This window comes from Halomonas elongata (assembly GCF_029081005.1).
In the GTDB taxonomy this organism is placed as follows: domain Bacteria; phylum Pseudomonadota; class Gammaproteobacteria; order Pseudomonadales; family Halomonadaceae; genus Halomonas; species Halomonas elongata_B.
On the sequence record NZ_JAJQTQ010000001.1, the window covers coordinates 171214 to 283158 of the forward strand.

The window sequence follows — 111945 nt, forward strand, 5'->3', positions numbered from 1 at the left end:
GAAACGCTCATGGCGTTGATCCAGCACCGCCTCCACCAGCGCCTCCTTGCCGGGAAAGTGGTGGTAGAGCGTCATCTTGGAGACCTCGGCCTCGTCCCGGATCCGATCCACGCCGACCGCATGATAGCCATGCTCCCCGAATAGCCGGGTTGCCGTCGCCAGGATGTCGTCGCGCTTGGCCATGAACACACCTCCTCTTCAATCGGGAGTCTTGCATCGATGCACTCATCGTACTACTGTACAGACCTGTCTGTACACAACCTGACGAGGCAATCTCCATGCTCCACAAGATGAAGGGCGGCGACACCCTGCCGGCGCGCCCCGACCCCCTCCAGATTCTCACCGGCCTGGTGGGCGGCATCAGCGGCATCGGCCTGGTAGCCTGGCTGACCCGCCTCACCGAGGTACCGCTGCTGATGGCCCCCTTCGGCGCCACCTGCGTGCTGCTGTTCGCCGCCCCGGGGGCACCTCTGGCCCAGCCTCGCAACGTGATCGGCGGCCACCTGGTCTCGGCACTGGTCGGCCTGATCGCCATGCAACTGCTGGGCACAGGACCGCTAGCCATGGCAATCGGCGTCGGCGTTGCCATCGCCGCCATGCAGGCGCTGCGCGTGGTTCACCCGCCAGCAGGCGCCAACCCGCTGGTGGTGATGATGTCCGGCGCCGTCGGCTATGACTTCCTGTTGATGCCGGTGCTGGCGGGGTCGGTGAGTCTGGTGCTGGTCGCCCTGCTGATCAACAACCTGGGTAGCGAGCGTCGCTGGCCGAACTACTGGCTGTAGGAAACGCAGCTTGATCGATATCCGGATATATGGGTGAACTCGCAGGCTTGTGTTGCCTGAGGTGCAGGGTATCAGGCCCGCTTCGCCCGACGACCGGACCATGGCAGACACGTGGATAATGCAAGCAGGCCGAGTGCCAGCACGGCCCCTCCGAGCACGTTGAATCCGGTGCCGAACGTTGCACTCAGCCCCATCGCGACTAGCGCGGCACTGCCAATCTGACAGAATCCGACCAGACCCGATGCCGTGGCGGCATGCCCGTGTTCACTGGCGATGGCCCCGGATACGGCCAGCGACAATGACGAACCATTGGCCAGGCTGACCAGGCACATCGGAAGCACCACGGTCGCCGCACTTTGCCTCTCCAGAGCAACCACGCCCAGGAAGGCCATGCCGCCGAGCACGAAGCAGGCGATACCTGCGGCGACGATGCGGTCATAAGGCCAACGATCAAGCAGCCGCTTGGCCAGCAAGTTGGCACCGATGATGCCGGCCGTCAGCGGCAGGTACAGCCAGCCACTTTGCTCTTCGCTCACCCCCTGGCGTGCGAACAGAAAGGGCGATTGGGTCAGATAGACGAACCAGGCGCAGTAGATGGCGCAGACCACCAGTGTGTAGCGACGGAAATGCCGATCACGAACGACATGGCCGAATCCGGCGAACGGCGACGTCCGGGTACGGGCCACGGTGGGAAGCGTTTCCGGTAGTAGCGTCAGCACTATCAACAGAGCCACGGCACCAAAAGCGGCCACAAACAGGAAGTCAGCCCGCCATCCAAATACGGCGGCCAGGTGTCCGCCGATGGCCGGCGCCAGGGCCGGCGACAGCGACACCAGTGGATAGACCACCGCATAGATCTTGGCCGAGGTGCGCTTGTCGCAAGTATCGGCGATCAAGGCACGCCCAATGACCAAGCCTGCAGCGGCGCCCACGGCCTCGAGGATGCGCCACGCTAGAAATCCAGCGTAGCTCCCCGAGACGGCACACCCCAGCGAACCGATCATGTAAAGCGCGATGCCAGCCAGCAGCAGAGACTTGCGCCCATAGCGGTCCGACAAGGGCCCATAGAACAGTTGTGCCATCGCCAGTGCCAGCAGATAGAAGGAGACGGTCTGCGGCATCTGCCAGTTGGCGACACCAAATTCAGCCGTCATGGTGGGCATGGCGGGTAGATAAACGTCCGACGCGATCAGGCCGAAAGCGCTGAGCATGGCGACGGTCAGGATGAAGGATACGCGTGGCATAGCATCTCCCGGCGGCCGGAATATCGGCCACTCATCGAATGTGCATGGGGAACGGACGCCATTGTACGAAGAGAGGCATGGTGCAAAAATGCATTAAAACGCAGCCTATACCTGCATAAATGCATCAAGGGAAGCGAATGAACTGGGACGACGTGCAACTTTTCCTGGCGGTGCATCGCGCCGGCACACTGCGCGGGGCGGCGCAGCGTCTGGGCATCGACCAGACCACGGTGGGACGGCGCTTGACCGGCTTGGAACGGTCGCTGGGCAGCCGGCTGTTTCTGCGTACCACGGGAGGATGGACGCTCACCGATAGCGGCCGGCAAGCATTGCCCACGGCCGAGGGCATGGAGCGACTGGCCGTTTCCTTCGAACGTCGCAGCGAAGGTGCCGACAACCGTATGGCCGGCGAGGTTCGCGTGACCACCACCGATGCATTGGCGATGGACTTTGTGGTACCCGCGATCGAACGCCTACGCACGACGCATCCCGACATCAGCGTCATCCTGAGTACCACGACGCGACTGCTCGACCTGGCAAGACGCGAAGCGGATGTTGCCGTACGCACGCTTCGACCAGAGCAGCCCGACCTGATCGTTCGACGGCTGGGCTGCTGGGAGGTAAGGCTGTACGCGACCAAGGGATATCTGGAACGGCATGGCGAGCCACAGCGCGGCGACGGCTTCGCCGGCCACGACATCGCGCTGTATCAGGAAGGGGTTACGGGGCGGCAGGACGACACCCTGACGGGTGAGTCCAGGAAACAGGGCCGTGTGGTCGCCGAGCTCGACTCGAGCTTGATGCTGGCAACCTTCGTACGCGCCGGCCTGGCGTTGGGAGAACTGCCCGATTACATCGCCCAGCGTGATCACAATCTGGTGAGGGTCTGGCCCGACCACCATCGGGCCAGACCGTACGAGGCTTGGCTCGTCCTGCACCAGGATCTGGCGCGCACCGCGCGGGTCCGGGTTGTCACGGAGGCGATCTCGGACGCCTTTGCCGGTTGAATCCTGGGCATGCCGATAACGCTGGTGTTCCCGCGATGACTGGTACCCTTTCATTCGCCGCGGGGATCAGCGTCTCCTGTACGACTCTCCTACTCCCATAGGCATAAACCGGCTTCATGCCCTCGGCGATTTGCGGCACCATGAAGGCCCGTTCCATCGCCGCGAAGGATTCGCCATGCTCGCCACCGCAGAGACCGCCCTGACGCCCGGCTTCATGGTGATCCACGGCAACCGCCTGGAGGAACTGCGCGACCTGGCGGTGACCTGGATGCGCCATCATCCACTGGGGCCGCTCGAGGACGAGGTGATCCTGGTACAGAGCAACGGCATCAGCCAGTGGCTGAAGCTGGCGCTGGCCGCCGATCCGCCCGCGGGCGCCGGCATCGCCGCGGCGATGGACGTCACCCTTCCGGCGCGCTACCTGTGGCAGGCCTACCGTGCGGTGCTGGGAAGCGATGCCGTGCCGCCGGCCTCGCCGCTGGACAAGCCGCGGCTGATCTGGCGGCTGATGCGCCTGCTGCCGGAACTCTTGGATGACGAGATCTTCGCGCCCCTGGCGCGCTTTCTGGCCGACGATGATGACCTGCGCAAGCGCCACCAGCTCGCCGAGCGGCTGGCCGACCTCTTCGACCAGTACCAGGTCTATCGTGCCGACTGGCTGTCCGCCTGGGCCGAGGGCCGCGACGAGCTGATCGATGCCCGCGGCCAGGCCAAGCCGCTGGCCGAGGACCAACGCTGGCAGCCGGCGTTGTGGCGGCGGCTGCGCGACGACATCGGAGAAGACGGCCTGGCTACCAGCCGCGCCTGGGTGCACACCCGCTTCCTCGAGGCCTGCCGCGAGCTGACGCCTGAGAGCCTTCAGCGGGGTTCTGGAAAGAGCCGTCCTTCAGGGCTTCCGCGCCGGGTGGTGGTGTTCGGCATCTCCTCGCTGCCCCGCCAGACCCTGGAGGCGCTCGCCGCCGTGTCCAAGGTCAGCCAGGTGCTGCTCTGCGTGCACAACCCCTGCCGCCACTACTGGGCGGACATCATCGAGCACAAGGACCTGCTGCGCGCCGCCCGCCGACGCCAGCGCCAACGCCCGGGCATGCCGCTGGAGCTCGACGACACCCAGCTGCACCTTCACGCCCAGCCGCTGCTCGCCGCCTGGGGCAAGCAGGGTCGCGACTACCTGCGCCTGCTCGACGAGTTCGACGACCAGGACGCCTACCGGGCGCTGTTCGACGCCGAGTCGATGCGCATCGACCTCTTCGATTCGCCGCTGGAGCAGGCCGAGGCCCCGGGGCTGCTGCAGCAATTGCAGGACGACATCCTCGAGCTGCGCCCGCCCCAGGAGACCCGCGAGGCCTGGCCGGCGGTGGACCCGGCTCGCGACCCCAGCCTGCGCTTCCACGTCGCCCACAGCGCCCTGCGCGAGGTGGAGATCCTCCACGACCAGTTGCTGGCCGCCTTCGACGCCGACCCCACCCTGCGCCCGCGCGACGTGCTGGTGATGGTGCCGGACATCGACACCTACGCCGCCGCCGTGCAGGCGGTGTTCGGCCGACTGCCGCCGGACGATCCGCGCCACATCCCCTTCACCCTCTCCGACCAGACCAGCCGCCACCGCCAGCCGCTGCTGGTGGCGCTCGAGGCGCTGCTGCACCTGCCGGAGTCGCGGCTCACGGTGAGCGACCTGCTCGACCTGCTGGAGGTGCCCGCCCTGCGTGGTCGCTTCGGCCTGGACGCCGAGGCGCTACCGGTGCTGCGCCGCTGGATCGAGGGCGCCGGCATCCGCTGGGGGCTCGACGCCGAGCAGCGTGCCCGGCTCGACCTGCCCGGCGGGCTCACCGCCAACACCTGGGCCTTCGGCCTGCGACGGCTGCTGCTGGGCTACGCCGTCGGTGACACCGCCGAGGGCCCCTGGCACGACATCGAGCCCTATGGCGACATCGGCGGCCTGGAGGCGGCCCTGGCTGGCCCGCTGATGGACCTGCTCGACGTGCTCGAGGCCCAGTGGCGCGCGCTCAGCGAGCCCGCCGACGTGCCGACCTGGTGCCGCCGCCTGCGCGGGCTGCTGGCCGAGTGCTTCGCCGCCGAGGACGAGGCCGACCTCGCCACCCTCAACCGCCTGGGGGAGCTGCTCGAGGACTGGCAGGAGACCACCGAGGACGCCGGCCTGACCGAGGCCCTACCGCTCTCGGTGGTGCGCGAGCACTGGCTCGGCCAGCTCGACGAGGCCAACCTCTCCCAGCGCTTCCTGGCCGGCGCGGTGAACGTCGCCACCCTGATGCCGATGCGCGCCATCCCGTTTCGCCACGTCTGCCTGCTGGGCATGAACGACGGCGACTACCCGCGCACCCAGCGCCCGTTGGACATCGACCTGATGGGCCACGATTACCGCCCCGGCGACCGCTCGCGTCGCGAAGACGACCGCTACCTGTTCCTCGAGGCGCTGCTCTCGGCCCGCGACTGCCTGATGATCAGCTGGGTCGGCCGCAGCATCCACGACAATGCCACCCAGCCGCCCTCGGTGCTGCTCGGCCAGCTCCGCGACCACCTGGCCGCCGGCTGGCGGCTCGCCGGCTATGAGGACGACGCCGGCCAGGCCCTAGTCGACGCCCTGACCACCGCGCACCCACTGCAGCCCTTTAGCCGCGAATACTTTGAGACAGATAGCCCACTCTTCACCTACGCCCATGAATGGCGGGCGGTGCACGCCAACCTGCCAACAGCGCAAGGCGTCGCGGATGGCGAGCTGCCGCCGATGGCGCTGGATAACGCCCTCCCCCTGGCGCGTCTCAGTGGTTTCCTCAAGGACCCGGTCAAGGCCTTCTTCACCACCCGGCTCGGCGTCTATCTCGAGCGCGAGGCGCTGGAGAGCCCCGACCACGAGCCCTTCGCCCTGGACGGCCTGGACCTCTGGCAGCTCCAGCAGGCGCTGATCGAGGCCGGGCGCCGCGCCGTGGACGAGGGCGAATCGCCGACGCCTGCCGTCCACGACACCCTGGAACGGCTGGAGCGCGAGGGCCGACTGGCCATGGGCGGCTTCGCCGAGCTGATGCGAGAGCATCTGGTCGAGCCGCTGGACAAGGTGCTCGGCGACTACGCCGAGCTGCTCGAGGCCTGGCCCCACGCCTGGGAGACGTCGGCCGCCGTGTCGCTGGAGCTCGCCACGAACGACGAACCGCTTTACATCGAGGACTGGCTGGACGGCCTGCGCGAGAACGAAGCGGGCGAACGCTGCCGGCTGGTGCTGATGACCAGCAGCCTGATCAACAAGGGCAAGTACCACTGGAAGCACTGGCTGGCCCCCTGGGTCGCCCACCTGGCCGGCCAGCTCGCCCTCGGCCCCATGACCACCGAGCTGATCTCCCGCGCCGGCGGCGGCACCCTGGCGCCGCTGGACGCGGACACCGCCCGCGCCCATCTGGAAGCCATCGCCAAGGCCTGGCGCGCCGGCATGACCGCACCGCTGCCGCTGGCCCGAGACACCGCCTTCGCCTGGCACAAAGAGGGGGGCGGCGAACACGCCCTGGCCCGCGTCTTCGGAGGCGATGAGAAGAAAGCCGAGGAAGCCGATCTCAAGGCCTGGAAGGCCGCCGTCCAGGTGTTCGAGGGCAACGACTACACCCCCGGCGAGCGCGACCGCGATCCCTACCTGGCCCGCCAGTGGCGCGACCTGGAGAGCCTGGTGCGCCACCAGGCCGCCGGCCGACGCTTCACCGAATTGACCGCGGCGCTCTATGCCCCACTGCACGATGTGGTGAAGACCAAGGGCGGCGGCGATAAAAAGAAAGGCAGCAAGGGCCAGGGAGGCAAGGCATGACGATGACGGAAGCCATGCAAGCGGCCGAGACGCCTCGGCTTGATCCCGTAGCGCTACCGCTCACCGGCAGCCGGCTGATCGAGGCCAGCGCCGGCACCGGCAAGACCTTCACCATCGCCCTGCTCTACCTGCGCCTGGTGCTCGGCCCCCGCGATGAAGCGGACGCGGCCAGCTTCCCCCGGCCGCTGACCCCGCCGGAAATTCTGGTGGTCACCTTCACCAACGCCGCCACCCAGGAGCTGCGCGACCGCATCCGCGCCCGGCTGGTGGAAGCCGCCGAGGCCTTTCAACCAGGCACCAGCACGATGGAGACAGGCGGCGGAAACCCCGAAGGGGCGCCGGGGCACGCCCCGTCCCTGACAGGCGATCTCTTCGCCGAACCGGTTGTGGATAAGCCAGCACCGGACGATGAGACGCCCAGCAGCGACCCGCTGATCGCCCTGCGCGACAGCTACCCCCGCGAAAGCTGGCCGACCTGCGCCCGCCGCCTGCGGCTGGCCGCCGAGTGGATGGACGAGGCCGCGGTCTCCACCATCCACGCCTGGTGCCACCGCATGCTGCGCGAGCACGCCTTCGACAGCGGCAGCCTGTTCGCCCTGGAGATGTCGCTGGACCAGTCGGAGATGGACCTGGAGATCGCCCGGGACTACTGGCGCAGCTTCTACTACGACCTCGCCCCCGAGGCGCTGGAAATCGTCGCCCGCTACTGGACCACGCCGGACACCCTCAACGACACCGCCGCCCGGCTGCGCACCCATGCGAGCGCCCTGCCCGCGGCCCCGCCGCCGGCCGAGGCGCTTTCCAACTACCGCGAACAGCGCGCCGCGGCACTGGCCGAGCTCAAGGCGCCCTGGCCGGCCTGGCTCGACGAGCTGGAGGCGCTGCTCGAGGACGCCGCCAAGCGCAAGGCATTCAACGGCCAGAAGCTCAACGCCAAGAGCCGCGCCAACTGGCTCGCCTCGCTGCGCGACTGGGCCCATGACCCAGAGCTTGCCGAGCCGAAGCTGACCGACGCCGCCTGGAAGCGCCTGACGCCCGAGGGCATCGCCGAGATCTGGAAGGAAGATCCCGTCCCGAATCTACCAGCGCTGGAGGCCCTGGAAGCGCTGCCGGAGCGTCTCGCCGAGCTGCCCGATCCCTTCGCCGACCTGCTCGCCCACGCCGTGCACTGGATGGCCGCGCGTCGCGAGACCGTGCAGCGCCGCCGCGCCGAGCTCGGTCCCGACGACCTGCTGCATCGACTGGACGCCGCCTTCGCGGGCGAGGCCGGCGAGACGCTGGCCGCGCGCATCCGCGAGCAGTTCCCGGTGGCGCTGGTCGATGAGTTCCAGGACACCGACCCGGTGCAGTACCGGCTCTTCGACCGGGTCTATGAGCTGGCCAAGAATCGTGGTGACAGCGCGGCTTCGGGCGCTGAAAAGAACGCGGCTTCGGGCGCTGAAAAGAGCGCGGTGCTTTTGATCGGCGACCCCAAGCAGGCGATCTACGCCTTCCGCGGCGCCGATATCCACACCTACCTCCAGGCCCGGCGCGACACCGCCGGGCGCCACGTCACGCTCGGCACCAACTTCCGCTCCGCCGCGCCCATGGTCGAGGCAGTCAATCGGGTGTTCGCCCACGCCGAGCGGAGCGAATCCGGCGCCTTCCTGTTCCGCCGCGGGAACGACAACCCGGTGCCTTTTTCTCCAGTCGACGCGAATGGCAGGAAAGACGCTCTGGTCCGCCATGGCGCACCCCAGCCGGCGCTGACGCTCTGGCACCTGGCCAGCGACGATACCCTGCCCAAGGGCGCCTACCTCAACGAGCTGGCCGGGCGCTGCGCCACCGAGATGGCCGCCCTGCTGCGCGAGGGCCAGGCCGGGCAGACGGGCTTCGAGCAGGTCAGTGGTGAAGAGCAGGGAGAATTACGCCCCCTGGCGCCATCGGACCTCGCCGTGCTGGTCAACAACGCCGGCGAGGCCCGCGCCATCCGCGCCGCCCTGCTGGCCCGCGGCATCCGCAGCGTCTACCTCTCCGACAAGGAAGGCGTGTTCGAGACCGAGGCCGCCGCCGAGCTGGAGGTGTGGCTGGCCGCCTGCGCCGCGCCGGACAACGAGCGCTGCCTGCGCGCCGCCCTGGCCACGCCGAGCCTGGGCCTGAGCCTCGCCGAGCTCGACGCCCTGAATGGCGGCCCCCAGCAGGACGAGCTGGCCTGGGAGGCGCGGGTGATGCAGTTCCGCGACTACCACCGCCAATGGCAGCGCCGCGGCGTGCTGCCCATGCTGCACCGGCTGCTGGCCGACTTCGCCGTGCCCGGCCGGCTGCTGGCGGTGCCCGAGGGCGAGCGACGGCTCACCGACCTGCTGCACCTCGGCGAGCTGCTTCAGGAGGCTAGCGCCGAGATCGACGGCGAGCACGCCCTGCTGCGCTTTCTCGCCGAGTCCCGCGCCCATCCCCAGGCGCAGTCCGACACCCACCGCCTGCGCCTGGAGAGCGACGCCGACCTGGTGCAGGTGGTGACCATCCACAAGTCCAAGGGCCTGGAATACCCGCTGGTGTTCCTGCCCTTCATCGTCGCCTTCCGCCCTAAGAAGCAGGGCGACCTACCGCTGCAATGGCACGACGACGACGGCCACCTGCACCTGACACTCTCCGCCGACGAGGTGACACTCGCCCGCGCCGACCACGAGCGCCTGGGCGAGGACCTGCGCAAGCTCTACGTCGCCCTGACCCGCGCCCGCCACGCCACCTGGCTCGGCCTGGCGCCGCTGGAGGCCATGGAACGCAGCGCCGTCGGCCACCTGATCTCCGGGGGCGAGGCACTGACGCCCGACAACCTGCGCCCGGCGCTCGAGGCGCTGGCCGACGACAACCCCGGCGATCGCAACGAACAGGTGACGGTGCAGGACGCCCCCGAGGCCGATGCCACGCCGGTCGAGCTCGCCGCCGACGACGCGCCTCTCGGTGAAGCCCGCGCGCCGACCCGGGCGATCCGCGAGCACTGGTGGATCGCCAGCTACTCGGCGCTGCGCACCGGCGCCACGCCGGAGGAGGACAGCGCAGCAGCCACCGCCGTCGAGGCCGAACCGGCCCCCGAGCCCACCACCGCCGACGAGGCGACGGCCATGGAGGTGATCGACGAGCCCTTCGATGCCGCCGCGGCTACGGTGAGCGAGGGTTCGCTTCACCGCTTCCCCCGCGGGCCCTCGGCGGGCACCTTCCTGCACGGCCTGCTGGAATGGGCCGGCGAGGAAGGCTTCGCCCGAGTGGCGGAAGACGCCGAACTGCGCGCCGACACCCTGGCCCGGCGCGCCAACCGTCGCGGCTGGGAGGGTCAGATCGCCGCCCTCGAACAGTGGCTACCGGAGCTCTTGACCACGCCGCTGCCGGTGCCGGATTCGAGCGATGGCGAGACCGCGCCGCTGCGCCTCGATGCCCTGAGCGACTATCGCATCGAGCTGGAATTCTGGTTCGCCGCGCATAAGGTCAACACACGCAAACTGGACGCCCTCGTAAGCGCTCACACACTCGGCGGGCGCCCCCGGCCGGCGCTCGAGCCTGACACCCTCAACGGCATGCTCAAGGGCTTCATCGACCTGGTAGTGGAGCACGAAGGCCGCTTCTACGTGCTCGACTGGAAGTCCAACCACCTGGGCGCGGACGATGCCGCCTACACCGAGGCGGCGATGGCCGAGGCCGTGCTCGAGAAGCGCTACGACGTGCAGTACTGCCTCTACCTGCTGGCCCTGCACCGGCTGCTCGAGGCCCGGCTGCCGGACTACGACATCGAGCGCCACCTGGGCGGGGCGCTCTACGTCTTCCTGCGCGGCACCCGCGCACCCTCCCGCGGCGTGCACGCCGAACGCCCGCCGAGCGAGCTGATCCTCGCGCTCGATGCCCTGTTCCGCGCCGAGGAGGCCAACCCATGACCCCGACATCATCCAACGCCGCCCCCCTCGGTGCTCATCCCATCGATACCGACGCCGCCCCGGAAGCCGCGCTAATTCAAGCGCCCGAAACCGCGCTGAGCGATACCGGTGCGCTGTTCGCCCTGCTCGACCGCTGGGTCGACCGCGGCTGGCTGCGCTCGCTGGACCGCGCCTTCGCCGCCTTCCTGCATCGCGAGGCGCGTAAGGACAATGAGGTGAGTGAGGCCTCACCCCTGCTGTTGCTGGCGGCGGCACTGGCCAGCCACCAGCTCGGCCGCGGCCACGTCTGCCTGGACCTCGCCCAGACGCTGGCCACCCCGGACCTCGCACTCTCGCTGCCGCCGGAGGGCGACAGCCTGGAGGACCCGCCGCCGCTGCCCAGCCGGGTGATGGCCGCGCTCGACCTCGACGCCTGGCGTGCCGCCCTGGCCCAGCCCGAACTGGTGGCCACCGGCCCCGGCAGCACCCCGCTGGTGCTCGCCGGCACCGCCGAACGCCCCCGGCTCTACCTGCGCCGCTACTGGCAGCATGAGCAGGATATCCACAGCCGGATCGTCGCGCGGCTGGGTGAAACGGATAGCGACGACGCCCCGGACGCGGCCCGCCTGCGCCCGATCCTCAACGCGCTCTTCCCCGACCGGGGCGATGCACCGCAAGCGATCGACTGGCAGAAGGCCGCCTGCGCCCTGGCCGGTCGCTCGCGCTTCGCGGTGATCACCGGCGGCCCCGGCACCGGCAAGACCACCACCGTGGTGCGCCTGCTCGCCCTGCTCCAGGCTCAGGCACTCGGTGAAGGCCAGGGAGAAGGAGAGCGAGCCCTGCGCATCCGCCTGGCCGCCCCCACCGGCAAGGCCGCCGCCCGGCTCAACGAGTCCATCGCCGGCCAGGTAGCCAAGCTCGCCCTCGACAGCCTGGCCGACGATCCCGAGCGGCTGCGAGGCGTGATCCCCAAGGACGTCTCGACGCTACATAGATTGCTGGGCTCGCGACCGGACACCCGCCGCTTCCGCCACGACCGCCACAATCCTCTGCCGCTGGACGTGCTGGTGGTGGACGAGGCCTCGATGGTCGACGTGGGCATGATGGCCGCGATGCTCGAGGCACTGCCGCCCCGGGCGCGGCTGGTGCTGCTGGGCGACAAGGACCAGCTCGCCTCGGTGGAAGCCGGCTCCGTGCTGGGCGACCTGTGTGCCCGGGCCGAGCGCGGCCACTACACCCCGGCCACCACCGAGTGGCTGGCCCAGGCCACCGGCCAGCCGCTGCCCACGAACACCCTCGACGCCGACGGCCAGCCGCTCGACCAGAGCATCGCCATGCTGCGCGTCAGCCACCGCTTCACCGCCGACAGCGGCATCGGCCAGCTCGCCGCAGCGATCAACCTGGAGGCCGAGCCCGCCGCCAAGCGCAAGGCGATTGGCGACGCACTGGGCGCCGGCTTCGCAGACCTCTCGCACCACAAGCTTTCCGCCGACGACGAACGCGGCCTGGCTCGCCTGGCCGTGACCGGCTGCCCCGAGCGCTTTCCCGGAGGCCACAACGCCGACACACCGCCGGTGGGCTATCGCCACTTCCTGAGCGTGATGGCCGAGCGGCGCCCGGCGGACGACGCGGATCAACAAGCCTTCGATGACTGGGCCCGAGCGGTGCTGGCGGCCCACGGCGACTTCCAGCTGCTGTGCGCGCTGCGCCGCGGCCCCTGGGGCGTGGAAGGCCTGAACGAGCGGGTGCGCCAGGCGCTGGAGCGGGAGAAGCTGATCGGCAGCCAGGACGGCCGCCAACGCTGGTACCCCGGCCGCCCGGTGCTGGTCACCAAGAACGACTACGGCCTGGGGCTGATGAACGGCGATATCGGCATCACCCTGGATATGCCGCGCCCCGATACCTCACCCAACGACAAGGGCCGACGCCTCCTACGGGTGGCCTTCCCCGCCGGCGACGGCACCGACCGCATCAAGTGGGTGCTGCCCTCGCGCCTGCAGGCGGTGGAGACGGTGTTCGCGATGACGGTCCACAAGTCACAGGGCTCGGAGTTCACCCACGCCGCCCTGGTGCTGCCCGACGCGCCGAACCCCATTCTCACCCGAGAGCTGGTCTACACCGGCATCACCCGCGCCCGCCACTGGCTGACGCTGGTGGAAACCGGCCGCGGCCAACTGATGGACGCGGCGCAGCGGCGAGTGATGCGGGTGAGTGGGTTGGGAAGTTGATGGGCTCCCTTATCCATGCGGTTGATGAGTGCCACTTTCGGCCAGGAACGGACTTTGTCGTGTCACGTCTGGCTCAGGGCATGGCTGTGTGTCCTGTTTGGCCACCTCTGGAAACGGGAACACCAGCCCCTTGTAGACCGGCTCGAACGTCCGAACGTACCCGCACACCGAACCCTGTAGCCGCTCCAAAGAGCGGTCTGTGGCATCAGCCGCTGCATAGGGCCGCCACTGACTGTTCTCTCGCATCACCATGACACCCGTATCTAAACAAAACCTTGGTTTTCTTTGCGTCATGGCGTCATATCGTCGTTAGCTTCAGGCATGCCTGATGCGATGCACCTGCATCCGCACGGGACCCGCGCCAAGCACTGGCTCATCCTGGTCGAGGCCGGGCGGGGTCCATTGCTTGATGCAATGGAACGGCGGGTGATACCGGGGATCATTGGCACTCACCTGACTTGCCGCTACCTTGAAACGTTTATATTTCACCAAGCCGGCATGAGAGGAGCTCACCTCCAAGGCCAGAGTGGTGAGGTTTTCACTCACTACAGGACGCGGAGAGTCAGCCTGTGCCGTCACCCAACACAAGATACCTCCTGCACCGGCTGACCGGTCAGTTCCGCGAAACGGCCAGGGAAGCGATGTATCGCCGGGAGATCGCGCCCAGGGTGCGGCTCGAATCCAGTCTGTCGCTCTGCGTGGCGGCGCTGGTCTTCGGCATGTTCGCCATCTCCGACTACCACTACACCGGCGTGAGCACGGAGCTCTATCTGCTGCTCGTCATGCGCCTGGTGGTGGTGGTCTCTTGCCTCGTTCTCGCTTTCCTGATCGGTCGCGTCGGCGACTATAACCGCCGGATCTGGCTACACGCCCTCCCCCTCTGGATCCTGGCGACGGGCATCATCCTGATCGTGCCCCTACGGCCCGAGAGTCTCCCCACCCAGGTCACCTCATTGCTAGTGGCCATCACGGCGTTCTACCTGCTGATCCCCAACCTCTTGCCCGTGGTGGCCATCGCCAGCCTCTATCTGAGCGTAGGCTTCCTGACCACGGCAGTGTCGGTGGCCGACATCTCTGTCGTGGTCACCCTGCGCATCCTGCTGCTGGTGATCATGGCCAACGCCGTGGGGTTCTTCGCGCTGCTGCGCCTGGAAACACTTCAGCGCAAGCAGTTCGCGCTCCTTCAGGACGAGCGTGTCCAGAACCGCCAGCTGGTCGAGGAGATCGCGCACCGCAAGTCGCTGGAGGCCCAGCTGCGCCAGGTCGCCGAGCAGGATGCGCTGACGGGCCTGGACTCGCGCCGCCACTTCATGGCGCGTGCCGAGGCGCTGCTGCGGCGCGCACGGCTCGAGAAGGCGCCCTTCAGCCTGTTCATGATCGACGTGGACCACTTCAAGGCCATCAACGACACCTGGGGGCACCGCCAGGGCGACACGGTGCTGACCGCCATCGCGGAAACCTGCAAGCGCTCCCTTAGGCCCCAGGACGTGATCGGGCGCTTCGGCGGCGAGGAGTTCATGGTCGCCCTGCCAAACACCTACCCTAAGGACGCGCGGGCGGTTGCGGAGCGCCTGCAGCAGAAGGTCAGCGAGCTGCCGGTGATAGACGCCATGCCCGACCACCGCCTGACCGTTACCGTCGGCATCGCCGGAGTTCTCGACGAGAAAACCGACCTGGGCGTCCTGATCAACCAGGCCGACCGCGCCCTCTACGCCGGCAAGCACGGTGGCAGGAACCGGGTCGTATTGGGCCACGAAGTGAAAGACGAGGTTTAAAGCAGCCCCCCGATACCGCTACCTACCTCACATCCCAACAGGAGCGGTCAGCGGCCCTGGCAGCTCCATGATGGCCTCCCGCGGAATCGGCCTGGTGAAAAAGCTGATCGACAGCCAGGAGGGCCGCCAACGCTGGTACCCCAACAGCCCGGTGCTGGTCACCAAGAACGACTACGGCCTGGGGCTGATGAACGGCGATATCGGCATCACCCTGGACATGCCGCGCCCGAACACTTCCCCCAACGGTAACAGCCGCCGTCTGCTGCGGGTGGCCTTCCCCGCCGGCGACGGCACTGATCGCATCAAGTAGGTACTGCCCTCGCGCCTGCAAGCCGTAGAAACCGTCTTCGCCATGACCGTGCACAAGTCCCAAGGCTCGGAGTTCACCCACGCCGCCCTGATACTGCCCGACGCGCCCAACCCCATCCTCACCCGGGAACTGGTCTACACCAGCATCACCAGCGACCGCCACTGGCTGACGCTGGTGGAAACCGGCCGCGGCCAGCTGATGGACGCGTCACAGAGACGGGTGATGAGGGTGAGTGGGTTGGGGAGTTGATAGGCACCGGCTCCCTTATTAATGTCACGGACGCGACTCGCATTCTGGTCATCGGTGGAAACTCGAAGGTGAGACCGCTTGTTCCATTGGCATATCCACAAACGCTCATGTGTTCATTTGGATATGTTCATACTGTAAGTGCTCACTTGGATTGTAACTGGCTGCTTATGAACACGAACACCGCGGGATGCAGGCTGTGCTCGCTCAGGTATACTCAAATGGTTACGGTCTCAGAAGCCCATCGACAGGCAGACCGACGCGGCTCTACAGGATGAACGCCGAGGACGCACAGCTTGCAGATTATTTGCTCGTCTGTGTGCCCTGGTTTGTTTTTGCGAACCACCCGAGACGGCCAGGGGATAGACCAGAAGGCGGACTCGGCGTGGCTGTGCGTGTCTCTCAGGGAAGCAGGGGCATAAACCGGATCCCTACGGGAAGAGCTTGTCGACGCTTGGAAAGGCGCTCGCCGATGGATGGATATTGCTTCTGGTCCTCCCTAATGATATGACTTCAGGATATTATCGTTGACACTGAGGCAAAGTGATGGGGCAACCCATAAACTAATTCTGAGAATGTCTGGCATGATCTTTTTTTTCATGCAAATTTTAAATGGACATGAATCATCAAGATAAGCAGGAATAAACGATGTGGGATGAGATACCTCAGATTGAGCATCACAATGCCTCAGAACTTCTGAAACATTTTATTGCCAACCAAAGTGCGGGCATTATTTATAGAGGGCTAGGCCATCAGACTTGGACTCTCAGCCCATCAATTTCAAGGGCCACAGGGTCTCGCAAGCTGAATGCCATCTACGCTGATGACTCAAGGGCATTTAAGGAAATCGCGTACTTAGCAAGATTTGTAAATGCTTGCGATGATGCCGGGCTAAAAGTGGCTGGAGATAGCGACCAGCTAAGAGAATTTCTATTAGAACCAAGAGGGCCGAACAGTCATGGACGTGTCGTAGATTTATTTAAGTACCCAAGCCTTTGGCCGTCAGATGACAATGCTGTATTTCACTTCCTTGCACAAGCACAGCACCACGGGGTTCCTACACGACTCTTAGACTGGACAACTTCACCATTAGTTTCTTGCTACTTTACTGTTTCCCAGGCCATACATGAACGGAGAAGGCTGCTTTCACAGAGAGAAGATGCAAACCTTTCAGAGTGGATGCTCGCCGTTGTAGAACTTGACACAATTCAAGCAGCAGGATTCAAGGAAACCTTTAAGATTAGACATGCTCCAGGCTCCACCAGCCAGAACTTAGCCGCTCAGAAGGGGCGCTTTACGTTTATCAAAGGCTTTGAGCTTGGTGATCTTGATCTTTTGAATCATAGACATTCCCGGAACTACCTAAAAAGGCATCTTCTCCCTCTTTCGGAAGCATACAATCTGATGCGACAGATAGAAATGTTAGGAGTAACTACAGCGACACTCTTTCCTGGCCACGACGGTGCTGCGAAAGACTCAATTGAAACCATGCTTCTGGAAGATTTGGATCAGGAAATTAGGGATTTTTCCTCACCTCGAGTGTAGCAATCAAAAAGGCAGCCATCGTGCCAGCGAGGTTGACTGCAAATTCAGCATGTCGAGGACTCGGCTTAACTGGCCGAGGCCCTTGGCCATGAGCATCTCCAACTTTATTACGAAGCTCACCAAGACCAGTGACTATGTTAGAGCACCCTCCCAGAATACGCTTGAAGGTTTCCTCCATGTGTTGTTCTGGTGCAAGGTTCAGTGCTAGTGATGCCTTACGATACAAAGCTGGCAGGTCATCGCTTCTGCCTGAGTACTCCTGTCCCTCCACCTCCTCTATGATGTGCTTGCAGACACTTTCAATTAGAGACTTGGACATTGTGATAGCACCTTCAGGGTCCGATGTTCTTCGAGACAACGTCTTCTGCCAGGCCATATGGAAATGAGTCGAGTCAAAATTTTCAAGTGTATCGGTAATGGCCATGTCAGATGGAGCACCTACTTGCTCCAGCTTGTCGAGAAGAGGCCTAAACTCGCTCCAGATGAACTGTCTTCTAGGTTCATACTGCTCGATTTTCTTGATGAAGCTCCAGAACTGGCTTGGTGAACGGCATGTCTTGACCATCTGAGGAACGAGCTGCGCTATGCTTGGGTCATCTAGCAAAGCGGCTCGAATCTGAAAGTATTCGAAATCGCTAGCATCCCCACCTGTGGCGCGGGCCACCATCATGTTCTGCATTGATTCAGCTTGCTCTAGTAGGAACTGTCTATCCATGGATTGTCCTCAGCGATTGAGCCCATTTGCCAGCACCTCAGGCACAACTGTACAATTCCTCGTAATCGCTGGCTACGCGAGTGACTACAGTAGCGGCTACAGATGGCTACCTAATTCGCGCAACCAACTGATTTTACTAGTAATTTTTTGAGAAGGGGCGATTCCCTTCACCCGCCCCAACGCCCACTCCTGAGTTGTCCAGACACGTCCCCCAGACCGTCTAATCGGCTGGCATCAAAGCATTCTGCCATCCATTCATGTACACGTATGAAGCGGCATAAAGGCGAACAGCATGTATGGTATGGCGTGAGGTATGCTTAATGAAATAAAGTTTAGTTAGCGATTAGCGTGATCAGTTAACGGCTTGATTAATATAAAAGGTAGAGGCTTCGAAAGATCGTTAGGTAAGCTGATATGAGACCAATAGAAAACCATCCTGTAGCAGGCATTTTCTGTTCACAGCCATGCCCGTGGTTGACAAAGGTAAGGTAGGGCGAGAGACTGACTTTATCTATAACTTCAGTGGTGGGAAACGGTGGCACTCGACTCTTTTGGAATTAACTTTTTGCTTAGCTATGTTATTCCCGGTTTAGTGGGCGTGCGCATCTGGGGGCTTTTGCATCCTTATGGAAAGCAATCTCCAAATGAGTTGATTCTAAATGCGATCGTGTTTGGTGCCATATGCTTTAGCATTATTAGTATCTTTCCGGATGAGGTGTCGATAAATTTAGAAGGCTTTTCTTGGGAGTTTAATTTAGCGGCGCCTCCATCTATATTTGCAATAGTTGTTGTCCCATTTATGGTCGCGAAGGCTTGGTCTGTTCTTAGCCGCCGCTTTCTTTTGTTCAACCGACACCCCAGCAAAATCGCTTGGGACTATACTTTTGGACAATACTTAAATGATAAAAGTGAAGGGCTGATTTTGTCGGTCCATTTGAAAAACGGAGAAGTGATAGCAGGTCAGTTAGACAAGGATGCATTTTTTTCTGATTTGCCAGACAACTATCAAATTCTTCTTGATATTGAGTACCATGTGGACGAGGATGGATTTCCTACAGGTCCTAAAAATGGATCTGCAGGTATCTTGATAATGGATTCCGAGATATCACATATACAGTTCATAAGTGGTGATGAGAGGTTTGATTATGACAAAGCCGAAGGGTAGTAACCATAATGGCAGCCGTGGAAGCCTGAGGAGTAATTCCGGTAAAGTTACAGGCGGTCATCAGCCGGGACGCGTTACTCCGACGGGAACAGGTGAAAGGAAAACTCCAGCAAAGCCACCGAAAAAGAGTTGAGAAAATGACAAAAAAATCAACAGGTAAGCCAATCAATACAAATGATGGATATCAACCTCAACAAAGAGGGTATATGCCTATGGGGAAACAACAAGGCAAGTCTTCTGAGAATAGCGTGGCTAAGCAGCCCGCTAAGGTGCCCAAAAAGTCTTAGCGTAAAAACCTATAAAATAATAGCTTTGCTTGAGTAACCGCTAAGACTCTTTATGAAAAGGTTCGATCTTATAAGCCCGGGGCCCCTTGGGCATTTTTTTTACTTCAAAACTCACTGTGTCCCCAATAACCACATCGGCATCACCATCAACAAAGTCTTCATAGAAGAAAAAAACATCCTTGCCTTTTTTTCTTCGTATAAAGCCAAATCCTTTTAAGTTGCTGTAATGGTTTATTGTTCCAGTTTCGCGTTCCGTAACTTCATGTTTCATCAAAAACTATTCCTGAAAAGCAGCTTCGAATTTGCTTTCTAAGCGGTTTGGAGATATCCGGGCGAGTTCTAGATAAAATTCCAAGGTCATGAATCATCTTGTTGACAGACTTCTTGGTGCCTTCGTTATAGCTGATCTTGTTAGCATCCTTTCTTCTTATTAGTTTGATCGCCTGTACTCTTAATGTTTCTGCTTTAGCATCATCGTAAAGAGGGAGGACGGATTTTAGTCGCTCCCTGAGCTTCTTCGACTCATTGTTATGCCCGAACCTTGCTAGCTTAGCTACGAGCCCAGATGCTCTGTTCCAGATTTCATGATATTCTTCATTATATGGGTTTTCAGAATGCTTTTTCTCGACGATATGAACTAAATGTCTTATCTCGTTGCGCTCTTTTTTTCTTAGCTTTGGCTTCCCATGCCTTACCCAAGCTCCTGTTACTTCATATGTTGATCCAATATTTGTTTTGTATTCCACTTTTGTCTTTTTGTTATTAAGGTTGAAGTCATACTTCGTCAGCATTGCAATTACAAGAGCTATCGCTCCTTCTCGCTCTTCCCGGCTAAGAGATTTTTTGGATGAAAGAGTGATGTCGTCTAATAGACGTGTGTAGTTTATTCCACGCTGGCGAAGTTTTGAAACTACTTCATATTCGGAGTTGTGGAAAATCAAGTTGGCAACGTAGGAGGAGGTGCAAGCGCCTTGAGGAAGACGACTTTCAAGTGACACTAAGCTTGTGAGGGTAGAGCTAACCTCTTCACTGAATTCAAAAAGATTTTTGAATATATCTTTTATGTAAACTTCACGTGTGTTGGGAAAGAAGTCTTTAATATCTAGGCTGATCAGTGTTTCTGCTTTGGCATGCACTGAGGCATTGCTTATATAGTCTCTGGGTTTTTGTGTATCTTTGATTCCACCCATCAGGTAGGAGGGATAGTGCACGCGGGTAAAGATTCTAGAGTTTATCTTTTTCTGTATGTGTTTTAAGCTAGGCTTGGGTTCATATACCCAGCGAGTTTTGTTTTTGGTCTCTACTTCAAAAGAGACATATGAGCTTTTTGATTTTTTTGCTATCGATGTAAGAAAAGAAGCGCGGACACCCAGCACCTTAGCTAGAGTGTCAACGCTCGCAATTGATCCGTTTGGGTAATATGGCTTATCTGCCATTAAGCATCGTCCATGAAGATTTAAGGTGAAGCTAAGTATTAGATCAATCGACTAAGTATGTTCGCAACCTGCTCCGTGAGATTCTCATGGTAGGCTACGATCAAGTGAATCAAACCGAAGATGTAGTATCCACTGCGAATTGTGCGGCGGATAATCTCACTCACTCCAACTCCTTCTTGATGCTGCCTATCTCTAGGTGAAGCATCAAGCTCTTCGTGACTATTACTGATGCGAACAATAATGGTTTTTTCGATTTTCATCGACAACTCTCCTCAGTTTCAGCCAACCGGTATTGGTTGACTGGCCAGACCGAGGTGTGTCGCACTTGCAAAGAATGTAATGTTGGAAGTGAGTTAATACTTAGCTTCTTGCCAGACAATTGTCGCAATATAAGGCTGCAAAATTGCACACGCTTGCCTGCGCGACCGAGGGCCCCCGGGAGGGCGGTCATGACTTCTATGCTTATTGATAGAAGTCGCTAGAGCTAGACTCTAGCGTCGATTTCTTTGCTGCAGTAATAGCCATTTCTTAAAGAGCGGAGAGGCTGTGTGCAGCCCCAAGTGCACTTTAGCAGTCGGCCGATAGCTCATCAAGGCTGTTGCATCTAATACGTAGGTCTGTAGCCACCGTCAGTTGGAAATGATATCCAGCTTTCTCCTCCAACTTTTTTTTAACGAAGAGGTGTTTCCACATCGCTGATGCTTGTTCGCAGCCTGACGAGATGACGGCTGTGCGAAAGACATGTGCCTCAGAAGCTGTGAAAGGACAGTATTCCCTTCTCCTGCTGCGTCGATGCCTCAAGCGAGGCCCAGTGTGCCAAGCCTCCAGCGCCCATGGGGGCACTATGGCCACTTTGCTTTTCAGCGGCCGACTGTCAGGTAAATACCGTCACACCTCATGCCGGGATGTGGCTGTCGGGGCCACCTCCGCGAACATGGTCGACATTGAGAGCTACGCCTGCCCACGCGCCTCAAAGTGCCGCTGGTGGTGCTGCGCGGCATCTCGGATGGCAAGGCGGCGCTCAACCACGTCGACGACTGGACGGAATACCTCCATGTCATCGACGAAAAGCTGGCCGCCGCGGTGGACCGGCTGGGGGAGGCGCTCGGCGAGGGCTTATTGACGGGCTGAGGCGCCACCGTCGAGGCCATAGCCACGGCGCATCACGGCGTACCCACCAGCTCCATATGCAGCAGCGGGTAGGGCTTGCCCAGCCCGTCGAGCGGTGAGCGGTCCCTGACGGCAAACCCCTTGTGCTGGTAGAAGCCCAGCGCTTGTGGGTTCTGTTCGTTGACGTCCACTCTGGTGGCGCCTTGGGCGGTCACCGCATCATCCAGCAGCAAGGAACCAATGCCTTCGCCGCGCGCATGCGGCGCGATGAACAGCATCTCGATGTTGCCGTCATGCACGCCGCAGAAGCCGAGGATTTCACCGCTTTCACCCCTGAAACAGGTCAGGTCTACCGCGCCGAAATACTGCTCGTAGATGAGTGGCTTCAGCTCCAGGAGATCCTGTTCGCGCAGGAAGTCATGCGTCTCCCTGACCGATGCCTCCCAGACGTCCAGCAGTTGCCGATAGTCTTGTTTCCCTACGCTCTCGACGTTCATCGAACACTCCCTTGTAGCGTCATATGCCGCCAGTTATTGCCTGACCGACCCAGCAGGCGACCATGCGAAGTCGCATCGGCCACCGCCGCTGGATAAAAGACGCTATGCCGCCTGCCGGTGTCAAATGAGGAACGCGCCGGTGAGCGGCGTGTGCCGCCGTCATCCCGCGGGGCCGAAGGTCTCGAAGTCGATTCGCTCGGCGTCGACGCCTTCCGCCTCCAAGCCGGCGCTCAGTTCGGCGAGAAACCCCGCCGGGCCGCAGAGCAGGTAGCGCGCCTCGGGCCCGGCCCCGAGGACGACGAGATCGCCCGCCGTGATCCGCCCCTGGGCCTGATAGTCAACGCCGGCCTGGTCCTCCGCGCGCGGCGCGCTGTAGTAAATGCGAGAGTGGATGCGACTCGTATTGGCGTCGGACGCGGCCACCAGTTCCTCGACTTCGGTCCGGAAGGCATGTGTTCCACCATGCTGCGTGCCATGCACGAACCACACGGGGCGGTCGGCGTCCTCGGCTACGAGCTGGTGCAGCATCGCCAGCATCGGCGTGATGCCCACCCCGGCGCTGACCAGCACCAGCGACTCCCGCGACGGCGGCACGACGAACGCCCCCGCGGGCGGGCGCGCCGAGATACGGTCGCCGACCTCGAGCCGGTCGTGCAGGAAGCGTGAGGCGAGGCCGTCGTCCTCACGCTTGACGCTGAGCCGGTAGCTCTCGGCGTACGGCGAGCCCGAGAGCGAGTAGCTGCGCCCGACCCGCTCCGACCGATCCGGTATCGCCAGCTCGACCGCCAGGTGCTGGCCGGCCTCGAAGGGCGGCAGCCTGCCGCCGTCGGCATCGGCCAGGTGGAAGGAGGTAATGCGGTCGCTTTCGGCCACCTTGTCGATGACCTCGAGCCGCAGCGGTGCCTCGTCTTGCCGATGCCACCTCAGTGCCAGCGCCGCTGGGCGGTCCACGACGCGCTCGACCGTCACCTCGATCAGGCGCTGTGCATTGGGGTCGTGACTGGCCTGCGGCGCCCAGTCGATCCTGGCGCGACCGGTGAGCTGCAACATGCCGCCCGTCTCGAAGTCGACGAACAGCAGCCCCACGCGCGGGTCGCGAAGCAGGTTGCCGAGGGTGTTGAAGAAGTTGTTGCCGGCGTAGTCCGGGATCTGCAGGGTGCGCTCATCGAGCACGCGAACGAAGCCGAGCTCCCCGCCGCGATGCGATGCATCGTACCCGCGGGCCGGGGGCTCGCCGCCGAAAGCCGCATCCGCGTCGGCGCTGACACCGGTTCCGATGAAGAAGGTGTCGGCCGAGGCGATGCGTGCGCGCTGCGACGCCTCGAGGCGGTGCGATACCCGCGCGTCGACGGGCGATGGCTCGACCCGCCGCCATTCGCGTTCGCGGATGTATTGCGGGCAGTTGCCGAAGCTCTGGCTCACCTCGACGACGAAGGCATCACCCGCGGGGCGCATGCTGCCGTTGGCCCGGTTGCGCCGCCGTGTGGCGAGTTCGATCCCGAGCATACCGATCTCGGTGCCGGCGCCAATGGCCTCGGCCAGCGGATCGTGATCGGCGAGCGTGGCGGCGATGGTCAGCGTGCGCGGATCGGGCGAGGCGATGAAGCCGTCCTTCCCTTCCAGCATCGTCACCCACGGGCGCCCCTGTGCGTCGCCGGCGGCGACGACCATGAAGGGCAACGCCGCGAAGAATTCCCGGTGCTGCTCGGGCATGCGGTCGCGAATGAAGCTACCGGCCGAGCGGGCGATGTGTTCCACGCCGGCGCGCCGCTGGGCGTCGAGCTCTCCCGCATGGAAAGGCGTGTCGTGGCGAGACGTCGTATCGGATGTCATGCCTGCTCCCTCTCGAGTGTCGTGGGCTCGGCGCGCCTCGTCTCAGGCGAGTGACAGCGAGCGCGCCATGCCGATGAAGCGAGGCAGCGCCTCGATGCGTGAGAGCCAGGCGCGAATGTTCGGGTAGGGCGCGAGACTCACGCCGCCCTCGGGGGCGTGGGCGATGTAGCTGTAACCCGCAATGTCGGCCAGCGTCGGCCTGTCGGCCGCCAGCCAGTCGCGGCCGTCGAGGTGGGTGTCGATCATCGCCAGCAGCTCGTGCGCCTTGGCCTTGGCGGCCTCGTGATCGAGCGGCGCACCGAATACGGTAACCAGGCGTGCGGCGCAGGGGCCGGCGGCGATCTCGCCGGCGGCAATGGAGAGCCAGCGCTGCACCCGCGCCTTCTCGAGCGGATCGGTGCCGATCCAGGTGGCGGGCTCGCCGTAGCGCTCGACCAGGTAGGTGATGATGGCGTTGGAGTCCGCCAGGGTGATGCCGTTGTCATCGATCGCCGGCACCTGCCCCAGCGGGCTGATCGCCAGATAGCCGGGCTCGCGGTGGGCGCCGTTGGCCATGTCGAGGTCGACGGTCTCGTAAGGCACCCCCAGCAGCGCGAGCATCAGCTCGACGCGATGGCAATGGCCGGACTTGGGGTTGCGATAGAGCTGCACGGAGGCGTCGTTGAGGGCATTGGCTTGCATCATGGCAGGGCTCCTTCCAGTGACGAGACGGGTCCCGATGGACCTCGGCGCCGAACCGCGAGCGCCCTGCCTCCGCCATGAAGGGCGGGCGCCCGCGATGCGGCGAGTTCGTGGCGCCCACTTTACGCATCGGCAATCTATGGAAGAATATACCTACAATGAAAGGTACTATTTTGAATTCTGAAACTATCTAAACCCTGAAACGCTGCGTTTACCCCGACACCATCGAGCGCCCATGGATCGTCTACAGGCCCTGAAAGTGTTCGTCGCCGTGGCCGAGGCGGAGAGCTTTGCCCGGGGCGCCCGCGCCACCGGGCTCAGCGCGCCCTCGGCCACCCGCGCCATCAACACGCTGGAGGCCGCGCTCGGCGCGCGGCTGTTCACCCGTTCGACCCGGCGCGTGCGGCTGACCGACGTCGGCCGGTCGTACCTCGCGGAAGTGCGGGACATCCTCGTCCAGCTACAGGCGGCCGACGACGCCGCCTCGGGAGCGGCCAACACGCCGGTCGGACAGCTGCGCATCACCTGCCCCCAGGAGTTCGGGCGCATCTATGTCACGCCGCTGATCACCGACTTCCTGGACCGTCATCCCCAGGTGCGCGCCGAGGTGCTGATGCTCGATCGCATCGTCAACCTGGTCGAGGAAGGCTTCGATCTCGCCGTGCGCATCGGCCACCTGCCCTCCTCCGAGCTCACCGCGGTGCGCATCGGGCAGGTCCGGCGTGTGATCTGCGGCTCACCGGACTATTTCGCCGCCTGGGGGCGCCCGCAGCGGCCGAGCGATCTCGCCTCGCATCGCGTCGTCTCGCTGGCCTCGGCCGCGCCGTCGCGAGAGTGGCGATTCGGCGCGGATGGCGCCGAGACGGCCAGGGTGAATCCCCAGCTCTCGGTGAGCAGCGTGGCGGCGGCCATCGGCACCGCCAAGCGGGGCTGGGGGCTGTGCCGGGTGCTGTCCTATCAGGTCGGCCCCGACCTCGCGTCCGGCGAGCTCGAGACGGTGCTGGAGGCTCACGAGCCCGCCCCGCTTCCGATCCACCTCGTGCACGTGGAGGGGCGCCGGGCCGCGGCCAAGGTGAGGGCCTTCATCGACTTCGCCGCGCCGCAGCTGCGTCGAATCGAGATACTCCGGTAATGCCGTGAGTGACGTTTTCTGCACCTGTTGGCGGCCGCCGACATCGGCAACGCCGAGGGCACGACGGCCGATCTCGCTGCCGATGATCTCGGACTCGGCGGACGCCCCATCAGCGCCATCGCGATCTTCTTCACGGACACGACCACCGCCGCGCTGCGTTTCACCCAGCGACACGGGGGCCTAACATCAGTATCTCACCCCCATGCACGAAACCGGCCCCACCTCCTTCGACGATCTGAAGCGAACGATAGCGTCCTTGCCCACACATCCTTGACACCTTGGCGCCAACGCCCCTGCCCGCCATGATGGTGGCATTGATCGGCTGCGGGAGACTCTCGGGATGAGTCATGCACCACTTGCACCGGCGCCGCTGACGAAGCTCGGCGGCCGCTCCGTGCTCTTCGTGATGGCGGCGGACGCCGAATACGGCCCGCACCTCAGGAAGCGATTTACTCCCTTCATGACCGGCGTGGGGCCGGTGGAAGCAGCGGTGGAACTCACCGCGGCGCTGGCCGAACTGGAAACGCTTGGGCGGCTGCCGGACCTAGTGGTGTCATTAGGTTCGGCGGGCAGCCGGGCGCTGGAGCAGACCGAGGTCTATCAGGCGACGTCAGTGGCTTATCGCGACATGGACGCCTCGCCGCTGGGCTTCGAGAAGGGCGTCACGCCCTTCCTCGACCTGCCGGCCATCCTGCCCCTACCGCTGCGCATTCCCGGGATTCGTGAGGCGACACTCTCGACCGGCGCCGATATCGTCTCGGGCGCGGCGTATGACGCCATCGCCGCCGACATGGTGGACATGGAGAGTTACGCTTGCCTGCGTGCCTGCACGCGCTTTGCCGTCCCACTGGTGGTGCTGCGCGGCATCTCGGACGGCAAGGCGGAGCTGCACCACGTCGACGACTGGACGGAATATCTGCACATCATCGACGAGACGCTGGCCGCCGCGGTGGAGAGGTTGGGAGAAGCACTCAAGGAGGGCTGCTGACGCGCCACCTTCCCACGCGCGGGCGCGGTATCTCGATGCATCAGCGCCGCGGCAACACCTCAGACAAAGCCTCCAAGCAGGCGTCGACTTCCTCCACGCTGTTGTAGTGCGCCAGGGAGATGCGGGTAACCGCCTTCAGCCCCAGCGGGCGCAGAATGTTGCCCGAGAAGACGTCGTCACTTCGCGCGTGGACGCGTATGCCGCGCGCCCCAAGCTCGGCGACGACATGCTTGGCATCGAGGTCGTCGACGGCAAACGATACCACCCCTTCGCGGTAGGGAGAGTCACCCGGACCGATGAGATGCACGCCAGGATAGTCGCCCAGTCCCGGCAGGCCGGTTCCGCCTTCCAACAATCGATGCACCAGGGCGCGTTCATGAGCGCGCATCGCCTGGCCAGCGGCAACCAGGCGGTCTCTGCGCGTAGGCGCCTCGGTGAAGCTGCTGCCAAGCCAGACGAGGTAGTCGACCATCTCGCTGACGCCGGCCAAGGCCGAAGGGTCGCGGCTACCCAGCTCCCAGGCATCCGCGGGCTTGCCGGATAACCGCTCGTGATCGATCACGCTCAGGCGATCGGACAGCCAGGCATAGCCGTTGTTGAAACGGCAATACGCCTTGTAGGGCGAGATGACGTAAGCATCGACATCGTAGTCATCGACGCTCAGGAAGCCATGCGGCGCATGCTGGATGCCGTCGACAACGATCATGCACTCGGGCGCAACGGCACGGATGGTCCGCGCGATGTCGGCAACGTCCATGCTCATGCCCGTGACCGGGCTGGTATGCAGTATGGTCGCGATGCGGGTATCCGGACGCACGCAGTCCGCATAGTGCGATGCTGTCACCCGCCCGGTGTCCGGGTCGAAGGGAACCTCGATCCAGTCGCGGCCGGTACGGCGCGCCCAGTGGGCAGTCGCATCATAGGTGGCGGGATGCTCCAACGAGCTGGCCACGATGCTGCCACCCGTCTCGACGGCAAGTGCCGCCGCACGGATGACGCGGAACAAGCATTCGGTGCCCGTTTCACCGCCCAGAATGACACCACTGCTGGCGCCCATGAAGCTGGCCAGGTCGCTGCGCCCATCCGCCACGATCTTCGACACCGCCTTGGAGGCGAGATTGTCGCGATGTTCGTTATCGGGAATGCCGGCCACCTCGGCGCTGCGCTCGACGACCGACTTGAGCGTCAACGATCCGCCGGCGTTCTCGAAGAAAACCCGCTTGCCCGTAAAGGGGCAAGCTTCGACGTGCATGAAAGCATTTCGCACCTGATTCAGCAGCGCGTCAGGGAGAAGAATCCCTTCCGCAGGGATGTTCTTGGGAATGGACATGATGGGGGCCGAAGTCGTTGTCATGGATAATATCTCCGTCGACCGGGCAGACGAATGCCCGGGTCGTATTGCAAGCACGATGGGGAAAACGGTCAGTGAGCGGCGCTGCGCCGGCGGCGCCACTGGTTCCAGAGCGGATATGCCAATGCCAGCACCACCAGCAAGCACAGCGTCATCGACAGGGGGCGGGTAAAGAACGTGCTCAGGTCCCAGTGGGAGATCTGCATCGAGCGACGGAAGTTGACCTCGAGGATGGGGCCCAGGATCAAGGCAATCACCAAGGGCGCGCCAGGGTAACGCCAGCGCTCCATGAAAAAGCCCACCACGCCGAAGGCCACCGCCAGCCAGACGTCGAAGACCTCGTTACGCAACGCATAGGTGCCGATCACGCTGAATACCAGGATCATCGGCCCCAGCACTGCCCCCGGTACCTTGGTCACCACCACCAGGTAGCGACACAACCACAGCCCCAGCACCGCGAACAGCACATTGGCGAACAGCAGCGAGAGGATCAGGGTGTAGGTGGTCTCGGCGTGGTCGGTAAATAGGCTCGGCCCAGGGATCATGCCGTGGATGGTCAAGCCGCCGACGAACACCGCCGTGACCGCATTGCCGGGAATACCCAGCGTCAGGGTAGGGATCAGGGTACCGCCGGTTACGGCGTTGTTGGCCGACTCCGAGGCCGCTACCCCTTCCAGCTCTCCCTTGCCGAAGCGCTCGGGTGTCGGGGAATGACGACGTGCCTCGTTGTAAGAAATGAAGGAGGCGATGCTGGTCCCCGCACCGGGCAGGATGCCTACCACTGACCCGATCACGGAAGAGCGCAGCAGGGTGCGCAGGCTGCGCCGAATGTCGAGCCACAGCGGCAGGCGGCGCCCCTTGAGTTGCTGCCCCTTGCCGGCCAGCACGCCACCACCTTCGGGAACGCAGAGGTTGAAGGCCTGGGAAACCGAAAACAGCCCGATCAGCACCGGCAGCAGCGGCACGCCCTCGAACAACTCGCTGTAACCGAAGGTGAAGCGTTGCACGCCGGTGAAGGCGTCCAATCCCACACAGGCCAGCACCAGCCCCACCGCCGCCGAAAGCACGCCCTTGAGGGGACGGTCCGATGCCACCCCGACGATGGTCACCAGCCCGAAGATCGCCAGTACAGTGTACTCTTGGGGGCCGAAGGCCAGCGCCACCGTCGACAACGGCGGCGCGATGGCGATCAGCACGACCACGCTGAACAGTCCGCCGAATAGCGAGGCGAGGGTCGCCATGCCCAGCGCCTCCCCGCCCCGCCCAGCCGTAGCCAGAGGATAGCCGTCGAGCGCGGTGGCGATGGAGGCGTCCGTGCCCGGGGTGCGCAGCAGGATCGCCGTCACCGACCCGCCATAGACCGAGCTGACGTAGACGGCGCCGAGCAGGATAAGGGCCAGCTCCGGCGGCATATTGAAGGTGATGGGGATACACAACGCCACGCCCATCGTCGAAGAGAGTCCCGGCAGTGAGCCGATCGTCATGCCGGCTAGGGTACCGAGAAGCAGCGTAAGCAGGGCCATCGGCGTCAGCACGTTGCCGAGGGCAGGAAGCAATACATCCATAGGGAGCCTCTTGAGTGAGGTCGCAGACCGCCGTTAGCCCGCCAGCCAGCCGGCGGGCAGTGGCACGGACAGTAGATACACGAAGACCACGTAGATCACGGCCGAGAACGCCAGGGCAATCACCAGGGCCGCCGGCCATCGCAAGTGGCCCAGCCAGCGCAGGCTGGCCAGCAGGAACAGCGGCAGTGCGACGAAGGTACCGGCGGTCACCATCAATCCCAGCAGCCCCAGCACGCACAGGCACCAGACGAGGAATCGCGGCCAGGGCAACGCGGGTGGCGACTCATCGGGGATGCGACCACGCATGGTGCAGAGGAGGATCCCTGCGCAGGCGAGTAACCCCAGTGTGCCGGCGATCACGGGGAAGACCCCCGCGTCGCCTCGCATGGCCAGACCAGTGATCACCGCAGCCGCACAGAGCGCTCCCACCAGCACGGCCACGCAACGGTCGATAGTGTCGAGGGTCATGGAATTACCTCTCCGCGCTTCCGATCACTGTTCGATCCAGGGATCTTTTTCCCAGAGCGCCTTCAGCCGATCGTGGCTGTCATGGATGAACTCGACGTATTCCTCCCCGTAGATGGGATTGACCGGCATGTTGAGCTGCGCCATCTCGGCCCGGAATTCGGGGTTGTCGACCACATCGCGGGTAACGTCTAGAAGGGTGTCGTAGACCTCCTGGGGCACGCCAGCTGGCACAGCGAAACCGCGCGACGCCGCGGCTTGGACGTCATAGCCCTGCTCCATTCCGGTGGGGACGTCGGCGATGGCCTCGACCCGCTCGTCGGCCCACACTGCCAGCCCGCGCACCTTGCCTTCCTGGATCTGGGCCGCCGCTTCCGACATGTTGCCCTCGAAGGCGGTAATGTGGCCGCCGAGCAGCGAGGCGGTCGCCTCGGCGTTGCCGTTGTAGGACACGAAACTCAGGTCGGTGCCCGCTTCCTCGGCGAAGTTGAGTGCGGCGAGATGATCGTCCCCCCCGACGCCCTCGTGGGAAATAATCACCGATTCCGGATCGTCCTTCACCGCTGCGACCAAGTCATCCAGGGATTGGTAGGGACTGTCGGCAGCGACCGCCAGCACGCCCGGATCGGTTATCACATTGGCCAGCGGCCGAATCTCGTCCAGGGAGTAGCCGACGGTATCCTCGCGAGTGAAGGGGTATACCTCCACCACCGGTGAGTTGATCAGGCCGATGGTGTAACCGTCCGGGTCGGCGTTGGCGAGGTGTACCCAGCCCAGTTCACCGCCAGCACCAGGCCGGTTGACCACCACTATCCGCTCGCCAAGCTCTTCTTCCGCATACTTGGCGAAGATGCGCGCCATGGTGTCGGTGCTGCCTCCAGCGCCAAATGCGACGATCATCTGGATCGGCTTGCTCGGGTAGTCCTCTGCCAAAGTTGCCGTGCTCAGGCCGCTCGTCAGCAGCGTCGCCATCGCGCCCAGCATCACCTTCCGTACAGAAATGGATTGAGCCTTCATGACCTTAACTCCTTGTTGCTGTTGTATTGAGTCACTAGGGCAGGCCGCTTGGAGGAATCCCCTAGCCTGGCTCTGCAAGCACTCATCGACTACATAAACCTATTTCACTCTTTCAAAAAAGCGAATATATTTCATATTAAATCATTCGTTAAACTCACCTATTGGCGATGCCATGTTAACCCTCAAACAACTTGATACTTTCGTCCAAGTGGTCGAGCTCGGCACATTCGAACGCGCTTCCCAGCGCCTCAACGCGACGCAGTCCACCGTCTCCAAGCGCATCTCCGAGTTGGAGCAAGCCACGGGCCTGCAAATCTTCGATCGTTCGCGCCGCAGCGCGCGACTGACCGAAGAGGGCGAACGGCTGCTGGAGCTGGCCTATGCAACGCTCGATGGCGCGAAGCAGATCCTTGAGCTCAATGAGCAACCTGATCGTACGTTGCATCGCGTGCGTATTGGTTTCACCGACCTGGCCGCCCTTACCTGGCTTCCGGGCTTTCTGCGGGATTACACGACCGAGCGGCCCGACATCCGATTGGACATCACCATCGACATGAGCCGTAACCTGTACCAACAGTTTCAGGATGGTGAACTGGACCTAGTGGTGATACCGCAAGTCCCAGAGGCCTTCGCCCAGCCGGGAGTAGAAACCCAGCTGCTGGAGGAGGTGGAGATGGCCTTCATGGCCAGAGAGGGCCTGGTGGACGGCCCTAGACCTATCCCCATCGGGGGGCTCGAACACTATCCCCTGATCAGCCAAGGCAAGCGCTCAGGGTTCGCGCAGGACATCAATCGCTGGCTCTCCCATCAGGGCATGGCCGTCGCCACCCTGACTGCCGATAATTTGTTAGCACTGGTTGGTCTGGTGGCAGCGGGGCGTGGCATCAGCGTATTGCCGAAACTCTGTGTCCAGTGCTTCGCCCGAGATCAAGGGTTGGAGGTCATCGATACTACTCCTTCCCTGCCGACGATTAGCTATTATGCGCTGTACCATGGCGGGGTACGCATCTCGTTGTTCGAGGAACTCGCCCTTCGGCTCTCCAGTGCAGCCGACTTTACCAGTCCCTTTTTCTTCTCTGAGCACAAACTGTCGCGTAGCGAATCGCATTCTTTCAAGAACATGTAGCTATCAAGGTTCTACTATCGACCAGAGGGCCGGAGCCGCTGCTCCATCGGCGAAACGCCTGACACCTGGCGCTCACAGGCGATCGGACAGAAATGGCAATATCGCACTGACCATCCTGGCATGATGGCGCTCTCTCGCTTCAGGCGAAGAACTACACAATGCCACATCACCTCTCTCTTCCCGCAAGATCCGAGGTCCTCTCTCAGTGCAGACGCCAAAGGCATCGAAGCGATCGGCCTCTTGGATCACGACTCTCTCGGCACGAGGCAGCTCAGTCGTCTTCCGTTCCTGGTCACCGAGTGAGATCAACAATGTCGGAACGGCAGGCGCCCTGCCGTCACCCGAAAACACTGCCAGGTACTCGGGATCAATGGCGACCGCGGCCTTGACGCGGCGATCGCGCCTGGACTGCCCAAGCTCACCAGGGTCAGCCTGATCCAAGGCGACGTTGTGTGCCGTGTACCACTCGCAGTCTGGAGCCTCTACGCCATCGGCAGCGCATGATTGAAGGTAGCACTCAGCGTCAAGCTCGGCCCCGGACACGGCAAGGGCAGTGGTTCCACCAAGGGCAAAACCCACCACGAAAATCCCGCCATGATCAACGTGCTCCGCCCTGCGCTGGTCGCCCAGCATCAGGTCAATGGTGCGGCTTATGTCTCGAGGGCGCTGCCAAATCTCATTCACCGCCATTGCCGCACGTGCGGGGCCTGGCGCATTGACCTCCACGGCGACAAAACCTGGCCTTGCCAAGCCCTCGCCAAGCCATGCCCCCGAATTGCTCGAGGACCGCAAACCGCCGTGAGACACCACGACGAGAGGAAACTCTCCCTCCAGGATCGGCGCATCATTCGCAGCGGAAACCCCTTCGAACACGGCATTACCTCCCACCATGGAAGGTGAACCGCCATCGGATGGATACCAGATGGATAGTTCGATAGGGCGTTGATCGGAGGCATCCGCCAGAGACGAGAAGCCTACCGGTGAATCCGCAAAGGCCGGAATGACGATGACCCAAAGCGACAAGAATAGACGCAGCCTCATAGTGTTTCCCCGTGTATCGCCGACAAGAAACTGCCTACACTTCCTCGACGCTCTTCTCGCGCCCCGGCCACATCGATGGTATTCGGCAATGAGAATATCACGGTGGAAGACACCAAGAGCTCTGACAGGCCCACAGCCGCCCCGCACTCCCGCCTTCGCGAGGCGACGCGCTCGACCAACAGGGCCTGTGGCGCCATCTCCGCCGAGGAGTTGAACAGGCCTACCCGCGCGAGGGTCATGCCACCAACGCCTTGACGCTCTAGGCTAGGTGGGAAAGGACTTCCCGGAATCGCTTGAGGAGAGATCATGCCCGCCACCCGCACGACCTCGCCCGCCCTGGAACGGGCCCACCTGGTGTGGGACCTGTTCATCATCGTGCTGGTGATCGCCAACCTGGCGCTGCTGCTGTTCGACAGCTTGTTCCTGCTGCCGCCGCTGAACGCCGCCTTCGAGGCCGTGGCGCCCGGGCTGCACGGCGCCTACGAGCGGCACATCCACGCAAACTTCCTCAGCATCGACCTGGCGTTCGTGGCCGTCTTCCTGTTCGACGTGCTGCTGGGCTGGGCGGTGGCCATCGCCGAGCGCCACTACCACCGCTGGTTCTTCTACCCCTTCGTGCACTGGTACGACGTGCTCGGCTGCATCCCGCTGGGTGGCTTCCGGCTGCTGCGCATCCTGCGCGTCATCTCGCTGCTGCACCGCCTGCAGCGCATGGGCCTGATCGACGTGCGCCGCTGGTATGTCTACACCGTGGTCGCCAAGTACTACGACATCCTGCTGGAGGAACTCACCGACCGCATCGCCATCCGCATGCTGGACAACGTGCAGCAGGAGATCCGCGCCGGCGACGGTCTCTCCGCGCCGGTGATCGAGCGGATCGTGCAACCCCGCAAACAGGCGCTGATCCGCGAGATCAGCCAGCGCCTGGAGGCCATGGCGGGCGACGCCTATGCCCACCACCGCGACGACACCCTGCGCTACGTGCGCGGGCTGGTCGGCCGCACCCTGGCGGAGAGCCCGGAGCTCAAGCGCCTCTCGCACCTGCCGCTGGGCGGACAGGTGGCCCGGGGGCTCGAGGCCTCGCTCTCCGACCTGGCCTGCCGCCTGGTCGACGAGGCGCTGGCGGGGCTGAAGTCGGCGGAGTTCTCGGCCCTGGTGGAGCACCTGGCCGAGAGCGGCTTCGATGCCTGGCTGCACACCGATCCGCAGACCGAACAGATCACCGAGCAGGTGCTGATGGACATGCTGGAGCTGCTCAAGGAGCAGATCGCGGTGAAGGGCTGGCAGCACAAGTACGACTGAGCAAGCCGCCAGCCATCAGGCGCCGCGGCTGGCCGGGATCAGGCCGGTTGACCCAGCGGCGCCGGGGCGCTGTCGAGGCGCTTGCCCAGGATGCACAGGCTGAAGTCGCTGCCGTCCATGCGGGCGACGTCCGGCAGCCGGCCCCACTCCTGGTAGCCGCTGGCACGCAGCAGGCGCAGGCTCGGCGTGTTGTGGGCGAAGACGTAGCCGACGAGGGTGTGGATATCCAGGCTCGGCGCCAGCGCTTCCGCTCGCTGCAGCAGCCGCTTCCCGAGCAGCCTGCCCTGGTAGTCCGGCGCGATGTAGATGCTCAGCTCGGCCGTGTGGGCGTACGCCGGCCGACCGTAGAAGTCCTCGAAGCTCATCCAGGCGACGATGCCGCCCTCGTCCTCGCCGACCAGCAGCGGGCGACGCGCCGGCTCGTGCTGCCGGAACCACTCGCGGCGGTCGTCTGGGGTCACCGTCTCGGTGTCTGCCGTCGAGCGGCGGCTCGGCACCGCGGCATTGTAGATCTCGACGATCCTCGGGAGGTCCTGCTCGTCCGCCAGCCTGATGTCCATCGTTGATGCTTTGCTCATCGTGATCCTCACGTGTCCCTGAATGATGAAAAGCGCCACGCGGCGATTCCCGCCCGGCGATCGTCCGGATGACGGTCGCCACGAGGGGCGGATGAATCGGTGGCCACGGTGGCGTCCCGAGAGCTGGCGGCGTCGTTGTGATTGTCGTTGTCAGAGCCTCAGCCTAGCACCAACGACTGAGGCAGCCGGCAGCTCTATGGAGAATCGAGGTCTGCACCCGATGAACCATGCTGGATCTTGATGCCATTCAACTGCTCAAGCAGTTGGGGGATGTTGTCTTGAATGATGCTCCACACCGTATCGTCGTCGATCCCCAGATAGGCATGGATCAGGCGATTCCGGGTCGCAATGATCATCCGCCAGGGAATTTCCGAATACTGGTGACGGACAGCATCTGGAATCCGGGTCGCCGCTTCGCCGATCAGCTCGAGGTTACGCAGCGTGGCATCGTAGGTGAGGTCAAGGGCAAGGAAGCTATCCTGATCGAGGCCTTCCGTGTAGGACAGAACCTTCTCGGCAAAGCCGATCATGTCATCGATATAGAAGCGCCATTCGCGCTGGGGGCGAGACTCAGACACGCAGCGCCTCACGCTCGATATAGGGCCTGAGCTCGGGGCGAAGCGCCTTGTCGGTCACCAGATCCACGGGATGACCCAGCAGATCCTCGAGGTAGAACTGCACTCCGAAATAGCGGGCCGAGGTCGCCGGGCCATCGAAGCTCACCAGGATATCAATATCACTGTCGTCTCGAGCCTCGTCGCGGGACATGGAGCCGAAGAGCGCCAATGATCTGACCCCATATTCGCTGGCCAAGGCCGACATGTGCTCTCGAAGCAGTTGCAGGACCCTGATTCTGTTCATCTTCCGCTACCTCTCACCAGCATCAAGCCTCTGGAGAAATGATCCCCTTGGCTTTGTATCGATCAGCCTAGCATGGGGGAGAGGCAACCCCCAGCTATGCCAGGCCTTGCCTCTCTACCGCTTCCTCTCGAAGCTGCGCTCAATCAGGGGTGGGGAAATGAAGTGGACTCCATTCACTGGACCACCTGACAGGCGAGCTAAGCGTTCGGAGGGGCTTGAAAGCCCTTTCAACCAATTAATCCGAACACCCATTTTTCTCATGCTCCGGCGCCTCGCGCCGTTGCGCCATACTGTCACCAGGCATGGCCAACCGAGGCAGGGACATGGGACGGGATGGGCACGACAGCCGCTTCCGACATCGCTACCTGAGCCACCACGCCCTGACGCACCAGCTCAAGGCGTGGGTGCAGGCCTACCCCGAGCTGGCCCACCTGCAGAGCATCGGCGTGAGCCCCGAGGGGCGGGAGATCTGGGTGCTCACCATCGGCCCCGAGCCGGAGCGCAAGCGCCCCGCCGTGTGGGTGGACGGCAACATGCACGGCACCGAGCTGGCCGGCTCCAGCGTCGCCCTGGCGGTGGCCGAGGCGGCCCTGGCGCTGCACACCCACGCGCTGCCCCTGCCCGATGAACTGCCCGAGCATGTCCGCCGGTTCCTGCAGGACGTGCTGTTCTACGTCTGCCCGCGCATCTCGCCGGATGGCGCCGAACAGGTGCTGCGGCAGGGAGGCTTCGTGCGCTCCGCGCCGCGACGCTCGCCGGAGGCCGCCGAGCGGCCCTACTGGCGCGCCCACGATCTCGACGGCGACGGGCGTTGCCGCTACCTGCGCGTGAGGGACGAGGCCGGCGACTTCATCGCCTCGCCCGACGCGCCCGGCCTGATGCTGCCGCGCCGGGTCGAGGACCCGCCGCCCTACTGGCGGCTCTATCCCGAAGGGGTCATCGAGCACTGGGACGGCGAGACGATCCCCGAGCCCGAATGGCTGGAAGGCGTGCCGGACTTCAACCGCAACTTCCCCTGGAGCTGGCGGCCGGAGCCCGAGCAGGTCGGCGCCGGCCCGTACCCCGGCTCCGAGCCCGAGACGCGGGCGGTCATCGACTTCGCCGTGGCGCACCCGACCCTCTATGCCTGGCTGAACCTGCACACCTTCGGGGGCGTGTTCATCCGCCCGCTGATCGACGCCCCCGACAGCCGCATGGACCAGCAGGACCTGGCCCTCTACCGCCAGTTGGCCGAGTGGGGACGCGCCCAGGTCGGCTACCCCACCGTCAGCGGCTTCGAGGAGTTCACCTACCAGCCGGACACCCCGCTGCACGGCGACCTCATCGAGTTCGCCTACCACCAGCGCGGCTGCCTGGCGCAGGTCTGCGAGCTCTGGGACCTGTTCCAGCGGATGGACCGGCCGCGCCCCAAGCGCTTCGTGGAGCACTACGCGGCGCTCGATCGCGAGGACATGGAATGGCTGGCCCGATGGGATCGCGAACACAACCGGGGGCGGCTATACCAGCCCTGGCAGGCCGTGCGCCATCCGCAGCTGGGGGAGGTGGAGGTCGGCGGCCTGGACCCGGTCGCCGGCCTCTGGAACCCGCCCCCCGAGGCATTGCCCGCGATCTGCCAGGGCATCGCCGGCTACTGGCTGCGGGTGGCGGCGATGCTGCCGAGGCTGGCCATCGCCGACACGCGCTGCACGCCGCTGGGCGAAGGCCATTGGGAGCTGCGGGTCAGGGTGGAGAATCGCGGCTATCTGCCGACCCATGGGGTCAATGCCGCCCGGGAGCGGCCGTGGAACACCGGCGTCGAGGCTCACGCCAGCGTCACAGGCTGCCGACTGCAGCACCCCGGGCAGGCCCGCCAGTCGCTGGGCCACCTGGCGGGCTGGGGGCGGGGACTCGGCGAGGCCTCGCAGATGCCCTGGTTCCAACGCTCGGGCGGCAATGCCCACCAGGCCACGGCCCGCTGGATCCTCCAGGGCGAGGGCGAGGTCAGGGTGCACCTCGGCGGGCCGCGGCTCGGCCGGCTGACGCGCACGTTCACGTTCCCGCCTCGCTGTTGACCGACGCTTCACCTGAATCGTGACCCGGCGCTTTGCCACATGCTGCGCCGGACCAAGGCGGTGGCCGAGGCGACGACCGAAGCTCTCAGGAGCCGACCGCCGGTTTCTCCGTCTCCTTCGCCTCGCCCTCCTCGGGATCCGCCAGCGGCTCGCCCTCCTCGTTCTGGAGCTGGTGATCGTAGGCCGCCTGCAGGCCGGTATCCTCCTCGGCCTCGGCGGCCTCGTCGTCACCGTGTTCGATATGGCCCGGGTAGAAGGGCGAGAGGATGGCCACCAGGATGCCGAGCGAGGCGAACATGGAGAAAGCGTCGGCGTAGCCGAAGCCATCGACCAGCCAGCCGACCACGGGCGAGCCGGTCGCCTGCCCGAGCGAGACCGCCATGAAGGGCAGTACCGGCCCCACCGATAGTCGGCCCGGCAGCAGGCGGATGCCGGTCATCAGGTAGAGCCCCGTCAGGCTCATGTAGGCCAGGCCGAAGACCAGCGCGGAAAATGCCGCCAGCACCGTCTGGGCGGGGCTGGCCGCCAGCAGCGCCAGGCTCGCGGCCAGCATCATCAGCATCAGCGCATGGGTGATGGGCGGGTTGTTGCGGTCGGCCAGGTCGGCCACCACGGCGCCACCCAGACCGGCGATGCCCACCGCCAGCCACAGCCAGCCGGTGGAGGCGGACGGCAGGCCGCCGAGGGTGACCACCAAATCCGGCGCGAAGATCCAGTAGGCGGAAGACACGACGCCCATCACGAAGGCGAACAGCGTCAGCCGGACCAGGCGCGACCAGGGCAGCTCGCGAAGCGGCGCGGGCGGCGCGGCGTTGGAGGGCACGATCCGCGACACCGAGGGCAGGAAGACCCAGGCGGCGATCACGCCGATGGCGGCGCAGATGGCGAAGGACAGATAGGCCAGCCGCCAGGCGCCGACCAGGAACAGCACCGTCGGCACGGCGACGATCACCCCGATGCTGGTGCCGGCGTTCATCACCGAGCTGACGCGCCCGTGCAGCGAGCGCTTGACGATCGCCTGCATGCCGGCGGTGAGCGCGGGCATCATCAGGCCGGTGCAGATGCCGCAGGCGAACACCCCCGCACCCAGTATCCATGCGTCGGAGGCCTGGCCGATCAGCGCCAGCCCGCCGACGCCGAAGGCCCCGGACAGCACCGCCGTGTAGCGGGCGCCGAGATGATCGGTGACGAAGGGCGCGACCGCCGTGGCCAGCAGGAAGCTGATCAGCGGCAGCGCGCCGATCACGCCGATCACGTCCGGCGCCAGGCCCAGCTCGTCGCGTATCTGCGGCACGAACAGCCCGAAGGCGAAGCGCGCGAGCCCATAGCTGATCGCGATCAGCGCCGCGCCGAAGATCGCAAACCCAGTACTCGAAAGAGATTTCATGGCAGCTCCGCCAGGTGAATGCCGAAGATCAGGACTCAGTGTGCGGCCAGGCCGCGCGATGGCGCCATCACCCCATGACCTTGCCACCCACCCGGGCCGGCATGCCACCCTGAAGCGACGGTGCCTTGTGGCCTCGCGACAGGCTATCCTCAAGGTTCCACGTATCCGCAGACGGAAAGGAGTGTCCCATGAGCGATCGGAATGCCTACGAACAGAAGCTGCGCGCCAAGCTGGACGAGCTGCAGGCCGAGGTGGACAAGCTGAAGGCCCGCGCCAGGAGCGCCGACGCCGATGCGCGCATCGAGCGGGAAAAGGATGTCGACCGGCTGGAAGCCAAGCGCGAGAAAATGCGCCGGAAGCTCGAGGAATTGAGACATTCCAGCGACGACGCCTGGGACGACATCCGCGCCGGCGCCGAGCGAGCCTGGAGTTCGCTGAGCGAGTCCATCGAGAAGGCCCGCTCGCGGTTCAAGTAATCCCTCCTCTGCCAGGCGGCTGGCTCCCCTGCCCTCGACCCTCTGGTTCCTGAACCCAGCCGCCCTGGCCTCACCCGCCTTCGTCGGACACACCCGTGGAAGTCCACCCGAGGCTTTTCCTGCTGTATCGGCCATGGTGGAATTGCCCTTCTTGTCTGTTCCATCACGGTTCCGGGGTCGGGAGCGCCACACAGCCGATGAAACGCTACGAACGCTTCGCCGACGAGATCGCCGAGCTGATCCGCGACGGCGTGCTGGCCCCGGGCGAGCGGGTGCCCTCGGTGCGCCAGGCGAGCCGCGAGTACGGCATCAGCCCGTCCACCGTCTTCCAGGCCTATTACCTGCTGGAGGATCGCGGGCTGATCGTGGCCAGGGCGCGTTCCGGCTATTACGTGCGCGAACAGGCCCGGCGGGTGCTGCACGAGCCGCGGATGACGCCGGCCCGCCAGGAGACCGCCGAGGTCGCGGTCAGCGAGCTGGCGTTCTCGGTGCTCGACTCGCTGCAGGACCCCGAGACCGTGCCGTTCGGCTCGGCCTTCCCCAGCCCCGAGCTGTTCCCGCTCGCGCGGCTGGCCCGCAGCATGGCCAAGGGGCTGCGCGGGATGGCCGGCAGCGATGTGCTCAAGGACATGACCGCGGGCGATGCCGACCTGCGCCGCCAGATCATCCTGCGCTACACCCTGAAGGGCATGCCGCTGCCGCCCGAGGAGCTGGTGATCACCAGTGGCGCCATGGAGGCGCTGAACCTCGGGCTGCAATGCGTCACTTCGCCCGGTGACCTGGTCGCCATCGAGTCGCCGGCCTTCTACGCCAGCCTTCAGATCCTGGAGCGCCTGAAGCTCAGGGCGGTGGAGATTCCCGTGCATCCCCGCGAGGGCATCGACCTGGACGTGCTGGCGGACAGCCTGGCCCGGCTGCCCATCAAGGCCTGCTGGTTCATGAGTCACCTGCAGAACCCGTTGGGGGCGAGTCTCGATGACGAGAAGAAGCGCGCGCTCTACGCGCTGATCAAGCACCATCGGGTGCCGCTGATCGAGGACGACGCCTACGCGGAGCTGCACTTCGGCGCCACGCCGCCCAGACCCGTGAAGCAGTTCGACGACGCGGGCCTGGTCATCCACTGCGGCTCGTTCTCGAAGAGCCTGGCGCCGGGGTATCGAGTCGGCTGGGTGGCGGCCGGGCGCTTCGCCGAGCCGATCTCGCGGCTCAAGCTGATGACCACCATCTCGCCTTCGGTGCCGGCCCAGGCAGCCATCGCCGACTACCTGCAGAACGGCGGCTATGATCGCCACCTGCGCCGGCTGCGCCATGCCCTGGAGACCCAGCAGGGGAAGATGCTGGCCGCGGCCTCGCAGTACTTCCCGGCCGAGACCCGGGCCACGCACCCCGCCGGCGGCTACGTCCTGTGGTTCGAGTTCCCCGAGCGGGTGGACTCGCTATGCCTGTTTCGCCAGGCGCGGGAACGGGGCATCAGCGTGGCGCCGGGCCCGATCTTCTCGGCGACCCAGGGCTTTCGCCACTGTCTGCGCCTGAGCTACGGCCACCCCTGGACGCCGCGCAGCGAAGCGGCGATGGCAACGCTGGGCGAGCTGATCGACGATTTCTGATATCGCTTATGGCATCACCGATTGGGCCCGTGTGCAGACAGGCCCTGGATCGGCACTGGCCATCATGCGCCGTCGCCGCGACGCCGCTCTCCCGTTTTGCCCGTCATGCGGGCCTTGTCCCGGCTACGCTCTCGCGTCCCCTGGCGCGCCAGGGCGATCCGCATCAGGCGCTGGAAAGTCGGGCACTCCAGGTGGCTGGGGGCGGTGCAGGATGCGGCATGACGCAGTCCATCGCGCAGCGCACTCAATTCCTGGATATGGCGATCCAGCGCGTCCGCTTTGTCGCTCAGCATGTCGCGGTCGATGCGGGGTCGCCTCTCTTCTCCCAGCATGTCGCGGATCTCGGCCAGCGAGAAACCCGCGGCCTGTCCCAGCGCAATCAGCGCGAGGCGCGGCAGCACGGAGTCATCGAAGACACGGCGCAGGCCCTTTCGCCCCACGGACCGAATCAGCCCGACTTCCTCGTAATAGCGCAGTTTCGAGGCGGGAACATCGCTCTTTCGTGAGAGTTCGGAAATGTCGAGCATGTGGCTTGACTTCAAGTTGACTTGAAGTAGTAGGTTATTCGACCCGTACTGCGTTTTCCAGAGAGGTCGAATCGCATGGTGAGTCTCGCTACCCAGGATCGCGCCGTGTCACGCGCACTTGGCCACTTCAACCTGGCGTGCCTGGCAAGGAAGGCCGTGCCAGCGGCAGGAGGTCCTCGATGACAACGCTGATGATCGACGCCGTACTCATTGGCGGCGGTGCGACGATCTTCATGGATATCGTCGCCCTGCTGCGCCATCGCCTGTTCGGCATTCCTTCCCTGAATTACGCGATGGTGGGGCGCTGGCTTGGCCATCTTCCCCGCGGCACGCTCATCCATCGCCCTATCGGCAAGAGCACGCCTATCCGGGGCGAAACGGCCCTGGGGTGGGCGGCGCACTACATGATCGGGATCGCGTTCGCCGCCGTCTTTCTCGCTCTGACAGGAGCCAAATGGCTCGATCAGACGACCCTCTGGGCGCCGCTGATGTTTGGCGTGCTGACGGTACTTATCCCCTTTCTTGTCCTGCAGCCTTGTCTAGGGGCGGGGATCGCCGCTCGCAGGACACCCCAGCCAAACGTCGCCCGGCGTCGTAGCCTCTTCGCGCATGCCAGTTTCGGCCTCGGCCTGTGGGTCGCGGGTCTGGGGTATGCGCATACGCTCCAGGCGTAAGGGTCAGCGCCCCGGCTCACCGGCGTTCAGGCGCCGGTTCAGCCGGCCGATCTGCTGGATATCGTTCATATAGAAGTCGAGCTTCGAGGCCCCGTAAGCCAGCAGCGCCGAGGCATAGACCAGCACCGTCAGCACGAACAGGTTATTGGCCCAGGCGAGCGCCGGCACAGCCACCGGATAGGCCACAGTGAAGATGCTCATTCCGCCCCAGAACAGCGCCAGCAGGCTGCAGACCATGATGAACACCAGCACCGGTCCGCGCCGATAGTGGACCGGCGGGCGGGTTTTCCAGAATGGCAGGTGGGCGATGGTCAGCTCGCCGACCGTCTCGACCCGGCCCTTGCGACGCAGCAGCGGCTCCGCGAAGGCCTTCTGGCTGCCGGACGCCACCGCCGCCAGCACCAGGCGCGCGTCGAAGCCATCGCCGAAGATACGCCGCACCGCCTGCACGAAGCCCAGCGACGGCTCACCATCGGCACAGCCTTTGGCCTCGTCGGCGAGCGTCTTCAGGGCCTGGTTGACCTGTTCTGGTCGCTCCTCCTCATCCTCGAAGTTGATCGCGTAGTGCACGCTGTACACCTGATAGAGCGCGAACGTCACGCCGACGAAGATCAGGAAGAACGCCACGTAGATCATCATCACCCTTCACCACCCTGGATACCGGTCTATCGTCACGGGCCCGTGCGACCCGTTTCACCATGCCTGGCGCTTGAACCGCCAGGCGGCCAAGATGACAGAAAGGTCAGGACCATAACAGGGTCAGAAAATGGTAAAAAAAGCGTATCAGTTGCACCGATTCTTCGCGAACGACCCAAGGGCCTCTTCCGGCGCCATGGACATGCCGACCTCTTCCATTATCTCCCCGGGCAATAACGAAACTACACTATTGATTTTCGCCCCTCTTATTGACCATCCGCCAAAGAAAAACCAAGCACTGCTGACTTCTCCAGAAAGTCCAGCCAATTTTTCTTTGCAGAAAGCCCTCCCTTGATTCCCAGTGATTCCAGCACCGAGGAAGAAACCTCCATGGTCTCAGGCCCCCAGACGCCATCTATTCCGACCTGGAACCCATGGATATACAACATTGCCGCCTGGAGATACTCAACGCGCGACTTCGACATCTTTTCAAACCTTACCGCACTCCCCATATCAAAATGAAAATGATCTTTGTGGGCAGAATTGTAATTATAGCCAAGCACCGTACCAAAATATTGTCGAATCACGGACTCCACAGCCAAATACAAATGCGGATTTCTCGGGTACTCTATTGCGACAAGCTTCTTGTCTTCCCAGAAGATACCATCAAGGTCAAACGCCTGACCTTTTCCATGCTGCCCGGGCTTGCTTACATAAGCACCAGCGGAAGTAATCACTTCGGCTTTCCCGAATGGCGAGATCTGGAACAATGCCGAAAAACACTCTTCGAGCGTTTGTACCATTTCATAGGTTGCCCTCGGCTTGAATGGCTTGCCTCTTGTTCCGTAGCCCAGGCCGCTTTCCTCAGGATAGCGATCATAGTGAAGCGGAACGCCCGCAAGAGAAGAAAAAACCTTCAACGCCATAACCACCTCTACTGAAACATTTGACTTTTATCCCCAACATACTGAAACAGCCCGGCAACCTCGGAAGAATATCTTGTGACCTTTACAGCATCGCCTTGGAAAGATGCGACGCAAGATCACGATGATATAAACAACCACACTCGAGCGGGCTACATACAAGAGGACCGCCTCTCGACTCTCGGCACACCTATTGCTGACCGACAGTTATCTCAGCTTAGGCAGAAGGCGGTAAAATTTCATCACCCCATGAAAACTTTAACTCAAGCTACTTTAATCTCTCACAAATTATTAAGACAAAAAGCACCATAAAACTTATTCCCCGACCAGTAGAAACAATGAAGATAAAGTGTACCGAGAAAGTAAATCTCGGCATGATGAGGGCCAGGCGAGAATTGTGGTCGCCGCACGAATCATTCGCCAGGCGACTCACCAGTGCGAGATCGATCTGGTGGGTGACCAGCGCCAACGAGGCAGGTCCAGAGAGGCAGGGGCCGAGAAAGCCCGGCATACTACCGCCCTTCCCTGGGAGAAAGGCGGCTCATCATGAAACGGGGGGCAGGCGTGATCAGATGGACCGAGGCACGCCACCATCGACACGAATGTTCTGGCCGGTGACGTAGCCCGCACCTTCCGACATTAGAAAGGCAACGGTGTCTGCGACTTCCTCGACAGTCCCATAGCGCCCCATCGGCACACTGTCGCGCCGCTCATCGACCTCATTGGCCGACGTTTCTGCGAACCGGCGCCGAGGTGCCCGGCGCGGTATTCAACCAGGCGACGCTGGCGCTGGAAGCGGCCTTGGCCGGCCAGGGCGTCGCCCTGGCGTGCCGGGCATTTGTGGCAACGGATCTCGAGGCCGGGCACCTTGTGCAGGTCTCGGATGCGACAATGACCAAAGCGCCCAGCTACTTCCTGGTCCGCAAGCCGTCATCGTTGCCTCTCGACGCGAGAGATGCGGTATGTGCGGTATGGGACTGGTGCATGACTCGGCTCTCGTTCAATGCCGATTAGCGACCCAGTCACCAGGGTTGTGACTCCCCTTTGGTATCAATGCGCCCCGTCAAGCGCATGAAACCTCCCTTGGCCGGAGTGACTGCCGTATGCGCCGTGCCCGCCCCGAAGTCCAGTACATGCACGATGGTGCTGCCGATATGTTCCTGCCAGGAAAGCATCCATACATCCTCGCGAATCATCACGGCTTCGTATTCGACGGTATCGGCAAATCCCGCATTATCTCCGGCGATAACCTCCACCGTCAGCTTGCTTTCAGACTCGATGGTGATACGCGGGGTAAAGGAGGGGAAGTGAATATCGAGCCTGTCGCCGGCCTGAAGTGGAGAGGTAGCGTTCATTGCCATATCAGCGTCACCTGTTTGATGAATGATCCATATCGCCACCGCCAGCGTAGCACCCAGTGACGGCCGCCACCCTGGAACGTGCCTGTCTCGGTCTGACCTGCAGTTATTCTGACAAAAATAACAGGAGCCAGACCATGAGCCAGCCGAGCCCACTGCCCGCCAACGACACGTCTCAATCCGACGCTCTCAAGGGCTTTCATCTTGCCCGGTCAGTAGAGTCGGACCGATTGTTGCAGCTGATCTTTCCCCGCGAGACCGTCGAAGCATTCCTCGAAGCCGTCGCTGAATGGCCGATGCAAGCACTGGCGTACAAGTCATTCCTGCGCTTCCGCGTCGCGAAAACTCTCGATGACCTCTGCGGCAATACTCTGCAGCCAGTTCTGGTCAATACCATGGTGGACCGGGATACGGGGGCTTCATGGTGACGCCGGAAGGGCTGGATGATGTCGAACAGTCCGATGACATGGTCAAGTTCGCCACTGCCGTGGCTCACTTGATGGGGCGTTCCAACTTCGATGCAATGAGCGGCCAGTACTATGCTCGCTTCGTCGTGCAGAATGTCGATACTTCCGATAGTTACCTTCGTCAACCGCACCGCGTGATGGAGCTGCACAACGACGGCACCTTCGTCGAGCAGGACACCGACTATGTACTGATGATGAAGATCGACGAGCAGAAAAGGCACAGCTCGACGGCTGATCGTCGATCCAGCACCTATCTCATCGAAGCACCGATCAACCAGCCCGCTCTCGAGCGGACCAGATCCTATCCTTTGCAGTGTTCAATTGTGGTGTTCACTCCCCCGTGCGCATCATGTCGTACGCTCGATGACCATCGCGATGCCCTGTCCCACACCGATGCACATGGTCACCAGCGCATAGCGCCCTTCACTGGCTTCCAGTTGTCGCAGTGCGGTCAGCACCAGACGAGCCCCCGAGGCGCCCAGCGGATGTCCAATGGCGATGGCGCCGCCATTGGGGTTGAGGCGGCTGTCGTCGGGCGATATCTCCAACTGCTGAACGCAGCCCAGTACCTGGACGGCAAAGGCCTCGTTGATTTCGATCAGATCCATCTGATCCAGACTCAAGCCGGCGCGCGCCAGCGCCTTCTGGCTGGCCGGCACCGGCCCCAGCCCCATGACACGAGGCGCCACCCCCGCCACGGCTCCCGATACGATGCGACCGCGTGGCTTCACGCCGGCTTTTTCACCCATGGACAGGCTGCCGACAATCATCGCCGCCGCACCATCGTTGATGCCGGAGGCATTGCCGGCCGAGACTACCCCATCCTCGAAGAGCGGAGGCAGCCGACCAAGTTTTTCGACACTGGTGCCCAGGCGCGGGTGCTCGTCCTGATCGAACAACAGCGGCGGTTTCTTGCGCCCCTGGGCCACTTCGACCGTCAACAGCTCTTCCGCGTAGAAGCCTCGCTCCAGCGCCCGGGCATAGCGCGACTGGGAGAGCACCGCGTATTCGTCGGCGGCCTCGCGGCCAATGGCCAGGTCTCGGGCCACATTGTCGGCGGTTTCCGGCATGCTGTGATTGCCGTACTGCTGACCGATCCACGGGTTGGGGAAGCGCGCGCCAATCACCGAATCGTAAAGCGCCTGATTGCGCGCATAGGCCGACTCGGCCTTGCCGAGTACATAGGGCGCACGGCTCATGCTCTCTACGCCACCGGCCAGAAACAGCTCGCCTTCCCCTCCTCGAGTCGCACGGGCGGCGTCGAGAATCGCGGCCAGGCCACTGCCGCACAACCGATTGACGGTCTGCCCGGCGGTCTCGACCGGCAGGCCGGCCAGCAACGCGGCATGGCGCGCCACGTTTCGCGCATCTTCACCGGCCTGGTTGGTGCAACCCACCAGGACATCCTCGTAGGCCTCGGCGGAAAACGCCGAACGCTCGACCAGGTGTTTCAGCGTCAGGCTCATCAGGTTGTCGGGACGCACCCCGGCCAGGGAGCCACCGTGGCGACCAAAGGGGGTACGAATGCCGTCGTAAAGATAGGCGTCATGCATGGTGAAATTCCGTGTTGGATGACGAGTCACTGAGACGTCACGAGATGGGAAGCGGCGGGGCTCGATAGGGTCAGCCCCTGGCTGGTGAGCGGCAGCCCCAGGCGCGCCCGACGACGTAGCCAGGGGCTCGGCCGATAGCGCGGGTCGCCGGTGGCGGCTTGCAGGTTTTCCAGAATCGTCAGGATGCGTCGTGCCCCATAGTGCTCGCCCATGGCCAACGGGCCCCGGGGGTAGCCCAGGCCCAGCTCGACGGCGCGATCGAGGATCGCCGGCTCGGCAATGCCCTGCTGGGCAATGTCGGCACCGACGTTGACGATGCAGGCCACCACGCGCTGCAGTACGAAACCGCCACTGTCCCGGATCGCGCTGACCGGCGTGCCATCCGCGGCCAGCAAGGCGTGGGCGGCATCATGCACATCGCACCGCGTTGCCGGGTTGCTCATCAGGCAACGTCGTGTCTGGAGTCCGGCCAGCATGTCGATGGCCACGCAACGGGCGGGATCCAGTTGCTGGCGCAGCGCGCTGTCGGTGGCGTCTTCCCCGTAAGGCGTCAGCAGGCACAACGCCGCCTCGCTCGGGCCGGCGCCTCGTTCCAGCGGCCAGCCGGCGGCTTCGACCAGCTGGCTCAGCAGTCGCCTTGCCTCGGCGTCATCGCCACTGATCCACACCGGCATCGGCGAGGCCGACGGGACCGCGGGTTCCTCGGACTCCTGGCGCTGGCCCCGGGCGTAACGGTAGAAGCCTTCGCCACTCTTGCGACCCAGCAGTCCCGCCACCAGACGTTGTCGAGTCAGCGCCGACGGGCGGTAGCGCGGCTCCTGATAGTACTGGTGGTAGACCGACTCCATCACCGCGTTCGAAACATCCAGCCCGATGAGGTCGAAAAGGGCGAAGGCGCCCATGCGAAAGCCGCCCTGATCGGTCAGCAGTCGATCGATGGTCTCGGGGTCAGCAACGCCCTCGCCCAGGAGGCGTAGCGCTTCGGTGCCGAAGGCACGGCCGGCATGGTTGACCAGAAAGCCGGGGGTATCGGTGGTGCGGGCGGTAAAGTGGCCAAAGCGCTTCCCCAGGGCCTCGGTGGCTTCCACCACCCATGCGGCCGTGCGCATCCCGGGGATCACCTCGACGATCTTCATCAGCGGCACGGGGTTGAAGAAGTGGAAGCCGATCACTCGCTCCGGCCGTTCACAGGCCGAAGCGACTTCGGAAATCGACAGGGACGAGGTATTGGTCGCCAGAATCGCATGCGGCGCGATAACGTCCTCCAGTTGACGAAACAGTTGCTGCTTGGCGTCAACCCGCTCGGCAATGGCTTCGATCACCAGGTCGCAGTCGGCCATGTCGGCCAGCTCGGAGGCCTCTTCAAGCCGCTCGCCTAGCGTCTCGGCATGCGCCTGGTCAAAACGCCGCTTCTCGACACCGCGAGCCCACAAGGCGCCGATGAAATTCTTGGCCTCGCCGACCGCGCCCTCGCGAGAGTCATTCAGCTTGACGCGCACCCCGGCTTCCGCCGCGACCTGGGCGATGCCTCGTCCCATGGCGCCGGTACCGACGATGCCGATGATGTTGATGGAATCCTTCATGCCTGGCCTCCTTCAGCGCTGGCAAGATTCTGCGAGGATGAAACCGATACGGGAGAAACCGACGCGACGGTCCGGTGTGTTTGTTCAGTCATCAAAACCCGGCTCCCGACAACACTCGAAAACTCGGCCCGCCCAGATGCGCGGGATACCCGAAGGCCTGAATGCCCAGCACGTCGATGTCGCTATCGCGATGGACCAGGCCTGCCGTCGAGATCTGCAAGGCCGCCTGTTGCCAGGCATGGTCGAGCGTGCGGCATGCCTCGGCCCCTTGCCCCTCGGCACGCTCGATGGCATCGGCCGACTCGGTGGCCAGCCAGGGCGAGAGGTCCCAGCCATTGGCCAACCAGGCGGCCGCCTGGGCCTCGGCATCGTCGTTCAGGACGTGCCTCAATGCCGTGTCGAGCGCCGATATCACGCTCCGCCCTCGCGTCACCACGACCTGGCGCTTGAGTCGCCGGAGGGTGTTCGCCAATACCTGGACGTGCGTGGCATGGCCCGTGCGGTCGACCAGCTCGCAGACCCGCGGCTCGGCCGCATGGGGCGGCAGTACCAGGGCGATGTCGCTGTCGCGGCGCCACCGGGCATCCGGGGCGGCCACGTCGATCCACAGCGGCACTTGCGGCATGACACCGCGTAGCCGTCGATAGCGGTCGGTACCGATATCCGGGGCGACCAGGCACGCCTGAACCGAATGACACGAGGCGTCATCCGCCTCCGGGTCGACCAGTGTCACCCCGGCTTTCTCGGCGAGGGAGGCCAGTGTCCCGAATAACGGGTGATGACCGATCAGTCCCAGCGTGGTCAGCCTTTCGTTCGTCTTCGTGCCCGGCACCTTGTGGGTGTCGCGAATGGCGAAGAAGTGATGGATCATGCCGGCGCGCTGGGGCGAATCCATGCATTGCCGGAACAGCTCGCGTTCGTAGGCGACGCCATCGGCAAACGACCGCTGCGTTGCCGCCTCGACGGCTTCCACGCAGCGAAACGGTGAGAACAGATAGGGCACATCGCGGCGCAGTTGCCGGCGATACCGTTCCAGCACGTCCTGTGCATGAGCGGGGGGCGACAGCTCGCTGATCAAGCGCGGCGCGATCTCGCCCGCCAGCCATTGCTCGGCGGCCAGGCGCGCCACGGCCTGCGGGTCCTCTGCCGCCACCACCTCATCCACGATGCCGTGGCGCCGGGCCTCATCGGCGTCGACAAAGCGTCCGCTGGTCATCATGTCCAGCGCCATGTCGATACCGGTCAGCCGGGGCAACCGCTGGGTGCCGCCGGCTCCCGGCAACAGGCCCAGCTTGACCTCGGGCAGCCCGACGCGAGTGCCTTCGAGGGCGATGCGCCAATGGCAGCCCAGGGCCACCTCCAGCCCACCGCCCAGCGCGGTGCCGTGGAGCACGGCGATGATGGGCTTGTGGCTGGCTTCCAGGGCGGTGATCACGCTGGCCAGCAGCGGTGGCTGTGGCGGCTTGCCAAACTCGCGGATATCGGCGCCCGCAATGAAAGTGCGACCGGCCGCCACCATCACGATGACATCGACCGCCTTGTCTTCCAGGGCCTCCTGCAGGGCCTCGAGCACCCCCTGGCGAACCGCCTGGCCAAGTGCATTGACCGGCGGATTATTGATGCAGATCCGGCCGCTACGCCCCTCTCGGGTGTATTGGACCGGCGCGCCGCCGAGGCTTTCGGACGTTGACATGGGCGTTTCCTGACTATCGAGTCGAATGGATCGGGGCGAACATGATGGGCTAGTGCAGACCACGCTTTCTGACGCCCCCCGGCAACAACGCCATGGCATAGCCAATCCCCAGCACCACGAGGCCCAGCAGGTCACTGAGTCGCTCGGGATAGATCAGCAACGCCGCCGCCAGCAACAGCACCAGGCGCAACGCTCGGCCGATGGGTCCGACCGCGTACAGGTAGCCTTCCATCACCGACGCCAGCAGCCAGATCGATACGATGGCGGTCGTCGCCGACAAGGCGATGTGGAGTAGTTCCCCCTGCAGGATCAATGACGGGTTGAGCACGAAGAGAAACGGCAGGACGAAAAGAATGCTGCCAAGCCGCAGGGCCTTGAAGCCGGTGCGCATATTGTCGGCCCCGGCCACGCCTGCCGACGTGATGGCGGCCAGCGCCACGGGAGGCGTGATGTAGGACAGCATGCCCCAATACAGGATGAACAGATGGCTGCCCAACGGATTGAGTCCCGCTTCGACGAGGGCCGGTGCCAGCAGAATCGACAGGAAGATGTAGCAGGCACTGACCGTCATGCCCATGCCCAGAATAAAGCTGGTAATGGCGCCGGCGATGAGCATCAGCGGTATGCTGTCGCCCGCATACAGCAGGAGCTCGCGCGAAAAGGCGCCCGCCACCCCGGTATACGAGAGCCCGCCGACCACCAGGCCGATCCCGGCCAGTACGGCCACCAGGTTGCCGATACCCTTGGAGAGTTCCAGCAGGAAGGAAAGCCACTTGTCGAGCCCCAGCCTGCCCTCGCGACGGAACATGGCCGTCACCAGCAGCACCAGTGTCGCGTAGTATGGTGCGTGCGATTCGAGACGCATGACCAGCAGCATGTAGATCAGCACGCCCAGGCTCAGCAGATACGACCAGCCGGACTTCAGCGTCTGCCAGAGCGGCGGCACTTCGTCGCTGCGCATACCGACAAGCTTCTTGCGCGCGGCGTAATGATCGACTTGCAGCAACAGGGCCAGATAGAACATGATCGCCGGCAGTAGTGCCGCCACCATCACCTCGGCATAGGTGACCCCCAGAAACGATGCCATGATGAACGCGACCGCCCCCATCACCGGTGGCATCAGCGTGCCGCCCGTCGATGAACAGGCCTCGACCGCCGCGGCATACTCCGCTGGATAGCCCGAGCGCTTCATGGCCGGGATGGTCATGCTGCCGGTGGTCAGAATGTTCGAGACGGCACTGCCCGACAGGCTGCCCATGAAGGCGCTGGAAATCACCGCAACCTTGGCGGGCCCGCCTCGGCTGCGACCCAGCAAGGCGGTGGCAAAACGCATGAAGAAGTCACCGCCCCCCGTCAGCGTCAGGGCAATGCCGAACACCACAAAGCCGATAACCAGGTTGGCCACCACCTGCATGGGAATGCCGATGATGCTTTCGGCCCCCATCACGTGGGAGCGAATGGTTTCCCCGAGCGTAAAGCTGTTACTCCAGAGAAACCCGGGCATGTGTCCGGCATAGAGCGGGTAGGTGCCGAACACGAGCGCCACGACGAAGACCGCCCAGCCACCACAGCGCCTGACCCCTTCGAGCACCAGCAGCAACAGCACTGTCGAGGTTATCGTTGCCTGAAGCGGTGCAAAGTACTCCCAGCCTTCCTGGGACATTCGCATGCCGTTGAGCCCGAGGTAGAAGGCACTGACCAACGCCATGGCCGACAGCAGCCAGTCATACCAGGGAAGTCGCCCCCTGTCCCTGGGGCGCAAGGGGAAACACAGAAAGGCCGCCGCCAGAAAGATACCGACCAGGTAATAAAGAAAGGAATTCCCTAAAGGATAAAAACCCAGGATGCGTAATGCGAAGGCCTGATTGATGGCCAAGGCGAGCCCCACGCCCCCCAGAACGATAACGAACCAACGAGCCGGTCCGGCCAATCGGTTATCGGAAGATGTCTGCATGAGAGAAAATCTCCTAAATGCCGGGTAAAAGCCTTGCCAGACTAGCCTGAGTGAAGCCAGCACGCTCTCCGCTCGGCATTACGGCTTCGTCACTGAAATGCGTCCCCGCAACAGCTCTCATGGGCAAGACTCGACATCGCTTCCTGTCAGGGCCTGGCGCTTTCCACCTATCTTCTCGATGGCTCAAAAAGTAGAGAGGAAGCACCCTGGTGCTGGCCTGACAGAAACAAGCGTTGCCGGGCGGCTCAGTGCACTATAAAACCGTTGCTGCGTGACACACCGAGGGCATGTCGCCCCATGGCCTCGGCATGTCCCCACTTTGCGATTCGGGCGTTTTATTTCGCCCCCTTCACTTGCTCAAGGCCGCCTGACGCTTCTCTTCCCATAACGCCTTGAACGCTTCTTCATCCATCCCCTCCCCTTCCTCGAGGGTAGTGCTCCAGGCATTCTTCAAGGTCTCCAGGCGAGCCTCTCGCGCGTCATTCCACTCCTGCATCTCGTCGGTCCAGATGCCCTTTTCCTCCAGGTAACGAATGGCACCATCGTGGAAGGGAATATCGATCGGTGGCGTACCGGCATCGGAAATCCTCCAGCGCTGGATGGCCGCAGTGGCATCCTTGTAAAGGTCATAGTTTTCATCGAGCGCCTTGATCACCTCATAGACCTCATCCTCGCTCTTGTCGGCCGTGGCAACGATGATCGGATAACGGTAGGCCAGCATGTTGGCCGGTGAGGATTCGGAAAGACCAGCGCCGATGGTTTCCTTGAAGGGCTGAAAAACCGGGGCGACGTCGTTCATCCGTTTCCAGCCTTCCTCGTCGTCGGCCGGAATGTCCACCCAGTGGATGCCGCGCGGCGACTCGGCCAGTTCATACAACTGGCTCGCGGTGGTCGTGGTGCAGGTTGCATCGGCACGATCCTCCACAAGGGAGCTCATCGATGCCTTGTGAGTCGGAAACATGACGATATCGACATCACTGCGGTCCAGACCCGCAAACGCCAGGATGGCATCGCACTTGACCTGAACGGAGGGATTGCCCGCGGTATAGGCGACGCGCTTGCCTTTCAGATCCTCGAGCGTCTCGATATCGGCATCGGCGGCCGTGGGCACCCCGAAAGTAGAAGGACGTCCCGCAACAGCACGCAAGTCCTGAGGCCCCCAGCGGCGTTCCGAGAAGTCATATACGCCCTCGGAGGCGAAGAAACTCTCGGTTGCCAGGAAGGCATAGTCCGCCCGGCCCGATACCAGCGGCTGAAGTCGACCGATGGCCGAACCGGAGGGCTGAATACGTATACGGGTGCCCGAAGCCTTGCCAAAGGCGTCGGCGATCGCGGATGCCTCGGAATGACCTTGAGAGCCGACATCGTAGGCGGTCCAGATCATGGTATCCGGCAGAGATGCCGCCTGCGCACCACTGATACTCATGCCAGTAGCCAGGGCCACGGTCAGGAGGCTTGTCGTAAGTGTCTTGCACATCATGGCTGCTTCCTCTTTATCGTTGTTACGAGATGATATTTTACAAGGCAATTATCAGCGTGAAGTTCATTATTGGTATTCTGGACTTTCGTTCTTCACCGAAACTTTCTTGCCGCGAGGCTTTTGTCTTCGCACATTCTTGTCGGACGCTTCGGTACGTTTCATCAAACGTTCCCCCAGACAATCAGGTGGCATGAGATGGCATCTCAACCACCTGGCCCAGAGGGCAACACGCCGACCTCTCTCAGTCTTTTCACTTCCGCGTCCCGAATCCCCAGCTCTTCGAGAATATCGTTGGTATGCTGCGAAAAGCGTGGTGGTGGGCGACGGTAGTCCGCCGGCGTTCGCCCCATCTTGATGGGCGATCCGGTACCTTGGTAATCACCCATGCGTACGATCATCTGACGATGCTCGGTATGCGGATGCGCCAGTACCTGTGAGGTTTCCTGAACCGGTCCACTGGGCACGCCACGGCGAATCAAGCGCTCTGCAAGCGCCTGGCCATCCTGGTTTTCCATGGCCGCTTCCAGCTCATCCTTCAGCTCTTCTCGATGGGCCCTACGCTCAGCATTGTCGATGAAACGCGGGTCGTCCTTCAGACCTGGACAGCCGAGCTCCTCACACAGTCTGGCGAATTGGGTGTTGTTGCCTACCGCCAGGAAGAGGGGATCGGTACCCGTCCGGAAGACCGAGTAAGGCATGATATTGGGGTGGGCATTACCGGTACGTCGTGGCTCGGGACCACCGTAGAATACATTGGGAAAATGCGGATGCATCAACGAGAGACCGGCATCGTAAAGCGATGCTTCGACGAACTGTCCCTCGCCACTGCGCTGCCGGTCGTGCAGCGCCAGACTGATGCCGATCACGGCGTTGAGGCCCGACACCAGATCGACGACGGGCAGGCCGATACGCAGCGGGTCACCGCCCTCTTCCCCGTTGACACTCATCAAGCCCGCCATGGCCTGGATCACCGCGTCGTAACCCGGCAGGCCGCCAAGGGGGCCATCCGCGCCGAAGCCACTGATCCGGCAATGCACCAATCGGGGAAAGCGTTCGTGCAGAACGTCATACCCCAGCCCCCATTTTTCCAGTGTGCCTGGCTTGAAGTTTTCCACCAGCACATCGGCATCGGCCAGCAGCCGCGTAAGCAGTTCGCGACCCTCCTCCTGGCGAAGATCCAGGGCCATGCCGCGCTTGTTGCGGTTGAGGCCATGGAAGTATGAGGCGGCTTCGTCTTCGGCAAACGGCGGGCCCCACCCCCGTGTCTCGTCGCCGGCCGGAGGTTCGATCTTGATCACATCCGCGCCGTAGTCACCCAGCATCTGGGTACAGTACGGCCCACCCAGGACCCGACTCAGATCGATCACTCGAATACCGCTCAAGGCATTATTCTGTTCCATGCCCCCTCCTTCGGTTACAGGCGTTTTGCGCTTTCACGGCTAATCGGCGTTTCGGCCAGCAACGCTTCCATCTGCGTCGGTTCCTCGGCCGGCGACGCCAACGGATCCTGGGCGGCCAGTCGATAGCGCAGCACCATCCTGGCCAGCACCAGACGTCGCCAGTCATCTCTCAGTTGGGCCGCTTCCCAGGCCATGAACACCGCAGACGCCAGATGGTAGAGGCCGGAGGCAACACGCCGGGTTTCCAGTTCATCGTCGCGCTCGCCGCTGGTGACGTCTTCGGCGACGTTTCTCAGTCGCGTCAAGGCGGTGTCGAACGCCTGGCGCTCCTCCCGAGTGAGATCAATGGTGTCCAGGCAGCGCTGCAGGTAGTCGCACAACACCGGCAGGGTACCTTCGCGGCGGATCGAACGAAGGACGTCGAGCGCGACGATGTTGCTGGTACCTTCCCAGATGGACCCCAGGTGAGCATCACGCAGAACCCGGGCGTCCGACCATTCCTCGATATAGCCACAGCCACCTCGAACTTCCATGCCATCGCCAGCCACTCGGCGCGCATCTCGCGTCGAGCGGAACTTGATCAAGGGGGTCAGGATACGCAGCAGCTTGGCGGCTTCGGCATCACCGGCATCGGCGCGTCGCAGGCAGTCGGCGGTATGCAGCATGATGCTTCGCGCTTGTTCTGTCGGCAGCATCATCTTGCACAACTGCCGGCGCATCAGCGGCATGTCAATCAGGTGACGCCCGAAGGCCATGCGGTTGCGGGCGATGAACAGCGACTCGTTGAGCGTTCTGCGCATGAGTCCGGCCGAACGCACGCCGTTGGAAAGACGCGACATGTTGATCATGTCGGTCATATGCTTGAAACCCTTGCCATGTTCACCGACGACATAGGCTTCGGCGCCTTCCAGCATGATCTCGCCACTGGCCATGGAGCGCGTGCCCAACTTGTCCTTGAGGCGCAGGATGCGATAGCGATTGAGGCTGCCATCCTCCAGACGCCGCGGGAGCAGGAAGAGCGTCAGGCCACGTGTGCCGGATTCGGCGTTTTCCGGGCGCGCCAGTACCATGGCCAGGTCCGCATCCGGGTTGGAGCAGAACCACTTGTCGCCATACAGGCGCCACACGCCATCCTCGCAGCGCGCCTCGGTGGTCACCGCCCCGACATCCGAGCCGGCATCCTGCTCGGTCATGAACATCGCGCCCTGGTACTGGTAGTCGCTGTCCTGAGAGGTCAGTCGGTCGAGATAGCGATCGATCAGTTCCCGGGAGCCGAACTTGCGCAGCGTACGCGTCAGGGAGTCGGTCATGCTGAGCGGACAGCACAGCCCGAACTCCGCCTGTACATAGAGAAAGGTCAAGCCGTACTTGACGACGGGCGGCATCGGTTCGGGCCAGTCCAGCACACCACCACGATGCGACATGGCCTGAAGCCCGAAGTGCGAGTAGGCATAGTACTCCAGGCGACGATAGGAAGGGTGTTTCTTGACCAGGGGCGCCTCGGCGCCATTTCGCGTTCTGAGCTGTAATGTCGGCGGATTCTTGTCGGCATCCAGCGCCAGGGACTCGAGCTCGCCCCCCGCCAGCTCGCCCATTTTCGTAAACCAGGGCTCGACATGGGAGCGCACCGATGATGGCAGGTAAACGTCCAGCAAACGAGCGAACCCGGGGTCGCTATGATAAGCGTTATGCCCCCAGTTATCGGGAATGTTGCGATGAATGGCGTTAGACACGTGGCGAGCTCCTCTTCAGTGATACAGCTGACTGACACCTTAGGTAGCCATTTGGCCCGTCTCCAATACTCTTTCAGGATGCTTCAATACAGTTTACTGTATCGTCATGCGATAACCCTTGCGGAAGCAGGCTGATGGCACTGACGTTTCGTCAACTCCGATATTTTCTGATCTTGTCCGATGAGCTGCATTTCGGGCGGGCGGCTCAGCGGCTGCATATTTCACAACCGCCCCTGAGCGCGAGCCTGCGTCAGTTGGAGGAGGAGCTAGGTACCCGGCTACTGGACCGTAACAGCAAACAGGTGAAGCTGACCCCGGCCGGCGAGATCTTCCAGCGTCAGACCCGACGCCTGCTGGAACAGCTGGAAGACTCGAGGCAATTGGTAAAACGCGCCGCTTCGAGCCCTTCGGGCCTGCTGAAGGTGGGATTCACGCCTGCGATGATATTCCGTTGCCTGCCGCGTGCACTGCACCTCTTGCAGGAACAGCAGCCAGGCATCGACATCAAGTTGATAGAGAAGAATTCGGCAATCCAGGTCGAAGCGGTCAGCGAAGGGCAACTGGATATCGGCTTCATTCACTCCATGCCGTTGCCCGAGAAGCTGACCTCACTGATGATCGCCGATGAGCCCTTCCTTTGCTGCCTGCCGATGCACCATCACATGGCCCGGCGCACTCGGCTCTCGCTCAACGACCTACGCAATGAGCCCATGGTCATGTTTGGCCGTGACCTGGCACCTCATTACTACGACCGTATTCTCAGCCTGTTTCGTGTCGCCGACATCGAGCCCCGCATTTATCATGAGGTTTCTCACTGGCTGACCATCGTCGCGCTCGTGTCACGTGACATGGGAGTGGCACTGGTACCCCGCTCGCTTGCGCAGACAGGGCTTTCCAGCGTCGTGTTCATCCCGCTGGACGATGCCCGTACGCAGCATCAGTCGCATTGCATCTGGGCGCCCGATACCGAAAACCCTGGTAGAGATCTTCTGATCGACTGTGTACGCACGTCCTTGCAGAGCGAGTTCGCTCTTTAGCGTCACCTGTTTGATGAATGATCCATATCGCCACCGCCAGCGTAGCAACCTGGACGGCATTCACTCCGGAACGAGTGTCACACGACCGGCCTGGTCTGTGTCATTTCGTCGCCTGCCGCTGACTGAGCACACCTACCAACGCCGACAACGACAGCACGATCACATAGGTGCCGTAACCGTAGACGGTGGACGCCAGCCCAAAACGTTGCATGGCGATACCGGCCATCAAGGCCGGCAAGCTGGCGGAGAGGTAGCTGGCCACGTACAGCACCGCCATCAACGAGGAACGCTCGCCCTGCGGCGCCAGAGACATGATGGCCCGCATGGCACCCATGAAGCCGGCGCCAAAGCCCGGGCCTGCCACGGTAATGCCGGCCAGCAGTATCAGGATGTCGTGACGCGCCACGCCCCACAGCACGATGGCCATGCCCAACGGCAGCAGAATCCCGGATAGCATCAGAATCCATCGGGTATTCTGCCGCTGCAGGCACCAGACCCCGAGCGCACCCATCACGGCCAGCAGGCATACCAGGAGGCCGCCGATCATGGCGTTGTCGATGCCCGAAACCTGCCTGGCCAGCACCGGTCCCAGCGAGAGGCTGAAACCACCGAGCGACCAGGACGCGATGCAGGCGGGAATCACGCGCAGGAAGGTGGGCCGCACCGATACCGGGATGCGGGCCGTCGGTTTCAGTGACGCCAACGCGCCAGGCCGAGGCGAGACGCTCTCCTGCGTGCCCCTCAGACCGATCAGTTGCCAGACAAAGATACCGGTCATCAGCAGGAACCCCAGCCGCATGGGATAAGGCGCCAGGTCGACCAGGAACCCGGAGCACAGCGCACCGAGTCCCATGCCGACGAGCGGCGCGACACTGGCCAGGATGGGGCCGCGCCGGTGATCAGTGTCGATGAGGGCGGCACCCAGCGCACTGGTCGCTATGCCGGTGGCCAGGCCCTGAAGCGCCCGGGCCAACAGCAGCACGCCAAGATCCTGCGCCACCAGAAACCCGAGCATGGCGACCACCTCGATCGCCAGGCCGAGCAAGATGACCGGGCGACGTCCCAGGTATTCGGAGAGTCTGCCGGTCATCAGCAGCGCCAGCAGTAAAGCGAACATATAGATCGCAAACGCCAGGGTCAGCATGGGTGTGGAGAAGTGCCAACTGGCCTGGTAGAGCGGATAAAGCGGCGTCGGCACGCCGGAGGCCGCCAGGAAGGCAACCACCACCAGGGTGTAGAAGAGCAACTGGTGTGTCGGGGCGGCGTTCTCCGCCGTCGTATCGGCTGCCGTGGCCATGGAGGCTCCTTAAAGCAAAAAATTTGCGATATACTGAAAGCCTAGAGACAAGAATGCTTTAAAGCAAATATTTTGCGTTAGAGGAATTATGGTCGAGAAACCAGCGGTGAGACCGGGCGGACGCAGCGCCCGGGTACAGCGCGCCGTGCATGAGGCGGTGAAAACGCTGGACGAGGAAGTGCCACGAGACAAACTGTCCGTTCCGCTGGTGGCCGAACGAGCGGGCGTGACGCCTTCCACGATTTATCGTCGCTGGGGCAACCTGAAAGAGCTGCTGGCCGACGTGGCCGCCGAACGGCTCCAGCCTGATGCCCCGGTGGCGGACACCGGCTCGCTGGAAGGCGATCTGATGGCCTGGGCCGGGGAGTACATGGAGGAAATGACCTCCACCCCCGGTCAACAGATGCTGGCGGATACCCTGGGCAGCACCAGCCTGGAACAGCGCCAGCGTTGCCTGAAGGCCCAGCAGCACCAACTGCAGTTGATATTGTCCCGCGCCGAGGCTCGGGGAGAGACGCCACTGCCTACGGTCGAGCGCTTGCTGGACGGCATCATGGCACCACTGACCTACCGCCTCTCCTACGCACCACAATCACTCTCCAAAGCCAATCTGGCGCAATGGATCGCCGCAACGCTGCGCTGATCGCAATGGCATCATCAAACACCATGCGCCGGATTCGCCACCAGACACAGGGCCGCGTCTCGACACGGCCCTACAACGGTATGGAAAGCCACCCTCAATCCGCCATCAGGCTTGAGACGGCCTGGCCCAGGTAGTCCTTCATGCGATCATCCATCCAGGTACTCTCCCTTAGTGCCGGCTCCTGCTCATTGGCTTGTCGGATCTTCTGGTGCGTCGCGGGATCGTCGCCGGCAAAGCGCTGCAACAGCGCCAGCCACTCCCTGGCCAACTGCTGCGCGGCCGGCTCCTCGGGGCGGGTGCCCTGCTCCAGCAACTGGCGCAGTCGGGCCATCAAGGGCGGCCACTCATGCATGCATTGCGGGTAGCGCTCCCGCATGACATCGAACTCCGCATCCGACAGGTAGCGCCGATAGAAGATCAGCTTGTACTCGGCGAACGCTTGCATCACGAAATCCGACACCATCGTGGAGATACCCAACTGTTCCTGTGCATCGGGCTCGTTGGCGTGCATGGCATTCAGCTTTTCGAGCAGGGCCGGATCGCCGGCAGTATCGCGCTCGAGTTTCGTCATCCAGCGCGTCGCCAGATCCCGTGCCTCGGATGAGGCAGGAGACGTTCCCTGCCGCAGCAGCCCCTCGGCTTCCTTGATCAGGTCTTGCCATTCCGCTTGACGAGCGGCCCCGGCCTGGTAGAGCGGCAATCGATCGAGCTCCTCCGGGGAAAAATAACGGTCGTACATCGTCATCAACTCCAGTGTCTTCAGCCAATCGTCCATTGCCGGCTCCTCGCCGTTCACGACCTGGCGATGCAGATTCGCCAGGCGATCCCGCAACTGGTGTTTCTGCGCGATCTCTCGTTCCAGCAGGCGCATCTGTCGCTCGAGAACGGTCGACAGCGGTGGCGATGGCTGATCGAGCAGGGTGCCGATATCGGCCAGCGACATACCCAGGGAGCGCAGCGCCTGTATGCGATGCAGGCGGGCGATATCCTGGCGTCGGTAGAGCCGATAACCGGCGTCGGAACGCGTGGAGGGAGTGAGCAGACCGATGTCGTCGTAATGGTGAAGCGTCCGAACGGTCAGACCGGTGCGCTTGGCCAGTTCACCGACGCGTAACAACATGCCGTGTCTCCTCTCGTCCACGCGTGGCTGAAGTCTGGAGCCTCCCGTCGCGTGAGGGTCAAAGAGGGATTCGCTGAGTGGATATCCCGCAAAATGACAAGCAAACTTGTCCTATGATCAATCACGTTCGCGCTCTGCGCAAAGCGAAGGGCATGACCCAGGCGGCCCTGGCCGATGCGTTGGGCGTGTCGCGCAACACGATCAACTCCATCGAGGTCGGCCGCTATGTGCCCTCGCTGCCGCTTGCCTTGAGCCTGGCGCGATTCTTCGGCAAGCCCGTCGAGGAGGTGTTCGATGACCGACAAGAATGAAGCCAGCCAGTCCCCGTCCCGACGGCGAGCGCTGTTCGTCCCCTTCTTCGGCATCGCCATGGGGCTGGCGATGTTCCTGGTCTCCTGGCTGGCCGCCGATGCGCTGGAGCTCGGCCTTGTGATGTTCGCCATCATGCTGATCTACACCGCCGTGATGCACTTCGGACGACGTTTCGAATCGGTGCAGATGCTTGCCCAGCACCCTCCTCTGGATGAACGCCACGCCATGATTCAGATGCGTGCCATGACGGCGGCCTTACCCATATGGCTGCCACGGTGATCCTGCGTCGACGTCTGTAAGCGCGTTGCGGGGCGTAGGCCTCCCTGCCGGACGATTCGATCACTGGACCGACCGTACAGGCAGAGAGCCAAAGGCCGCCAGGCTCACTTCATCTCGAAGCCACGTTCGATCAGAAAGTCGCGCATGTGCGGACGCAGCTTGGTATCGAAGAGCGGCGTCAGGTTGTGGGACCAGTCGGATGCCTTGTTGCCTCCCTTACGCTCGCTGTAATAGCGCTGCATGGATGCATCGAAGGCGGAAACGTGCTCCTCGTCGTTCTCATAGACATCCTGCTTGAGGATCGTTTCTACCGGCAGGCGCGGCTTGATGTCCGGCTGATCGGCCGGGTAACCGAGGCACATGCCGAACACCGGGTACACGTGCTTCGGCAGCCGCAGCAGGTCACTGATGGCCTCCGGGTTGTTGCGGATGCCACCGATATAGCAGATCCCCAGTCCCTCGGACTCGGCGGCAAGTGCCACGTTCTGCGCCATCAGCGCGGTATCGACGCTGGCCACCAGCAACTGCTCGGTCATGCCCCGCGTGACATCGGCGCCGGTGCGCTCGGACGCCTCGGTGGGACGCTTCATGTCGGCGCAGAACACCAGAAAGTCGGAGCAATGGGCAATATAGTCCTGACCGCCGGCCAGTTCGGCGATTCGCTCGCGGTTGGTCGGGTTCGTCACGTGAATGACGCTGTACGCCTGCACATGGCTGGACGTGGCGGCGCTCTGGCCGGCGCGGATCAGCTCTAGCAGCGTCTCGCGGGGGATCCGCTGCTCGGTGAACTTGCGGATCGAACGATGGGACTTCATCAACTCGATGGTAGGGTTCATGCGACCTCTCTGGATGCAGCATCGGGTGGAACGAGAGCCCACCAAGATACTTAACCAGCTTACAATCTTCCATCGTCGATACTGTGCCCGCCCCCTACATTCCCAGCGCCGCGAACGCCTCGGCGATCGTTGGCGGCGCCGTGGCACGGGTATACATCGACGTCAGGTACTCTCTCAGCCTCGGGGCGTCATCGACGCATCTGCTCCTCGTTCGCCCAGTCCAGAGTATAGGCGGCATTGAAATCGGCCACGCTGAGTCGGTCGCCCACCAGGAACTCGCGGCCCTCCATGTGCCGCTCGAGCACGGCCACCATTGCCACCCCTTCCTCCCTCGCCAGGTCGACATCCTGAGGCAAGCGTTTCTCTTGCGGATAGAGAAAGGTGTGACGCGCGATCCGCCACAGGGGCTGCTCGATCTCGGTCGTCAGAAAGAAGATCCAGCGATACATCTGGGCCCTGTCCTCCACGGTCTCGGGGATGAATCCCGCCTGCGGATACTTATCGGCCAGGTAGAGCTGAATCGCCGACGACTCGGTCACCACCAGGCCGCCGTCGACCAGTACCGGGACCCTGGCCGCCGGGTTGAGATCGAGAAAGTTCCTCTGCAGGTGCTCGCCTTGCAGGAGGTCCACCGGGACCACTTCGTACTCCAGGCCCAGCTCGTTGAGCAACCAGATAACGCGCAGGGCACGGGTCGGGGGTGCACCGTATAGCTGGATCATGTTCGGCTCCATCGTTTGAAAGATATCAGGGGTCGCATTGACACCTGATAGTCGAACGGGAGCCCGTCGAATCGACACCGTGACGGTACATCGGGTGAATTGACCTTCTGAAGGTTCAATCCACCCGACGCCAATGAAAGATACAGAAAAGTATCCTTAGGATTTGTCTGAAAAGTCGGCGAACGGAGACCAGGGCTAGGCCCGCTCCCGGCGGGCCAGCGCATTCCCCACATCCATGTGGGTCACAAGGAAAAACCAGCGACAAATCGTCAGGATGGACGATTTGGGCAGCTCCGCTGCTCGGAGAGCGAGTGACATGGATGTCACGAGTCAAAAAACGGAGCTTACTCGTGTAAACGAGCATTTTGAGCTGATTTTTAACGCCGTATGGTCGAGTGCAGGCAATTTTCAGGCACAGCCTAGTGTCCTGTTTCGGAAGTTCGTTGAAGAAGTGGCGAGCGCATTGGACCGTCAGGCAAGGCGCCGTGACGAGGCATAGCAGCGCTATGGCGAGGAACGGCAACACCGCATGGCGGCCCAAGGAGCCGCCAGAATTCTACAGTCAACTTCTGATACAGGACACTAGAACGGTGCGTTATCCGCTTCCTGGAAGCTGCCGGTGACATTGCCGGAGAGATCGATATTATCCGGATCCAGTGTCATTACCGGGGCGCCATCCCGCAGATCGAACTTAGTAAGATCCGTCCAGATCACATTGGGGCTGGTGGTCAGCTCGAAGAAGTAGCGCCGGTCATCCAGATTGATTGCCGTGCGGTATTCGGTGTTGTAGATCCCGAACTCTTTGTAAGGCGCACCGAAGGGGACGGACACATTGCGCGCGATCGCCAATATGCCCGCAATCGCCTCACGCTCATCCTCGGGTTCCGGCAGCATCTCCAGATAGTAGGCGGCACGCTGGAAACGGTCGGTCGCCTTCACATTACCGGGCAAGGGCGTATCGCTGCTGGGATTGGAGAAGTCCTGTTGCGCCAGCAGCTCGAGTTGCTTGTCATAGGTCGGATCGTTGGTCATGATCTGGTATTCACGATCATGATGCACGACCGGCTCGCCATCGATATATTCGATGATCGCCGAGTCACCGCTGGCATCCTCGAGAGCCAGGTGAACGTTGGACTTGTGGCCGTTTGCCTCGGTCATCACGACTTGAACCGTATCCAGCACCTCGAGCGCTTCATCCACGGTCGCCGCGTTATCAAGCACGAACTGCAGCCACAACCCCGCTTGAACACCGGGCTTGCTCGCATCGCGGGAGCCGAAGTCCGTGTCATTCAAATACAGCAGGTGGCCGGCCAGGCCACGTTCATTGAACCCATCGACCGAGCCGATCCCGTATATCGTAGTGACCATGCTCGCGTACTCGGACGTCCACTTGGCCGGGTTCTCCTCGACTGTGACGGTAGACCCCGTGCGGCCCCCATCGCGTTCCAGTCCGCGCGGCATGACGGTAAGTACCGGCTCCGTGGACTCTGGCCAGTCCATGGTGCGCCCGACCACGGTCGCCAGTTCGTTATCGTTCCAGAGGATACGGGAACAAGCATCGGCCGTCTGAAATGCGACGAGCCCGGCCGCCACCACGAGTGCACCTGTCACGGTACGGTGCATAGCATGCTGCTTCATCGAATCACTCCTTTTCGAGCCTGCGACGGGTCAGTACCGATCGGCACACAGCGTATCGTCACGGTACAGTGACCTGCGAAAGATTCCTTCTCGACACGAGAATCAGGAATCCGAACTTGCCTCGAGTCAAGAAGAGAAACTCTTCACCCGTGTTACATCGAACACATCTCGTCGATAACGACACTATCGATAAATAAAAAGTGGACTAATAAAGCGTCGAAGATATGACGCCGTTCATCACTCTCTTCGGAGAGTAGAAGACTGACTCCCTGCTTCTCGCTTTATTGATATATTCTGATGTCAGAGTAGCACGAGACTTCGCTATGTCATTCTGAGTCAGGGAAAAACTTCTGAACTCAAGCAGTAAGCGCATCACGAGCGTGAAGTGCCCCAGCGCGACGCCATCGCCTTCGTCGCCTTCCCCCGAGTCCCATGGCGATCTAATTCGATAGGTTGCTAAATAGTTATGCCTTGGGTAGTATACGTTTCATATATGTAACGTACACTGAAGGGATCGCCATGGGGATCGTGAAAATTTCCGAGAACATGCATGAGGTCCTGCGCCTCACCAGTCACGCGCTCAGCCGGTCGATCAACGCTCAAGCCGAGCATTGGATGCGTATCGGCATGCTGGCCGAACTGCACCCGGACCTGGATCATAGCGAGCTCAGTCGCTTGCTGATCCGTGCCGAGCAGGCGGGCGAGCTGGATCTGCAGGCGCTTGCCGGGGTCAAGGACCTTGCACAGGCTCAGGCGTCTGGCGTCTGGCGCTGAAGAGGCGACGTCCCATGAGTAACGAGATCGCGATTCATACGCCGGCCGACCTGGCCATGTCCCGTAAAGCCGGACAACTGACCGCTGACGTGCTCGCCATGATTGCGCCATACGTCAAGCCTGGGGTCACGACCGGCGAGCTTGACCGGATCTGCAACGACTACATCGTCAACGTGCAGAACGCCATCCCGGCTAATGTGGGCTATCAAGGCTTCACGAAGACGGTCTGTACGTCTATCAACCATGTGGTGTGTCATGGCATACCGTCGGACAAGGCGTTAAAGAACGGCGACATCGTCAATATCGACGTCGCGCTGATCAAGGACGGCTGGTATGGCGATACGAGTCGCATGTTCTTCGTTGGCACGCCCAGCACCAAGGCGCGGCACCTGGTGAGAACGACCTATGACGCCATGCGTGCCGGCATTCACGCCGTACGGCCCGGCGCGACGCTCGGCGATATCGGATATGCCATTCAATCCGTGGCTCACCGCAACGGCTACAGCGTCGTCCAGGAGTATTGCGGGCACGGCATCGGCCAGGTCTACCATGACGAGCCGCAGATCCTGCATTACGGTCAACCAGGCGAGGGACTGGTACTGGAGGCCGGCATGCTTTTCACCATCGAACCCATGATCAATGCGGGAAAGCGTTTTGTGAGAACGCTGAGCGATGACTGGACAGTGATCACCAGGGATCGCTCCTTATCAGCCCAGTGGGAGCATATGGTGGCCGTCACGAATGACGGTTTCGAGGTTCTGACGACGTGGCCTGACCGCTCCGACGACTACCCGGCCATCTGACGACACTTCCTGTCTCTTCGACCGGGGCCGGCAACGCCCGAATGCCGCCGGTCCCGGCAATTTTACGGATTTTTTATGTTGCCCCATGATTCCATGTCCGCTTCGTCGATGAGGCGGATAAAGGAGGGGCTTCTTCCATGCCCGATGTCCGGAGGGTCACGGATACCCTGCGCCGGTGGGCGCCCATTCTCCGGGTGCTCGCCGTGCTATGGCTGGTATTGGCCATGTTCATGGCGGTTCCGTTTCTGATACTGATCGTCGAGGGGGAAGCGGATGCCATGGCCTTCGGCCTCTCGATCGCCATCGTGCTCGCGGCGGCGGCGCTGTCGTGGCTCGTCACCTGGCGAACGCCGGTCAGCCTCAAGCCATGGCAGATGTTCGTGCTGACGACGCTCAGTTGGGTGACCATCAGCGGCTTCGCCAGTCTGCCACTGGCGCTGGGCGCGCCGCAGCTGTCCCTGACCAACGCGGTCTTCGAATCGGTGTCGGCGATCACCACCACGGGGTCGACGGTACTGGTCAACATCGAAACGCTCTCGGATGGCCTCAAGCTCTGGCGCGGCATCATGCAGTGGCTCGGCGGCATCGGCATCATCGTCATGGGGATCGCCATCCTGCCGTTTCTCAAGGTCGGTGGCATGCGCCTGTTCCATACCGAGTCGTCCGACTGGTCCGACAAGGTAATGCCGCGCACGGGCGGCATCGCCAAGGCGACACTGGGTATCTATTGCGGCTTCACCTCGTTGGCCGCGCTGGCCTACTACCTGGGCGGCATGCAGCCGCTCGATGCCGTCGTGCATGCCATGACGTCGCTTGCCACCGGCGGCTTCGCCAACAGCGATGCGTCCTTCGGCGCCTATGCCGAACAGCCTCAACTGTTGTGGATGGGTAGCCTGTTCATGCTGTGCGGGGCCCTGCCGTTCGTGCTCTACATCCGTTTTCTGCGGGGCTCGCGGCTGGCCCTGGTGCGTGACCAGCAGGTACAGGGCCTGCTGTTGCTGCTGTTGCTCGTCATCCTGACGCTCACCGCCTGGCGAATCGGGCAGGGCACGCCCCCCTTCGCGTCCCTGACCCAGGTGACGTTCAACGTCGTGTCCGTGGTCACCACCACGGGTTATGCCTCGGACGATTACAGTGCCTGGGGGGCCATGGCCTTCGTGGCCTTCTTCTACCTCACCTTCGTGGGGGGTTGCAGCGGTTCGACCAGCGGCGGCATGAAGATCTTTCGTTTCCAGGTGGCCATGCTGCTGCTCCGCGACCAGCTGCGCTACCTGATTCACGCCAGTGGTGTCTTCGTCTCTCGCTACAATAACCAGCCACTGACCGATGACATCACCCGAGGCGTCGTGGCCTTCTCCTTCTTTTTCTTCCTGACGGTCGCCGGCCTGGCCCTGGGCCTGAGCCTGCTGGGTCTCGACCTCACCACGGCACTCTCCGGCGCGGCCACGGCGGTCGCCAATGTCGGGCCGGGCCTGGGCGAGACGATCGGCCCCGCCGGCAATTTTTCCTCTCTGCCGGACGCCGCCAAGTGGTTACTCTGTGTGGGCATGCTGATGGGCCGCCTGGAGATCCTCACGGTGCTGGTTCTGCTGACGCCCATGTTCTGGCGACAATAGCCGCCTCTCTCCCCGTGATGCCGGATAACGACCAGGACGCCACCATGACCCGATCTTCCGTCACCTCCCTGCATGGCCCGCGAGTACTGGCGGCCCTCAGCGGCGGCAGCGAGGATGCCGCGCTGATTCGCTCGGCTCACCGTCTCGCCGAACGCGAGCATCTGCCCTGGGGAGCCGTGCACGTCGACGGTGGCCACAACGATGCCGACAGACGCCTCGTCCTGGAGCAGGACGCTTCCAGGGTGGCTCGCCTGGGCGGCGAGATGCACATGGTCCAGGGCCAGGATCGCGCGGCGGAGCTTCTCCACTACGCCGACGAGCATCGCGTCGCGACGCTGCTGGTGGGATGCTCACGCCCTTCCGGATGGCGCTTCTGGCGCCGTTCCCTGCCCGAGCAACTGCTCCGCTCGGGCGGCGCCTTCGACCTGGTCATGATCGCCGAGACGCGCAAGCGCCCCCGGTTCCGTTCACGCCGAACCTGGCAGCGATTCCAGCTGCACGAGCCCGTGATCGCGGGGGCGAGTTCCCTGGGCGCCCTGGGAGCGGCCTGGCTCCTGCAAGCCTGGCTGGAACTCGCCAACCTGTCACTGGTGTTTCTCGCCGCGGTACTGGCCAGCGCCGCCCTGGCAGGCACCAGGGCCGCCATGCTGAGTGCCCTCCTGGGGTTTCTGTCCTTCAATTTCTTCTTCACACAACCCCGGTTTTCACTGGCCATCCTCGAGAAGGAACAGCTGCTCACCGTGGTCTTCTTCCTGTTGATCGCCGTGGTGGTGGGCCAGCTGGCCGGGACCGGACGTCGCCGCTTGCATGCCCTGCGTCACAGTCGTGAACAGTCCCAGCGATTGCTCGCCTACTCGAGATCCCTCTCCACGGCGACCGACCGGGATCAGGTATGCGATATCGGTCTCACCTCGCTGGAACGCTGGCTCCACGTCCCGGTTGCCTTCCTGGATTTCGAGCAGGGTGGCAGCCGGCCACGTATTCACCAGGCCATTCCGCAGGGCACCGTGCTGGATGCCGCCGCCCTGACGGCGGCGAGCTGGAGCTGGCAGCACCGCCGGCCCAGCGGCGTGGGCACCGGGCAGCTCGACGAGGACGATCAAGGCTGGCGCATGCTGCCCTTGTCGGCCCGGGGGCGGATCATCGGCGTGGTGGGGCTCGAGCTCGGACAGCGCCCGGCACCGCTGCAACCCAATCATGAAGCGCTGCTGGAGTCCCTGATCGGCCAGTTCGCCATGGCGCTGGAGCGGACGCGCCTGGTCGGCGAACTGGAGACGACACGACTCTCGGAAGAAAACGAACGCCTGCGCTCGGCGCTGCTCTCTTCCGTCTCCCATGATCTGCGCACCCCCCTGGCCTCGATCATCGGCTCGGCGAGCTCGTTGCGCGACCTGGGGGCACAGCTGAGTCACCAGGACAAGGCGGAACTGCTGGACGGGATTCTCAGCGAGAGCGAGCGCCTCGACCGCTACATCCAGAACCTGCTGGACATGACCCGACTGGGCCACGGCAATCTCAGGATCGAGCGTGACTGGATCTCGCTGGACGACCTCGTCTCGGCTGCCGTGCAACGCCTGGGGCCGGCGCTGGAAGCCCTCGACCTGCAGCTCGACTGGCCGGCCAGCCTGCCCCTGCTGCACGTGCATCCGGCCCTGATCGAACAGGCACTGGTCAACGTCATCGACAACGCCGCGCGCTTTTCCCCTCCCGGCGGCCAGATACGCATTCAGGGTCGGCTCGACACCGCGCATCGGCGGCTCGAGATCCGGGTGATGGACCAGGGGCCCGGCATCGCCCCCGAGATGCGGGAGGCCGTGTTCGACATGTTCCACACCGGAAGCGAAGGCGACCGCAGCCGATACGGCAGCGGCCTGGGGCTAGCCATCTGCCAGGGGATGGTCGGCGCTCATGGCGGCAGTGTCGATGCCAGGCTCGGTCCGCAGGGACTCGGCACCATGATCACCCTTCATCTGCCACTGCCCGGCACGGAGATCCCCCAGGACCAGGAGACGCCTCATGCCGACTGAACGCGACAAGGTGCTGGTCATCGACGACGAGCCTCAGATTCGACGCTTCCTGCGCATCAGCCTGGTCTCGCAAGGGTTCAGCGTGATCGAGGCCGACACGGGCGCCCAGGGCATTGCCCGGGCTCGCGAGGAAGTCCCGGATCTCGTCCTGCTCGACCTGGGCCTCCCCGACATGGACGGGCAGGCCGTACTGGATGAACTGCGGACTCGGGGCTCGGTGCCGGTCATCATCGTCTCCGTGCGTGGCCAGGAAGCCGAGAAGGTTCGTGCGCTCGACAGCGGCGCCAATGACTATGTCACCAAACCGTTCGGCATCCAGGAACTCCTCGCCCGCGTGCGTTCGCTGCTTCGGTATCAGCGGCCGACGGACACCACGGAAGTCGTCGAATGCTACCGTCACGCGGGATTGACGATCGATCTGGCGGCCCATCGGGTCAGCCTGAACGGCACCCCCGTGCACCTCACGCCCAAGGAATATGCCGTGCTCGCCCTCCTGGTCCGGCAGGCCGGTCGCGTGGTGACGCAGACCCAACTGTTGCGCGATATCTGGGGTGCCAGCCACACCCACGATAGTCACTACCTGCGCATCGTGATCAGCAAGCTGCGTCACAAACTGGGCGATGATCCCCAGTCGCCACACCTGCTGCAGACCGAAGCGGGCATCGGCTATCGCTTGCTGGCACCTCGGGATGCCGAGACATGACCGGCCGCCTCGACACCGCCAGCTCCGGGTCCACCGTGGCACGCCGCACGGAAAACCCAGCAAAACGCTGAATTGCGTCCGTTCGATGACGCGGTTCATGCACTCTCGCCCGGCTTTTTGCTGTACCGTCGCGAGCAGGTTTCCACGCCGCCCGGTGTGGATTGTCGGGGAACCCGGTCGGCAAGATGGGGGTCGGGGGCCTATGATGTTGGTTTGTCACCTGCACCAGGAGAATGCGTGATATGTCGTCCCTGACCTTCAAGCCACGCCCCCGAGGTGGCAACTGGCCCGTCGTGCTCGGCTGGCTGGGTGTCATCCTGCTGGTGGTATCGGTGGCATTGATGGGCGCCGCGGGCCCGGCCTATCGGCTGGAGTGGCTGTCGCTGGGGTCGTCATTCACCTTGCTTCGCCAGGGCGCGCACCTGGCCCTGGGCGCCGGGGTGCTGGGACTGCTGACCTTCATGGTGGCCGGGCTATGCCGGCGCTGGCGACCGGCACTGGTGGGCATGCTGGTCATCCTGGCGGTGGCTGCGACCATTGCGCTGCCCGCCCAGATGATGCATCTGGCCCGTACCGTGCCGCCGATTCACGACATCACCACCGACATGACCGACCCGCCCGCCTTCGAGGCATTGGCGGATGAGCGTCGGGCGGCGCCCAACGCGGTCACCTACCCCGGCGAGCCCACCGCCCGACAACAGCGCATCGCCTATCCGCATCTCGCCCCGATCACCCTGGACCTGCCCCTGGCGCGGGCCATGGCCGCCGTGGAGGCCACGGCCGAGACCCGTGACTGGCATGTTGCCGAGATCACGACCGACCGCCTCGAGGCCACCGCCACCACGCGCTGGTTCGGCTTCGAGGATGACATCGTGATCCGGCTGACCGAGACATCGAACGGCGTTCGGGTCGACATGCGCTCAGCCTCGCGAATGGGACGCAGCGACCTCGGCACCAATGCGGCCCGCATCCAGACCTTCCTCGAAGACGTGGCGCAACGCGCACGGGAATAGCGCCTTCACAGCGTGACCCGATTCGCTATCATCATGGCTTGGTCAATGGAACAGGGAGTCGACATGAGCCTCGCCAGCGTACGCACCTTTCTCGCCGAGAAAGCCCCCGACATCGAGATACTGGAGCTCGAGACCAGCACCGCCACCGTGGCCCTGGCCGCCGAGGCGCATGGGGTGGCGCCGGGACAGATCGCCAAGACCCTGGCCTTCCGGATCGGCGAACGTCAGGTGCTGGTCGTGGCCAGCGGCGATGCGCGATTCGACAATCGCAAGATGCGTGATGCCTTCGATGGCAAGGCGAAGATGCTCGATGCCGAGACCGTGCTGGCACTGACCGGCCACCCCGTGGGCGGTGTCTGCCCGTTCGGGCTGGCCACGCCGGTGCCGGTCTACTGCGATGCCTCGCTCAAGGCCTATGACGAGGTATTGCCCGCCGCCGGCGAGGTCAACAGCGCCGTACGTCTCCCCCCGGACCGGCTCGCCGAGCTCGTCGACGCCGAATGGGTGGACGTGTGCAAGACCCCGGAAGTCGTCTGAACCATGGCGGAACTCGAGTGGTATCAGTATGCACTTATCGGGTTGATCTTCGCCTGGAGCGGCTTCGTCAGGACGAGCCTGGGATTCGGTGGCGCGGTGCTGGCGCTGCCCTTCCTGCTGCTGGTGCTCGATGAGCCGCTGGTCTTCCTGCCGATCGTCGCCATCCACCTGCTGATCTTCTCCAGCTGGATCGCCTGGCGCGGCCATCGCCAGACTCGCGCCGCCGACGATGCCCAGGCGCGCGATGGCGGCAATATCGACTGGTCCTATCTGCTTCGGGCGCTGAAGATCATGATCGTGCCGAAACTGATCGGCGTGGTAGGGCTCCTGACCCTGCCGGGCAATATCATGTCGATCATCATCTTCGCGATCGTCCTCGTCTACGGCACGAGCTACTTGCTGAACAAGCCGTTTCGCAGCCAGGGCAAGGCGGTCGATTGCGTGCTGCTGGGACTGGGCGGTTACGTCAGCGGCACGTCGCTGATCGGCGCGCCTCTGATCGTCTCGGTGTTCGCCAGCCATGTGGCGAAACACCAGCTGCGCGATACCCTGTTCGTGCTGTGGTTCATCCTGGTGGCGATCAAGATGGTGTCGTTCGTCATCGCCGGCGTGGACCTGCAGTTGATCCATCAACTCTGGCTGCTGCCCTGTGCTCTGGTCGGCCACCTGCTCGGCGAACGCGCCCACCGCTACATGCTGTCCGCCGATGGCGGCGTCTTCTTCCGCGTGCTCGGCGCGGTGCTGATCCTGGTCAGCGTGATAGGGCTAATCGTCGGGTCGGGATGAGGATCTAGGCCTGGCCATCAGAATGCGTTAATATTGTTAGTCGCCAAACTATGATGCAGCTACTATGCAGTGTCATAGCTTGCTGTTCGAGGCTTCGGGCCGGTATCTCTCGGGATGCCGGCCCGTTTGCTTGAACCGATATCATGCCTGATGGCCGCGCGCAGCCAGGGCGCGGCGAAACTCCTCGCGATAGGCTTCGCCCCGAGCCGAGGGGTCGGCAGGGAGCCGCCCCAGCTCGGCAGCCAGTTCGAAGAAGCCCGTCGCCGGCAGCCCCTCACCTCGCTGACTGACGACCAGGGCGGCGACCAGCGGGCGCCCGTGGTGCACATCCTCGCGCATCAGCGCTTCCAGGGCCGTCGTCACGCGCTGAATGGTCCGCGGCGGGGTCAGCCCCAGCGTCTCGGCGAGCTGGCGATAGGTCATCGGCAGGGCAGCATCGGGCACCGTTTCCAGCACACGACGCACTTGATCGGCCAGCGCCGGCTCTCCGGCCCCGGATGAGCCATGGCCGCTCACGACAGTGCCTCGGCGATCTCGCGGTCGCCGTCGAGCAGATCGAACTCACGATCCACCAGTTCTCGTGACTGAACCAGGTGCAACAGGGCGTGGGCCACGTTGGCCCGTGACACGGTATTGTCGCCACCGGTTTCCTCGAGCGAGGTGGCGACCTTGCGTGTCGCGGCATCGTCGGTCAGCCGGCCGGGCTTGAGGATCAGGTGCGGCACTCCGGAATGCCGGAGATGCGCATCGGCGGCATACTTGGCCGCCGTGTAAGGGCGCAACTTCTCGGGCGCTGTCAGTGGATCCTCGGCACGCATGGCGCTGACCATCAGATAGCGCGACAGCCCAAGCTCGCTCGCCAGATCGGCGGCGCGAATCGCGCCATGGAGATCGATCATCAGCGTCTTGTCGGGGCCGGTGTGCGGCCCGGAACCCGCCGTGAAGAGCACCTGGTCGCAACCGTCGAAGGCATGGCGCAGTTCGCCTTCCAGGTCGGCCACCACGGTGTCGATGCCATGTTCCTCGAACCAGGCGCGTTGCTCTTCACTGCGCACCATCGCCTTGATGGGTTCGCCGGCCGCCTGGGCCAGCTCACAGAACTGGCGCCCGATCTGTCCGTTGGCGCCGATCACCAGTGTCGTCATGCTGCCTCCTCGGGTGGGATACCTTTCCCTTGCATGTGGGCCGGCCCCGGGAGATTCAAGGCCGAACCCGACACGAGAGTCTTCAGCATGGTTGTCGACCATTTCCCTGGACACCGGCCATTGCCGTAAGATACCGCCCTCGTCATGACAGGAGCATGCCCGTGAATCCCGAGGATCTGGAACGACTGGTCACCCTGCGGATGCCCTTCGGCAAGTACGAGGGAACCCTGATCGCCGACCTGCCCGGCCCTTACCTAAACTGGTTCGCCCGGGAGGGCTTTCCAAGCGGCGAGATCGGCCGGCTGCTGCACCTGATGCATGAAATCGACCATAACGGTCTGGGCGGGTTGCTCGACCCACTGCGACTCTCGTCGCAGGCATGATCCCGGACCCGGGGAGCCTATGCTGCGTATATCCAACACCGTGGAACTGACCGACCAGGAGATCGAGATCACCCAGATTCGCGCCCAGGGCGCGGGTGGGCAGAACGTCAACAAGGTCGCCTCGGCGGTGCACCTGCGCTTCGACATACCCGGCTCGAGCCTGCCTCCCTTCTACAAGGAGCGCCTGATGGCGCTATCGGATCGGCGCATCAGCAAGGAAGGGGTGGTCATCATCAAGGCGCAGAACCACCGCACCCTGGAACTGAACAAGGAAGACGCCCTGGGACGGCTTCGCGAGCTGATCCAGGGCGCCGTGCGGCAGCACAAGACCCGCAAGGCGACCCGCCCCACCAAAGGCTCCCAGCGCCGCCGGGTCGACAAGAAGGTCAAGAAGGGCAGGACCAAGGCGCTGCGCGGAAAGGTGAAGCCCTGATCCGACGCGTGCCCATGATGGCTCGGCTCGCCAGGCCCGAGTGATACCTCACCTCGGTGACGGAATGCCACAACTGCCCTTCCCTGCCAGCGGCCGCTCCATTCAAGCGTCCTTCAGCATCGCTGCCATGTCCATCCACATCGTTTCCCAGACATGGCCATCCGGATCCGCGAGATTACGGTTGTACATGAAACCGAGATCCTGAAGGGGATTGATATCCGCCGTGCCGCCATTGGCGGCAGCCGCTTCGTTCATGCCATCGACGGCCTCCCGACTCTCGCACGAGATAGCCAGCATCACTTCACTGGAGGTGGCCGGCGGGATCGGGCGGCTGGTGAAGGTCCGCCACTTGTCATGGGTGAGCAGCATGACGTTGATCGTCTCGCTCCAGACCATGCAGGCCGCCGTTTCATCGGTGAACGTCGGATTATTCTCGAAACCGAGGGCCTGGTAGAACGCCATCGAGGCCCCGAGATCGGTCACGGGCAGATTCACGAAAATCATCTTGTTCATGGTTCATCTCCGCCGGGTTGAAAATGGCGACAGCCAGAGGCGCTGCCTCAGGATAGTCGAGCGGAGAACCGCCATTTCGACAGACCATGTCCTGCGACGTGCATGCAGCGGACAAGATGGCGTTCCGGCGGTTCACGACTCGCCGTACTCGTCGTGACGACGCCACCAGATCCCTCCGGACTCGTTACGTCCCCTGGGAGCTCGATCGAGCCATTGATAGGAGCCCCACAAGCCATCCAGCCCCACCCGCAGCCGTTCGAGTCGCTCCGCCAGCCATTCTTCGCGTGTTCCGGTTCGATGTCCCGTCATCTCGGCATCCTTCTTTCTAGTCGTGCATGATCGCTCGTGTCTTCTCTCGGGTCTGTCAATATCGACCCATGAGATATAGTGAGTACATGCACGGCGCGCCCGGGAGTAACAATGATGGCGACATTGCGATGGATGCCCTGATCGCGGCCGCGGGACGCGCACTGGCAACGGGCGACCCGCTCGGCGCACTGAACCGGATCGCCCTGCGCGAGGATGCACCCGCGCTCGCCCTGAGAGGCATCGCCATGGCACAGCTCGGCGACCTCGCATTGGCCAGGGAGCGCCTGCGCGATGCCGCACGGGCATTCGGCTCGACGTCGGTGGTGGCCCGGGCGCGATGTATCGTCGCCGAGACCGAGATCGCACTCGTCTCGCGTGACCTCGGCGGGTCCGCCAAGGCACTTGATGCCGCCCGCGCCACCCTGGCGGCGCATGGCGACTTCGTGAACGCGGCACATGCCCGCCACCTCGAGGCCCGCCACCGGCTGCTGCGAGGTCGTCTCGACGAAGCCGACGAGATCCTCGCCGACATCGCCCCCGAATCCTTGCCACCTGCCTTGCGGGCCGCCCATGAGCTGGTGGTGGCCGGCATCGCGACGCGTCGGCTCAAGACCGGCCGGGTCCATGCCGCACTCGCCAGGGCCGTGAACGCCGCGCGTGCTGCCGGCATCCCGGCCCTGATGGCGGAGATCGAGACAGCCTCCCGGGTACTGCATACCACCGCCGCACGTCGACTGACGCATGACGGCGAAAGCCCCCTGCTGCTCGAGGATGTCGAGGCGCTCCTGGCATCACCTGCTTTCGTGGTGGATGCGTGCCGTCATGTCGTGCGCCAGACCGACACTCTGGTTTCGCTCAGCCGGCGACCGGTGCTGTTCGAGCTCGTACGCGCCCTCGGCGCGTCATGGCCCTCGGATGTCCCGAGGGAGCGCCTCATCAAGCACGCATTCCGCACGCGGTACGTCGATGACACGCATCGTGCGCGACTGCGGGTCGAGATCGGCCGGCTGCGCACGGTATTGCGCCCGCTGGCCGACGTAAGCGCGACGCGTGGCGGATTCTCGCTTGTGCCGCACGACGCTCGCGAGGTCGTCGTGCTGATACCCCCTGACGATACCCCGCATGCCGATGTGCTCGCGCTGCTCGCCGACGGCGAGGCCTGGTCGAGTTCGGCCCTGGCATTCGCCCTCGGGGTCAGCCAACGTACCGTGCAGCGCTCGCTCGATGCGCTGGCGGCGACAGGCAAGGTCCAGGTCTATGGTCGCGGCCGGGCGCGTCGCTGGATGACAGGGGCCATCCCTGGTTTCACGACAACCTTGTTACTCCCCGGTCCATTACCCGGCAGCTAGTCTGGGTCAGGTAACCAACAACCAGGGAGAAGACAATGCAACGACATTCAGCCGAAGTGATCCGCGAGTACGGCCCGTTTCCAGGCATCGAGTGCGTGCATGGCGTGACGTTCGACGGCCGCTACATCTGGCTGGCGACCGGCGAGACGCTGACCACCCTCGACCCGGACAGCGGCAACACAGGACGATCAGTGGATGCCGCAGCATCCGCCGGCACGGCCTTCGATGGCCAGCATCTGTACCAGATCGCCGGCAAGCGCATCCAGCGCATCGATCCGGAGACGGGAGACGTGCTCGCGACAATTCCCTCGCCCAGCGGCGATGATGACTCGGGACTGGCCTGGGCCGAAGGAACGCTCTGGGTGGGGCAGTACGAGGGACGCAAGGTCCTCCAGATCGACCCCAGAACCGGCGACGTGCTGCGCACCCTCGAATCCAACCGCAGGGTCACCGGGGTCACCTGGGTCGACGACGAGCTCTGGCATGGCACCTGGGAAAGCGACGAGAGCGATGTGAGACGGATCGACCCGCACACGGGCGAGGTCCAGCAGCGACTCGAACTGCCGACCGATACGCACGTCTCCGGTCTCGAGTCCGATGGGAAGGACCGCTTCTTCTGCGGCGGCGGGCCAAGCGGGAGGCTGAGGATCATCCGGCGTCCCGTCTGATATCCCAGCCCGGCACTCGATCTGTGTGGCCCTCTCCGGGCCACCATGGCTCGAGATATCGCTTCGCCGTTTCCACCATCCAGGGAGTTACACGCATCCTTCAGCCGACAACAACCAGCCCGGGCCATATCGACGGCCAGTCCTTGCTGCGATACCGCTCCCGAAAGGCCGCCCTGTTCCGGCATCGAGGGTTGTAGGTCACCTTGCCTTCCAGCAACGATGCCAGGCCGAATGGTGCCACCAGCGACAGGCGTTGATCCCTGCCGAGATGGACGCCCACGGCCGTTTCCTGCTCGACCCAATATGTCATGGCATCGCACGTCGAGCGATAGGGCGCGTCGCCATTGCGTCCATGCATCCTGGCCTGATTCTTGACCGACCATGGCAGGTTCGACACGGCACAGAGAGACGCCTCCAGATCACGATCCCGGGCCTCCGAGTCATCGCGAGCATCGAAGTACACGAGATCGATGTCATTCAGCGGCGTCGGTTGCGTGTACCCGTGGAGCCGATCCCACACCAGGTTGCGCACGAACCCGGCGGCCAGGCACCAGTCATCCAGGCGCAGTCGCTCGGCAAGCGCCAACGCCTCGAGCCGGGCCGAGTCGGCACGCAACCAGGTCAGCACCCTGCTTTCCAGTTCGTGGCACATCGCGGTGAACTCTCTATCCGACAGGGGAGGCCATCTCTCGCCATTGCGTCCGGGACAGGCGGTACAGGCGAACATCGCGACCATGGAAGCGACACGTGACGAATGCCCGGAACCCGATCTTTTCCGCCACGCGAATAGAGGCCAGATTCGCCGGTTCGATGACGGCCACCACTTCATCCAGGCGCAGGACGTCAAAGCCATGCGCCATCACGGTTCGAGCCGCTTCGAGGGCCAGCCCGCGATGCCAGAATCGCCTGGCCAGGCGGTAGCCGATTCCGATCTCCTCGACACCCGCCACCTCCTCGGGCACCAGGCCGCAGAACCCCACGAACGCATTCGACTCCCGGTCGATCAGCGCCATGGGGCCGAAACCACGAATCACATGACAGTCCCGACTCCAGTCCAGGAAACGCCGGGTCGCCCGGCGGTCGCAGACACCCCGAACGGAAAACCGCATCACTTCCGGATCGCCCAGGAGGGCCGTCAGGTCGGACAGGTCCTCCTTCAACAAGGGACGAATGATCAGCCTCTCCGTCTCGAACGAAAGTGCGCGTCGTCCTTTCAAGACAGTCGTTGCCTCCCGATCACGGATCTGCCTTCACGTCCGGCGGGGTCGATCTTGCGCGCCGGCATTCCGCAGGCATTTATCGATCCGACAGCGCCAGTTGAACCCCCAGCCCCGCGAAGGCACCGGAAAAGCCGCGCCTCAGCCAGGCCTGCACCCTGGGCGACTCGACGACGCCCTGTCGGAAGGCATGCGCCAGGCAACCGTATCCGACGAAGACGACGAAGGTCATCGCCATGAACACGGCGCTGAGCCCCAGCAGCTGCAACACCCCGGGCGCCGCGCCAGGCACGACGAACTGCGGCAGAAAGGCCATGAAGAAGATGGTCAGCTTGGGATTCAGGGTATTGATCAACATCGACTTGAGAATGAGATTCAGCGCGCCGGACCGAGTGACGGTCTCATCCAGGACGAAGGCCTCACGGTCCCGCCAGGTGGCATAGGCCAGATAGAGCAGGTAGGCGACGCCGGCGAACTTGAGTACCTGAAAGGCGACCGCACTGGTATGCAGGATGGCCGCCAAGCCCAGCACCGTGGCCAGCAGATGAGGCACGATACCAATCGTGCAGCCCAGTGCCGTATGGAGGCTCGCGATGCGGCCCTGGGTCAGTCCTGCCGTCACCGTGCACAACACGCCGGCGCCGGGTACCAGTACCACGATCAAGGATGTGAACAGAAACTCGATGGATACCATATCGGGATGTCCCCAACAGATCAGATGAAACGGACAGGCTTCGAGTCTAGGTCAGACAGAACGGGCCGACGAACCCTGTATACCCCTCAGGACATCATTCCTCCATCTGCCGTCGGAATTCCCCTTCTTCTCGCGAAGTCCGGCACGATAGCCGTTTCCAACCTGGCGCAACCCGCTCAGGTGTCGAGATGTTTCCCCTGGCCATGCCGATACTCTCTCTCGTGTGGCGAATCACTCGACTCAACCCAACTACATGAAAACACTCATACTCGGGGTCGTTTACATTTGTTGTGTTGGCAACCGATCGATGCAGGCATTAAATACGTCCCGTCGGTCGTCAGTTCCTAAGCCCCCAAGACCCGCCATCGCTGAACGACCATCGACGCCACGTCGTGGAGCGGCATCAACATGCACAGATACATTGCCGAGTTCATCGGCACCTTCTGGCTAGTACTCGCCGGTTGCGGCAGTGCCATACTGACTGCCGGCTTACCCGGTACCGGCATCAACCTGCTGATCGTAGCCCTGGCCTTCGGGCTGGCGACGATCACCATGGGATTTGCCATCGGGCATATATCGGGCTGCCACCTGAATCCGGCGGTGTCGATCGGGCTCTGGGCAGGCGGCCGCTTCTCCGCTCGCGAACTGCCGTACTATATCGGCTCTCAGATCTTCGGTGCCTTGATCGCCGCTGGCGTGCTTTATCTCATCGCCTCCGGCAAGCCCGGCTTCGATTTCTCCAATGGTTTCGCCGCCAACGGTTACGGCAAGCACTCACCAGGCGGCTATGATGTGATCTCGGCACTGCTCACCGAGATCGTGATGGCGATGATCTTCCTGTTCGTCATCCTTGGCGCCACCGATGCACGCGCCCCCCGCCATGCTGCCCCGCTGGCCAGCGGCCTGTGCCTGGCACTCATCTACCTGGTGAGCCTCCCGATCACCAACGGTTCGATCAACCCGGCACGCAGCACCGGCATCGCGCTGCTGGTCGGCGACTGGGCGCTGGTGCAACTCTGGCTTTTCTGGGTGGCGCCGATCCTGGGCGGACTGCTCGGGGCCATCCTCTACCGCATGGTCAGCGGTACCTGGCGAGATCAGGAAGAGGATGATCGGCGTCGTCAGTTGGAGAACAACAGCAACCATGTCGTCTGATGACGTCCGCGGCCCGGGGCTCATTCGGCACGAGCGATCACCCGCTCGCGCGGCCAGCGCACTTTCTTGAGACCGGCGAGCCAGTCGGTTTCCGCATCGCGATACCCGAGCGTCGCCACGACGGCGCTGCGCAGCCCCCGGGCCGGCAGAGCCAGGACCTCGTCCAGAGCCGCCGGATCGAAGCCCTCCATGGGCGTCGCGTCGACTCGCTCCATGGCGGCCGCCGTCAGCACCATGCCCATCGCCAGATAGGCCTGCCGGGCGGCCCACTGGTGCCGAGCCTCCGCTGTCGCCAGACGATTGACCGTACTCGCCACGGTATGGCGATACCCCTCGAGGGAGGCCAGCTCCAGCCCCCGTTCCTCGGCGATCAGAGCCATCAGCTGATCGACTTCGGCCTCGCCGATGCTTTCCCAGGTAGCGAACACCAGCAGATGGGATCCCTCGACGACCTGTGGCTGATGGAACATCGCCGGCTGGCAGCGTTCACGCAGTTCCGGCGTATCGACCACCACGACCGAGTATGGCTGCAAGCCATAGGACGAGGGCGCCAGGTGCGCTGCATCCAGGATGCGTTCGACCGTCGCCTCGGGAACGCGACGACCATTCATGCGCTTGGTGGCATAACGCCAGTTCAAAGCCGTATGCAACATCATCAAGACTCCTTGGGCTGACGCGTCGAGGATTGTGCGGCGCGCCAGGCCGCGTACTGGAAGACCAGGGTACCGGCAATGACCAGTCCACCGGCGACGGCCAGGTTGGGCGGTGCCGACTCTCCCAGAAAGAGCACGGCGATGGCGGTACCCATGACGGCGGCAACGATACCGATCTGGCTCAGGTAGACCGGACCGGCCAGCCGTTGAAGAATGAAGAAGAACAGATACAGGACAGTGAAGATGCCCATCTCGACCAGCAGCAGGCCCACCGCCGCAGGCGAGGCGAATAGCGCACCGATCTGCCCCGATTCGGTAACCAGCGCGGCCGGCAGCAAGCCGAGAGCGGCGCCCGCCAGCACCAGGGCGGTGAGATAGGCGAGCGGCACACCATCCGGCCAGCGCCATGTCCGATAGATATTGCCCATGGCCAGCGTCAGGGGCAGCAGCAGGATCAACAGCGACCAGCCCAACTGGCCACCGCCGACGCTGGCCTTGGACAAGGCCAGCACGACGCCACCGGCCAGCCCCAGCAACACACCGCCCAACCGGTCCCAGCGCAGCGACTCCATCCGCAGGAGCACCGCCAGCAGCCAGGTCACCAATATCGGGAAAGCGAAGCTCAACGAGACAAACCCCGCGCCGACATGGCGTACCGCCAGAAAGCCAAGCGCATTGGGCATGGCCAGCAGGATCCCGGATACCAGGGCGTACTCGATGATGCGACGATCGAGTCGCCAGCGCGCCCGCTTCGGCAACGACAGCAACAACAGGGCGAGGCTCGCGCCGGCCATGGCCACCATCAGGAAGGTGAGTCGTGGCAGCTCCGCCGCATCAGCGAACTTGGCCACGCTCAGCGACAGGGCCAGCAGGGTCCCCACCAGCAGCAGGCAGCCCAGGGCCTTGGCGACATCGGCCTTGTGTCCCGTGGGGGTATTCGCCATTCTGTGCTCCTCTATCTCGCCGTCGTGTATCACGACATAAAGAATCTTAGTATCAAGATAAATGGATGGCAAGATCTATGGACCGAGTCAGTGTCGCGATTGACCAGTGGCGCCGGGAATGCCCCGAGCTCGAGCTGCTTCCCATGGAGCTGACCGCCCGCCTGGGGGCCATCAGTCGGCATATCACCCAGGATTACCTGGACCCTTTCTTCAACGAACGCGGCCTGCAACCGAGGGAGTTCGACGTGCTCGCGACCTTGCGTCGTGCCGGCGAACCCTACGCCCTGACACCGACCCAGTTGTTCAAGGTGCTGATGTTTTCTTCGGGAGGCATGACCAACCAGCTCGACCGACTGGAAAAGGCCGGCTTGATCGCGCGTCGCCCCAACCCGGACGACCGCCGCAGCATGCTGGTAACACTGACGGCAGCAGGGCTCGATCTCGTGAACAACACCCTCGCGCCACACGTGGACAACGAGGCCCGGGCGCTCTCGCCGCTGAACGATGAGGAACAACGCACACTGAATGCGCTGTTGGCCAAACTGATGGGCGGCCTGGAAGCGGATATGTAACGATATTGACCATCGCATCGACGACACTGCGGGCATCGCCCATGCGACGGTCGATTCAGCCTTCTCCGGCAGCCCGTTACAGCCAGCGCCTGCGCTTGAACAAGTACAGCATGCCGGCCACCAACGACAGCATGACGCCGATCAAGATGAAATAGCCATAACGGAACGACAGCTCGGGCATATAGGCGAAGTTCATGCCATAGAGTCCCGCCAGGAAACTCAGCGGCACGAAGATGGCAGTGATCACCGTGAGGATGCGCATGGTGCTGTTGAGCTGGTGCGATGACAGGGACAGGTAACCATCCACCAGGTCGCCACAGATGTCGTAATACATCTGGGTCAGGCTCAGCAGCCGCTCGAAACGTTCATGCACGTCGTTGATGGCGTGCAGGGTTTCCTCATTGGCGCGAGGCAGGTGATCATAATCGTAACCGATCAATTCCTGGGTGATACCGACGTGATAGTTGAAGATGCGGCGCATTTTCACCAGCCTGGAGCGATAGGCGATGACCCGGCGCATCAGGGCATCGCTGCCATCGCTGATCAGTGCGTCCTCGAGGTCGCTGAGTTGCGTCTCGAACGCCAGCAGGCTCTCCAGATAGAAGCCCCCCGAAATGTACATGATTCGTAGCGCCACATATTCCGGGGAGCGCCCGAGCAGACGCTCGCCTTCGCGCTCGAACAGCCGGTCCACGCTCATAGCCCGCCCCGGATGCAGACTGATCAAGAAGCGCTCCCCCAGCAGGAAGGCCATCTGCTGAGGCACGTAGTCGAGATCGCCGTCGAAGGAGGAAATGCCACGATAGAGGATCAGGGTGTGATCGACGAACTCCTCTATCTTGGGCGGGTGACGATCACGATGGGCATCGTCGATCGCCATGGGGTGGCAGCCGAAGGCCTCGAGCATTTCGCGCTCGCGCATCGCGCCCTCACCCTGAAGGTCGATCCAGATGCGACTGTCCGGCGACTCGCGCCAGTGCGCGATCAATTCCTCGCCCCCCAGTGAAGCATGACCGTCGGCGTCCAGGAGCAGAGTTCGAATCATCGTCTTGTCATCTCTGGTTGATAGGCTCTCCCAAGATACGGCAAGCCTTGCGGCCTGCCTATGTCATTGGAATCGATCCTCAGAACCCGTCATTACCCTCGCTCCCATCAACCCCGGACGGATACGATACCCGCATGATGTCATCGCCTCGACACAACCTCGCCGAGGTCTTTCGCGCTTTCCTGCTGCTGGGACTGAGTGCCTTCGGCGGCCCCGTTGCTCACCTCGGCTATTTCCGCGCCGAATTCGTGACGCGTCGCCGCTGGCTCGACGAGCATGCCTACGCCGACCTGGTTGCGTTGTGCCAGTTCCTGCCCGGTCCGGCCAGCAGTCAGGTGGGGTTCGCACTGGGCCTGATGCGTGCAGGACCGCTGGGTGGCCTCGCCGCCTGGACGGCCTTCACCCTGCCTTCGGCCCTGTTGCTGATGCTGTTCGCCCTGGGGGCCGGCGGCCTGGACGGCCCCCTGGGCACCGGCCTGCTGCAAGGATTGAAGGTGGTCGCGGTGGCCATCGTCGCCCATGCGGTCTGGGGCATGGCCCGGACCCTCTGCCCCGACAGTCAACGAGCCGGCATCGCCGTCGCCGCCACCCTGCTGGTCACCGCGCTGGGCGGTACCTTCGGCCAGGTACTCGCCATCATGCTGGGGGGACTGGCCGGCCTGCTGCTGTGTCGTGGCGACCAGGAAGCACGCCCACCGGTACCAGGCTTCGGGGTTTCGCGTCGCGGTGGCCTGATCTGCCTGGGACTGTTCCTCGTGCTGCTGCTGGGCTTGCCATTGCTGGCCTCGACAGGGCCGGGCCTCGCCCTGGTCGATGCCTTCTATCGCGCGGGCGCACTGGTCTTCGGTGGCGGCCATGTGGTGCTGCCGTTGCTCGAGGCGGCCGTCGTCCAGCCTGGCTGGGTAAGCGCCGACGATTTCCTGGCCGGCTATGGCGCGGCCCAAGCGGTCCCCGGGCCGCTTTTCACCTTCTCGGCCTATCTGGGAATGGCCGCCGATAGCGTACCCGGCGGCATCATGGGCGCATCACTGGCGCTGGTGGCCATCTTCCTGCCGGGCATGTTGCTGTTGATGGCAGCGTTGCCGTTCTGGAACGACCTCCGCGAGCGCAGGGGCATCCAGGCACTGATGCGCGGCGCCAACGCCGCGGTGGTGGGACTGCTGGCCGCCACGCTCTATCAACCGGTGTGGACCAGCGCGATTCTCGGCCCCCATGAGTTCGCCCTCGCCCTGGTGGGCTTCACCCTGCTGGCGGTCTGGCGACAGCCAGCCTGGCTGGCGGTACTGGTATGTGGCCTGGGCGGCGTGCTGCTGAGCCTGCCTTCGACGGGCTGACATCTACGAGAGTTCCGCGTCGTGAGCGGCCTTCAAGCGGTAGAACTCGTCGACGATCTCATCCATGGCCGACGCGTCATAATCGCAGAGCCCACTGACCACCAGCTTCTTGGCGCCGCTGCCGATCTCCTCGCCGGCGGCGACGATGCGGAAATCCAGCAGCACATCGCCACGCTTGCCGACCACGTCGAGAGAAGAGGCGAGTAGCTCGAGGCCCGGGTCGACGCCATCCAGACGCTTGAGCGAGAAGCCCATGCTGTCGTAGATCACCAGCGGGCGACGAGGATTGAACATCACCCCGCGGTCTTCCATCAGCGGTTTGAGGTAATGGGGGAAGTTCTTCCCGGAAAAGGCCACGTAGCAACGCGTGAAGGCTTCGACGACCGATTCGTCGTGCGTGACGTCACCGTCGCGGCACACTTCGAGATAGCACTTGCCGGCATCGTCCAGCACCCGGATCAATCCCTCATCATCCTCGACGAAGGTCAGCGGAACGCTATCACCGACCATGCTGAGGAAACGAAAGTTCATGTTCTGGGAGAGTCCAAACCGTGCCAGCACCAACGCGAACAACAGGTCGCCCGGGACGCAGAAACGTCGCGCGTCGGGATTATGGATCGGGTTGAAGTCACCGGCCACACGCTTGGCAAAGCGGCTCGCCTGCTCGGCGGTAATATGGATGCGCGAGCCCGTGCGCGAGTGGTAATCGTCGAGAAACATGCGTCGAAGTCTGCCTGTGTCATTGGCGTTACGAAACCCGCCCGGCATTCCGGCCGGAGCCGCAGATGATGCCATAAAATTCCCTTCAGTGGGCGGTCCCCCGCCTACCGAATCCTGGCGACGACCGCTTCACCCCCTACCAAAGAGGCAGACCAGAAAACCATGTTTTGCAGTGCAAAATGGTAAAATTCCCCGGTTTTCAATCCCTTTTCGACCACTTCACGACCAAGGATAATAATGATGCTGCAAAGCTTTTGTCGCCTCGCCGGCGGAGGGCGGCGCCACGCTCGCTACCCTGACCGCCTCGCGCTCGCGTCCGGCCCGCTTCTCTTGCTCTTCATGGCCACCCCCGCCTTCGCTGCCACCGGTGGCCTCGATCTGACCACCTCCTTCGTCGGTCTGCTTGCCGTCGCCATCTTCGTGCTGGCCTATGCCCTGGTCATGGCCGAGGAACGGCTGCACATGCGCAAGTCGAAACCGGTGCTGGTCGCCGCCGGCATCATCTGGGGGCTCATCGGCTGGGTTTACGTCAAGGCGGGCATGCCCAGCGAGTCCGAACATGCCTTTCGTGAGACGCTGCTCGAATTCAGCGAGCTGATGCTCTTCCTCCTGGTGGCCATGACCTACATCAATGCCATGGAGGAACGTAACGTCTTCGATGCCCTGCGCTCCTGGATGGTCCGCAAGGGGTTCAGCTATCGCATGCTGTTCTGGCTGACCGGCATTCTGGCCTTCGTCATCTCGCCGATTGCCGACAACCTGACCACGGCATTGCTGATGTGCGCCGTGGTCACCAAGGTCGCCGAGGGCGACAAGCGCTTCATCAACCTGGCCTGCGTCAATATCGTGGTGGCCGCCAATGCCGGCGGGGCCTTCAGCCCCTTCGGCGATATCACGACCCTGATGGTCTGGCAGGCCGGCATCGTCCATTTCCAGGAGTTCTTCGCACTGCTGGTACCATCGATGGTCAATTTCCTGATTCCCGCCGCGGTGATGAGCGTCTTCATCAAGAACCGCAAGCCCGCCAGCCTCGAGGACGACATCTGGCTCAAGCGGGGCGCACGACGCATCATCGTCCTGTTCTTCCTCACCGTGGCCACCGCCGTGGCCTGCCACACTCTGCTTCACCTGCCCCCCGTCCTGGGCATGATGACGGGCCTCGGCTATCTGCAGTTCTTCGGCTATTACCTGCGCCAGAGCCTGCCGCGTTCGCTGGAGCGCAAACGCAGCCGCTACACCCAGCGGGGCGACTGGAAGAAACTCGAGCAACTGGGCAGCGTGGTGCCCTTCGACGTCTTCAACCGCGTGGCGCGCGCCGAGTGGGATACCCTGCTGTTCTTCTACGGCGTGGTGATGTGCGTCGGCGGCCTGGGCTTCATGGGTTATCTGGGCCTGTTGTCCGACGTGCTCTATACCCAGTGGCATGCCACCGGCGCCAACATCGCCCTCGGCGTGGTCTCGGCGGTGGTCGACAACATTCCGGTGATGTTCGCCGTGCTGACCATGGAGCCCGACATGTCCCATGGCCAATGGTTGCTGATCACCCTGACCGCCGGGGTCGGCGGCAGTCTGCTATCGGTGGGCTCCGCCGCCGGCGTGGCGTTGATGGGCCAGGCACGGGGCAATTACACCTTCATGGGCCACCTGCGCTGGACCCCGGTGATCGCCCTGGGTTACATCGCCAGCGTGGCGACCCATCTCTGGCTCAACGGGCATAGCTTCACCCTGCATGGCTAGGGTCTGTACGAAAAGTGCCTGCACTCGCCGACTTTTCGTGCAAGACCTAGCCCCTCCCTTCCGCGCCGCCGGTCCCACGGCCGGCGGCCGGAATATTGAGCACAGCCATGAATCAGAGTGTCCTCAAATCCGGTCCGGGATACAGACGCTCGGGCCAATCCAGCAACATGATGGCCAGGACATTGCGGTGCTCGCCGTACGCCGGATCGAGACCGCCGTCCTCGGCCGGCACCATGCGGGCCTCGGGGTCGTAGGCCGCCAGCAGGGCATCGCGCAGCCGGCGCACCGCCGGGTCTGTCTCGCGCCCCGCGAGCAGGAAGCTGATCCCGGCTTCGGTATAGATGTCCGCCTTGGTCTCGGCCAGGATCCGCTCCAGATGGCCGGCGAAGTAGTCCAGTATCCAGTCGAACTCATCGGGATCCACAGGCCGCTGATAGTAGCCGCTAGCGGCGATCACGAAATGGGTCATCCCGTAGATCTTGTTGCGATAGGAGGCGCGTGACAGCGTCGCGTCCCGTTCGGGCGGGTAATGCGCTCGGAACGCCTCGATCGATGCCTCGCGCAGATCGGCCACGCCCAGCTCGTGAAGGTAGTACACCAGATTGGCCACCTGGGCGGCATAGACCTCCATCACCTCGGGATCGGTGACGAAAGCCCGAAAATCGACACCCGCCAGATAGCGTAATCCTCGGCGATATTCCGGCAGATCGGTCTCGTTGAGCAGGCCGTGATAGCTGGCTTGCGTCAGTCGAAAGGCCAGGCCCTTGGCATAGGCGATTTCAGGCCAGTCGGCGAGCATGCGCTTGCGACGACGCTGCTTGACGGTACGCTCCGGGTAGTCGGTCACCGACGCCTGGGCACGTGCCGCCATGACCCTCGACCGACCCAGACCCGCGATTTCCTCGCGCAGCTCGGTGACCAGGCGGTCGCCATAATCGCGATTGGGCGGCAGGTAACGCGCCTCGCCGGTCAGGCGATAAAGACGTTGGGCATAATGGCGACGGTCATCCACCGGCAGGTCGGGCAGGATCTGCTCATAATGCTGACGGATCTCGGCGGCCACCGCCTCGTAACGTGCTGCGTCCCGATGCGCATCGACGGCGCAGCCGGTCAGCCATAGACACAACGCCAACCACCCGGCCCGAGACAACCAGGGCGTGATGACCGAGTTGACCATCGCGTTCATGAACGCTCCTTGCGGCGTCGCGACCGCTCGGGGGGAATCAGCTTGACGCGGGCCTTGGGGCGTTTCGGCGATACCGGGGCCTCCCCCGCCCGAGGACGGGACGCGGGACGTTCCACCACCACCCAGGCGAAGACCGGCAGGGCCAGACGCCAGCGAATCGCCGCCAGGCGCAGTCCCAGCGTCGTCACCAGGGCGCTGCAGATGGCGACGACCAGGGACACACCCAAGGCTTCAAGGCTCACGAAGACCATGCCACCGGCGATCGAGGCCGTCGCGTAGATTTCCTGGCGCAATACCATCGGCACACGACGCGCCAGCACATCGCGCATCATGCCGCCCGCCACCCCGGTCAGTAGTCCCATCAACACCGCCACCACCCCCGGAGTTTCCAGCAACATCGCCTTGTGGGTGCCGATCACGGTGAACAACGCCAGGCCGAAGGCGTCGGCCACCGGCAGGAAGATGCGCGACAGGCGATGAATGTAATGGAACCCCAGGATGGACAGCCCCACGGTCGCCAGAATGACCCAGAGATACGCCGGGTCCTCGACCCAGAACACCGGCCGCACACCGAGCACCAGATCACGCAGGGTGCCGCCGCCGATCCCCGTCATGGCGGCAAGCACCAGCATGCCGAAGGGATCCATCCGCGAACGACAGGCCAGGATCACCCCCGACAGCGCGAAGACGATCACCCCCATCATGTCCAGCCAATATATCCATCCGGTCACGCACTTTCTCCGCCGTCTCGATGCCGCCATCATAGCAGGCGTGGCACCGCCAACGCCCGCGCCCACACGCGCCATACGGCTCTAGCGACTTTTTCATCTCGTGCCGATACTCGGGTGCATGGGCTGGGGCACAATATACAATAGGTGGCCACTCGCAGCGTCGATCAAAACGTCCTCCATCCCATCTCGACCACGGAGCTATCATGGACTGGAATCCTGCCTATACCTGGCTGGTCATCGCCTTACTGCTGGGGCTGGCCGAACTGGCCTCGGGAGCGCTGCTGCTCTTGGCGCTGGGCGTGGCCGCGGCGCTGACTGCCGCGCTCGCCGCCATGGGCTTCAGCCTGTCATGGCAATTGCTCGGGATGGGCGTATCCTCGGGACTGCTGGTACCACTCGCGGTCTGGGTCCTTCGCCCCAGGTTCTCCCCAGCGGGCGTGGCGTACGGCACCACCGGTACCGGCGTGGAACAGGGCAATACCTATCGCGTCATCGAACGCGACTTCGATGGCGCCAGCGGCATCAAGGTCAATGGCGATTTCTATCGTATCCGTCTCGCCGTGACCGACGAGACGGACCTTCCGGTGGATACCCTCGTGACCTTCAAGGAATTCGATGGCACCACCGCCATCGTCTCACTCGCTACCCCCAAGGAGCAGTAACCATGGATTTCCCCATCAGCCCGGGCCTGATTCTCAGCCTGATCATCGTCATCATCGGTATCCTGATCATCGTCAAGGGATTGGTGGTTGTTCGACAATCGGAAGTCATGGTCATCGAACGCCTGGGATCGTTCAACCGCCTGCTCGAAAGCGGCATCAACATCATCATCCCTTTCATCGAGCAACCCCGTGCCATCACTATGATCCGCTATCGCAAGATGGGTGACGACTACCAGGCCATCACCAGCGACGAGACACGGATCGACCGTCGCGAAACCGTCATGGACTTCCCCGGCCAACCGGTAGTGACCACCGACAATGTCACGGTGACCATCAATGGTGCCCTTTACTATCAAGTCATCGATCCCAAGCGTGCCGTCTATGAAGTGGAAAACATGAGTCAGGCGGTGGAGGTGCTGGCCAAGACCACCCTGCGCTCGGTGGTCGGCAAGATGGAGCTCGACAAGCTGTTCGAGTCACGTGCCGAGGTCAACAATGAAATCCAGGCTGCCATGGAAGAAGCCGCCTCCAAATGGGGCGTGAAGATCTCGCGGGTCGAGGTGCAGGACATCGCCATGCCCGAGGAAGTCGAATCCGCCATGCGCCTGCAGATGGCCGCCGAACGCAAGCGCCGGGCCACAGTGACCGAGGCCGAAGGCGAGAAATCCGCGGCCATCGCCATGGCTCAAGGGCAGCGAGAATCGGCAATTCTCAACGCCGAGGGCGACAAGGAGTCGGCCATTTTGCGTGCCCAGGGTGAACAGGAGTCGATCAAGCTGGTGCTGAATGCTCTCGGCGACAGCGAGGACAACAAGCAGACGGTGGTGGGTTACCTGCTGGGCCAGAGCTATATCAAGGGACTCCCCGACATGGCGAAGGAAGGCGAGCGGGTATTCGTTCCCTACGAGTCCTCCGCCCTGCTCGGTTCCATGGGCATGTTCCGCGAACTCGCCGGTTCACCGGAAGACGCCGTCACCTCTCATTTCCAGTCCCGCGGCAACCAGGATGGCCTGCGTAGCGGCATGGTCGGCGGTGCTGGTAGCGGCGGTTGATACGTCGCTCGGTGCGCGTTTCGTCACCGGACAGCGAAACGCGCCAGTTGCATTTCCCGCAGACGACTCAGGGTACGACGAAAGGGAAAGGCCAGATGCCCCGCGGGATAGAGCCCTTCCATGGGAACTCGGGCTTCGACATGCAGGGGCACGCCACGGTCATAGCATTCATCGACCAGGGCAATGAACCGGCGCACACCGTCGTCGTGTCGGGACAGCGCCGGCAGCTCGCGGTCGCCGGCCTCGACCCTGGCGCCGGCATCCTCGGTACCTCGCGCGATCCTTGCGGCGACAGGCGTGCCACCGAGACACGGCACCTCGCCGAGCAGGACATGATGAAAGCGATCACACAGGGCGATGAAGTCCAGGGCCGCCAACGGCCGTTCGCAGAGGGCCGCATAACGGCACCACACGACTGACTCGCTCCGGGCCTCCACATTGATCGGCAGGTGAGCCAGGGTGAAAGGCTCGGTACACGCGGCGTCATCGCCGTTGAGCCGCTCGAAGACCCTCGGCAGCACACTCGCCTCGCCCTCGCCGCGCACCCAATAGCGTTGTTCGATCGCTCCCGGATGGCGTCGATGATCCTGGTCGCCGTCCAGGTGCACCACCCGGGTATTGCGCTCGATGGCCTTGATGGCAGGCAGGAAACGCTCGCGATTGAAGCCGTCGGCATAGAGCCCCGAGGGCGCCTGATTGGACGTGGTCACCAGGGTCACGCCCTGCTCGAACAGCTCTCCCAGCAAACGGCCCAGCAGCATGGCATCGGCGATATCGGTGACGAACAGCTCATCGAGGCACAGCACACGTGCCTCGGCGCTCAACTCGACGGCCAGCCGATGCAACGGATCGGCAGTCCCCGTCAATTGGAACTGGCGACGATGCACCCAGCGCATGAAGTGATGGAAGTGCTGCCGCTTCGACGGAACCATCAGCGCCCGGTGGAAACGATCCATCAGCCAGGTCTTGCCTCGCCCCACCGTGCCCCACAGGTAGACGCCCGGGACAGAATCCTCGCCACGCTCCAGGGCCCGGTGGGCGTCCTCGAGCGCGTCGACCGCACGCCACTGGGCATCATCCGCCATGAAGCCATCCTCCAGGGCGCGTCGATAAGCGGCCAGGGGTGATGTCATGCGTCGGCCCCACGCCACGTCTGGATCAGGGTCACCACGCCCAGCACCAGGCCGCCGGCCACTACGCCGACGACCAGATTGAGCAGCATCGGGGTCAGGCCGTGCACGATGGCATCGATCAATGTCAGCAGACTGGCTCCAGCCACAGGGACCTCCTCTGTCGCGATGGTGGACGTATCGACATCAGCATAAAGCAAAGTGCCCCCTACCGCGCACACCGACTCCATGGCGAAGACACTCATGCACTGCCGAGGCTGAATAGGGTAAAATAGCGGGAAACGTCAGGGAGTCTCCTCATGCCAGACGTCTCGCTGCAAACCAAGCGGGCCTACTTCGCCAAGGTAAAGCGCGCCAACTACAAGGCCAGCATGCGACTTGAAGGCATCCACAACGCCAAGTCGGATGCCAAGGCTACTAGAGAATCCATTCTGGCCAAGTACAAGCCCTCCCGGTCCTGATGGACAAGTACGGTACAGAGCAGGACCCTTATTGTTACCCGGGGAGCCCGACTCTCCGTAACCTCCTCGATATTCAAGATGAAACTGAACTGGAAGACGTCGAACGTCAGTTGTCGTTGCTGGCAACCGATACGGTCCAGTTCTCGCCTCCCCCTTACGACCTTGACTACCTGAAGGCACTCCATCGTCAGCTTTTCGGTGATCTCTACGCCTGCTCTTCGAACATATAGTCATCAACTGCGGCTACGAGATCTCATGGGAAGGTGTCGATCGGGAAAAGTGGCTGAGCGCGAATATCGCCGCCTATTACGGCCGCTATCAACCGATGGCGACGATCTTCGATCAATGTATCGGTGAGCCACTGACAGACGGCTAGCCCGACAAGGATCGATAGCCGGATCAATAACGGCGCAAGAAGGGGCCGCCGGCCTAGAGACCGGCGACATCTATCTCGCCCCCCGATTCAGCCGAGCTGGAAGGGGTAGACGCTACCGATGCGCAGGATGCCCGTCAGTTCGTCGAGGGCGGCAAGGGTCTCCTCGGCGAGTTGCGGGTCGGCCAGGTCGTCGGGCGCCAGGCGGTCCCGGTAATGACGCTCGACCCAGGTCGTCAGCGCTGCGTAGAGGTCGTCGTCGAGCAGCACCCTGCCGGAGACGGCGGCGCGCTCCGACGCCGAGAGCGCCACGCGCAGCCTCAGGCAGGCCGGACCGCCGCCGTTGCGCATGCTCTGCTTGACATCCTTGACCACCACCTCGCCGATCGGGTTGTTGCCGGCCAGCAGATGATCCTGGATGCAACGCCAGACCGCCTCGCGCTCCTGGCATTCGCCGGGTACCACCAGGGTCATGGTGCCGTCGGGATTACTGAGCAGCTGAGAGTTGAACAGATACGACGCCACGGCATCGTCGAGACCGACCGCCTCGAGCGGCACTCGCACCGGGATCAGCGGCTCAGGCATCCTCGCACGCAGTGCCTCCAGGGTGCCTTCCTCGTCGCGGAAGGCCATCTCGTGATAGAGCAGCACGGGGCCATTGCCCACCGCGATGACATCGTTATGGAAGACGCCGGCATCGATGGCCTCGGGATGCTGCTGGGCAAACACCGTCTGCGCATCGCCGAGCCCATGCTGACGCGCCACCGCCTGGCTGGCTTCCAGGGTCTGGCGAGCGGGATAGCGACGCGGTTCGACACCATCGCCCCCGAACGCCTGGCGACCATAGACGTAGAGATGCACCCCGGCCTCGCCATGCCCCGCGCACAGCCGGGTGTGGTTGGCCGCTCCCTCGTCGGAAAAGGCCGGCGTGGCGGGCAGCACCGGATGGTGAGCGAAACGCGTCTCGTCGGCGAAGATCGATGCCAGGACGCGGCCGGTAGTGGCCGGTTCCAGGTAACGATGGAAGCTCGACTGCAGATTGGCCGGCGTGAAGTGCACCCGACCGTCGGCGGCGTCGACGCTCGGCGTCACCGTACCCGCATTGGCGGTCCACATGCTGGAAGCGGAACACACCGCACGCAACAGCTGCGGCGCCTCATGCGCGGCCCGGGAGAGCACCCGGGCATCGTCGCCGCCGAATCCCAGGGCACGCAGGGCACCCAGGTCCGGACGCTGCTGGGGCGGCAGCACGCCCTGGGCATAGCCGGCGTCCATCAGCGACTTCATCTTCTCGAGCCCCTGGAGGGCCGCCTCGCGAGGGTTGGCAACCAGGCCCTGATGGGTCATCGAGGCCACATTGCCATGAGCCAGCCCCGAGTAATTGTGCGTCGGCCCTACCAGGCCATCGAAGTTGACCTCGCGAACGTCGAGTCCATCTCGCAGGGCATCGCTCATAGCGTCACCCCCGGCGGCAGCTTGTCGGGCAGGTGCAGGTCCTCGCTCTCCATGGAGGCTACCGGGTAGGCGCAGTAGTCGGCGGCATAGTAGGCACTGGGACGGTGATTGCCGCTGTCGCCCACGCCGCCGAAGGGCGCGTCGCCGGAAGCACCGGTGGTCTGGCGGTTCCAGTTGACGATGCCGGCGCGGATGCGCAGCAGGAAGTCGTCCCAGTCGCCCCGTTCGCCACCGATCAGGCCGGCGGAGAGGCCATAGCGGGTGTCGTTGGCGAGCCGCAGCGCCTCGTTCCAGTCGTCGTAACGATAGACCTTGAGCAGCGGGCCGAAATGCTCTTCATCGGGCACATCCAGGCCGGTGACATCGATCAACGCGGGGGACAGCAGGCTGGTGCCTTCCGCGAGGCGCGACATGCGCGACAGCACCGTGCCGCCTCGAGCCTCCAGATCCGCCTGGGCGTCGAGCAGCCCATCCGCCGCGTCCAGGGTGGCCAGACCACCATAGAAGCCGGCCGGCTCGGCGAACTGGCCGGCCACCCGCAGCTTGTCGATGGCCTCGCTCAGAGCCTCCAGCAGACGATCGCCCACCGGCCCGCGAGGAACGATCAAGCGGCGCGCGCAGGTGCAGCGCTGGCCACCGGACAAGAAGGCCGACTGCAGGATGGTCAACACGGCCGCTTCCTGGTCCGGCACGTCCTTGACCACCAGCGGGTTGTTGCCGCCGAGCTCCAGGGCCAGGATCTTGCCCAACTGCTCGGCGAACTGTCGCTGCAGCAGGCCGCCGACCTTGGCGCTGCCGGTGAACAGCAGACCATCGATGCCCGGATGCCGTGACAATGCCTGCCCCACCGGCGCCGCGCCCTGCACCAGGTTGATGACGCCTTCGGGCAGGCCGGCCTCGCGCCAGCACTGCAGGGTCAGGTCGGCGGTCAGCGGCGTCTGCTCGCTGGGCTTGAAGACCACGGTGTTGCCGGCCAGCAGTGCGGGCACGATATGGCCGTTGGGCAGATGCCCCGGGAAGTTGTAGGGGCCGAACACTGCCATCACGCCATGGGGCCGATGGCGCAGCACCGCCCGGGCATCGCCCAGGTCACGCTCGCGTTCGCCGGCGCGTTCCTGCTGGGCGCGAATCGAGATCGCCACCTTGCCGATCATGGCGCCGACCTCGGTGCGCGCTTCCCACAACGGCTTGCCGGTCTCACCGGCGATGGCCGTGGCCAGCGATTCACGGTGGGTTTCCAGCACTTCGCGGAAGCGCTCCACCAGGGCCTTGCGCTCTTCCAGGGGAGTGCGCGCCCAGGCCGGCATGGCGGCGCGGGCGGCCTCCACCGCAGCGCCCACCTGAGCCTCGCTGGCGGCACCGCCGGACCACAGCGCCTCGCCGCCAACGGGGTCATGCTTGGCGAATGCCTCGGCCTCGCCGGACTGCCATTGGCCACCGATCAGTAGCTGTTGCGTCGCCTTCATCATGTCTCCTCGTCGGTATCCAGAATGCGCAGGGTGTCGCCCGAGCCGACCTCGAGCCGCTCGGCTTCGGCCTCGCTCAGGGTCAGCACGCCCTCTGTATCGGGACCGCGTCCCACCCAGGCCGCGCGGAAGTCGGCCATGACGGTGTTGGCAGCCAGCCAGCGCGGGCGCGGTGTCTGTTCCAGCTCGCCGGCTTTTATCTCGACCCGGCAGGTCCGCGACAGGCGCACGCCGCGCACGTCGTCGATATAGGCTTCCACGGTGGGCCCGCCATCGAAGATGTCGATGAAGCCTTCCCAGCGCAGCCCCTCCTTCTTGAGCATCGCCAGCGCCGGGCGCGTGTGCTCGTGTACCTGGCCGATGCAGGCGCGTGCCTCTTCGGAAAGAAAGGGCGTGTAGATCGGGAATTTGGGCATCAGCTCGCCGATGAAACTCTTCTGGCCCAGCCCGGTGAGCCGATCGGCCTCGTTGAAGTCCATGGGGAAGAAGTGGCTGCCCAGGCACTCCCAGAAGGGACTCCGGCCCGACTCGTCGAACAGGCCGCGCATCTCCGCCAGGACCTTGTCGGGGAAGCCGTTGCGGAATTCGGCCATGAACAGCCAGCGCATCATCGACAGCAGTGCACCGTTGCGCTCGTGGCGACGATCGGCACCACGATACTCGGGACGCAGGAACAACGAGGCCACCTCGGCATCGCCGGTGTGGTCCGAGCTCAGGAAGAGGGTATCGATGGTGCGGTGCAGGTCGAGCTGCACCGAGGAATGCGCCAGGGTGCCGACACGATAGTGGTAGAAGGGAATCTCCCGCCCCACCTGGCTCTCGATGGCGCAGCAGCCGGCGAGACGACCTTCTACCTCGTCCTCGAGCACGAAGAAGTACAGGCGCCTGTCTTCCGGTGTCCCACCATTGAAGGCGCTCACCGCCGAGGCGATCTTGTCGGCCAGGAAGGCCTCGTTGTCGGGCAGCGAGGTGAACCCCACCCCCGTTTCGCGGGCCACTGCCCGCAGTTCGTCCAGGTCGGACTCGGCAATCGGTCGGATGCGCATTACAACTCTCCCTCGTCGTAACCCGGATCATGCTCGGCGCCGGCGAGCGCCAGCGGCGCAGCAAGCACGGCGCGGCCTTCCTCGACGCCGAGCAGCTCGGCGTGCTCCGGCGACAGCATCAACTGGCCGGTGGGTGACAGGGCATAGCGCGCCACCACGCAGCGGAAATCGTCGAGGCGTTGATTGGCGACCATGGCCGGCTCGGCATCCGGCAACGAATGGGGCGGACGAATGCGCACCGGGTGCCAGGCGGCATGGCGAAAGCTCTCGAGTCGCTCGCGTTCGCCCTTGATCACCGGGCCGGCATCGAAGATGTCGACATGCCGCGAACGCAGGAAGCCTTCGGCGAGCATCTCGTTCATGGCCGGCTCGTGCTCCGGGTGCTCGCGACCCACGGCGGCCCGCGCCTGGGGCGTGAGCAGCGCCTGGTAGAGCGGAAACTGCGGCATCACCTCGGCGATGAAGCTCTTCGAGCGCACCCCGGCCACATAGTTGATCTCCTGAAAGTCGCGCACGAAGAAGTGGCGCCCCACGCTGTTCCAGAAGGGCGACTGCTGCTCGTCGTCCAGATAGCCGGGGAAGGCCATCGCCAGGATCTCGGCGAAACGCTCCGGATACTGGGCGATGAACATCAAGCGAGCACGACGCAGCAGGCTCTCGGCGCTGGTGCCCCGGTAGTGAGAGTCGAGCGAGTAGGCACACAGCAGGCTGGCTTCGGAGACCTCGTGAGAGAGCGACAGGGTCTGCACCTCGCGACGCACGTCGAGCTGTTGCGAGGCGTGAATCAGCGTCTCCTGGCGATAGGTGTAGTAGGCCTCCCGGGCGCCGGCCTGGGCGCGGATAGTGGCGGTACCCACCGCCTCTCCCCGCTCCAGGTCCTCGAGCACGAAGGTATAGTGCTCGTCGCCGGGAAACTCCACCTCGGCCTCGAAGGCCCGCTGGGAGCGCGCGATGCGCTCCTCCAGTCGATCGCGGTGCGCCGGCAGGTTGGTCAGACGCGGCGTGGCGCTGCCCGCCAGCCGCTCCAGGGCCGGCAGATCCGCCGGCCGGGCAGGACGTACCACCAACATGTCATGGCCTCCACGTGATTCGGCTTCCGGCATGGTGGGGACGCGGCTCACTGGTCGGCCACCAGGCGCGCGACGGCACGCTCGAGACGCGCCATGCCCTCGGCGATGTCCGCCTCGGGGATCACCAGCGACGGCGCCATGCGCAGTACATTGGGACCGGCCACCAGTGCCATCAGGCCCTCCTCGATGGCCAGCGGCAGAATGTCCTTGGCACGTCCCTCGTATTCAGGACGCATCTCGGCGCCGATCAACAGCCCCATGCCGCGGACGTCCTTGAAGACGCCGTGCTTGCGGTTGATGGTCTCGAGGTGCTCGCGAAACAGGTCGTGACGCTTGGCCACGCCCTCCAGCACCTCGGGGGTGTCGATGTGCTCGACCGCCGCCAGGGCCACGGCGGAGGCCAGGGCATTGCCGCCGTAGGTCGAGCCATGGGTGCCCAAGCCCAGCGACGGGGCGACGCGGTCGGTGGTCAGCATGGCGCCAACCGGGAAGCCGCCGCCGAGCGCCTTGGCGGAGGTCAGGATGTCCGGCGTCACGTCGTACTGCATGTAGGCGAACAGCGAGCCGGTGCGGCCCACGCCGGTCTGCACCTCGTCGAAGATCAGCAGGGCATCGTTGGCATCGCAGAGCTCGCGCAGCCCCTTGAGGAACTCGGGATCGGCGGGAATGATGCCGCCCTCGCCCTGCATCGGTTCGACCATCACCGCGCAGGTGTCGGCATCGATCAGGTCGCGCACGCTGTCGAGGTCATTGAAGTCGCCATGCACGATGCCGCCGGGGACCGGGCCGAAGCCCTGGGAGTACTTCGGCTGACCGCCGACGCTGACGGTGAAGAAGGTCCGACCATGGAAGGACTTGCCGAAGGAAACGATGCGGCTCTTGTGCTCGCCGTGATGGTCGTAGGCCCAGCGACGCGCCAGCTTGAGCGCCGCCTCGTTGGCCTCGCCTCCGGAATTGCACAGATAGACCTTGTCGGCGAAAGTGCGCTCGACCAGGCTGCGCGCCAGCTTCAGGGCCGGCTCGTTGGTATAGACATTGGCCAGATGCCACAGCTTGTCGGCCTGGTCCTTGAGGGCATCGACCAGCACCGGGTGGCAATGACCCAGGGCGTTCACCGCGATCCCCCCGGCGAAATCGATGTACTCCTTGCCCTGCTGATCCCACAGGCGGCTGCCCTCGCCGCGCACCGGAATGGTCTTCTGGGGCGCATAGTTGGGCACCATGTACTGGTCGAAGTCGCTGCGGGTCGGGGTCTGGGTCATGTCACGCTCCTTTTGCTCGAGAAGGCTCGGAAGGATGGATCATCGTTCTTTCGAGTCGATGCATTCGAGTATAGGGAGCGCGGACCGAGGGGGCTTTCAGCAATGGGACGGCGAATTGTGAAAGAAGGCAGCGAGCCGGATCAGCACGAACCGATCCCGGGCGACCGACGCTCACGCCAGGCACGCGGCGAGTCGCCCTCGAAACGACGCCAGGCACGCCTGAGCTGGCGGTCATCGCCGAACCCGACTTCTTCAGCGATGCGCACCAGGCTCCAGGGCGTCTCTTCCATCAACTGCCGGGCAAGCTGCAGACGCAGGCGCTGCAGGTAGTCGTGCGGCGACATCCCGGCGACCGCCATGAAGCGCCGCCGCAGGTGACGTTCGCTCATGACCGCCACCCGTGCCATGTCGACCATCGTCCACGCGTCCCCCAGGCGGGCGCACAGGGCATCCTGCAGTCGGTGGATGCGCTCGTCGACATGATTGCGCCCTTCCAGCCAGCCGGTCAGTTGCGGCTCATGGCCGCTGCGGCGCAGGTAGAGCACCATCTCCCGCGCCACCGCCAGGGTCAGCCGATGCCCGAGTCGCCGAGTCAGCCAGTGCAGCATGGTGTCGATCCCCGTGGAGATGCCAGCGCTGGTGAGAATGGGCCCATCCTCGATGAAGATGCAGTCACCCTGGACACGCGCCCCGGGCGCCAGCGCTTCCAGCCGCGACAGCAGGGTGTGGTGGGTGGTGCAACGCCGCCCCACCAGCAGACCGGCCTCGGCCAGCAGCAACGAGCCCGAACAGACCCCCATGACCGTACCGGCCGCCGGCGCATGATGACGCAGCCAGTCGACACTGAGCGGCTGATGGGCCGGATCGATGCCCTGCCGATACTGCCCGGGCACCAGCAACAGGTCCCAGGCCTGCGGCGTCCCTGGCAAGGGTTCGATCCCGCTCAGGGACAACGGCCCCAGCCAGTCGAGGGCCTCGCAGGGACCGACATAGCGAATCGTCAGGTCCTCGTGCATGCGCTGTGCACAGTGCAGCACCTGGAGCGGGCCCACCAGGTCGAGCGGGACCTGGCCGGGGAGCATCAGCACCCCGACCCTCAGCGACGACGTGGCCTCAAACGGCATGCGTGCCCCATTCCTTCGCCAGGCCGGCGACATCGACGATGCGCGCGAAGCGCCCTTCCAGCACCAGCTCGGTACGCGCACGAATGTCCTCGGCGGACCAGGTCCGGCCCAGCCGGCTCATGGGGAAAGTCAGGGTCGCTTCGCTGACGAAGTCCACCTCGAAGCCGAGGTCGGCGGCGACACGTGTGGTGGTCTCGCAGCACTGCTCCGTACGAATGCCGCTGATGAGCAATCGCCCGATGTCCCGCTCGCGCAGCCAGCTCTCCAGTTCGGTATCGGTAAAGGCGTTGTGGGCCCGCTTGTGGAAGGTCGCCACCGAAGGCTCGTCGAACTCCTCGAGCGGACGAATCAGGCCATGCTCGGGATCGAAGGGCGTCGCACTGCCCGGCTCCTCATGGAAGATACGCACCAGGGGGATCCCGGCTTGCCGAGCCAGGTCCAGCAAGGCATGTTGCCGCTCGCGCCAGGGCGCGGCCAGGGCCTCGTCCCAATAGTCACGGACCGGGAAGGAAGCTTGAACGTCGATCATCAGCAGCGCGGTGTTCATGGGGAGAGCCTCTCATGGCAAGTGGAGTGGCCACCTTAGCGCCGGAGCGCAGCCGTTGACGCCCTAGAATGGCCGACAAGCGGACCATTTCGGCCATCTTCATGAGACCGGCCGAGGCTCAGCCCAGTCTCTCCTCCCGGGGCGTCATGCCGAAGTGATTGCGATAGGCGGTGGAAAAATGCGCCGCCGAGGAAAAGCCGGTCTGCAGGGCGATCTCGCCAGCGGGACGATCGCTGTCGCGCAGCAGTCGACGAGCCTGCTGCAGGCGCAGGTTGAGGTAGTAACGACTGGGCACGGCCTGGAGGTACTTCTTGAACAATCGCTCGAGCTGACGACGCGAGATGCCGAGGTGCTCGGCCAGCTCGTGAGTCGTCAGGGGCTCCTCGATATTCGATTCCATCAGCGCCACCGCGTCCACCAGGCTCTGGGGAGCGTGACCGAGCCGCGTGCGCAGCGGCACCTGCTGGGGCTCGTCCCCCATGCGGATGCGCTCGAGCACGAAGTGCTCGGAGATACGTTCGGCCAGCTCGTCCCCGTGATGGCTCCCGACCAGGGTCATCATCATGTCCATGGCGGCGGTACCGCCCCCGCAGGTCAGCCGGTCGCGGTCGATCTCGAACAGCTGCTGGGACAACCGGACCCGGGGATACGCCCGGGCGAAGGCCTCGAAACGCGGCCAGGGCAAGGTGGCACGATAGCCGTCCAGCACTCCGGTGCGCGCCAGCACTTCGGTGCCGCCTCCGATGCCGCCCAGTACCACCCGGGCGGCGGCCTGCCGCTGCAGCCAGTCGAACAGCGATCGGGGCACGCTGCTCGTCAGGGGGCCCGGCGCGCACACCAGCAGCAGATCCAGGGACGGCCCCGCCTCCTCGGGCGTCGCCTGAGGCAACAGGGCCTGACCGGAGGCACTGGCGACCGGACGCTCATCGACGGCGAAGGTCGACAGCCGGTACAGCGTGCGCCCGGCCAGTCGGTTGGCCACATGCAAGGGCTCGGTGGCACAGGCCTGGGCCAGCATCGAGAACCCGGGCAGCACCACGACGCCCACGTCACGCGTCAGGCCGGGGGAAAGAGACGCGGCCTTGCCATCAGCGACCATCGTCGACATCGTGCAGGGTATCGATGAAGGCATTGGATCGGGAGATTGCCGCTTGCATGCGCGTCCTCAGCGCGGCGACATCACGCTCCAGTCCGTCGACTTCCCCGCGCAATGCACCGATCGCCCGGGCATTGAGGTTGTGCTTCAGTAGCAGCACATTGTCACGCATTGCCAGCAGCACGGGATGCATGCTGTCGGCGGCGTCCTGCATGGCGTCCCGCATCTGCGCATAGCGCTGACGCGTCTGCCGCAGCCGTTGCTCGGACAGGCGTCGATACTCGGCACTCTGGTAGAGCTCGAGCTCGTCTTCCCACTCGTCGAACAAGGCCGCGGCCACGGACTCGATGTCGTCGATACGCTCCTCGACTCGATCGGCGGCGACGTCGCTGCGCTCGTAGGCCTCATCGAGACGCTCGTAGGTCTGCGACAGTTCGCTGTCGGGGACCCGAACCACGGCACGGAACTGCTCCAGCGCCGACGCGAACTGCTCCTCGGCCGCCACCTGGGCGTCACGCCCCTCCTCGACCCGCTCCACCATCAGGTCGCGCTTGTGGATGCCGACCTTCTCCAGGGCGCCATAGTAGGCGCTCTGACAACCGGCCAGCAGGCTGGCCGCCAGGATCGGCACCAGCCAGGCCTGGCGGGACCGCGGCAGGACTCGATGGGTCATGCTGCCTCTCTCAGAGCTCGACGACATCGAAGGTCGCGACCGTATCGACATCGGCCTCGTAGTCCACATCGTCCCGCTCGAAGCCGAACAGCTTCAGGAAGTCGTGCTTGTAACCGGCGTAGTCGGTGATCTCGAACAGATTGTCGGTGGTGACCTCCGACCACAGCGTCTTGCAGGCCTGCTGGACGTCGTCGCGCAGCTCCCAGTCATCGAGGCGCAGGCGGCCGGCGTCATCGGTCTCGGCATGCCCTTCACCAAGATAGAGGCGCTCGCCGAACAGACGGTTGAGCTGGTCGATGGTGCCTTCGTGGAGTCCCTGCTCCTTCATCACCTTGTAGACCATGGCGATATACAGCGGCATCACCGGGATCGCCGCGCTGGCCTGGGTGACCACCGACTTGAGCACCGCCACATTGGCGCCGCCGCCCTGCGCGCCGAGACGCTTGTCGATCTTGCCGGCGGCACGATCGAGGTCCTCCTTGGCCCGGCCCAGGGCGCCGTGCCAGTAGATCGGCCAGGTGATCTCGGTGCCGATGTAACTGAAGGCCACGGACCTGGCCCCCGGCGCCAGCACGCCGGCACGGTCCAGGGCGTCGATCCACAGCTCCCAGTCTTCGCCGCCCATCACATCGATGGTGTCGGCGATCTCCTGCTCGGAGGCCGGCTCGACCTCGGCTTCGGTGATGGCGTCCTTGTTGGTATCGATGGCGGTGGCGCGGTAGGTCTCGCCGATCGGCTTGAGGCTCGAACGCTTGAGTTCGCCGCTGTCGGGCAGCTTGCGCACCGGGGACGCCAGGGAGTAGACCACCAGGTCGACCTGGCCGAGATCCTGCTTGATCAGCTCGATGGCCTTCTCGCGCGCCTCATGGGAAAAGGCATCGCCATTGATGGACTTGCTGTAGAGGCCTTCGGCCTTGGCGAACTTGTCGAAGGCGGCGGCGTTGTACCAACCGGCGGTGCCGGGCCTCTTCTCCGTGCCCGGCTTCTCGAAGAACACGCCCAGGGTATCGGCACCGTAGCCGAAGGCCGCGGTGATGCGTGCCGCCAGGCCATAACCGCTGGAGGCGCCTACCACCAGCACTTTTTTGGGGCCGGAGCTCTTGTCCAGGCCGCGCGCCCGCGTCGCCTCGATCTGCTCGAGCACGTTCTTCTCGCAACCGACGGGATGGGTGGTGGTGCAGATGAAACCGCGTACCTTGGGCTTGATGATCACGACAGACCTCTTCGTTGAATACCGAGGAGCCGCGCAGGGCGGCATCCGGGAAGTTGTATTGCCAATGGCGACATTCTAGCGACACTGGGCGGCACTGTCCGCCCTGATCGGCTCGCGGGACGATGAACCGGCTCGGACATTGTTGAGTGCGATGGCCGGCTGGGGCAGCATGAACGTCACTCACCGATATCGGACGCAACGAGCAGGAGACCGCCAATGGATGCCCAGACCCTCGTCGACCAGCGTGGCGACTTATGGCTGGCGCTGGCGCCCCTGTGGCTGGAACGAGAACCCAGGGAGACCGATTATGCCCGCATGGTCGAGGTCATCCAGCGTCACGATCTCAGCGTGCAGGAGCTGGAATGGGTCTTCCGCCTGGAGCTGGCGCCGGTGCTCTCTCGTCAGCAAATGTCCGTGGCCAGCGAATGGCGCCACTTCGACGATCACAAGCTGATGCGCCTGCTGGTCGCCCATAACCTGCGACTCAAGGGCTGGCGTCGCAAGAGCTGGGCCCTGTTCTCGGGCCTGACCACCATGATGACCCGCCACCGCTGGAACGAACTGATGGAGCGGGTATTGATCACGCGGGGCGAGACCTTGTCATGATCGCCGACGGAGCCCCCTCTCAGGATTCGTCGAGAATCCACTCCAACGCCTCGTTGAGCTCGCCGATACCCGCCCGCGGCGAGAAACGCCGCACGACACGACCATCCCGGGCCACCAGGAACTTGGTGAAGTTCCACTTGATGACGCTCGTTCCCAGCACACCCGGCGCATCTCGCTTGAGTTCGACGAACAGGGGATGGGCATGACGGCCATTGACGCGGACCTTCTCCATCAGCGGGAAGGTCACGCCATACGTCTGCTCGCCGAAGGAGCAGAAGGCCTCGGCCGACTCGGGTGACTGTCGGCCGAACTGATTGCAGGGGAAGGCCAGTACGGTGAAGCCGCGATCGCGGTGGCGACGATAGAGACGCTCGAGTTCGCCGAGCTGGGATGTGAAGCCACAGCGGCTGGCCACATTGACGATCAGGAGCGCCTGGCCGCGCAGCGCGCGAAGGTTGAAGGGCTCGCCGCGATAGGTGCGGCAATCATGATCATGGATACTCATGGCTCGGGCTCGCTGTCTGTTCCATCAAGATGCCATGCCGGCTCCCTCGGCGCCAGTCCCGCGCCAACGGCTCACCCAGGTGCCGCAAGAGAGCCGTCGTGGACGAGCGTCTCCACCACCTGGCGCGTGTCCGGCGTCACCTCATCGAGTGCCAGGGCCCGATCAGGGGAAAGCCAGAAGGCCTCGGCGACTTCATCCGCCTGCAGGGCCAGGGGGCCATCATAGTCGACCAGGTAGGCACTGCCGAAGATATGATTGCCATTCCGGGCATGGACGAATTCCAGCATGTGCCGCAGGGGCTCCCCGACGATCCCGAGCTCCTCGGCCAGTTCGCGCCGCGCCGCCACATGCACCGCCTCCCCGGCACCGACCACGCCGCCAGCGGCCAGATCAATGCCGCCGGGGAAGACCTCCTTGGTCAGGGTGCGGCGCTGCACGCACAACTCGCCCCGTGCGTTGCGCACCACGATATAGGTGGCGCGATGCCAGAAGTGGTAGCGCCGCATGGTGGCGCGCGGCGCACTGCCGCAAGGCCGGTTGCGCGCATCCACCAACTGGATGCTCTCGTCGGAGATGCGCTGGACCGTCGCCGACTCGGGCGACGCACCTGGGTCGGTGGCCATGAAAACTCCCTGCAGGGAAATAGGATCAGCCTAACGGCTCACCCCGGGCACGTCATCTCCCCACTACCCTCTGCCGCGTTTTCTTCGTCCCTCGCCGGCGCCTGCGTTACAGTCGTCTTCCCCACCCGACAACGATGACAAGGGCCGAGCGATGCGTGATACCGATGCGGATGCCGACAAACGCCAGGTAGACCTCGACGACGAGGGGGGCGTCCACTGGGACCAGACGATGAGCTATGGGCAGTACCTGAATCTCGAGGCATTGCTGGACTGCCAGCGCCCGCTATCGCGCGAGCATGACGAGATGCTGTTCATCGTCATCCACCAGGCCTCCGAACTGTGGATACGCCTCTGCCTGCACGAGGCGCACGGCGCCGCCGAGCGCATTCACCACGGCGACCTGCGCCCCGCCTTCAAGATGCTGACTCGGGTCGCGCGCATTCAGGAGCAGCTCATCAACGCCTGGGAGGTCCTCGTCACCATGACCCCAGCGGATTACCTGAGCTTTCGCGACGAACTGGGCCAGAGTTCCGGCTTCCAGTCATATCAGTATCGGGAACTGGAATTCCTGCTGGGCAACAAGAACGCCCGCATGATCGAGGCCCACCGCGCCCACCCTCGCCACTATGATCGACTGCGCGAGGTGCTGCAGGCGCCCAGTCTCTACGACATCACCCTGCAGCGATTGGGACAGCGCGGCTTCGACATCCCGGCTGACCGGCTCGAGCGGGACTGGTCCGAACCCTATGTCCCCTCGTCTCGCGTCGAGGCCGCCTGGCGCGAGATCTACCGGGATACCGAGACCCACTGGGACCTGTACGAGCTGGCCGAAAAGCTGGTGGATCTGGAGTACAACTTCCAGAAGTGGCGTTTCAGCCACATGAAGACCGTCGAGCGTATCATCGGCTATCGCCATGGCACCGGCGGCACGGGTGGCGTCAGCTATCTGGTCAAGGCTCTCGACCTGCAATTCTTCCCTGAGCTCTGGTCCGTGAGGACCACCATCTGACCACCGTCGGAAGCGTTGACCAGGCACCGACGGACAACCATGCTCAGGACAGGCCCGCCATCGGAGCTGCCCATGCAGGACCACGCGCCACGAGCCCGGCTGGCGACCCATGAAGTGGTCAACCAGCCTCCTTCCCCCGAGGATCGCGACCTCCTCGAGGATGACCTGCCGATGCGCGAGGCACTGGCGCGGGAAGCCCCCGGCTGGGTCGCCGAGCGCCTGGCCCCGCTGGGACGCGAGGTCGGCAGCGAGCGCGTCCGCGCTCTTGGCGAGACAGCCAACCGCCACCCGCCCGAACTGCGACTGTTCGACCGCTACGGGCGACGTCTGGATGCCGTCGACTATCACCCGGCCTACCATGCGCTGATGCACCTGGCCATGGACCACGGCTGGCACGCGGTCGCCTGGCAGGAAGAAGGCCGTGGCGGCCACCAGGCCCACGTGGCTGCCCTCTACCTGCTCACCCAGGCGGAGCCCGGCTTCTGCTGCCCGGTGACCATGACCCATGCCGCCATGCCGGCGCTGCGCCACTCACCGTCCCTGCATGCCCGCTGGTCTCCCGGCCTGCTGCACTGGGACTACGACCCCCGTGCGCTACCCGCCGCACGCAAGGCGGCGCTGACCTTCGGCATGGCGATGACCGAGAAACAGGGCGGCAGCGACGTTCGCGCCAACACGACTCGCGCCACCCCCGACGCGGACGGCTGGCGTCTGACCGGCCACAAATGGTTCTGCAGCGCCCCCATGTCGGACGCCTTCCTGACCCTGGCGCAGACCGACGACGGCCTCGGCTGCTTTCTGGTACCGCGCTTCACTCCAGACGGCGAACGCAACGCCATCGAGCTGCAACGGCTCAAGGACAAGTGCGGCAACCGAGCCAATGCCTCGGCGGAAATCGAATATCGTGATGCCTGGGCCGAGCCGCTGGGCGAGCCCGGACGCGGCATTGCCACCATCCTGTCGATGGTCCAGCAGACCCGGTTGGACGCCGCCACCGCACCGGTAGCGATGATGCGTCAGGCGCTGGACGAAGCCTGGCGGCACGTGCGGGTACGACACGCCTTCGGCCGGCGCCTGGCCGAACAGCCATTGATGCGCACCCTGCTCGCCGACATGGCACTGGAAGTCGAGGCCGGCGTCGCCTTGACCCTGCGCACCGCCCGTGCCTTCGACGGCGCCGCACGAGGCGACGCCCACGAGACCGCCCTGGCCCGGCTGCTACCGGCCCTGGCCAAGTACTGGCACAACAAGCGCGCTCCCGGTTTCCTGGCCGAGGCCATGGAATGCCTCGGTGGCATCGGCTACGTGGAAGAGTCCCCGCTGGCACGGCTCTACCGCGAAGCGCCGGTAAACTCCATCTGGGAAGGCTCGGGCAATGTCATCTGCCTGGATGTCCTGCGGGTGTTCGCTCGCCATCCCGAAGCCCTGACGGCACTTCGCCAGGAACTCGACACGGCGCGCGGCGGGTCGTCGGCACTGGACGCCGCCATGCAGGAACTCATCACGCGTCTCGAAGCGCAGCCGGATACCCTGGAACGTCAGGCACGCTGGCTGACCCAACGCCTGGCCCAGTGTCTCCAGGGAGCCCTGCTGCTGCGCCACGCGCCAGCCGAGATCGGCGAGACCTTCTGTCGTTCGCGGCTCGTCGATGCCAGCCCCGTCTTCGGTGCCCTGCCACCGGATGCACCCGAAGATGCGATCCTGAATCGCCTTTACACCTGAGCAGCGCCCGGGGTGTACGATAGAATGGCCTGGAAAGCCCTCTCGCCCCTGCCAACCGGAGCCGCTCATGGAGGACTGGACCCTCAGATGGATCCTGGGTCAGGCCGTCAGCCTTACCGCCCTGGCGCTATGCATCGTCGCCTTTTCCAGCAAGCGCGACGATCGGCTGTTCGTGATCCTCGTCTTCGCCAATGTCGCCTTCGCCGCGCAGTTCGCCCTCTTCCAGAGCTGGGTGGCTTCCGGCATCTCCGCGCTGATCGTGCTGCGTATCCTCCTGGCCCGCCGTTATCCGAGCCATGCCGGCATCATGGTCGCCGTGCTGATCGCGACCCTGGCCATCGCGGCCCTGACCTGGAGCGGGCCACGCGACATTCCGGCCCTGGCGGCGGGGTTATTGGGTACCTATGGCATGTTCATGCTGCGCGGCATCGCCATGCGTGCCGTGCTGGCCGGCGCCGCCTTCTGCTGGATCATCAGCAACCTGCTGGCAGGCTCCATCGGCGGCAGCATTGCCGAGACCCTGATCTTCATCACCAACGTGGTGACCATGCAGCGCCTCAGGCGTGACGCCCTGCTGCATGGCACCCCTTGAGACGCCCGCATCGCTCGAGCACCGGGCAGCCTCGATGTCACCCACCGATGGGGCCCAGGGCGACCCGCAGCGCCAACGCCAGCAGCAGTACACCGGTGGCTCGATTGATCCAGTGAGCGCGGGCCTGCAGCCAGGGCAACACCCGGGAGTGGGAGAGCCCGACGGCCACCAGCACATACCAGCCACCGTCGATGATCATGGCCGTGAACACGATGATCGCGCGAGCCGCCAGGCTCATGTCCGGCGTCACGAACTGGCTGAGCAGGGCGACGAAGAACAGGATGAGCTTGGGGTTGCCAAGCGCCACCAGCATCCCTTCGCGTGCCGCCTGCATGCCTGAAGTGGCCATGGCATCCGCATCGAGCGCACCCGCTCGCCCGGCACGCAGGGCCTTGATACCCAGCCAGGCCAGATAGGCCGCGCCCGCCCAGGTGATCGCCTGGAACAACGTCGGGAAGCTCACGATCAGCGCCCCCAGGCCCCAGACGGTCAGCAACGCATAGAGCCCGACTCCCAGCGCGTGGGACAAGGCCGCGGCTACACCCGGCATGCGTCCGCCGCCGAGCGTATGGCGCAGCACCAGCGCCAGGCTCGGTCCGGGCGACATGGCCCCCATGGCGCAGACGGCCGCCAGCGACAGCCAGAGTGAAAGAGGCATGAGCATTCTCCATGGAGCTTGAACGTGGTAAGGGGTACCAACGCGCAAGCGTTGCGGAACAGCGCTTAACGGTGGAACTGCCCCTCTCGTTCCGGCTGCCAGAGGATGGCGTCGACGCGAAGCGACGTACGCTCCCCGCCGGGTAGCGGCCACTCGATGACATCACCGACACGTAGACCGAGCAGTGCCGCACCGACCGGCGCCATGACCGAGACACCGTCCTCGGTGGCGTCCAGCGAACGAGGGTATACCAGGGTCCGCACGATCTCACGTTCTCGCGTCAGATCGGTGAAACGCACCTGGCTGTTCATGCTGATCACATCCGTCGGGATTTCCTCCGGATCGAGCACTTCGCCACGCTCCAGTTCCTCCTCCAGAGCACGCGCCACGGCATCGTCGCCGGCCGCATCGATGAGCCGTTGCAAGCGCTCGGCATCGAGCCGATTGATGATCAAGGGGGGACGCACCGCCATATGAGCCTCCTTGCCAGACGTGGCGTACGGGGTACCAATAAGAACAGCCCTCTAACCGTTAGCAGAAAAAGGGCCGCACTACCGCCACCCTACGCCATCCTCGCGAGGAAGGACAGGACGGCGCCATCACGTTCATACCGAGGCTGCACAAGCATTAGCGAGGGAAATGGCTGGTTCATGAGCTAGGGTCGAACAGCTTCACTTCGCTGATCTCGACCTGCTCCCAGACCTGCCCCGTCATGTATGGCTCGACCTCGAGCCATGCTTCCAGTTCGCGTCGATCAGGAAACTGGAAATGCGCATTCGACCCGATCATTTTACCGTGGTCGTCCAGAATGACCCCGCCGCTAATGAAACGACCCTGTCGGGCAAGCCTGCGAAGGCCATCCAGGTGGGATTGCCGACACACCATGCGTCGCTCTAGAGCGCCTCCATCCTTGTAGTCGTAAGCGACCAATGCATATTGCTTCACACACGGCTCCTAGCTGTAACGAAATGAGTGGCAAATAAAACTCACCGTCCATTCCAACCGGATTACAGGTCAAGTCCCTGACAGGCCATGGGAGCTGCGGCCAACGTCACGGCATGCAGCATCCTCGCCATCGCTGGCGGACACAACGTGGACACTTGAGAAGTTTCTAAAGAAATCAGAGCGCAGGAGGGAAAGTGCGCGCTTGATCAAGGTGGTGCCGGTGGTCGGACTCGAACCGACACG

General features: G+C 63.6%; 110 protein-coding genes and 2 pseudogenes (1 of these 112 only partly in view). 47 read left to right on the forward strand and 65 right to left on the reverse strand.

The features are described 5' to 3' along the window. Positions 1-183, reverse strand: partial view of a TetR/AcrR family transcriptional regulator gene (locus LU493_RS00745; protein WP_275285866.1) — the 5' end (the start) only. It extends 408 nt beyond the left edge of the window; 183 of the gene's 591 nt are visible here — the first part of the coding sequence; the start codon lies at positions 181-183; its stop codon lies beyond the left edge, outside the window. Positions 184-278: 95 nt separating this feature from the next. On the opposite strand from LU493_RS00745, the gene LU493_RS00750 reads away from it, so the two are divergent. After that, positions 279-782: an HPP family protein gene (locus LU493_RS00750; protein WP_275285867.1), complete on the forward strand. Its 504-nt coding sequence runs from the start codon at positions 279-281 to the stop codon at positions 780-782. Positions 783-853: 71 nt separating this feature from the next. On the opposite strand, the gene LU493_RS00755 is transcribed toward LU493_RS00750, so the two are convergent. Then, positions 854-2026 (reverse strand): multidrug effflux MFS transporter, encoded by a 1173-nt coding sequence (locus tag LU493_RS00755; RefSeq protein ID WP_275285868.1) that lies wholly within the window; start codon positions 2024-2026, stop codon positions 854-856. 137 nt (positions 2027-2163) lie between these two features. On the opposite strand from LU493_RS00755, the gene LU493_RS00760 reads away from it, so the two are divergent. The 7 genes and pseudogenes from LU493_RS00760 to LU493_RS00790 all read left to right on the forward strand — a co-directional run bounded on the left by LU493_RS00760 (position 2164) and on the right by LU493_RS00790 (position 16829). After that, positions 2164-3033 (forward strand): LysR family transcriptional regulator, encoded by an 870-nt coding sequence (locus LU493_RS00760; RefSeq protein ID WP_275285869.1) that lies wholly within the window; start codon positions 2164-2166, stop codon positions 3031-3033. Positions 3034-3208: 175 nt separating this feature from the next. Next, entirely contained in the window at positions 3209-6838 is a 3630-nt protein-coding gene (recC, locus tag LU493_RS00765; protein WP_275285870.1) for an exodeoxyribonuclease V subunit gamma, read from the forward strand. Then, entirely contained in the window at positions 6835-10746 is a 3912-nt protein-coding gene (gene recB, locus LU493_RS00770; protein ID WP_275285871.1) for an exodeoxyribonuclease V subunit beta, read from the forward strand. Before recC ends, recB begins: the two co-directional genes overlap by 4 nt. Continuing rightward, positions 10743-12953, forward strand: coding sequence for an exodeoxyribonuclease V subunit alpha (recD, locus tag LU493_RS00775; RefSeq protein WP_275285872.1), 2211 nt, complete (start codon positions 10743-10745; stop codon positions 12951-12953). The genes recB and recD overlap by 4 nt, the downstream gene beginning before the upstream one ends. A 569-nt stretch (positions 12954-13522) precedes the next feature. After that, positions 13523-14728, forward strand: coding sequence for a GGDEF domain-containing protein (locus tag LU493_RS00780; protein WP_275285873.1), 1206 nt, complete (start codon positions 13523-13525; stop codon positions 14726-14728). 118 nt (positions 14729-14846) lie between these two features. Next, a pseudogene (locus tag LU493_RS00785) lies at positions 14847-15287 on the forward strand (ATP-binding domain-containing protein); the annotation flags it as partial. Positions 15288-15932: 645 nt separating this feature from the next. Beyond that, on the forward strand, positions 15933-16829 hold the full coding sequence (locus tag LU493_RS00790) for an FRG domain-containing protein (RefSeq protein ID WP_275285874.1): 897 nt from the start codon (positions 15933-15935) through the stop codon (positions 16827-16829). Here the strand turns inward: LU493_RS00790 and LU493_RS00795 are convergent. After that, positions 16801-17544 (reverse strand): abortive infection family protein, encoded by a 744-nt coding sequence (locus tag LU493_RS00795; RefSeq protein WP_275285875.1) that lies wholly within the window; start codon positions 17542-17544, stop codon positions 16801-16803. The two genes, LU493_RS00790 and LU493_RS00795, sit on opposite strands and share 29 nt — an antisense overlap. A 535-nt stretch (positions 17545-18079) precedes the next feature. Between LU493_RS00795 and LU493_RS00800 the strand changes: the two genes are divergently transcribed. After that, positions 18080-18709, forward strand: coding sequence for a DUF6338 family protein (locus tag LU493_RS00800; protein ID WP_275285876.1), 630 nt, complete (start codon positions 18080-18082; stop codon positions 18707-18709). 327 nt (positions 18710-19036) lie between these two features. Here the strand turns inward: LU493_RS00800 and LU493_RS00805 are convergent, their stop codons facing one another. The 3 genes from LU493_RS00805 to LU493_RS00815 are packed head-to-tail and all read right to left on the reverse strand — an operon-like array spanning position 19037 to position 20692. Continuing rightward, positions 19037-19267, reverse strand: coding sequence for a retron Se72 family effector protein (locus LU493_RS00805; protein ID WP_275285877.1), 231 nt, complete (start codon positions 19265-19267; stop codon positions 19037-19039). After that, positions 19257-20432, reverse strand: a complete 1176-nt coding sequence (locus tag LU493_RS00810; protein ID WP_275285878.1) for a reverse transcriptase family protein — start codon at positions 20430-20432, stop codon at positions 19257-19259. Before LU493_RS00810 ends, LU493_RS00805 begins: the two co-directional genes overlap by 11 nt. Positions 20433-20470: 38 nt before the next feature. Then, on the reverse strand, positions 20471-20692 hold the full coding sequence (locus tag LU493_RS00815) for a hypothetical protein (RefSeq protein ID WP_275285879.1): 222 nt from the start codon (positions 20690-20692) through the stop codon (positions 20471-20473). A 715-nt stretch (positions 20693-21407) separates the two neighbouring features. Here LU493_RS00815 and LU493_RS00820 point away from each other — a divergent pair. Beyond that, a complete protein-coding gene (locus LU493_RS00820; RefSeq protein ID WP_275285880.1) occupies positions 21408-21563 on the forward strand; it encodes a hypothetical protein in 156 nt (51 codons plus the stop codon). Positions 21564-21595: 32 nt separating this feature from the next. Here LU493_RS00820 and LU493_RS00825 read toward each other — a convergent pair whose 3' ends face one another. The 3 genes from LU493_RS00825 to LU493_RS00835 form a co-directional block, all read right to left on the reverse strand. Next, positions 21596-22039, reverse strand: a complete 444-nt coding sequence (locus tag LU493_RS00825; RefSeq protein WP_275285881.1) for a GNAT family N-acetyltransferase — start codon at positions 22037-22039, stop codon at positions 21596-21598. A gap of 159 nt (positions 22040-22198) precedes the next feature. Next, positions 22199-23872, reverse strand: a complete 1674-nt coding sequence (locus LU493_RS00830) for a pyridoxamine 5'-phosphate oxidase family protein (protein WP_275285882.1) — start codon at positions 23870-23872, stop codon at positions 22199-22201. A gap of 42 nt (positions 23873-23914) precedes the next feature. Beyond that, the gene (locus LU493_RS00835) at positions 23915-24556 is read right to left on the reverse strand and encodes a glutathione S-transferase family protein (protein ID WP_275285883.1); all 642 of its coding nucleotides are present in this window, start codon (positions 24554-24556) and stop codon (positions 23915-23917) included. Positions 24557-24788: 232 nt separating this feature from the next. On the opposite strand from LU493_RS00835, the gene LU493_RS00840 reads away from it, so the two are divergent. Both LU493_RS00840 and LU493_RS00845 read left to right on the forward strand, forming a co-directional pair. After that, a complete protein-coding gene (locus LU493_RS00840) occupies positions 24789-25685 on the forward strand; it encodes a LysR family transcriptional regulator (RefSeq protein ID WP_275285884.1) in 897 nt (298 codons plus the stop codon). Between the two features lie 340 nt (positions 25686-26025). Next, complete coding sequence (locus LU493_RS00845) at positions 26026-26673, forward strand: 5'-methylthioadenosine/S-adenosylhomocysteine nucleosidase (RefSeq protein ID WP_275285885.1); 648 nt, start codon at positions 26026-26028, stop codon at positions 26671-26673. Positions 26674-26713: 40 nt separating this feature from the next. On the opposite strand, the gene LU493_RS00850 is transcribed toward LU493_RS00845, so the two are convergent. The 4 genes from LU493_RS00850 to LU493_RS00865 form a co-directional block, all read right to left on the reverse strand. Beyond that, positions 26714-27925 carry an aminotransferase class V-fold PLP-dependent enzyme gene (locus LU493_RS00850; RefSeq protein WP_275285886.1) on the reverse strand — a complete coding sequence of 404 codons (1212 nt, stop codon included), beginning with the start codon at positions 27923-27925 and terminating at the stop codon, positions 26714-26716. A gap of 170 nt (positions 27926-28095) precedes the next feature. Next, entirely contained in the window at positions 28096-29589 is a 1494-nt protein-coding gene (locus LU493_RS00855) for a tripartite tricarboxylate transporter permease (protein WP_275285887.1), read from the reverse strand. Positions 29590-29622: 33 nt separating this feature from the next. Then, a complete protein-coding gene (locus tag LU493_RS00860; protein WP_275285888.1) occupies positions 29623-30057 on the reverse strand; it encodes a tripartite tricarboxylate transporter TctB family protein in 435 nt (144 codons plus the stop codon). 24 nt (positions 30058-30081) lie between these two features. After that, complete coding sequence (locus LU493_RS00865; protein ID WP_275285889.1) at positions 30082-31071, reverse strand: Bug family tripartite tricarboxylate transporter substrate binding protein; 990 nt, start codon at positions 31069-31071, stop codon at positions 30082-30084. A 172-nt stretch (positions 31072-31243) separates the two neighbouring features. Here LU493_RS00865 and LU493_RS00870 point away from each other — a divergent pair, with 172 nt between their 5' ends. Further along, positions 31244-32197: a LysR family transcriptional regulator gene (locus tag LU493_RS00870; RefSeq protein ID WP_275285890.1), complete on the forward strand. Its 954-nt coding sequence runs from the start codon at positions 31244-31246 to the stop codon at positions 32195-32197. Positions 32198-32269: 72 nt separating this feature from the next. On the opposite strand, the gene LU493_RS00875 is transcribed toward LU493_RS00870, so the two are convergent. Then, positions 32270-33238, reverse strand: coding sequence for an alpha/beta hydrolase family protein (locus tag LU493_RS00875; protein WP_275285891.1), 969 nt, complete (start codon positions 33236-33238; stop codon positions 32270-32272). A gap of 306 nt (positions 33239-33544) precedes the next feature. On the opposite strand from LU493_RS00875, the gene LU493_RS00880 reads away from it, so the two are divergent. After that, positions 33545-34540 carry an ion transporter gene (locus LU493_RS00880; RefSeq protein WP_275285892.1) on the forward strand — a complete coding sequence of 332 codons (996 nt, stop codon included), beginning with the start codon at positions 33545-33547 and terminating at the stop codon, positions 34538-34540. A gap of 38 nt (positions 34541-34578) precedes the next feature. On the opposite strand, the gene LU493_RS00885 is transcribed toward LU493_RS00880, so the two are convergent. The 3 genes from LU493_RS00885 to LU493_RS00895 form a co-directional block, all read right to left on the reverse strand. Further along, positions 34579-35118 (reverse strand): GNAT family N-acetyltransferase, encoded by a 540-nt coding sequence (locus tag LU493_RS00885; protein WP_275285893.1) that lies wholly within the window; start codon positions 35116-35118, stop codon positions 34579-34581. 194 nt (positions 35119-35312) lie between these two features. Further along, positions 35313-35696 carry a HepT-like ribonuclease domain-containing protein gene (locus LU493_RS00890; RefSeq protein ID WP_275285894.1) on the reverse strand — a complete coding sequence of 128 codons (384 nt, stop codon included), beginning with the start codon at positions 35694-35696 and terminating at the stop codon, positions 35313-35315. Beyond that, positions 35689-35979: a nucleotidyltransferase family protein gene (locus LU493_RS00895; RefSeq protein WP_275285895.1), complete on the reverse strand. Its 291-nt coding sequence runs from the start codon at positions 35977-35979 to the stop codon at positions 35689-35691. The genes LU493_RS00890 and LU493_RS00895 overlap by 8 nt, the downstream gene beginning before the upstream one ends. A gap of 323 nt (positions 35980-36302) precedes the next feature. On the opposite strand from LU493_RS00895, the gene LU493_RS00900 reads away from it, so the two are divergent. Next, positions 36303-38030 (forward strand): M14 family metallopeptidase, encoded by a 1728-nt coding sequence (locus LU493_RS00900; RefSeq protein WP_275285896.1) that lies wholly within the window; start codon positions 36303-36305, stop codon positions 38028-38030. Positions 38031-38115: 85 nt separating this feature from the next. Here the strand turns inward: LU493_RS00900 and LU493_RS00905 are convergent, their stop codons facing one another. Continuing rightward, positions 38116-39417 carry an MFS transporter gene (locus LU493_RS00905; RefSeq protein WP_275285897.1) on the reverse strand — a complete coding sequence of 434 codons (1302 nt, stop codon included), beginning with the start codon at positions 39415-39417 and terminating at the stop codon, positions 38116-38118. Positions 39418-39605: 188 nt separating this feature from the next. Between LU493_RS00905 and LU493_RS00910 the strand changes: the two genes are divergently transcribed. Together LU493_RS00910 and mapR are read left to right on the forward strand one after the other, a co-directional pair. Then, the gene (locus LU493_RS00910; protein WP_275285898.1) at positions 39606-39893 is read left to right on the forward strand and encodes a coiled coil domain-containing protein; all 288 of its coding nucleotides are present in this window, start codon (positions 39606-39608) and stop codon (positions 39891-39893) included. Positions 39894-40090: 197 nt separating this feature from the next. Next, entirely contained in the window at positions 40091-41500 is a 1410-nt protein-coding gene (gene mapR, locus LU493_RS00915) for a GntR family transcriptional regulator MpaR (protein WP_275285899.1), read from the forward strand. Between the two features lie 62 nt (positions 41501-41562). Here mapR and LU493_RS00920 read toward each other — a convergent pair whose 3' ends face one another. Continuing rightward, positions 41563-42027: a helix-turn-helix domain-containing protein gene (locus LU493_RS00920; RefSeq protein WP_275285900.1), complete on the reverse strand. Its 465-nt coding sequence runs from the start codon at positions 42025-42027 to the stop codon at positions 41563-41565. A gap of 179 nt (positions 42028-42206) precedes the next feature. On the opposite strand from LU493_RS00920, the gene LU493_RS00925 reads away from it, so the two are divergent. Continuing rightward, positions 42207-42701, forward strand: a complete 495-nt coding sequence (locus LU493_RS00925; protein ID WP_275285901.1) for a DUF2938 domain-containing protein — start codon at positions 42207-42209, stop codon at positions 42699-42701. Positions 42702-42704: 3 nt separating this feature from the next. Here the strand turns inward: LU493_RS00925 and LU493_RS00930 are convergent, their stop codons facing one another. The 3 genes from LU493_RS00930 to LU493_RS19995 all read right to left on the reverse strand — a co-directional run bounded on the left by LU493_RS00930 (position 42705) and on the right by LU493_RS19995 (position 44951). After that, on the reverse strand, positions 42705-43340 hold the full coding sequence (locus tag LU493_RS00930) for a hypothetical protein (protein WP_275285902.1): 636 nt from the start codon (positions 43338-43340) through the stop codon (positions 42705-42707). A 263-nt stretch (positions 43341-43603) separates the two neighbouring features. Next, positions 43604-44263, reverse strand: a complete 660-nt coding sequence (locus LU493_RS00935) for an extensin family protein (RefSeq protein WP_275285903.1) — start codon at positions 44261-44263, stop codon at positions 43604-43606. 565 nt (positions 44264-44828) lie between these two features. Further along, a complete protein-coding gene (locus tag LU493_RS19995) occupies positions 44829-44951 on the reverse strand; it encodes an SDR family oxidoreductase (protein ID WP_428994501.1) in 123 nt (40 codons plus the stop codon). Between LU493_RS19995 and LU493_RS00945 the strand changes: the two genes are divergently transcribed. After that, a complete protein-coding gene (locus LU493_RS00945; RefSeq protein ID WP_428994507.1) occupies positions 44918-45274 on the forward strand; it encodes a hypothetical protein in 357 nt (118 codons plus the stop codon). The genes LU493_RS19995 and LU493_RS00945 overlap by 34 nt on opposite strands. Before the next feature lie 8 nt (positions 45275-45282). Here the strand turns inward: LU493_RS00945 and LU493_RS00950 are convergent, their stop codons facing one another. After that, positions 45283-45621, reverse strand: a complete 339-nt coding sequence (locus LU493_RS00950; protein ID WP_275285904.1) for a MoaF-related domain-containing protein — start codon at positions 45619-45621, stop codon at positions 45283-45285. Between the two features lie 134 nt (positions 45622-45755). On the opposite strand from LU493_RS00950, the pseudogene LU493_RS00955 reads away from it, so the two are divergent. After that, positions 45756-46243 (forward strand): annotated as a pseudogene (locus LU493_RS00955) (carbon starvation induced protein CsiD); the annotation flags it as partial. Positions 46244-46432: 189 nt separating this feature from the next. On the opposite strand, the gene LU493_RS00960 reads toward LU493_RS00955, so the two are convergent. The 7 genes from LU493_RS00960 to LU493_RS00990 all read right to left on the reverse strand — a co-directional run bounded on the left by LU493_RS00960 (position 46433) and on the right by LU493_RS00990 (position 57481). After that, positions 46433-47638 carry a 3-oxoadipyl-CoA thiolase gene (locus LU493_RS00960; protein ID WP_275285905.1) on the reverse strand — a complete coding sequence of 402 codons (1206 nt, stop codon included), beginning with the start codon at positions 47636-47638 and terminating at the stop codon, positions 46433-46435. 26 nt (positions 47639-47664) lie between these two features. Continuing rightward, the gene (locus LU493_RS00965) at positions 47665-49221 is read right to left on the reverse strand and encodes a 3-hydroxyacyl-CoA dehydrogenase (RefSeq protein WP_275285906.1); all 1557 of its coding nucleotides are present in this window, start codon (positions 49219-49221) and stop codon (positions 47665-47667) included. Positions 49222-49312: 91 nt separating this feature from the next. Continuing rightward, positions 49313-50914 carry an enoyl-CoA hydratase/isomerase family protein gene (locus tag LU493_RS00970; protein ID WP_275285907.1) on the reverse strand — a complete coding sequence of 534 codons (1602 nt, stop codon included), beginning with the start codon at positions 50912-50914 and terminating at the stop codon, positions 49313-49315. A 49-nt stretch (positions 50915-50963) separates the two neighbouring features. Then, entirely contained in the window at positions 50964-52868 is a 1905-nt protein-coding gene (locus LU493_RS00975) for a TRAP transporter permease (RefSeq protein WP_275285908.1), read from the reverse strand. A 349-nt stretch (positions 52869-53217) separates the two neighbouring features. Further along, positions 53218-54348, reverse strand: coding sequence for a TAXI family TRAP transporter solute-binding subunit (locus LU493_RS00980; protein ID WP_275285909.1), 1131 nt, complete (start codon positions 54346-54348; stop codon positions 53218-53220). Positions 54349-54551: 203 nt separating this feature from the next. Next, positions 54552-55748, reverse strand: a complete 1197-nt coding sequence (locus tag LU493_RS00985; RefSeq protein WP_275285910.1) for a CaiB/BaiF CoA transferase family protein — start codon at positions 55746-55748, stop codon at positions 54552-54554. Positions 55749-55762: 14 nt separating this feature from the next. Further along, positions 55763-57481: an acyl-CoA dehydrogenase family protein gene (locus LU493_RS00990; RefSeq protein WP_275285911.1), complete on the reverse strand. Its 1719-nt coding sequence runs from the start codon at positions 57479-57481 to the stop codon at positions 55763-55765. A 134-nt stretch (positions 57482-57615) separates the two neighbouring features. On the opposite strand from LU493_RS00990, the gene LU493_RS00995 reads away from it, so the two are divergent. After that, on the forward strand, positions 57616-58518 hold the full coding sequence (locus LU493_RS00995) for a LysR family transcriptional regulator (protein ID WP_275285912.1): 903 nt from the start codon (positions 57616-57618) through the stop codon (positions 58516-58518). A gap of 100 nt (positions 58519-58618) precedes the next feature. On the opposite strand, the gene LU493_RS01000 is transcribed toward LU493_RS00995, so the two are convergent. Continuing rightward, positions 58619-59815, reverse strand: coding sequence for an MFS transporter (locus LU493_RS01000; protein ID WP_275285913.1), 1197 nt, complete (start codon positions 59813-59815; stop codon positions 58619-58621). Between the two features lie 88 nt (positions 59816-59903). Between LU493_RS01000 and LU493_RS01005 the strand changes: the two genes are divergently transcribed. Then, entirely contained in the window at positions 59904-60458 is a 555-nt protein-coding gene (locus LU493_RS01005; protein ID WP_275285914.1) for a TetR/AcrR family transcriptional regulator, read from the forward strand. 94 nt (positions 60459-60552) lie between these two features. On the opposite strand, the gene LU493_RS01010 is transcribed toward LU493_RS01005, so the two are convergent. Further along, positions 60553-61578 carry a MerR family transcriptional regulator gene (locus LU493_RS01010; protein WP_275285915.1) on the reverse strand — a complete coding sequence of 342 codons (1026 nt, stop codon included), beginning with the start codon at positions 61576-61578 and terminating at the stop codon, positions 60553-60555. A 77-nt stretch (positions 61579-61655) separates the two neighbouring features. On the opposite strand from LU493_RS01010, the gene LU493_RS01015 reads away from it, so the two are divergent. Both LU493_RS01015 and LU493_RS01020 read left to right on the forward strand, forming a co-directional pair. Continuing rightward, complete coding sequence (locus LU493_RS01015) at positions 61656-61889, forward strand: helix-turn-helix transcriptional regulator (protein WP_275285916.1); 234 nt, start codon at positions 61656-61658, stop codon at positions 61887-61889. Then, positions 61873-62169: a hypothetical protein gene (locus tag LU493_RS01020; RefSeq protein ID WP_275285917.1), complete on the forward strand. Its 297-nt coding sequence runs from the start codon at positions 61873-61875 to the stop codon at positions 62167-62169. The genes LU493_RS01015 and LU493_RS01020 overlap by 17 nt, the downstream gene beginning before the upstream one ends. 104 nt (positions 62170-62273) lie before the next feature. On the opposite strand, the gene nfsA is transcribed toward LU493_RS01020, so the two are convergent. The 3 genes from nfsA to LU493_RS01035 all read right to left on the reverse strand — a co-directional run bounded on the left by nfsA (position 62274) and on the right by LU493_RS01035 (position 65365). Then, positions 62274-63005 (reverse strand): oxygen-insensitive NADPH nitroreductase, encoded by a 732-nt coding sequence (gene nfsA / locus LU493_RS01025; protein WP_275285918.1) that lies wholly within the window; start codon positions 63003-63005, stop codon positions 62274-62276. A gap of 188 nt (positions 63006-63193) precedes the next feature. Further along, complete coding sequence (locus LU493_RS01030) at positions 63194-63727, reverse strand: glutathione S-transferase family protein (protein ID WP_275285919.1); 534 nt, start codon at positions 63725-63727, stop codon at positions 63194-63196. A 582-nt stretch (positions 63728-64309) separates the two neighbouring features. Next, on the reverse strand, positions 64310-65365 hold the full coding sequence (locus tag LU493_RS01035) for a linear amide C-N hydrolase (protein WP_275285920.1): 1056 nt from the start codon (positions 65363-65365) through the stop codon (positions 64310-64312). A gap of 519 nt (positions 65366-65884) precedes the next feature. Here LU493_RS01035 and LU493_RS01040 point away from each other — a divergent pair. The 8 genes from LU493_RS01040 (at position 65885) to LU493_RS01075 (ending at position 73624) form a co-directional block, all read left to right on the forward strand. Then, on the forward strand, positions 65885-66139 hold the full coding sequence (locus tag LU493_RS01040; RefSeq protein ID WP_275285921.1) for a ParD-like family protein: 255 nt from the start codon (positions 65885-65887) through the stop codon (positions 66137-66139). A gap of 14 nt (positions 66140-66153) precedes the next feature. Beyond that, positions 66154-66942 carry a type I methionyl aminopeptidase gene (gene map / locus LU493_RS01045; RefSeq protein WP_275285922.1) on the forward strand — a complete coding sequence of 263 codons (789 nt, stop codon included), beginning with the start codon at positions 66154-66156 and terminating at the stop codon, positions 66940-66942. 137 nt (positions 66943-67079) lie between these two features. Continuing rightward, positions 67080-68558, forward strand: coding sequence for a Trk system potassium transporter TrkI (gene trkI, locus LU493_RS01050; protein WP_275285923.1), 1479 nt, complete (start codon positions 67080-67082; stop codon positions 68556-68558). 44 nt (positions 68559-68602) lie between these two features. Continuing rightward, positions 68603-70585, forward strand: coding sequence for a DUF4118 domain-containing protein (locus LU493_RS01055; RefSeq protein WP_275285924.1), 1983 nt, complete (start codon positions 68603-68605; stop codon positions 70583-70585). Then, positions 70575-71288, forward strand: a complete 714-nt coding sequence (locus tag LU493_RS01060; RefSeq protein ID WP_275285925.1) for a response regulator — start codon at positions 70575-70577, stop codon at positions 71286-71288. Before LU493_RS01055 ends, LU493_RS01060 begins: the two co-directional genes overlap by 11 nt. A 242-nt stretch (positions 71289-71530) precedes the next feature. After that, positions 71531-72301 (forward strand): DUF1499 domain-containing protein, encoded by a 771-nt coding sequence (locus LU493_RS01065; RefSeq protein WP_275285926.1) that lies wholly within the window; start codon positions 71531-71533, stop codon positions 72299-72301. Between the two features lie 63 nt (positions 72302-72364). After that, a complete protein-coding gene (locus LU493_RS01070; RefSeq protein WP_275285927.1) occupies positions 72365-72838 on the forward strand; it encodes a YbaK/EbsC family protein in 474 nt (157 codons plus the stop codon). A 3-nt stretch (positions 72839-72841) separates the two neighbouring features. Then, positions 72842-73624 (forward strand): TSUP family transporter, encoded by a 783-nt coding sequence (locus LU493_RS01075; protein ID WP_275285928.1) that lies wholly within the window; start codon positions 72842-72844, stop codon positions 73622-73624. A gap of 141 nt (positions 73625-73765) precedes the next feature. On the opposite strand, the gene LU493_RS01080 is transcribed toward LU493_RS01075, so the two are convergent. Beyond that, entirely contained in the window at positions 73766-74140 is a 375-nt protein-coding gene (locus LU493_RS01080) for a hypothetical protein (protein WP_275285929.1), read from the reverse strand. Beyond that, on the reverse strand, positions 74137-74769 hold the full coding sequence (locus tag LU493_RS01085; RefSeq protein ID WP_275285930.1) for an SDR family oxidoreductase: 633 nt from the start codon (positions 74767-74769) through the stop codon (positions 74137-74139). The genes LU493_RS01080 and LU493_RS01085 overlap by 4 nt, the downstream gene beginning before the upstream one ends. 161 nt (positions 74770-74930) lie before the next feature. Between LU493_RS01085 and LU493_RS01090 the strand changes: the two genes are divergently transcribed. Together LU493_RS01090 and arfB are read left to right on the forward strand one after the other, a co-directional pair. Then, entirely contained in the window at positions 74931-75152 is a 222-nt protein-coding gene (locus LU493_RS01090) for a DUF3820 family protein (RefSeq protein ID WP_275286014.1), read from the forward strand. Positions 75153-75171: 19 nt separating this feature from the next. Beyond that, positions 75172-75585: an alternative ribosome rescue aminoacyl-tRNA hydrolase ArfB gene (arfB, locus tag LU493_RS01095; RefSeq protein ID WP_275285931.1), complete on the forward strand. Its 414-nt coding sequence runs from the start codon at positions 75172-75174 to the stop codon at positions 75583-75585. A gap of 102 nt (positions 75586-75687) precedes the next feature. Here the strand turns inward: arfB and LU493_RS01100 are convergent, their stop codons facing one another. Both LU493_RS01100 and LU493_RS01105 read right to left on the reverse strand, forming a co-directional pair. Then, positions 75688-76098, reverse strand: coding sequence for a VOC family protein (locus tag LU493_RS01100; RefSeq protein WP_275285932.1), 411 nt, complete (start codon positions 76096-76098; stop codon positions 75688-75690). A gap of 132 nt (positions 76099-76230) precedes the next feature. Continuing rightward, positions 76231-76407, reverse strand: coding sequence for a DUF899 family protein (locus LU493_RS01105; protein WP_275285933.1), 177 nt, complete (start codon positions 76405-76407; stop codon positions 76231-76233). Between the two features lie 128 nt (positions 76408-76535). Here LU493_RS01105 and LU493_RS01110 point away from each other — a divergent pair, with 128 nt between their 5' ends. After that, positions 76536-77756: an HTH domain-containing protein gene (locus tag LU493_RS01110; RefSeq protein ID WP_275285934.1), complete on the forward strand. Its 1221-nt coding sequence runs from the start codon at positions 76536-76538 to the stop codon at positions 77754-77756. A gap of 35 nt (positions 77757-77791) precedes the next feature. After that, positions 77792-78424, forward strand: coding sequence for a glutamine cyclotransferase (locus tag LU493_RS01115; RefSeq protein ID WP_275285935.1), 633 nt, complete (start codon positions 77792-77794; stop codon positions 78422-78424). Positions 78425-78524: 100 nt separating this feature from the next. On the opposite strand, the gene LU493_RS01120 is transcribed toward LU493_RS01115, so the two are convergent. From LU493_RS01120 to LU493_RS01130, 3 genes are all read right to left on the reverse strand, one after another. Next, on the reverse strand, positions 78525-79052 hold the full coding sequence (locus LU493_RS01120; RefSeq protein WP_275285936.1) for a nucleotidyltransferase family protein: 528 nt from the start codon (positions 79050-79052) through the stop codon (positions 78525-78527). A 37-nt stretch (positions 79053-79089) separates the two neighbouring features. Continuing rightward, complete coding sequence (locus LU493_RS01125) at positions 79090-79641, reverse strand: GNAT family N-acetyltransferase (protein WP_275285937.1); 552 nt, start codon at positions 79639-79641, stop codon at positions 79090-79092. Between the two features lie 79 nt (positions 79642-79720). Next, positions 79721-80335: a LysE family translocator gene (locus tag LU493_RS01130; protein ID WP_275285938.1), complete on the reverse strand. Its 615-nt coding sequence runs from the start codon at positions 80333-80335 to the stop codon at positions 79721-79723. A 408-nt stretch (positions 80336-80743) separates the two neighbouring features. Here LU493_RS01130 and aqpZ point away from each other — a divergent pair, with 408 nt between their 5' ends. Beyond that, positions 80744-81490, forward strand: coding sequence for an aquaporin Z (aqpZ, locus tag LU493_RS01135; protein ID WP_275285939.1), 747 nt, complete (start codon positions 80744-80746; stop codon positions 81488-81490). A 20-nt stretch (positions 81491-81510) separates the two neighbouring features. Here aqpZ and LU493_RS01140 read toward each other — a convergent pair whose 3' ends face one another. Both LU493_RS01140 and LU493_RS01145 read right to left on the reverse strand, forming a co-directional pair. Continuing rightward, positions 81511-82146 (reverse strand): NAD(P)H-dependent oxidoreductase, encoded by a 636-nt coding sequence (locus LU493_RS01140; protein ID WP_343076070.1) that lies wholly within the window; start codon positions 82144-82146, stop codon positions 81511-81513. Next, positions 82146-83087, reverse strand: coding sequence for an EamA family transporter (locus tag LU493_RS01145; RefSeq protein ID WP_275285940.1), 942 nt, complete (start codon positions 83085-83087; stop codon positions 82146-82148). Before LU493_RS01145 ends, LU493_RS01140 begins: the two co-directional genes overlap by 1 nt. A 65-nt stretch (positions 83088-83152) precedes the next feature. Here LU493_RS01145 and LU493_RS01150 point away from each other — a divergent pair, with 65 nt between their 5' ends. After that, positions 83153-83659, forward strand: coding sequence for a MarR family winged helix-turn-helix transcriptional regulator (locus tag LU493_RS01150; RefSeq protein WP_275285941.1), 507 nt, complete (start codon positions 83153-83155; stop codon positions 83657-83659). 76 nt (positions 83660-83735) lie between these two features. On the opposite strand, the gene LU493_RS01155 is transcribed toward LU493_RS01150, so the two are convergent. Beyond that, positions 83736-84704, reverse strand: coding sequence for a magnesium transporter CorA family protein (locus LU493_RS01155; RefSeq protein ID WP_275285942.1), 969 nt, complete (start codon positions 84702-84704; stop codon positions 83736-83738). A 137-nt stretch (positions 84705-84841) separates the two neighbouring features. Here LU493_RS01155 and chrA point away from each other — a divergent pair, with 137 nt between their 5' ends. Then, complete coding sequence (chrA, locus tag LU493_RS01160) at positions 84842-86038, forward strand: chromate efflux transporter (RefSeq protein WP_275286016.1); 1197 nt, start codon at positions 84842-84844, stop codon at positions 86036-86038. A gap of 3 nt (positions 86039-86041) precedes the next feature. On the opposite strand, the gene LU493_RS01165 is transcribed toward chrA, so the two are convergent. Continuing rightward, the gene (locus LU493_RS01165; protein ID WP_275285943.1) at positions 86042-86758 is read right to left on the reverse strand and encodes a DUF3581 family protein; all 717 of its coding nucleotides are present in this window, start codon (positions 86756-86758) and stop codon (positions 86042-86044) included. Positions 86759-87097: 339 nt separating this feature from the next. Here LU493_RS01165 and nhaD point away from each other — a divergent pair, with 339 nt between their 5' ends. Continuing rightward, positions 87098-88495, forward strand: a complete 1398-nt coding sequence (gene nhaD, locus LU493_RS01170) for a sodium:proton antiporter NhaD (protein ID WP_275286017.1) — start codon at positions 87098-87100, stop codon at positions 88493-88495. A gap of 112 nt (positions 88496-88607) precedes the next feature. Here the strand turns inward: nhaD and LU493_RS01175 are convergent, their stop codons facing one another. Beyond that, entirely contained in the window at positions 88608-89681 is a 1074-nt protein-coding gene (locus LU493_RS01175; protein ID WP_275285944.1) for a DUF3541 domain-containing protein, read from the reverse strand. Further along, on the reverse strand, positions 89678-90412 hold the full coding sequence (locus LU493_RS01180; RefSeq protein WP_275285945.1) for a trimeric intracellular cation channel family protein: 735 nt from the start codon (positions 90410-90412) through the stop codon (positions 89678-89680). The genes LU493_RS01175 and LU493_RS01180 overlap by 4 nt, the downstream gene beginning before the upstream one ends. 203 nt (positions 90413-90615) lie before the next feature. Between LU493_RS01180 and LU493_RS01185 the strand changes: the two genes are divergently transcribed. After that, complete coding sequence (locus tag LU493_RS01185; RefSeq protein ID WP_275285946.1) at positions 90616-91074, forward strand: NfeD family protein; 459 nt, start codon at positions 90616-90618, stop codon at positions 91072-91074. A 2-nt stretch (positions 91075-91076) separates the two neighbouring features. Continuing rightward, entirely contained in the window at positions 91077-92126 is a 1050-nt protein-coding gene (locus LU493_RS01190; protein ID WP_275285947.1) for an SPFH domain-containing protein, read from the forward strand. Positions 92127-92149: 23 nt separating this feature from the next. On the opposite strand, the gene zapE is transcribed toward LU493_RS01190, so the two are convergent. Together zapE and LU493_RS01200 are read right to left on the reverse strand one after the other, a co-directional pair. Next, complete coding sequence (gene zapE, locus LU493_RS01195) at positions 92150-93259, reverse strand: cell division protein ZapE (protein WP_275285948.1); 1110 nt, start codon at positions 93257-93259, stop codon at positions 92150-92152. Then, the gene (locus tag LU493_RS01200; RefSeq protein WP_275285949.1) at positions 93256-93405 is read right to left on the reverse strand and encodes a hypothetical protein; all 150 of its coding nucleotides are present in this window, start codon (positions 93403-93405) and stop codon (positions 93256-93258) included. Before LU493_RS01200 ends, zapE begins: the two co-directional genes overlap by 4 nt. A gap of 150 nt (positions 93406-93555) precedes the next feature. Here LU493_RS01200 and LU493_RS01205 point away from each other — a divergent pair, with 150 nt between their 5' ends. Continuing rightward, entirely contained in the window at positions 93556-93717 is a 162-nt protein-coding gene (locus LU493_RS01205; protein ID WP_275285950.1) for a YhfG family protein, read from the forward strand. 463 nt (positions 93718-94180) lie between these two features. Here the strand turns inward: LU493_RS01205 and astB are convergent, their stop codons facing one another. The 10 genes from astB to fabV all read right to left on the reverse strand — a co-directional run bounded on the left by astB (position 94181) and on the right by fabV (position 105042). Next, a complete protein-coding gene (gene astB, locus LU493_RS01210; RefSeq protein WP_275285951.1) occupies positions 94181-95545 on the reverse strand; it encodes an N-succinylarginine dihydrolase in 1365 nt (454 codons plus the stop codon). Continuing rightward, positions 95542-97011, reverse strand: coding sequence for a succinylglutamate-semialdehyde dehydrogenase (gene astD / locus LU493_RS01215; RefSeq protein ID WP_275286018.1), 1470 nt, complete (start codon positions 97009-97011; stop codon positions 95542-95544). The genes astB and astD overlap by 4 nt, the downstream gene beginning before the upstream one ends. Next, entirely contained in the window at positions 97011-98057 is a 1047-nt protein-coding gene (gene astA / locus LU493_RS01220; protein ID WP_275285952.1) for an arginine N-succinyltransferase, read from the reverse strand. The genes astD and astA overlap by 1 nt, the downstream gene beginning before the upstream one ends. Next, on the reverse strand, positions 98057-99127 hold the full coding sequence (locus tag LU493_RS01225; protein WP_275285953.1) for an arginine N-succinyltransferase: 1071 nt from the start codon (positions 99125-99127) through the stop codon (positions 98057-98059). The genes astA and LU493_RS01225 overlap by 1 nt, the downstream gene beginning before the upstream one ends. A 47-nt stretch (positions 99128-99174) precedes the next feature. Then, complete coding sequence (locus tag LU493_RS01230) at positions 99175-100389, reverse strand: aspartate aminotransferase family protein (protein WP_275285954.1); 1215 nt, start codon at positions 100387-100389, stop codon at positions 99175-99177. Positions 100390-100529: 140 nt separating this feature from the next. Beyond that, on the reverse strand, positions 100530-101513 hold the full coding sequence (locus tag LU493_RS01235; RefSeq protein WP_275285955.1) for a GlxA family transcriptional regulator: 984 nt from the start codon (positions 101511-101513) through the stop codon (positions 100530-100532). After that, entirely contained in the window at positions 101503-102060 is a 558-nt protein-coding gene (locus LU493_RS01240; RefSeq protein WP_275285956.1) for an isochorismatase family protein, read from the reverse strand. Before LU493_RS01240 ends, LU493_RS01235 begins: the two co-directional genes overlap by 11 nt. A 118-nt stretch (positions 102061-102178) precedes the next feature. Continuing rightward, positions 102179-103159 (reverse strand): GlxA family transcriptional regulator, encoded by a 981-nt coding sequence (locus LU493_RS01245; RefSeq protein ID WP_275286019.1) that lies wholly within the window; start codon positions 103157-103159, stop codon positions 102179-102181. Continuing rightward, positions 103149-103829, reverse strand: a complete 681-nt coding sequence (locus tag LU493_RS01250) for a DUF2959 domain-containing protein (RefSeq protein ID WP_275285957.1) — start codon at positions 103827-103829, stop codon at positions 103149-103151. Before LU493_RS01250 ends, LU493_RS01245 begins: the two co-directional genes overlap by 11 nt. A gap of 10 nt (positions 103830-103839) precedes the next feature. Continuing rightward, the gene (fabV, locus tag LU493_RS01255; RefSeq protein WP_275285958.1) at positions 103840-105042 is read right to left on the reverse strand and encodes an enoyl-ACP reductase FabV; all 1203 of its coding nucleotides are present in this window, start codon (positions 105040-105042) and stop codon (positions 103840-103842) included. A 216-nt stretch (positions 105043-105258) separates the two neighbouring features. Here fabV and LU493_RS01260 point away from each other — a divergent pair, with 216 nt between their 5' ends. Next, entirely contained in the window at positions 105259-105648 is a 390-nt protein-coding gene (locus LU493_RS01260) for a DUF7079 family protein (RefSeq protein WP_275285959.1), read from the forward strand. A gap of 19 nt (positions 105649-105667) precedes the next feature. On the opposite strand, the gene LU493_RS01265 is transcribed toward LU493_RS01260, so the two are convergent. After that, positions 105668-106153 (reverse strand): glutathione peroxidase, encoded by a 486-nt coding sequence (locus LU493_RS01265; protein WP_275285960.1) that lies wholly within the window; start codon positions 106151-106153, stop codon positions 105668-105670. Between the two features lie 71 nt (positions 106154-106224). Continuing rightward, complete coding sequence (locus LU493_RS01270; RefSeq protein WP_275285961.1) at positions 106225-106776, reverse strand: NUDIX hydrolase; 552 nt, start codon at positions 106774-106776, stop codon at positions 106225-106227. 151 nt (positions 106777-106927) lie between these two features. Between LU493_RS01270 and kynA the strand changes: the two genes are divergently transcribed. The 3 genes from kynA to LU493_RS01285 all read left to right on the forward strand — a co-directional run bounded on the left by kynA (position 106928) and on the right by LU493_RS01285 (position 110099). Next, entirely contained in the window at positions 106928-107785 is an 858-nt protein-coding gene (kynA, locus tag LU493_RS01275; RefSeq protein ID WP_275285962.1) for a tryptophan 2,3-dioxygenase, read from the forward strand. Between the two features lie 72 nt (positions 107786-107857). Further along, the gene (locus LU493_RS01280; RefSeq protein WP_275285963.1) at positions 107858-109507 is read left to right on the forward strand and encodes an acyl-CoA dehydrogenase family protein; all 1650 of its coding nucleotides are present in this window, start codon (positions 107858-107860) and stop codon (positions 109505-109507) included. Positions 109508-109574: 67 nt separating this feature from the next. Further along, positions 109575-110099: a YgjV family protein gene (locus LU493_RS01285; protein WP_275285964.1), complete on the forward strand. Its 525-nt coding sequence runs from the start codon at positions 109575-109577 to the stop codon at positions 110097-110099. A 37-nt stretch (positions 110100-110136) separates the two neighbouring features. Here LU493_RS01285 and LU493_RS01290 read toward each other — a convergent pair whose 3' ends face one another. The 3 genes from LU493_RS01290 to LU493_RS01300 form a co-directional block, all read right to left on the reverse strand. Continuing rightward, positions 110137-110757, reverse strand: a complete 621-nt coding sequence (locus tag LU493_RS01290) for a LysE family translocator (protein WP_275285965.1) — start codon at positions 110755-110757, stop codon at positions 110137-110139. Positions 110758-110822: 65 nt separating this feature from the next. Further along, on the reverse strand, positions 110823-111230 hold the full coding sequence (rnk, locus tag LU493_RS01295; protein ID WP_275285966.1) for a nucleoside diphosphate kinase regulator: 408 nt from the start codon (positions 111228-111230) through the stop codon (positions 110823-110825). A 175-nt stretch (positions 111231-111405) separates the two neighbouring features. Next, positions 111406-111702: a YciI family protein gene (locus tag LU493_RS01300; protein WP_275285967.1), complete on the reverse strand. Its 297-nt coding sequence runs from the start codon at positions 111700-111702 to the stop codon at positions 111406-111408. Positions 111703-111945 lie beyond the last annotated feature (243 nt).

Excerpts from the sequence above, each read along its gene's own strand:
- LU493_RS00750 (WP_275285867.1), top strand. The coding sequence starts at position 279 with ATGCTCCACAAGATGAAGGGCGGCGACACCCTGCCGGCGCGCCCCGAC.
- LU493_RS00755 (WP_275285868.1), bottom strand. The coding sequence starts at position 2,026 with ATGCCACGCGTATCCTTCATCCTGACCGTCGCCATGCTCAGCGCTTTC.
- LU493_RS00760 (WP_275285869.1), top strand. The coding sequence starts at position 2,164 with ATGAACTGGGACGACGTGCAACTTTTCCTGGCGGTGCATCGCGCCGGC.
- recC (WP_275285870.1), top strand. The coding sequence starts at position 3,209 with ATGCTCGCCACCGCAGAGACCGCCCTGACGCCCGGCTTCATGGTGATC.
- recB (WP_275285871.1), top strand. The coding sequence starts at position 6,835 with ATGACGATGACGGAAGCCATGCAAGCGGCCGAGACGCCTCGGCTTGAT.
- recD (WP_275285872.1), top strand. The coding sequence starts at position 10,743 with ATGACCCCGACATCATCCAACGCCGCCCCCCTCGGTGCTCATCCCATC.
- LU493_RS00790 (WP_275285874.1), top strand. The coding sequence starts at position 15,933 with ATGTGGGATGAGATACCTCAGATTGAGCATCACAATGCCTCAGAACTT.
- LU493_RS00795 (WP_275285875.1), bottom strand. The coding sequence starts at position 17,544 with ATGGATAGACAGTTCCTACTAGAGCAAGCTGAATCAATGCAGAACATG.
- LU493_RS00805 (WP_275285877.1), bottom strand. The coding sequence starts at position 19,267 with ATGAAACATGAAGTTACGGAACGCGAAACTGGAACAATAAACCATTAC.
- LU493_RS00810 (WP_275285878.1), bottom strand. The coding sequence starts at position 20,432 with ATGGCAGATAAGCCATATTACCCAAACGGATCAATTGCGAGCGTTGAC.
- LU493_RS00815 (WP_275285879.1), bottom strand. The coding sequence starts at position 20,692 with ATGAAAATCGAAAAAACCATTATTGTTCGCATCAGTAATAGTCACGAA.
- LU493_RS00825 (WP_275285881.1), bottom strand. The coding sequence starts at position 22,039 with ATGAACGTCGAGAGCGTAGGGAAACAAGACTATCGGCAACTGCTGGAC.
- LU493_RS00830 (WP_275285882.1), bottom strand. The coding sequence starts at position 23,872 with ATGACATCCGATACGACGTCTCGCCACGACACGCCTTTCCATGCGGGA.
- LU493_RS00835 (WP_275285883.1), bottom strand. The coding sequence starts at position 24,556 with ATGATGCAAGCCAATGCCCTCAACGACGCCTCCGTGCAGCTCTATCGC.
- LU493_RS00840 (WP_275285884.1), top strand. The coding sequence starts at position 24,789 with ATGGATCGTCTACAGGCCCTGAAAGTGTTCGTCGCCGTGGCCGAGGCG.
- LU493_RS00845 (WP_275285885.1), top strand. The coding sequence starts at position 26,026 with ATGAGTCATGCACCACTTGCACCGGCGCCGCTGACGAAGCTCGGCGGC.
- LU493_RS00850 (WP_275285886.1), bottom strand. The coding sequence starts at position 27,925 with ATGCACGTCGAAGCTTGCCCCTTTACGGGCAAGCGGGTTTTCTTCGAG.
- LU493_RS00855 (WP_275285887.1), bottom strand. The coding sequence starts at position 29,589 with ATGGATGTATTGCTTCCTGCCCTCGGCAACGTGCTGACGCCGATGGCC.
- LU493_RS00860 (WP_275285888.1), bottom strand. The coding sequence starts at position 30,057 with ATGACCCTCGACACTATCGACCGTTGCGTGGCCGTGCTGGTGGGAGCG.
- LU493_RS00865 (WP_275285889.1), bottom strand. The coding sequence starts at position 31,071 with ATGAAGGCTCAATCCATTTCTGTACGGAAGGTGATGCTGGGCGCGATG.
- LU493_RS00870 (WP_275285890.1), top strand. The coding sequence starts at position 31,244 with ATGTTAACCCTCAAACAACTTGATACTTTCGTCCAAGTGGTCGAGCTC.
- LU493_RS00875 (WP_275285891.1), bottom strand. The coding sequence starts at position 33,238 with ATGAGGCTGCGTCTATTCTTGTCGCTTTGGGTCATCGTCATTCCGGCC.
- LU493_RS00880 (WP_275285892.1), top strand. The coding sequence starts at position 33,545 with ATGCCCGCCACCCGCACGACCTCGCCCGCCCTGGAACGGGCCCACCTG.
- LU493_RS00885 (WP_275285893.1), bottom strand. The coding sequence starts at position 35,118 with ATGAGCAAAGCATCAACGATGGACATCAGGCTGGCGGACGAGCAGGAC.
- LU493_RS00895 (WP_275285895.1), bottom strand. The coding sequence starts at position 35,979 with ATGAACAGAATCAGGGTCCTGCAACTGCTTCGAGAGCACATGTCGGCC.
- LU493_RS00900 (WP_275285896.1), top strand. The coding sequence starts at position 36,303 with ATGGGACGGGATGGGCACGACAGCCGCTTCCGACATCGCTACCTGAGC.
- LU493_RS00905 (WP_275285897.1), bottom strand. The coding sequence starts at position 39,417 with ATGAAATCTCTTTCGAGTACTGGGTTTGCGATCTTCGGCGCGGCGCTG.
- LU493_RS00910 (WP_275285898.1), top strand. The coding sequence starts at position 39,606 with ATGAGCGATCGGAATGCCTACGAACAGAAGCTGCGCGCCAAGCTGGAC.
- mapR (WP_275285899.1), top strand. The coding sequence starts at position 40,091 with ATGAAACGCTACGAACGCTTCGCCGACGAGATCGCCGAGCTGATCCGC.
- LU493_RS00920 (WP_275285900.1), bottom strand. The coding sequence starts at position 42,027 with ATGCTCGACATTTCCGAACTCTCACGAAAGAGCGATGTTCCCGCCTCG.
- LU493_RS00925 (WP_275285901.1), top strand. The coding sequence starts at position 42,207 with ATGACAACGCTGATGATCGACGCCGTACTCATTGGCGGCGGTGCGACG.
- LU493_RS00930 (WP_275285902.1), bottom strand. The coding sequence starts at position 43,340 with ATGATGATCTACGTGGCGTTCTTCCTGATCTTCGTCGGCGTGACGTTC.
- LU493_RS00935 (WP_275285903.1), bottom strand. The coding sequence starts at position 44,263 with ATGGCGTTGAAGGTTTTTTCTTCTCTTGCGGGCGTTCCGCTTCACTAT.
- LU493_RS19995 (WP_428994501.1), bottom strand. The coding sequence starts at position 44,951 with ATGGGGCGCTATGGGACTGTCGAGGAAGTCGCAGACACCGTTGCCTTT.
- LU493_RS00950 (WP_275285904.1), bottom strand. The coding sequence starts at position 45,621 with ATGGCAATGAACGCTACCTCTCCACTTCAGGCCGGCGACAGGCTCGAT.
- LU493_RS00960 (WP_275285905.1), bottom strand. The coding sequence starts at position 47,638 with ATGCATGACGCCTATCTTTACGACGGCATTCGTACCCCCTTTGGTCGC.
- LU493_RS00965 (WP_275285906.1), bottom strand. The coding sequence starts at position 49,221 with ATGAAGGATTCCATCAACATCATCGGCATCGTCGGTACCGGCGCCATG.
- LU493_RS00970 (WP_275285907.1), bottom strand. The coding sequence starts at position 50,914 with ATGTCAACGTCCGAAAGCCTCGGCGGCGCGCCGGTCCAATACACCCGA.
- LU493_RS00975 (WP_275285908.1), bottom strand. The coding sequence starts at position 52,868 with ATGCAGACATCTTCCGATAACCGATTGGCCGGACCGGCTCGTTGGTTC.
- LU493_RS00980 (WP_275285909.1), bottom strand. The coding sequence starts at position 54,348 with ATGATGTGCAAGACACTTACGACAAGCCTCCTGACCGTGGCCCTGGCT.
- LU493_RS00985 (WP_275285910.1), bottom strand. The coding sequence starts at position 55,748 with ATGGAACAGAATAATGCCTTGAGCGGTATTCGAGTGATCGATCTGAGT.
- LU493_RS00995 (WP_275285912.1), top strand. The coding sequence starts at position 57,616 with ATGGCACTGACGTTTCGTCAACTCCGATATTTTCTGATCTTGTCCGAT.
- LU493_RS01000 (WP_275285913.1), bottom strand. The coding sequence starts at position 59,815 with ATGGCCACGGCAGCCGATACGACGGCGGAGAACGCCGCCCCGACACAC.
- LU493_RS01005 (WP_275285914.1), top strand. The coding sequence starts at position 59,904 with ATGGTCGAGAAACCAGCGGTGAGACCGGGCGGACGCAGCGCCCGGGTA.
- LU493_RS01010 (WP_275285915.1), bottom strand. The coding sequence starts at position 61,578 with ATGTTGTTACGCGTCGGTGAACTGGCCAAGCGCACCGGTCTGACCGTT.
- LU493_RS01020 (WP_275285917.1), top strand. The coding sequence starts at position 61,873 with ATGACCGACAAGAATGAAGCCAGCCAGTCCCCGTCCCGACGGCGAGCG.
- nfsA (WP_275285918.1), bottom strand. The coding sequence starts at position 63,005 with ATGAACCCTACCATCGAGTTGATGAAGTCCCATCGTTCGATCCGCAAG.
- LU493_RS01030 (WP_275285919.1), bottom strand. The coding sequence starts at position 63,727 with ATGATCCAGCTATACGGTGCACCCCCGACCCGTGCCCTGCGCGTTATC.
- LU493_RS01035 (WP_275285920.1), bottom strand. The coding sequence starts at position 65,365 with ATGAAGCAGCATGCTATGCACCGTACCGTGACAGGTGCACTCGTGGTG.
- LU493_RS01040 (WP_275285921.1), top strand. The coding sequence starts at position 65,885 with ATGGGGATCGTGAAAATTTCCGAGAACATGCATGAGGTCCTGCGCCTC.
- map (WP_275285922.1), top strand. The coding sequence starts at position 66,154 with ATGAGTAACGAGATCGCGATTCATACGCCGGCCGACCTGGCCATGTCC.
- trkI (WP_275285923.1), top strand. The coding sequence starts at position 67,080 with ATGCCCGATGTCCGGAGGGTCACGGATACCCTGCGCCGGTGGGCGCCC.
- LU493_RS01055 (WP_275285924.1), top strand. The coding sequence starts at position 68,603 with ATGACCCGATCTTCCGTCACCTCCCTGCATGGCCCGCGAGTACTGGCG.
- LU493_RS01060 (WP_275285925.1), top strand. The coding sequence starts at position 70,575 with ATGCCGACTGAACGCGACAAGGTGCTGGTCATCGACGACGAGCCTCAG.
- LU493_RS01065 (WP_275285926.1), top strand. The coding sequence starts at position 71,531 with ATGTCGTCCCTGACCTTCAAGCCACGCCCCCGAGGTGGCAACTGGCCC.
- LU493_RS01070 (WP_275285927.1), top strand. The coding sequence starts at position 72,365 with ATGAGCCTCGCCAGCGTACGCACCTTTCTCGCCGAGAAAGCCCCCGAC.
- LU493_RS01075 (WP_275285928.1), top strand. The coding sequence starts at position 72,842 with ATGGCGGAACTCGAGTGGTATCAGTATGCACTTATCGGGTTGATCTTC.
- LU493_RS01085 (WP_275285930.1), bottom strand. The coding sequence starts at position 74,769 with ATGACGACACTGGTGATCGGCGCCAACGGACAGATCGGGCGCCAGTTC.
- arfB (WP_275285931.1), top strand. The coding sequence starts at position 75,172 with ATGCTGCGTATATCCAACACCGTGGAACTGACCGACCAGGAGATCGAG.
- LU493_RS01100 (WP_275285932.1), bottom strand. The coding sequence starts at position 76,098 with ATGAACAAGATGATTTTCGTGAATCTGCCCGTGACCGATCTCGGGGCC.
- LU493_RS01105 (WP_275285933.1), bottom strand. The coding sequence starts at position 76,407 with ATGACGGGACATCGAACCGGAACACGCGAAGAATGGCTGGCGGAGCGA.
- LU493_RS01110 (WP_275285934.1), top strand. The coding sequence starts at position 76,536 with ATGGATGCCCTGATCGCGGCCGCGGGACGCGCACTGGCAACGGGCGAC.
- LU493_RS01115 (WP_275285935.1), top strand. The coding sequence starts at position 77,792 with ATGCAACGACATTCAGCCGAAGTGATCCGCGAGTACGGCCCGTTTCCA.
- LU493_RS01130 (WP_275285938.1), bottom strand. The coding sequence starts at position 80,335 with ATGGTATCCATCGAGTTTCTGTTCACATCCTTGATCGTGGTACTGGTA.
- aqpZ (WP_275285939.1), top strand. The coding sequence starts at position 80,744 with ATGCACAGATACATTGCCGAGTTCATCGGCACCTTCTGGCTAGTACTC.
- LU493_RS01140 (WP_343076070.1), bottom strand. The coding sequence starts at position 82,146 with ATGATGTTGCATACGGCTTTGAACTGGCGTTATGCCACCAAGCGCATG.
- LU493_RS01145 (WP_275285940.1), bottom strand. The coding sequence starts at position 83,087 with ATGGCGAATACCCCCACGGGACACAAGGCCGATGTCGCCAAGGCCCTG.
- LU493_RS01150 (WP_275285941.1), top strand. The coding sequence starts at position 83,153 with ATGGCAAGATCTATGGACCGAGTCAGTGTCGCGATTGACCAGTGGCGC.
- LU493_RS01155 (WP_275285942.1), bottom strand. The coding sequence starts at position 84,704 with ATGATTCGAACTCTGCTCCTGGACGCCGACGGTCATGCTTCACTGGGG.
- chrA (WP_275286016.1), top strand. The coding sequence starts at position 84,842 with ATGTCATCGCCTCGACACAACCTCGCCGAGGTCTTTCGCGCTTTCCTG.
- LU493_RS01165 (WP_275285943.1), bottom strand. The coding sequence starts at position 86,758 with ATGTTTCTCGACGATTACCACTCGCGCACGGGCTCGCGCATCCATATT.
- nhaD (WP_275286017.1), top strand. The coding sequence starts at position 87,098 with ATGGCCACCCCCGCCTTCGCTGCCACCGGTGGCCTCGATCTGACCACC.
- LU493_RS01175 (WP_275285944.1), bottom strand. The coding sequence starts at position 89,681 with ATGAACGCGATGGTCAACTCGGTCATCACGCCCTGGTTGTCTCGGGCC.
- LU493_RS01185 (WP_275285946.1), top strand. The coding sequence starts at position 90,616 with ATGGACTGGAATCCTGCCTATACCTGGCTGGTCATCGCCTTACTGCTG.
- LU493_RS01190 (WP_275285947.1), top strand. The coding sequence starts at position 91,077 with ATGGATTTCCCCATCAGCCCGGGCCTGATTCTCAGCCTGATCATCGTC.
- zapE (WP_275285948.1), bottom strand. The coding sequence starts at position 93,259 with ATGACATCACCCCTGGCCGCTTATCGACGCGCCCTGGAGGATGGCTTC.
- LU493_RS01205 (WP_275285950.1), top strand. The coding sequence starts at position 93,556 with ATGCCAGACGTCTCGCTGCAAACCAAGCGGGCCTACTTCGCCAAGGTA.
- astB (WP_275285951.1), bottom strand. The coding sequence starts at position 95,545 with ATGAGCGATGCCCTGCGAGATGGACTCGACGTTCGCGAGGTCAACTTC.
- astD (WP_275286018.1), bottom strand. The coding sequence starts at position 97,011 with ATGAAGGCGACGCAACAGCTACTGATCGGTGGCCAATGGCAGTCCGGC.
- astA (WP_275285952.1), bottom strand. The coding sequence starts at position 98,057 with ATGCGCATCCGACCGATTGCCGAGTCCGACCTGGACGAACTGCGGGCA.
- LU493_RS01225 (WP_275285953.1), bottom strand. The coding sequence starts at position 99,127 with ATGTTGGTGGTACGTCCTGCCCGGCCGGCGGATCTGCCGGCCCTGGAG.
- LU493_RS01230 (WP_275285954.1), bottom strand. The coding sequence starts at position 100,389 with ATGACCCAGACCCCGACCCGCAGCGACTTCGACCAGTACATGGTGCCC.
- LU493_RS01235 (WP_275285955.1), bottom strand. The coding sequence starts at position 101,513 with ATGCCGTTTGAGGCCACGTCGTCGCTGAGGGTCGGGGTGCTGATGCTC.
- LU493_RS01240 (WP_275285956.1), bottom strand. The coding sequence starts at position 102,060 with ATGAACACCGCGCTGCTGATGATCGACGTTCAAGCTTCCTTCCCGGTC.
- LU493_RS01245 (WP_275286019.1), bottom strand. The coding sequence starts at position 103,159 with ATGGTCGCTGATGGCAAGGCCGCGTCTCTTTCCCCCGGCCTGACGCGT.
- LU493_RS01250 (WP_275285957.1), bottom strand. The coding sequence starts at position 103,829 with ATGACCCATCGAGTCCTGCCGCGGTCCCGCCAGGCCTGGCTGGTGCCG.
- LU493_RS01260 (WP_275285959.1), top strand. The coding sequence starts at position 105,259 with ATGGATGCCCAGACCCTCGTCGACCAGCGTGGCGACTTATGGCTGGCG.
- LU493_RS01265 (WP_275285960.1), bottom strand. The coding sequence starts at position 106,153 with ATGAGTATCCATGATCATGATTGCCGCACCTATCGCGGCGAGCCCTTC.
- LU493_RS01270 (WP_275285961.1), bottom strand. The coding sequence starts at position 106,776 with ATGGCCACCGACCCAGGTGCGTCGCCCGAGTCGGCGACGGTCCAGCGC.
- kynA (WP_275285962.1), top strand. The coding sequence starts at position 106,928 with ATGCGTGATACCGATGCGGATGCCGACAAACGCCAGGTAGACCTCGAC.
- LU493_RS01280 (WP_275285963.1), top strand. The coding sequence starts at position 107,858 with ATGCAGGACCACGCGCCACGAGCCCGGCTGGCGACCCATGAAGTGGTC.
- LU493_RS01285 (WP_275285964.1), top strand. The coding sequence starts at position 109,575 with ATGGAGGACTGGACCCTCAGATGGATCCTGGGTCAGGCCGTCAGCCTT.
- LU493_RS01290 (WP_275285965.1), bottom strand. The coding sequence starts at position 110,757 with ATGCCTCTTTCACTCTGGCTGTCGCTGGCGGCCGTCTGCGCCATGGGG.
- rnk (WP_275285966.1), bottom strand. The coding sequence starts at position 111,230 with ATGGCGGTGCGTCCCCCCTTGATCATCAATCGGCTCGATGCCGAGCGC.